The 112,137-nt window shown below is 67.0% G+C and carries 109 protein-coding genes, 2 tRNA genes and 14 pseudogenes (1 of these 125 only partly in view); 44 read left to right on the top strand and 81 right to left on the bottom strand.

Annotation, left to right across the window (positions count from 1 at the left end; all coding sequences use genetic code 11):
* The 6 genes from clpX to LXX_RS03865 form a co-directional block, all read right to left on the bottom strand.
* Positions 1-532, bottom strand: partial view of an ATP-dependent Clp protease ATP-binding subunit ClpX gene (gene clpX / locus LXX_RS03890; protein WP_011185697.1) — the start only. The gene continues 743 nt to the left of window position 1, outside the view; the window shows 532 of its 1,275 coding nt (coding positions 1-532); it begins with the start codon at positions 530-532; its stop codon lies beyond the left edge, outside the window.
* Positions 533-692: 160 nt separating this feature from the next.
* Positions 693-1,376, bottom strand: a complete 684-nt coding sequence (locus LXX_RS03885; RefSeq protein ID WP_041767282.1) for an ATP-dependent Clp protease proteolytic subunit — start codon at positions 1,374-1,376, stop codon at positions 693-695.
* 29 nt (positions 1,377-1,405) lie between these two features.
* On the bottom strand, positions 1,406-1,999 hold the full coding sequence (locus tag LXX_RS03880; RefSeq protein ID WP_011185695.1) for an ATP-dependent Clp protease proteolytic subunit: 594 nt from the start codon (positions 1,997-1,999) through the stop codon (positions 1,406-1,408).
* Positions 2,000-2,121: 122 nt separating this feature from the next.
* The gene (locus LXX_RS03875) at positions 2,122-2,607 is read right to left on the bottom strand and encodes a tetratricopeptide repeat protein (RefSeq protein WP_011185694.1); all 486 of its coding nucleotides are present in this window, start codon (positions 2,605-2,607) and stop codon (positions 2,122-2,124) included.
* 73 nt (positions 2,608-2,680) lie between these two features.
* On the bottom strand, positions 2,681-4,081 hold the full coding sequence (gene tig, locus LXX_RS03870) for a trigger factor (RefSeq protein WP_011185693.1): 1,401 nt from the start codon (positions 4,079-4,081) through the stop codon (positions 2,681-2,683).
* Positions 4,082-4,141: 60 nt separating this feature from the next.
* Positions 4,142-4,216, bottom strand: a tRNA-Pro gene (locus LXX_RS03865).
* A gap of 100 nt (positions 4,217-4,316) precedes the next feature.
* On the opposite strand from LXX_RS03865, the gene LXX_RS03860 reads away from it, so the two are divergent.
* Positions 4,317-4,387, top strand: a tRNA-Gly gene (locus LXX_RS03860).
* Positions 4,388-4,545: 158 nt separating this feature from the next.
* A pseudogene (locus LXX_RS15395) lies at positions 4,546-5,274 on the top strand (HNH endonuclease family protein); the annotation flags it as partial.
* Positions 5,275-5,377: 103 nt separating this feature from the next.
* Here the strand turns inward: LXX_RS15395 and LXX_RS16150 are convergent.
* Entirely contained in the window at positions 5,378-5,506 is a 129-nt protein-coding gene (locus LXX_RS16150) for a hypothetical protein (RefSeq protein ID WP_256030543.1), read from the bottom strand.
* On the opposite strand from LXX_RS16150, the gene LXX_RS16585 reads away from it, so the two are divergent.
* A complete protein-coding gene (locus LXX_RS16585; protein WP_223227750.1) occupies positions 5,472-5,597 on the top strand; it encodes a DUF3761 domain-containing protein in 126 nt (41 codons plus the stop codon). The genes LXX_RS16150 and LXX_RS16585 overlap by 35 nt on opposite strands.
* Before the next feature lie 1,698 nt (positions 5,598-7,295).
* Here the strand turns inward: LXX_RS16585 and LXX_RS14170 are convergent.
* The gene (locus tag LXX_RS14170; protein WP_141692774.1) at positions 7,296-7,691 is read right to left on the bottom strand and encodes a hypothetical protein; all 396 of its coding nucleotides are present in this window, start codon (positions 7,689-7,691) and stop codon (positions 7,296-7,298) included.
* A gap of 726 nt (positions 7,692-8,417) precedes the next feature.
* On the opposite strand from LXX_RS14170, the gene LXX_RS03850 reads away from it, so the two are divergent.
* Positions 8,418-9,320, top strand: coding sequence for a GH25 family lysozyme (locus LXX_RS03850; RefSeq protein WP_223227710.1), 903 nt, complete (start codon positions 8,418-8,420; stop codon positions 9,318-9,320).
* A gap of 643 nt (positions 9,321-9,963) precedes the next feature.
* Positions 9,964-10,359: a hypothetical protein gene (locus LXX_RS14165; protein ID WP_141692774.1), complete on the top strand. Its 396-nt coding sequence runs from the start codon at positions 9,964-9,966 to the stop codon at positions 10,357-10,359.
* Between the two features lie 1,740 nt (positions 10,360-12,099).
* On the opposite strand, the gene LXX_RS03840 is transcribed toward LXX_RS14165, so the two are convergent.
* The 3 genes from LXX_RS03840 to LXX_RS03825 form a co-directional block, all read right to left on the bottom strand.
* A complete protein-coding gene (locus LXX_RS03840; RefSeq protein WP_155806779.1) occupies positions 12,100-12,273 on the bottom strand; it encodes a hypothetical protein in 174 nt (57 codons plus the stop codon).
* Complete coding sequence (locus LXX_RS03835; RefSeq protein ID WP_141692775.1) at positions 12,264-12,854, bottom strand: hypothetical protein; 591 nt, start codon at positions 12,852-12,854, stop codon at positions 12,264-12,266. The genes LXX_RS03840 and LXX_RS03835 overlap by 10 nt, the downstream gene beginning before the upstream one ends.
* A 292-nt stretch (positions 12,855-13,146) precedes the next feature.
* Positions 13,147-14,358 (bottom strand): IS30-like element ISLxx5 family transposase, encoded by a 1,212-nt coding sequence (locus LXX_RS03825; protein ID WP_011185157.1) that lies wholly within the window; start codon positions 14,356-14,358, stop codon positions 13,147-13,149.
* A gap of 132 nt (positions 14,359-14,490) precedes the next feature.
* On the opposite strand from LXX_RS03825, the gene LXX_RS14160 reads away from it, so the two are divergent.
* Positions 14,491-14,649, top strand: coding sequence for a hypothetical protein (locus LXX_RS14160; protein WP_223227709.1), 159 nt, complete (start codon positions 14,491-14,493; stop codon positions 14,647-14,649).
* 271 nt (positions 14,650-14,920) lie between these two features.
* On the opposite strand, the gene LXX_RS03815 is transcribed toward LXX_RS14160, so the two are convergent.
* Together LXX_RS03815 and LXX_RS03805 are read right to left on the bottom strand one after the other, a co-directional pair.
* On the bottom strand, positions 14,921-15,343 hold the full coding sequence (locus LXX_RS03815) for an Hsp20/alpha crystallin family protein (protein WP_011185689.1): 423 nt from the start codon (positions 15,341-15,343) through the stop codon (positions 14,921-14,923).
* 553 nt (positions 15,344-15,896) lie between these two features.
* A complete protein-coding gene (locus LXX_RS03805) occupies positions 15,897-17,288 on the bottom strand; it encodes a glycoside hydrolase family 28 protein (protein WP_223227708.1) in 1,392 nt (463 codons plus the stop codon).
* Positions 17,289-18,012: 724 nt separating this feature from the next.
* Between LXX_RS03805 and LXX_RS15385 the strand changes: the two are divergent.
* Positions 18,013-18,374 (top strand): annotated as a pseudogene (locus LXX_RS15385) (DUF1016 N-terminal domain-containing protein); the annotation flags it as partial.
* A 42-nt stretch (positions 18,375-18,416) separates the two neighbouring features.
* Positions 18,417-19,313, top strand: a complete 897-nt coding sequence (locus LXX_RS13460) for a PDDEXK nuclease domain-containing protein (RefSeq protein WP_223227749.1) — start codon at positions 18,417-18,419, stop codon at positions 19,311-19,313.
* Here the strand turns inward: LXX_RS13460 and LXX_RS03795 are convergent.
* From LXX_RS03795 to LXX_RS13450, 3 genes are all read right to left on the bottom strand, one after another.
* Positions 19,258-20,283, bottom strand: a complete 1,026-nt coding sequence (locus LXX_RS03795) for a trypsin-like serine peptidase (protein WP_011185687.1) — start codon at positions 20,281-20,283, stop codon at positions 19,258-19,260. The two genes, LXX_RS13460 and LXX_RS03795, sit on opposite strands and share 56 nt — an antisense overlap.
* A 254-nt stretch (positions 20,284-20,537) precedes the next feature.
* Positions 20,538-20,954, bottom strand: coding sequence for an integrase core domain-containing protein (locus LXX_RS13455; RefSeq protein ID WP_081423081.1), 417 nt, complete (start codon positions 20,952-20,954; stop codon positions 20,538-20,540).
* Position 20,955: 1 nt separating this feature from the next.
* Complete coding sequence (locus tag LXX_RS13450; protein WP_081423080.1) at positions 20,956-21,459, bottom strand: IS3 family transposase; 504 nt, start codon at positions 21,457-21,459, stop codon at positions 20,956-20,958.
* Between the two features lie 300 nt (positions 21,460-21,759).
* Between LXX_RS13450 and mobC the strand changes: the two genes are divergently transcribed.
* From mobC to LXX_RS03775, 4 genes are all read left to right on the top strand, one after another.
* Positions 21,760-22,107, top strand: a complete 348-nt coding sequence (gene mobC / locus LXX_RS12600; RefSeq protein WP_176714740.1) for a plasmid mobilization protein — start codon at positions 21,760-21,762, stop codon at positions 22,105-22,107.
* A gap of 57 nt (positions 22,108-22,164) precedes the next feature.
* The gene (locus LXX_RS13445; RefSeq protein ID WP_176714741.1) at positions 22,165-22,626 is read left to right on the top strand and encodes a relaxase/mobilization nuclease domain-containing protein; all 462 of its coding nucleotides are present in this window, start codon (positions 22,165-22,167) and stop codon (positions 22,624-22,626) included.
* A 96-nt stretch (positions 22,627-22,722) separates the two neighbouring features.
* The gene (locus LXX_RS12595) at positions 22,723-24,204 is read left to right on the top strand and encodes a relaxase/mobilization nuclease domain-containing protein (RefSeq protein ID WP_370558462.1); all 1,482 of its coding nucleotides are present in this window, start codon (positions 22,723-22,725) and stop codon (positions 24,202-24,204) included.
* A gap of 87 nt (positions 24,205-24,291) precedes the next feature.
* Entirely contained in the window at positions 24,292-24,558 is a 267-nt protein-coding gene (locus tag LXX_RS03775) for a hypothetical protein (protein ID WP_041767269.1), read from the top strand.
* A 21-nt stretch (positions 24,559-24,579) separates the two neighbouring features.
* Here LXX_RS03775 and LXX_RS16580 read toward each other — a convergent pair.
* The 8 genes and pseudogenes from LXX_RS16580 to LXX_RS03745 form a co-directional block, all read right to left on the bottom strand.
* Positions 24,580-24,963: pseudogene (locus tag LXX_RS16580) on the bottom strand (DUF6036 family nucleotidyltransferase); the annotation flags it as partial.
* Positions 24,964-24,977: 14 nt separating this feature from the next.
* Positions 24,978-25,445, bottom strand: a complete 468-nt coding sequence (locus tag LXX_RS03770; RefSeq protein ID WP_041767267.1) for a hypothetical protein — start codon at positions 25,443-25,445, stop codon at positions 24,978-24,980.
* 366 nt (positions 25,446-25,811) lie between these two features.
* Positions 25,812-27,932 carry a VirD4-like conjugal transfer protein, CD1115 family gene (locus tag LXX_RS12590; protein WP_050737840.1) on the bottom strand — a complete coding sequence of 707 codons (2,121 nt, stop codon included), beginning with the start codon at positions 27,930-27,932 and terminating at the stop codon, positions 25,812-25,814.
* Complete coding sequence (locus tag LXX_RS03760) at positions 27,929-30,454, bottom strand: VirB4-like conjugal transfer ATPase, CD1110 family (RefSeq protein WP_011185683.1); 2,526 nt, start codon at positions 30,452-30,454, stop codon at positions 27,929-27,931. Before LXX_RS03760 ends, LXX_RS12590 begins: the two co-directional genes overlap by 4 nt.
* 20 nt (positions 30,455-30,474) lie before the next feature.
* Positions 30,475-30,759, bottom strand: a pseudogene (locus tag LXX_RS16575) (PrgI family protein); the annotation flags it as partial.
* A 15-nt stretch (positions 30,760-30,774) separates the two neighbouring features.
* Positions 30,775-30,987 carry a hypothetical protein gene (locus LXX_RS03755; RefSeq protein WP_141692776.1) on the bottom strand — a complete coding sequence of 71 codons (213 nt, stop codon included), beginning with the start codon at positions 30,985-30,987 and terminating at the stop codon, positions 30,775-30,777.
* 11 nt (positions 30,988-30,998) lie between these two features.
* Positions 30,999-31,625: a hypothetical protein gene (locus tag LXX_RS14830; RefSeq protein WP_141692777.1), complete on the bottom strand. Its 627-nt coding sequence runs from the start codon at positions 31,623-31,625 to the stop codon at positions 30,999-31,001.
* Between the two features lie 50 nt (positions 31,626-31,675).
* Positions 31,676-31,837 carry a hypothetical protein gene (locus tag LXX_RS03745; protein ID WP_223227707.1) on the bottom strand — a complete coding sequence of 54 codons (162 nt, stop codon included), beginning with the start codon at positions 31,835-31,837 and terminating at the stop codon, positions 31,676-31,678.
* Positions 31,838-32,032: 195 nt separating this feature from the next.
* On the opposite strand from LXX_RS03745, the gene LXX_RS03740 reads away from it, so the two are divergent.
* The 8 genes and pseudogenes from LXX_RS03740 to LXX_RS16140 form a co-directional block, all read left to right on the top strand.
* Positions 32,033-32,287 (top strand): hypothetical protein, encoded by a 255-nt coding sequence (locus LXX_RS03740; protein ID WP_011185681.1) that lies wholly within the window; start codon positions 32,033-32,035, stop codon positions 32,285-32,287.
* Positions 32,284-32,673 (top strand): hypothetical protein, encoded by a 390-nt coding sequence (locus LXX_RS03735; RefSeq protein ID WP_041767261.1) that lies wholly within the window; start codon positions 32,284-32,286, stop codon positions 32,671-32,673. The genes LXX_RS03740 and LXX_RS03735 overlap by 4 nt, the downstream gene beginning before the upstream one ends.
* Positions 32,670-32,822 (top strand): hypothetical protein, encoded by a 153-nt coding sequence (locus tag LXX_RS14155; RefSeq protein WP_155806775.1) that lies wholly within the window; start codon positions 32,670-32,672, stop codon positions 32,820-32,822. The genes LXX_RS03735 and LXX_RS14155 overlap by 4 nt, the downstream gene beginning before the upstream one ends.
* Before the next feature lie 339 nt (positions 32,823-33,161).
* A complete protein-coding gene (locus LXX_RS16145) occupies positions 33,162-33,290 on the top strand; it encodes a hypothetical protein (RefSeq protein ID WP_011185679.1) in 129 nt (42 codons plus the stop codon).
* 76 nt (positions 33,291-33,366) lie between these two features.
* Positions 33,367-34,312, top strand: a pseudogene (locus tag LXX_RS15370) (short-chain dehydrogenase); the annotation flags it as partial.
* Between the two features lie 220 nt (positions 34,313-34,532).
* On the top strand, positions 34,533-36,419 hold the full coding sequence (locus LXX_RS03725; protein WP_223227748.1) for an amino acid transporter: 1,887 nt from the start codon (positions 34,533-34,535) through the stop codon (positions 36,417-36,419).
* Between the two features lie 27 nt (positions 36,420-36,446).
* Positions 36,447-36,659, top strand: a complete 213-nt coding sequence (locus tag LXX_RS15365) for a DUF1622 domain-containing protein (protein ID WP_011185677.1) — start codon at positions 36,447-36,449, stop codon at positions 36,657-36,659.
* Positions 36,656-36,706: pseudogene (locus LXX_RS16140) on the top strand (hypothetical protein); the annotation flags it as partial. The gene LXX_RS15365 and the pseudogene LXX_RS16140, both read left to right, overlap by 4 nt.
* A 172-nt stretch (positions 36,707-36,878) precedes the next feature.
* On the opposite strand, the gene LXX_RS14150 reads toward LXX_RS16140, so the two are convergent.
* A complete protein-coding gene (locus tag LXX_RS14150; RefSeq protein WP_011185676.1) occupies positions 36,879-37,262 on the bottom strand; it encodes a DUF5997 family protein in 384 nt (127 codons plus the stop codon).
* A gap of 34 nt (positions 37,263-37,296) precedes the next feature.
* On the opposite strand from LXX_RS14150, the gene LXX_RS03710 reads away from it, so the two are divergent.
* Positions 37,297-38,052, top strand: coding sequence for a LysR family substrate-binding domain-containing protein (locus tag LXX_RS03710; RefSeq protein ID WP_011185675.1), 756 nt, complete (start codon positions 37,297-37,299; stop codon positions 38,050-38,052).
* On the opposite strand, the pseudogene LXX_RS03705 reads toward LXX_RS03710, so the two are convergent.
* From LXX_RS03705 to LXX_RS03685, 5 genes and pseudogenes are all read right to left on the bottom strand, one after another.
* Positions 37,948-38,922 (bottom strand): annotated as a pseudogene (locus LXX_RS03705) (IS481-like element ISLxx4 family transposase); the annotation flags it as partial. The gene LXX_RS03710 and the pseudogene LXX_RS03705 sit on opposite strands and share 105 nt — an antisense overlap.
* Positions 38,923-39,119: 197 nt before the next feature.
* Positions 39,120-39,431, bottom strand: coding sequence for a hypothetical protein (locus tag LXX_RS03700; protein WP_011185674.1), 312 nt, complete (start codon positions 39,429-39,431; stop codon positions 39,120-39,122).
* Between the two features lie 90 nt (positions 39,432-39,521).
* A complete protein-coding gene (locus LXX_RS03695; RefSeq protein ID WP_041768179.1) occupies positions 39,522-40,481 on the bottom strand; it encodes an NADP-dependent oxidoreductase in 960 nt (319 codons plus the stop codon).
* Between the two features lie 42 nt (positions 40,482-40,523).
* Complete coding sequence (locus LXX_RS03690; protein WP_041767257.1) at positions 40,524-41,552, bottom strand: 6-phosphofructokinase; 1,029 nt, start codon at positions 41,550-41,552, stop codon at positions 40,524-40,526.
* A 197-nt stretch (positions 41,553-41,749) separates the two neighbouring features.
* A complete protein-coding gene (locus tag LXX_RS03685; protein WP_041767255.1) occupies positions 41,750-42,376 on the bottom strand; it encodes a CYTH domain-containing protein in 627 nt (208 codons plus the stop codon).
* 142 nt (positions 42,377-42,518) lie between these two features.
* Between LXX_RS03685 and LXX_RS03680 the strand changes: the two genes are divergently transcribed.
* From LXX_RS03680 to LXX_RS03670, 3 genes are read left to right on the top strand one after another with little or no spacing between them, the layout of a single operon-like run.
* Positions 42,519-43,709, top strand: coding sequence for a sensor histidine kinase (locus LXX_RS03680; RefSeq protein ID WP_011185671.1), 1,191 nt, complete (start codon positions 42,519-42,521; stop codon positions 43,707-43,709).
* On the top strand, positions 43,706-44,344 hold the full coding sequence (locus tag LXX_RS03675; RefSeq protein ID WP_011185670.1) for a response regulator: 639 nt from the start codon (positions 43,706-43,708) through the stop codon (positions 44,342-44,344). Before LXX_RS03680 ends, LXX_RS03675 begins: the two co-directional genes overlap by 4 nt.
* Positions 44,345-44,385: 41 nt before the next feature.
* Positions 44,386-44,571, top strand: coding sequence for a hypothetical protein (locus LXX_RS03670; protein ID WP_041767253.1), 186 nt, complete (start codon positions 44,386-44,388; stop codon positions 44,569-44,571).
* A gap of 115 nt (positions 44,572-44,686) precedes the next feature.
* Here LXX_RS03670 and LXX_RS03665 read toward each other — a convergent pair whose 3' ends face one another.
* Complete coding sequence (locus LXX_RS03665; protein WP_011185669.1) at positions 44,687-46,852, bottom strand: DEAD/DEAH box helicase; 2,166 nt, start codon at positions 46,850-46,852, stop codon at positions 44,687-44,689.
* Between the two features lie 936 nt (positions 46,853-47,788).
* Positions 47,789-48,019, bottom strand: a complete 231-nt coding sequence (locus tag LXX_RS16570) for a colicin D domain-containing protein (protein ID WP_081423076.1) — start codon at positions 48,017-48,019, stop codon at positions 47,789-47,791.
* A gap of 803 nt (positions 48,020-48,822) precedes the next feature.
* Here LXX_RS16570 and LXX_RS03655 point away from each other — a divergent pair.
* The 4 genes from LXX_RS03655 to LXX_RS03640 all read left to right on the top strand — a co-directional run bounded on the left by LXX_RS03655 (position 48,823) and on the right by LXX_RS03640 (position 51,738).
* Positions 48,823-49,152: a hypothetical protein gene (locus LXX_RS03655; protein WP_041767251.1), complete on the top strand. Its 330-nt coding sequence runs from the start codon at positions 48,823-48,825 to the stop codon at positions 49,150-49,152.
* Positions 49,153-49,199: 47 nt separating this feature from the next.
* Positions 49,200-49,415 (top strand): hypothetical protein, encoded by a 216-nt coding sequence (locus tag LXX_RS03650; protein ID WP_041767249.1) that lies wholly within the window; start codon positions 49,200-49,202, stop codon positions 49,413-49,415.
* 213 nt (positions 49,416-49,628) lie between these two features.
* On the top strand, positions 49,629-49,877 hold the full coding sequence (locus tag LXX_RS03645) for a glutaredoxin family protein (RefSeq protein WP_011185667.1): 249 nt from the start codon (positions 49,629-49,631) through the stop codon (positions 49,875-49,877).
* Positions 49,878-50,013: 136 nt separating this feature from the next.
* Positions 50,014-51,738, top strand: a complete 1,725-nt coding sequence (locus LXX_RS03640) for a hypothetical protein (protein ID WP_041767247.1) — start codon at positions 50,014-50,016, stop codon at positions 51,736-51,738.
* Between the two features lie 355 nt (positions 51,739-52,093).
* On the opposite strand, the gene LXX_RS03635 is transcribed toward LXX_RS03640, so the two are convergent.
* The 3 genes from LXX_RS03635 to LXX_RS03625 form a co-directional block, all read right to left on the bottom strand.
* Positions 52,094-52,627, bottom strand: coding sequence for a recombinase family protein (locus LXX_RS03635; protein ID WP_068981822.1), 534 nt, complete (start codon positions 52,625-52,627; stop codon positions 52,094-52,096).
* 178 nt (positions 52,628-52,805) lie between these two features.
* Positions 52,806-54,938 (bottom strand): heavy metal translocating P-type ATPase, encoded by a 2,133-nt coding sequence (locus LXX_RS03630; protein ID WP_011185664.1) that lies wholly within the window; start codon positions 54,936-54,938, stop codon positions 52,806-52,808.
* The gene (locus LXX_RS03625; protein ID WP_011185663.1) at positions 54,935-55,159 is read right to left on the bottom strand and encodes a heavy-metal-associated domain-containing protein; all 225 of its coding nucleotides are present in this window, start codon (positions 55,157-55,159) and stop codon (positions 54,935-54,937) included. Before LXX_RS03625 ends, LXX_RS03630 begins: the two co-directional genes overlap by 4 nt.
* 58 nt (positions 55,160-55,217) lie before the next feature.
* Here LXX_RS03625 and LXX_RS03620 point away from each other — a divergent pair, with 58 nt between their 5' ends.
* Both LXX_RS03620 and LXX_RS03615 read left to right on the top strand, forming a co-directional pair.
* Positions 55,218-55,496, top strand: coding sequence for a metal-sensitive transcriptional regulator (locus LXX_RS03620; protein ID WP_011185662.1), 279 nt, complete (start codon positions 55,218-55,220; stop codon positions 55,494-55,496).
* A 1-nt stretch (position 55,497) separates the two neighbouring features.
* A complete protein-coding gene (locus LXX_RS03615) occupies positions 55,498-56,025 on the top strand; it encodes an O-acetyl-ADP-ribose deacetylase (protein WP_011185661.1) in 528 nt (175 codons plus the stop codon).
* 64 nt (positions 56,026-56,089) lie between these two features.
* Here the strand turns inward: LXX_RS03615 and LXX_RS03610 are convergent, their stop codons facing one another.
* The 15 genes and pseudogenes from LXX_RS03610 to truB form a co-directional block, all read right to left on the bottom strand.
* Entirely contained in the window at positions 56,090-56,674 is a 585-nt protein-coding gene (locus LXX_RS03610) for an SGNH/GDSL hydrolase family protein (RefSeq protein ID WP_041767245.1), read from the bottom strand.
* A 69-nt stretch (positions 56,675-56,743) separates the two neighbouring features.
* A complete protein-coding gene (locus LXX_RS03605; protein ID WP_011185659.1) occupies positions 56,744-57,250 on the bottom strand; it encodes a pyridoxamine 5'-phosphate oxidase family protein in 507 nt (168 codons plus the stop codon).
* Positions 57,247-57,594: an ABC transporter ATP-binding protein gene (locus LXX_RS12585; protein ID WP_050737838.1), complete on the bottom strand. Its 348-nt coding sequence runs from the start codon at positions 57,592-57,594 to the stop codon at positions 57,247-57,249. The genes LXX_RS03605 and LXX_RS12585 overlap by 4 nt, the downstream gene beginning before the upstream one ends.
* Before the next feature lie 9 nt (positions 57,595-57,603).
* Positions 57,604-58,089, bottom strand: coding sequence for an ABC transporter ATP-binding protein (locus LXX_RS12580; protein ID WP_050737837.1), 486 nt, complete (start codon positions 58,087-58,089; stop codon positions 57,604-57,606).
* Positions 58,086-58,966, bottom strand: a pseudogene (locus LXX_RS03595) (FecCD family ABC transporter permease). Before LXX_RS03595 ends, LXX_RS12580 begins: the two are co-directional and overlap by 4 nt.
* Positions 58,967-59,091: 125 nt before the next feature.
* On the bottom strand, positions 59,092-60,057 hold the full coding sequence (locus tag LXX_RS03590; RefSeq protein ID WP_011185658.1) for an ABC transporter substrate-binding protein: 966 nt from the start codon (positions 60,055-60,057) through the stop codon (positions 59,092-59,094).
* Positions 60,058-60,145: 88 nt separating this feature from the next.
* A complete protein-coding gene (locus tag LXX_RS03585; protein WP_041767243.1) occupies positions 60,146-61,003 on the bottom strand; it encodes an aldehyde dehydrogenase family protein in 858 nt (285 codons plus the stop codon).
* Positions 61,000-61,731, bottom strand: a pseudogene (locus tag LXX_RS03580) (aldehyde dehydrogenase family protein); the annotation flags it as partial. The pseudogene LXX_RS03580 and the gene LXX_RS03585, both read right to left, overlap by 4 nt.
* A pseudogene (locus tag LXX_RS03575) lies at positions 61,713-62,445 on the bottom strand (deoxyribose-phosphate aldolase); the annotation flags it as partial. The pseudogenes LXX_RS03580 and LXX_RS03575, both read right to left, overlap by 19 nt.
* Before the next feature lie 79 nt (positions 62,446-62,524).
* Positions 62,525-63,280 (bottom strand): annotated as a pseudogene (locus tag LXX_RS03570) (sugar-binding transcriptional regulator); the annotation flags it as partial.
* A gap of 249 nt (positions 63,281-63,529) precedes the next feature.
* Positions 63,530-64,498 (bottom strand): MFS transporter, encoded by a 969-nt coding sequence (locus tag LXX_RS03565; RefSeq protein ID WP_223227706.1) that lies wholly within the window; start codon positions 64,496-64,498, stop codon positions 63,530-63,532.
* A 239-nt stretch (positions 64,499-64,737) separates the two neighbouring features.
* The gene (locus tag LXX_RS03560; protein ID WP_011185655.1) at positions 64,738-65,682 is read right to left on the bottom strand and encodes a bifunctional riboflavin kinase/FAD synthetase; all 945 of its coding nucleotides are present in this window, start codon (positions 65,680-65,682) and stop codon (positions 64,738-64,740) included.
* Positions 65,679-66,161: a hypothetical protein gene (locus LXX_RS03555; protein WP_011185654.1), complete on the bottom strand. Its 483-nt coding sequence runs from the start codon at positions 66,159-66,161 to the stop codon at positions 65,679-65,681. Before LXX_RS03555 ends, LXX_RS03560 begins: the two co-directional genes overlap by 4 nt.
* 44 nt (positions 66,162-66,205) lie before the next feature.
* On the bottom strand, positions 66,206-66,574 hold the full coding sequence (locus tag LXX_RS03550; protein ID WP_041767240.1) for a hypothetical protein: 369 nt from the start codon (positions 66,572-66,574) through the stop codon (positions 66,206-66,208).
* A gap of 31 nt (positions 66,575-66,605) precedes the next feature.
* Positions 66,606-67,508 (bottom strand): tRNA pseudouridine(55) synthase TruB, encoded by a 903-nt coding sequence (truB, locus tag LXX_RS03545; protein WP_041768170.1) that lies wholly within the window; start codon positions 67,506-67,508, stop codon positions 66,606-66,608.
* 443 nt (positions 67,509-67,951) lie between these two features.
* Between truB and LXX_RS03540 the strand changes: the two genes are divergently transcribed.
* A complete protein-coding gene (locus LXX_RS03540) occupies positions 67,952-68,188 on the top strand; it encodes a TetR family transcriptional regulator (RefSeq protein WP_218060884.1) in 237 nt (78 codons plus the stop codon).
* 21 nt (positions 68,189-68,209) lie between these two features.
* Positions 68,210-68,917 (top strand): beta-ketoacyl synthase N-terminal-like domain-containing protein, encoded by a 708-nt coding sequence (locus LXX_RS13420; protein ID WP_081423075.1) that lies wholly within the window; start codon positions 68,210-68,212, stop codon positions 68,915-68,917.
* Here the strand turns inward: LXX_RS13420 and LXX_RS03535 are convergent.
* On the bottom strand, positions 68,809-69,519 hold the full coding sequence (locus LXX_RS03535; protein WP_081423074.1) for an ABC transporter substrate-binding protein: 711 nt from the start codon (positions 69,517-69,519) through the stop codon (positions 68,809-68,811). The genes LXX_RS13420 and LXX_RS03535 overlap by 109 nt on opposite strands.
* A gap of 285 nt (positions 69,520-69,804) precedes the next feature.
* Between LXX_RS03535 and LXX_RS03530 the strand changes: the two genes are divergently transcribed.
* The 5 genes from LXX_RS03530 (at position 69,805) to LXX_RS03510 (ending at position 74,212) form a co-directional block, all read left to right on the top strand.
* Complete coding sequence (locus tag LXX_RS03530; protein WP_011185651.1) at positions 69,805-70,569, top strand: GntR family transcriptional regulator; 765 nt, start codon at positions 69,805-69,807, stop codon at positions 70,567-70,569.
* Entirely contained in the window at positions 70,566-71,255 is a 690-nt protein-coding gene (locus LXX_RS03525; RefSeq protein ID WP_011185650.1) for a phosphonatase-like hydrolase, read from the top strand. Before LXX_RS03530 ends, LXX_RS03525 begins: the two co-directional genes overlap by 4 nt.
* A 46-nt stretch (positions 71,256-71,301) precedes the next feature.
* Positions 71,302-72,144 (top strand): alkaline phosphatase family protein, encoded by an 843-nt coding sequence (locus tag LXX_RS03520; protein ID WP_081423073.1) that lies wholly within the window; start codon positions 71,302-71,304, stop codon positions 72,142-72,144.
* Positions 72,145-72,230: 86 nt separating this feature from the next.
* Positions 72,231-73,289 (top strand): ketopantoate reductase family protein, encoded by a 1,059-nt coding sequence (locus tag LXX_RS03515; protein WP_011185648.1) that lies wholly within the window; start codon positions 72,231-72,233, stop codon positions 73,287-73,289.
* Between the two features lie 53 nt (positions 73,290-73,342).
* Positions 73,343-74,212 carry an A/G-specific adenine glycosylase gene (locus LXX_RS03510; protein WP_011185647.1) on the top strand — a complete coding sequence of 290 codons (870 nt, stop codon included), beginning with the start codon at positions 73,343-73,345 and terminating at the stop codon, positions 74,210-74,212.
* Between the two features lie 91 nt (positions 74,213-74,303).
* On the opposite strand, the gene LXX_RS12575 is transcribed toward LXX_RS03510, so the two are convergent.
* The 6 genes from LXX_RS12575 to nusA all read right to left on the bottom strand — a co-directional run bounded on the left by LXX_RS12575 (position 74,304) and on the right by nusA (position 81,119).
* Positions 74,304-75,047, bottom strand: coding sequence for an SGNH hydrolase domain-containing protein (locus tag LXX_RS12575; protein ID WP_050737836.1), 744 nt, complete (start codon positions 75,045-75,047; stop codon positions 74,304-74,306).
* A complete protein-coding gene (locus tag LXX_RS03505) occupies positions 74,948-76,408 on the bottom strand; it encodes an acyltransferase family protein (RefSeq protein ID WP_050737835.1) in 1,461 nt (486 codons plus the stop codon). The genes LXX_RS12575 and LXX_RS03505 overlap by 100 nt, the downstream gene beginning before the upstream one ends.
* A gap of 70 nt (positions 76,409-76,478) precedes the next feature.
* Positions 76,479-76,907, bottom strand: a complete 429-nt coding sequence (rbfA, locus tag LXX_RS03500; protein WP_011185646.1) for a 30S ribosome-binding factor RbfA — start codon at positions 76,905-76,907, stop codon at positions 76,479-76,481.
* A gap of 76 nt (positions 76,908-76,983) precedes the next feature.
* On the bottom strand, positions 76,984-79,713 hold the full coding sequence (gene infB / locus LXX_RS03495) for a translation initiation factor IF-2 (RefSeq protein WP_041767235.1): 2,730 nt from the start codon (positions 79,711-79,713) through the stop codon (positions 76,984-76,986).
* A gap of 93 nt (positions 79,714-79,806) precedes the next feature.
* Positions 79,807-80,067, bottom strand: a complete 261-nt coding sequence (locus tag LXX_RS03490) for a YlxR family protein (RefSeq protein WP_011185644.1) — start codon at positions 80,065-80,067, stop codon at positions 79,807-79,809.
* Between the two features lie 53 nt (positions 80,068-80,120).
* Positions 80,121-81,119 carry a transcription termination factor NusA gene (nusA, locus tag LXX_RS03485; protein WP_011185643.1) on the bottom strand — a complete coding sequence of 333 codons (999 nt, stop codon included), beginning with the start codon at positions 81,117-81,119 and terminating at the stop codon, positions 80,121-80,123.
* A 954-nt stretch (positions 81,120-82,073) separates the two neighbouring features.
* On the opposite strand from nusA, the gene LXX_RS03480 reads away from it, so the two are divergent.
* From LXX_RS03480 to LXX_RS03465, 4 genes are all read left to right on the top strand, one after another.
* Positions 82,074-83,825, top strand: a complete 1,752-nt coding sequence (locus LXX_RS03480) for a S53 family peptidase (RefSeq protein ID WP_011185642.1) — start codon at positions 82,074-82,076, stop codon at positions 83,823-83,825.
* Positions 83,822-85,867 carry an LPXTG cell wall anchor domain-containing protein gene (locus LXX_RS03475; protein ID WP_041767231.1) on the top strand — a complete coding sequence of 682 codons (2,046 nt, stop codon included), beginning with the start codon at positions 83,822-83,824 and terminating at the stop codon, positions 85,865-85,867. Before LXX_RS03480 ends, LXX_RS03475 begins: the two co-directional genes overlap by 4 nt.
* 151 nt (positions 85,868-86,018) lie before the next feature.
* Complete coding sequence (locus LXX_RS03470; RefSeq protein ID WP_011185641.1) at positions 86,019-86,516, top strand: methylated-DNA--[protein]-cysteine S-methyltransferase; 498 nt, start codon at positions 86,019-86,021, stop codon at positions 86,514-86,516.
* Entirely contained in the window at positions 86,513-87,130 is a 618-nt protein-coding gene (locus tag LXX_RS03465) for a DNA-3-methyladenine glycosylase I (protein ID WP_011185640.1), read from the top strand. Before LXX_RS03470 ends, LXX_RS03465 begins: the two co-directional genes overlap by 4 nt.
* A gap of 19 nt (positions 87,131-87,149) precedes the next feature.
* Here LXX_RS03465 and yaaA read toward each other — a convergent pair whose 3' ends face one another.
* From yaaA to LXX_RS03400, 13 genes are all read right to left on the bottom strand, one after another.
* On the bottom strand, positions 87,150-87,944 hold the full coding sequence (gene yaaA, locus LXX_RS03460) for a peroxide stress protein YaaA (RefSeq protein ID WP_011185639.1): 795 nt from the start codon (positions 87,942-87,944) through the stop codon (positions 87,150-87,152).
* 1 nt (position 87,945) lies between these two features.
* Positions 87,946-88,503, bottom strand: a complete 558-nt coding sequence (locus LXX_RS03455; protein WP_050737834.1) for an AAA family ATPase — start codon at positions 88,501-88,503, stop codon at positions 87,946-87,948.
* 1 nt (position 88,504) lies between these two features.
* Complete coding sequence (locus LXX_RS03450) at positions 88,505-88,765, bottom strand: F0F1 ATP synthase subunit epsilon (RefSeq protein WP_011185637.1); 261 nt, start codon at positions 88,763-88,765, stop codon at positions 88,505-88,507.
* Positions 88,766-88,767: 2 nt separating this feature from the next.
* Complete coding sequence (gene atpD, locus LXX_RS03445; protein ID WP_011185636.1) at positions 88,768-90,231, bottom strand: F0F1 ATP synthase subunit beta; 1,464 nt, start codon at positions 90,229-90,231, stop codon at positions 88,768-88,770.
* A 25-nt stretch (positions 90,232-90,256) separates the two neighbouring features.
* On the bottom strand, positions 90,257-91,156 hold the full coding sequence (locus tag LXX_RS03440) for a F0F1 ATP synthase subunit gamma (RefSeq protein WP_011185635.1): 900 nt from the start codon (positions 91,154-91,156) through the stop codon (positions 90,257-90,259).
* A 43-nt stretch (positions 91,157-91,199) separates the two neighbouring features.
* Complete coding sequence (gene atpA, locus LXX_RS03435) at positions 91,200-92,837, bottom strand: F0F1 ATP synthase subunit alpha (RefSeq protein ID WP_011185634.1); 1,638 nt, start codon at positions 92,835-92,837, stop codon at positions 91,200-91,202.
* Between the two features lie 26 nt (positions 92,838-92,863).
* A complete protein-coding gene (locus tag LXX_RS03430) occupies positions 92,864-93,655 on the bottom strand; it encodes a F0F1 ATP synthase subunit delta (RefSeq protein WP_011185633.1) in 792 nt (263 codons plus the stop codon).
* The gene (locus LXX_RS03425; protein ID WP_011185632.1) at positions 93,655-94,227 is read right to left on the bottom strand and encodes a F0F1 ATP synthase subunit B; all 573 of its coding nucleotides are present in this window, start codon (positions 94,225-94,227) and stop codon (positions 93,655-93,657) included. The genes LXX_RS03430 and LXX_RS03425 overlap by 1 nt, the downstream gene beginning before the upstream one ends.
* A 32-nt stretch (positions 94,228-94,259) precedes the next feature.
* Positions 94,260-94,481 carry an ATP synthase F0 subunit C gene (gene atpE, locus LXX_RS03420; protein ID WP_011185631.1) on the bottom strand — a complete coding sequence of 74 codons (222 nt, stop codon included), beginning with the start codon at positions 94,479-94,481 and terminating at the stop codon, positions 94,260-94,262.
* Positions 94,482-94,532: 51 nt separating this feature from the next.
* Positions 94,533-95,330 carry a F0F1 ATP synthase subunit A gene (gene atpB / locus LXX_RS03415; RefSeq protein WP_011185630.1) on the bottom strand — a complete coding sequence of 266 codons (798 nt, stop codon included), beginning with the start codon at positions 95,328-95,330 and terminating at the stop codon, positions 94,533-94,535.
* A 170-nt stretch (positions 95,331-95,500) separates the two neighbouring features.
* A complete protein-coding gene (locus LXX_RS03410) occupies positions 95,501-96,007 on the bottom strand; it encodes a hypothetical protein (protein ID WP_011185629.1) in 507 nt (168 codons plus the stop codon).
* Positions 96,004-97,272 carry an MraY family glycosyltransferase gene (locus LXX_RS03405; RefSeq protein WP_011185628.1) on the bottom strand — a complete coding sequence of 423 codons (1,269 nt, stop codon included), beginning with the start codon at positions 97,270-97,272 and terminating at the stop codon, positions 96,004-96,006. Before LXX_RS03405 ends, LXX_RS03410 begins: the two co-directional genes overlap by 4 nt.
* A gap of 4 nt (positions 97,273-97,276) precedes the next feature.
* Entirely contained in the window at positions 97,277-97,975 is a 699-nt protein-coding gene (locus LXX_RS03400; RefSeq protein ID WP_011185627.1) for an L-threonylcarbamoyladenylate synthase, read from the bottom strand.
* Positions 97,976-98,053: 78 nt separating this feature from the next.
* Here LXX_RS03400 and LXX_RS03395 point away from each other — a divergent pair, with 78 nt between their 5' ends.
* Positions 98,054-98,686, top strand: coding sequence for an HAD-IA family hydrolase (locus LXX_RS03395; protein ID WP_011185626.1), 633 nt, complete (start codon positions 98,054-98,056; stop codon positions 98,684-98,686).
* 18 nt (positions 98,687-98,704) lie between these two features.
* Here LXX_RS03395 and prmC read toward each other — a convergent pair whose 3' ends face one another.
* Entirely contained in the window at positions 98,705-99,583 is an 879-nt protein-coding gene (gene prmC / locus LXX_RS03390; protein ID WP_011185625.1) for a peptide chain release factor N(5)-glutamine methyltransferase, read from the bottom strand.
* Between the two features lie 63 nt (positions 99,584-99,646).
* Here prmC and cysK point away from each other — a divergent pair.
* A pseudogene (gene cysK / locus LXX_RS03385) lies at positions 99,647-100,527 on the top strand (cysteine synthase A).
* Positions 100,528-100,530: 3 nt separating this feature from the next.
* Positions 100,531-101,100, top strand: coding sequence for a serine O-acetyltransferase EpsC (gene epsC, locus LXX_RS03380; RefSeq protein WP_041767227.1), 570 nt, complete (start codon positions 100,531-100,533; stop codon positions 101,098-101,100).
* Between the two features lie 166 nt (positions 101,101-101,266).
* Here epsC and prfA read toward each other — a convergent pair whose 3' ends face one another.
* The 10 genes and pseudogenes from prfA to LXX_RS12560 all read right to left on the bottom strand — a co-directional run bounded on the left by prfA (position 101,267) and on the right by LXX_RS12560 (position 111,976).
* Complete coding sequence (prfA, locus tag LXX_RS03375) at positions 101,267-102,343, bottom strand: peptide chain release factor 1 (RefSeq protein ID WP_011185623.1); 1,077 nt, start codon at positions 102,341-102,343, stop codon at positions 101,267-101,269.
* Positions 102,344-102,429: 86 nt separating this feature from the next.
* Positions 102,430-104,568, bottom strand: coding sequence for a transcription termination factor Rho (gene rho / locus LXX_RS03370; protein ID WP_011185622.1), 2,139 nt, complete (start codon positions 104,566-104,568; stop codon positions 102,430-102,432).
* Between the two features lie 208 nt (positions 104,569-104,776).
* A complete protein-coding gene (thrB, locus tag LXX_RS03365; RefSeq protein ID WP_011185621.1) occupies positions 104,777-105,748 on the bottom strand; it encodes a homoserine kinase in 972 nt (323 codons plus the stop codon).
* Positions 105,748-106,908, bottom strand: a complete 1,161-nt coding sequence (thrC, locus tag LXX_RS03360; RefSeq protein ID WP_081423072.1) for a threonine synthase — start codon at positions 106,906-106,908, stop codon at positions 105,748-105,750. Before thrC ends, thrB begins: the two co-directional genes overlap by 1 nt.
* A complete protein-coding gene (locus LXX_RS03355; RefSeq protein WP_011185619.1) occupies positions 106,862-108,217 on the bottom strand; it encodes a homoserine dehydrogenase in 1,356 nt (451 codons plus the stop codon). The genes thrC and LXX_RS03355 overlap by 47 nt, the downstream gene beginning before the upstream one ends.
* Positions 108,214-109,629 (bottom strand): diaminopimelate decarboxylase, encoded by a 1,416-nt coding sequence (gene lysA, locus LXX_RS03350; RefSeq protein WP_011185618.1) that lies wholly within the window; start codon positions 109,627-109,629, stop codon positions 108,214-108,216. Before lysA ends, LXX_RS03355 begins: the two co-directional genes overlap by 4 nt.
* A gap of 279 nt (positions 109,630-109,908) precedes the next feature.
* Positions 109,909-110,232 (bottom strand): annotated as a pseudogene (locus tag LXX_RS16130) (aminodeoxychorismate/anthranilate synthase component II); the annotation flags it as partial.
* Positions 110,178-110,435 carry a hypothetical protein gene (locus LXX_RS16565; protein ID WP_370558470.1) on the bottom strand — a complete coding sequence of 86 codons (258 nt, stop codon included), beginning with the start codon at positions 110,433-110,435 and terminating at the stop codon, positions 110,178-110,180. The pseudogene LXX_RS16130 and the gene LXX_RS16565, both read right to left, overlap by 55 nt.
* Positions 110,436-110,497: 62 nt before the next feature.
* Positions 110,498-111,307 (bottom strand): annotated as a pseudogene (locus LXX_RS16560) (anthranilate synthase component I family protein).
* A 120-nt stretch (positions 111,308-111,427) separates the two neighbouring features.
* Positions 111,428-111,976: a hypothetical protein gene (locus tag LXX_RS12560; RefSeq protein ID WP_050737831.1), complete on the bottom strand. Its 549-nt coding sequence runs from the start codon at positions 111,974-111,976 to the stop codon at positions 111,428-111,430.
* Positions 111,977-112,137 lie beyond the last annotated feature (161 nt).

The following is a 112,137-nucleotide window of genomic DNA, read 5'->3' as shown; positions in this document are numbered from 1 at the left end:
CGTCGTAGTCGGCAGCCTGGATGAGCTTCAGCAGAATATTCTCGACGTCTTCGCCGACGTATCCAGCCTCGGTCAGAGCGGTCGCGTCCGCTACTGCGAACGGCACGTTCAGCCGGCGGGCCAGCGTCTGCGCGAGGTAGGTCTTGCCGCAGCCGGTCGGACCGATGAGCAGGATGTTCGACTTCGCGATCTCGACATCGTCGATGGCGTCCGCAGCGGTGATGGCCTGCCGTGCGCGGACGCGCTTGTAGTGGTTGTAGACTGCGACGGCGAGCGAACGCTTGGCCTGCTCCTGGCCGATGACGTACTCCTCGAGAAAACCGAAGATCTCCTTCGGCTTCGGCAGATCGAATTCGCTGGAGGCCTCTTCGCCCGCCTCCGCCAGCCGCTCCTCGATGATCTCGTTGCAGAGTTCGACGCACTCATCGCAGATGTACACCCCGGGCCCGGCGATCAGCTGCTGCACCTGCTTCTGACTCTTGCCGCAGAAGGAACATTTGAGCAGATCGGCGCTCTCCCCAATGCGTGCCATCTGTCTCCGCCCTCCTCCGCTTGCGGGTCTCAGGCATGAGCCTAGACCGTGGCGCGGACATTTGGCTCGCACTTTGCGTGTATTTGCCGTGCGCGCCGTTTCGCCAACAGCAGAACGGGACGGCTACCGCAGCGGCCGTCCCGTTCTGTCGTTGTTATGCCTATTTCACCAGCGCCGGGAGAGTCTTCCGGCTGGTGAGGACCTGGTCGATCAGGCCGTATTTTAGGGCCTCGGTCGCAGACAGGATGTTGTCGCGCTCGATGTCCTTGTTGACCTGCTCAAGCGTTCGGCTGGAGTGCTTCACGAGCGTCTCCTCCAACCAGGCGCGCATCCGGTTGATCTCGTTCGACTGGATCAGGATGTCCGATGCCTGCCCGTGACCGGCCTCGCCCACGGCGGGCTGGTGGATCAGGATGCGGGCGTTCGGCAGAGCGAGCCGTTTGCCGGGCGCACCCGCAGCCGTGAGAACGGCGGCGGCCGAAGCGGCCTGGCCGAGCACGACCGTCTGGATCTGCGGCCGAACGTACTGCATGGTGTCGTAGATCGCCGTCATCGCGGTGAACGAGCCGCCGGGAGAGTTGATGTACATGACGATGTCGCGATCCGGATCCTGGCTCTCGAGCACGAGCAGCTGGGCCATGATGTCATCCGCCGAAGCGTCGTCCACCTGGACGCCGAGGAAGATGATGCGGTCCTCGAAGAGCTTGGCATACGGGTCCTGGCGCTTGTAGCCGTAAGCCGTACGCTCCTCGAAGCTGGGCAGGATGTAGCGGGCTCCGGGAGCCTGCACACCGCCGAAGACCGGGCCGCCGTGAGCGGAACCGCCGAGCATGGGGATGTTCATAGTGGTGTCCTTCGTTTTTCCGGCGGTTCCTACTTGCCCGCCGGGGCGGTTCCGCCGCCGCCCGCGACGAGGAGCGCCGACTCGCGGATGTGGTCCACGAAGCCGTAATCCAATGCTTCCTGCGCAGTGAACCACCGGTCCCGGTCACCGTCCGCGTTGACCTGGTCGACCGTTTTCCCGGTCGCCTCGGACGTGATCTCGGCCAGGCGCTTCTTCATGTGCAGGATGAGCTGGGCCTGCGTCCGGATATCGCTCGCTGTGCCGCCGAAACCACCGTGTGGCTGGTGCAACAGGACGCGAGCGTTCGGGGTGATGTAGCGCTTGCCCTTGGTGCCGGCGGTCAGCAGCAGCTGGCCCATCGAAGCCGCCATGCCGATGCCGACGGTGACGATGTCGTTCGGCACAAACTGCATGGTGTCGTAGATCGCCATGCCGGCCGTGATCGATCCTCCGGGCGAGTTGATGTAGAGGTAGATGTCCCGCTTCGAATCCTCCGCGGCAAGGAGCAGCAGCTTCGCGGCGATCTCGTTCGCATTCTCATCCCGCACCTCGGACCCGAGCCAGATGATCCGGTCCTTCAGCAGTCTGTCGAAAACACTGGGCTGGATACCCATGTCGGCCATGTTCGCTCCATTTCCTTCTGTCGCTTGGAAATGAATCTATCGGAGCGCTTCCGCCATTTCGGCACTGTTCGCCCTGGGCAGATGCAGTGTCGGCGCTGAGGCTCCGCGGCAGCCGCCCCGCGCTACTGGCCTATGAGCTCCGCTGGATAGGCGGTGACCGCGCGGCGGTAGAGCGGCAGGTGCGCCGCGAGCGCGCCCAGCGCCTCCCGCACCGCCTCTGCGGGAAGCCCCGCGTCGAACAGCGCGAGCGCGGCGAAGGCGCACACAGCGTCTCGGAGCTCGTGCCCGGGGTGCCCGGTCAGCAGTTCGCGGAGCAGGATGAGCGCATCCTCGGGGCGCCCAAGGACGCGAAGCGTGCTGGCGAGCTGAATCGTTGCCTGTCCTCGCTGCGGCTCGGGAAGCCCGTTGGCGAGCGCCCGGCGGTAGAGCGGCTCGGCCGCCGCCTCGTCACCCACGAAATCGCGAGCGCCCGCCGCCTCGAAAAGCGCGTGCGGTTCATCCTCCGGCCGTTCCGCCACGAGAGCGTCGATCGCTGCGAGCGTCTCCGCTTCCGGGCGCTCGGAGGCTGCCAGCCACACCGCGTCGACACGACGCTGCCAGTCGTCCATGCGCCCTCCCGACTTTGCCGCTCCCGGATATGCGGAAGCCGGGCGCCATACGCGACGCCCGGCTTCCGGGATACTACTTGTCCGCGGCCTTCTTCTTGGCCGCGGCCTTCTTCTTCGGCTTCTCTGCGGCGGGGGCTTCCTCAGCCGGCGCATCGGTGTCCTCGGGGGTGGCGTCCTCGTCTACGGCCTCGCCGTCGTCCGGGAGGGCGACGAACTCGGTCAGGTCGACCTGCTTGCCGTTGGTGTCCACGACCTCGGCCTTGCCGAGGACGATCGCGAGCGCCTTGTTGCGGGCGATCTCGCCGACCATCGAGGAGATCTGGCCGTTCTCTCCCAAGATCTTGACGAACTCGTTCGGGTCCATGTTGTACTGCGCGGCGCCCTGCACGAGGTACTGGGTGAGCTCGTCCTGGCTGACCTTCACGTTCTCCCGCTGAGCGATCTCATCGAGGAGGATCTGCGTGCGGAACGTCTTCTCGCTCGACTCGGTCACCTCGGCGCGGTGCTCGTCGTCTTCGAGGCGGCTCTCCTGCTCCAGGTGGCGGCTCACCTCGTCCTCAACCAGCTGGGCCGGAACCGGGATCTCGACCAGCTCGAGCAGCTTTTCGACCAGCTGATCGCGCGCCGCAGTGCCCTGCCCGAACGACTTCGCACGCTCCACCTGGCCGCGCAGGCTCTCGCGCAGCTCCCCGATCGTGTCGAACTCGCTGGAGATCTGGGCGAAGTCGTCGTCCGCCTCCGGCAGCTCGCGCTCCTTGACTGCGTTCAGCGTCACGGTGATCTGCGCGTTCTCTCCCTCGTGGTCGCCACCCATCAGCGGGGCCTCGAACGTGGTGGTCTCCCCCGCCGTCAGCGTGTCCAGCGCCTCGTCGATGCCCTCGATGAGCTCGCCCGAGCCAATCTCGTACGAGATGTTCGCGGCCGTGTCGACCTCCTCGCCGCCAATCTCGGCGACCAGGTCGATCTGCGCAAAATCGCCCTTCTTGGCCGGACGGTCGACCGTCACGAGGGTACAGAACCGGCTGCGCAGCCGGTCCAGCTCCTCCTCGACATCGTCCGGGGTCACCTGGGCGGCTTCGACGGTCAGCGTGATGCCGTCGAACGCGGGCAGCGTGATCTCGGGGCGGACATCCACCTCGATCGTCAGCAGCAGGTCGCCCGAGAAGTCCTTCTCATTCGGCCACTCGGAGATGTCCGCCTCCGGACGGCCGAGGGGACGCACCTCGTTCTCCTCGACGGCGAGGCGATAGAACCCGTCCAGGCCCTCGTTGACCGCGTGCTCCAGGACGGCCTCCTTGCCGACCCGCTGGTCGATGATGGCCGGGGGCACCTTCCCCTTGCGGAAGCCGGGGATGTTCACCTGCCCGGCGATGTGCTCGTAAGCGTGCTTGATGGACGGCTGCAACTCCTCCGGCGTCACCGAGATGGTGAGCTTCGTGCGGGTGGGGCTGAGCTTCTCGACCGTGGTCTTCACGATGTCTGGGTTCTCCTGAATGTTCGAACGATGGTCTACTCGCAAGGAACGAGGTCCTCGTCGGGGCGACAGGATTCGAACCTGCGACCTCCCGCTCCCAAAGCGGGCGCTCTAGCCAAGCTGAGCTACGCCCCGGCTGAAGCGGTGCGAAAGACCACGCGCCAGTCTACTGCACACGGAATGGCCCTCGTGATGTACTACGATTGACTCCGCCCGCTCCCACGTGACGGGCAACGGGGATGTAGCTCAATGGTAGAGCCTCAGTCTTCCAAACTGATTACGCGGGTTCGATTCCCGTCATCCCCTCGGGATTTTCTCCCTTAAGTATAGCCGAAAGTGTAGCCCATCCACACTTTATCGCGCATGTACGGTGGCGAGTTCACCGCAAGGTGAGTAGTAATTTTCTCGATCAGTCGCGGATTTACTTCGATCTGCACCTGACGCCCAAGAATGGAAAATATCTAATGACAGATGTGGCTGAGACTGCTAGGCCTTCACCGAAGAAGCCGTGGTTCAAGCGTTGGTGGGTATGGGCGATTGCTGTCTTCCTGGTCATAGGTGTTATCGGTTCCGTGGCCTCTGGCGGAAGCGATGGTAAGAGCCCGGCGGCTTCCAAGACGGCATGGGCGCAATCTACTGATCTCGATGAACCGCTCGACCCATCCGCAGTCGTCATATCCTCCAGTAGACCAACAGTCGCTATCTCCAATAAGAGCCTCACCACCGGAACGGCAGTCGACGTACTCGCTGGCCTGCCGGTGAAAAGGGAAGCTTCTGCAACCGGATATTCCCGCACCGCGGACTTCGGGGCTGCATGGCTCGACGTTGACGGTAACAACTGTGACACGAGAAACGACATCCTGCACCGGGACCTCACTGACGCCGTACAGCGAGGCGGTTGCAAGATTCTTTCCGGCACTCTCAACGACAAATACTCTGGGGAGAGCATCCACTTCGTCCGTGGAGCGAAGACATCCGCGCTCGTACAGGTTGACCACATCGTGGCACTCAAGAACGCATGGGTGACAGGCGCTCAACAACTCACCCAAGCGCAGCGGGTCAGCTTCGCAAACGACCCGCTTAACCTGATCGCTGTCGATGCGCACTCCAATGAGCAGAAGTCCTCCGGCGACGCGGCCACATGGTTGCCGGCAAACAAATCGTCCCGATGCGAGTACGTTGCGCGGCAGATCTCCGTGAAAGCAACCTATGGCCTCTGGGTGACACCCGCGGAGAAGTCGGCGATGATGGATATCCTCGCTGACTGCAGCGGACAGATGGCGGAATCGTCAACGTTTACTCCGCCTGCGCCCACGCCAACACCGATTGAGGCCCCTCCAGCTCCTGCACCTCCAGCTCCTGCACCTCCGGCGCCGTTGCCTGCTGCTCCGTGCCCCAGCCGATCGCCCCGGGAAATGGTGCCACCGCACTGTGCAACGATGGCACGTACTCTTATGCCGCCCACCATCAGGGGGCGTGCTCACACCATGGTGGCGTCGCGCATTTCTACAAGTAACGAAGGGTCGCTGGAGAGTTGGTGACCCTCCGAATGGTGGCTTGTTGCCGTTACTTCCGCGGGTTTACGGGCCGGTTCACCTCGTTTGGGGCTGGTTGGGATCGGTTGGTCTCGGGGTGTTTGTGGGCAAAGTGTGGGCAGGGGGGTGTGGGGTTGGCGGGGTTGGTGGCCCGGTAGACAATGTGAATGTTGCGGTCGTGGGCTTTGGAGCAAAGTTTCCTCGCCACAGTGGCGGAGCAGTCCGCGCGAGTTCGGCGATGAACGAGAGGACATTCAGAATGCTGAGCAGTCATCCAAGAGTCATGAAATGGTTGGTAGCGGCAGCGGCTGTAGTAGCACTTGCGGGGGCGAACTCCGTTGTGGCGGTTCCCGCGCAGGCGGTTCCGACGATGAGGGTCTGCGGAACGAAGAAGTGCGTGACAGTTCCCACAAGCAAGTACTGCCCGACCAGCAAGTCTGGGTGCGGTCATGTGGTCTTCGTACCCTGGAAGTAGACGAGTCCATGGGATTCGTGTTCGCCGTCTATCGGTTGCGTCGTTTTGAACGGACGACCCTATCTCATCAGTGGGAGACTTCCGAGGCCGACCGCTGCGCAGGCTAATGCGATCTCTCAGTGTGCGGCGTCGATAGGTCTCAACGTGGCTTCTGCTTCGGCTGGAGGGCCGATAGGGTGGGCTTTGGCAGGCGTTGTATTGACCATTTGGGGGTGTGCATCTGTATGAACGGCAAGAGTGGTTGGGTGGCAGCCCTGGTGATTGCGGGCCTGTGGGTGATCTTCACGATTTCGACGTGGACTACGCCTTCGTCGTGGGCGTTCAGGATCGGTTCCCCTGTCATGGCAGTCGGATTCGCAATCGCAGGATTCCTGCAATACTGCCGCCAACGACACACGCCTTGACGCCCCCGGCTCAGCGTTGCCGAGTCGGCCATGCTGGTTGGTTCGGTGGGTGTGATATGCAGGCTGGTTGGTTGTGGTCGAATGTCACACCGTAGGCCGGGTGGTGGTGCCAGGGGTGGGGATTTGGTGGCTTTCGGTGCTTTGCGATTGCTCATTCCTGGCGGTCCGAATGCCAGCAGCGGCCTGCGTTCCCCGTGCTCATAGTCGATTTAGACCGCTGATCCTCGGCCTTGTGGGCGGATTGTGGTATTTTTCACGTATGGTGGGCCTTTTGCGGGAACGTCATCCGCCTGGGGGTCTCGCTGAGCGAGGCCTTCAGTGCTTTACGGGGTCAAGGCTTTAAGGTGTCCACACGTAATACGAGTGGAGGAAGGGGCGTGCGAGGTCGCTGAGCTTCGCCACTTCCCGCGTTGGTCGCTGATGGGCGTTCTGGACGAACCTCTTGCGGAGGTAGACGTAGGTGAGCATTAGGTGAGCATGTCGACTGCTTGGAGCGCCCGGTGTGCCCGCGAGTCCTCCCATCTGAAGTTGGGCAGTATCGTTGAGAGATCCCGATGGTTGTAGCCGGGCGTGCGCCCCCTGGCCTGGAACTGGTTGATTCGAGCCTGATGTTGCGTCGCGTCTGGCACCTGATCTGCCGTGATGACGACTTTCTCATCCTGCGAAGATGCGTTAGTCATGAACGCGCTCGGTTGTCGGTTATTGTGCAGACTTTCCATGTTTCCTTCGGTAGTGTGAGTGTCACGACGGGCCGGTTACCGGAACGTTGCGATCCTAAGGCCCCGCGGCGAGCGGGGGTCTTAGTGTTTCAAGGCCACACCCACACGCGGTGCCATAATGGCATGACGATTTCCAACGGAACCGTCCCGGCGGACAACAGGGCGAAGACCTTTCATCATCTCCAACGGGAACCGGTACTCCTTTACCGCACCTGGTGACGGTACCCGCATCAGAACCTGCAAAGCATTCTCGGTCGGAAAAACACTCAAAACCGTCCCCCCTACCTTTGTAGAACCCAAAGCATCCCCGGTGCCATGAAACAGTCGCCGGGAAACACCACCCGCATCGACAACCTCATTCGTCTGCTCGCCTGGCACGGTGAACGAAAAACCGCCATCATCTTCCAACGGCCCCTCCTCCGCAACCCGGGGAACCGGGCGGGTGCGAGAATCAACCACCGTCTTGGTATCACGCATCGGTGACCCCACGGCCGAGTCCACACGCGAAACCAGCACAACAGAAGACCCGGCAACCACCCCCGCCACAACCAAACCAGCCACCCCCGCCACAACCCGAACCCTCCGAGACTGTGAGAAAACACCCAACATTAAAACCTCCTCAATAATCCTTACCCCTCGCACCATACGAGCGAGCATCCCCCCACGCAGGCCCCCTCATGAGGGGGCCTGCATGTGTGGGGGCGGGGAAGAGGCTAACCCCATGAGCGGGCCTGCGGGGATGCCTACCCCAAAAATGGTGGAAACGGACGGTGACCCTAGCCTCTCCCGTTACGAGCCGGGATAGCCTGTACGACCCTGGAACCGGGCACGTGTCATTCGGTCCAGACAACACCCAACCAGAATAGGGCGTTCGGGACTGCTGGGGGTTAGGTCGACCCTTGACCTGTCCCACTTGATTGTCCGCCGTGTCACCCTGCCCGCGCGCCGGTCACCACAGATCAGGAATCACCCAAACCCTCAGCAGTCCTACGCGACTCCTTGCCATAGCTGGTTATCACGAACGACTTCACTTGTTCCCCAGAAGATCCCGGTTCGCTTTACCCGGCATTGACACTCGGCCGGCGCCGGTGGCATTGTGATGGCTCTCCGTAGATACACCGAGTTCTTTAGGAAACGAGGTCATTCTCAATGAACGTTCAAAAGATGATGCGAGGACGTCGAGCTCATTCGGTGCGTGTCGGTATGGTCTCGGCCGTGATAGCTGCGATCCTGGCGGTGGGGCTCGGTGGTTCCTTGTCCGCCTCGGCGACGGAGCCGGACAGAGGCGCTGGCGATCCCACCCAAGACCACGCTGGTAGCACGCTCGCTCATGACGACAGCATGCTCGCTCGCGATGGAAGCTCCCAAGAGTTGCGGCAACGACCGCGACCAATTCCGCCTTTGGATTATGTGCCTGGCGATGATGTGAGTGGTTGGCAGACCGACGTCAACTGGAGCGATGCGGCGTCGAAGGGCGCCCGTTTCGTTTACATCAAAGCGACCGAGGACGACGACTACGTGAGCCCCCAGTACGAGACGCAGTGGAAGGGAGCCCAAGATGCCGGGCTTTATCGCGGGTCTTACCACTTTGCACGACCGTTCGAGTCGAGCGGCCACGTGCAGGCGGAGCACTTTATGAACACCATCCACAACTGGAAGCCCACTCAGCGTATCCTGCCGCCGATGATCGACCTGGAGCACCGTTGCAGCGACCTGAAGAAGCGTTGGGCGGTCAGGAAATGCGAGAAGATAACCCCGAAGGTCATGGTGCAGTGGATCCAAGACTTCGTCTCCACCGTGGAGAGGAGGACGGGTGGTGTGAAGCCGGTCATTTACACTACCTTGGCTTGGTGGATTGAGTACACCGGAAACACCACGAAATTCTCCTCCTACCCGTTGTTCATCGCCAACTGGAGGTGGGACGTGTCGACCGGTCCCGGCGCACTGCCCGGCGGGTGGACAGGGACCGGCTGGACGCTGTGGCAGCACGGGGACGACACGACCAGGTACACGTATCTGAAGGATCTCCTGCCCGGGGACCAGGACTTCTTCCACGGCAACATGCAGGCGCTAGAACGATTCTCCAATTTGCCGCCATTGACCTGAAAACCCTCGCCCTCACCGCCGCCGCGATCCTCACCTCCGGAGCCCTCGCCGCCGGTAACATCCTCACCAACGGCCTCCCCACCGCCTACCAAAACCCCACCACCCCCACACCGGCACCGACTACCGCGCCCGCCAACCTGGCACCCACCCCAGCGGAAACCCCACCCACAACCGGCTAACACCCAACATCGCCACCCTGCCCCGCCCATCTCTTCACAGAGGTTGGGCGGGGCGGGTTTTTGTCGTGCTTTTCGGTGGTGGTTGGGGGTGGAGGCCGACACGGAACGTGTTCGCGATCACCTTCGCCGGCCGTGGCCGACTCCCTGGTTTTGACTGAGACTTAGGGTCATCGTCCGTTTCCACCATTTTTTGGGGTAGGCCTCCCCGCAGGCCCGCTCATGGGGTTAGCCTCTTCCCCGCCCCCACACATGCAGGCCCCCTCATGAGGGGGCCTGCGTGGGGGGGATGCTCGCTCGTATGGTGCGAGGGGTAAATATTGAGGAGGTTTTAAATTTTGGGTGTTTTCTCACAGTCTCGGAGGGTTCGGGTTGTGGCGGGGGTGGCTGGTTTGGTTGTGGCGGGGGTGGTTGCCGGGTCTTCTGTTGTGCTGGTTTCGCGTGTGGACTCGGCCGTGGGGTCACCGATGCGTGATACCAAGACGGTGGTTGATTCTCGCACCCGCCCGGTTCCCCGGGTTGCGGAGGAGGGGCCGTTGGAAGATGATGGCGGTTTTTCGTTCACCGTGCCAGGCGAGCAGACGAATGAGGTTGTCGATGCGGGTGGTGTTTCCCGGCGACTGTTTCATGGCACCGGGGATGCTTTGGGTTCTACAAAGGTAGGGGGGACGGTTTTGAGTGTTTTTCCGACCGAGAATGCTTTGCAGGTTCTGATGCGGGTACCGTCACCAGGTGCGGTAAAGGAGTACCGGTTCCCGTTGGAGATGATGAAAGGTCTTCGCCCTGTTGTCCGCCGGGACGGTTCCGTTGGAAATCGTCATGCCATTATGGCACCGCGTGTGGGTGTGGCCTTGAAACACTAAGACCCCCGCTCGCCGCGGGGCCTTAGGATCGCAACGTTCCGGTAACCGGCCCGTCGTGACACTCACACTACCGAAGGAAACATGGAAAGTCTGCACAATAACCGACAACCGAGCGCGTTCATGACTAACGCATCTTCGCAGGATGAGAAAGTCGTCATCACGGCAGATCAGGTGCCAGACGCGACGCAACATCAGGCTCGAATCAACCAGTTCCAGGCCAGGGGGCGCACGCCCGGCTACAACCATCGGGATCTCTCAACGATACTGCCCAACTTCAGATGGGAGGACTCGCGGGCACACCGGGCGCTCCAAGCAGTCGACATGCTCACCTAATGCTCACCTACGTCTACCTCCGCAAGAGGTTCGTCCAGAACGCCCATCAGCGACCAACGCGGGAAGTGGCGAAGCTCAGCGACCTCGCACGCCCCTTCCTCCACTCGTATTACGTGTGGACACCTTAAAGCCTTGACCCCGTAAAGCACTGAAGGCCTCGCTCAGCGAGACCCCCAGGCGGATGACGTTCCCGCAAAAGGCCCACCATACGTGAAAAATACCACAATCCGCCCACAAGGCCGAGGATCAGCGGTCTAAATCGACTATGAGCACGGGGAACGCAGGCCGCTGCTGGCATTCGGACCGCCAGGAATGAGCAATCGCAAAGCACCGAAAGCCACCAAATCCCCACCCCTGGCACCACCACCCGGCCTACGGTGTGACATTCGACCACAACCAACCAGCCTGCATATCACACCCACCGAACCAACCAGCATGGCCGACTCGGCAACGCTGAGCCGGGGGCGTCAAGGCGTGTGTCGTTGGCGGCAGTATTGCAGGAATCCTGCGATTGCGAATCCGACTGCCATGACAGGGGAACCGATCCTGAACGCCCACGACGAAGGCGTAGTCCACGTCGAAATCGTGAAGATCACCCACAGGCCCGCAATCACCAGGGCTGCCACCCAACCACTCTTGCCGTTCATACAGATGCACACCCCCAAATGGTCAATACAACGCCTGCCAAAGCCCACCCTATCGGCCCTCCAGCCGAAGCAGAAGCCACGTTGAGACCTATCGACGCCGCACACTGAGAGATCGCATTAGCCTGCGCAGCGGTCGGCCTCGGAAGTCTCCCACTGATGAGATAGGGTCGTCCGTTCAAAACGACGCAACCGATAGACGGCGAACACGAATCCCATGGACTCGTCTACTTCCAGGGTACGAAGACCACATGACCGCACCCAGACTTGCTGGTCGGGCAGTACTTGCTTGTGGGAACTGTCACGCACTTCTTCGTTCCGCAGACCCTCATCGTCGGAACCGCCTGCGCGGGAACCGCCACAACGGAGTTCGCCCCCGCAAGTGCTACTACAGCCGCTGCCGCTACCAACCATTTCATGACTCTTGGATGACTGCTCAGCATTCTGAATGTCCTCTCGTTCATCGCCGAACTCGCGCGGACTGCTCCGCCACTGTGGCGAGGAAACTTTGCTCCAAAGCCCACGACCGCAACATTCACATTGTCTACCGGGCCACCAACCCCGCCAACCCCACACCCCCCTGCCCACACTTTGCCCACAAACACCCCGAGACCAACCGATCCCAACCAGCCCCAAACGAGGTGAACCGGCCCGTAAACCCGCGGAAGTAACGGCAACAAGCCACCATTCGGAGGGTCATGGTCCCCAAGCCTGTCACACCCGCGGGGGAGTCCGTCAGCTGGCAGGCTGTCAGCCACGGCTGTCACAGGACGATCCGGGCCGACCAGGCCCGGGCTCCCACGATGACGCTCCGGCCATCACCGAACACCGGCAGGAGGAAAACAGCGTGGCACAGGTACCAGCAGTGAAAACCCTGCGACGGAACGATCGCAGCGAGTCCGGCGCCGACGGCGACGAGCGTTCCCGTCAGAGCCACCACGGCGATCTGCCACCCCCGCATGACCCCTTGAGGAGCCAGCGAGAATCGGAAACAGCGAAGACGACAGCCCACTCTTCGCACGCCTGGTGTCCGTCGCAGCCCATAGGCATGGGCCGTTTCGTGAACGGTGAAGCTTCCCAGCAGGCCACCGAACCCGTAAAGAACACTGCCAGGTCTACGAAGCCGCTGCCGGCCGTGACCGCCAGGAGCAGACAGGAAACAGCCAAGCCCGCAATGGCGGCCAGAAACCATCTGCCACTTCGGACAAACCTCCCTACGACCAGCCGCAAAGTGAGATCCTCGATTCGGAGGGTCTCACCCGTCTCACTCACTCTGCGTCGCCATGAGGACCTTCTTGCGCTCCCGCTTAGCCGAGCCAGAGCCAGCATGACCGCGAACGCGAAAAGCGACAGCAGCGCGAATGCGACGATGAGCGGGACGGCGTTCTCCAAACCGACGCCCAGATCCAGGGCTCCTGTCGGTTTCTCCCTCGCCTCGAAGAAGAGGGCTCCGAAGAACCCGTACTGCCGAGGATCTCCCGGATGTGTCGTGAACATGACCCAGACCAGGCTCGCCACGGAAAAAACATGGTGATAACGAACCCCAAGGTGAGTGACGCTCCTGCCTTAGAAAGCCACGTCATTTTCGTTCCTCCGACCTCTCTCAATGCGATGAATCCCCACTACTCCGTACCCTGCCGCCACCATCGACAAAGTCACGATGAACGCTATGTTCACGAACGCCGGCAAAGCGAAGAGGTTGAGACCGATCGCGACCACTCCGACGATCACCAGCATCAGCACAACTCCGATGAACACAGAGAAGGGGTTGCCCTTCGAGCGGATTCCAGTGGTTGTTGCAACACGACGATTAGCTGGCGAGTAGTTTAGCGAGGCGTTCGGCTGGGGTTTCCCAGCCGAGCGTTTTGCGTGGGCGGGTGTTGAGCTCGTGGGCGACGTTCGTCAGGTCGGTTGCGGTGAATCGGGCGAGGTCTGTTCCCTTTCCCTTGGGGAAGTATTGGCGAAGGAGTCCGTTGGTGTTCTCGTTGCTGCCGCGTTGCCAGGGACTCGCGGGGTCGCAGAAGTAGACCGGGATGTCGGTGGCTATCGTGAACGACTTGTGAGCTGCCATTTCCGAGCCCTGGTCCCAGGTGATCGAGCGACGGAGTTCGCGTGGGAGTGTCTTGACGGCGCTGATCAGTCCGTCCCGGACGGATTCTGCGGTGCGATCGATGGGGAGATGGATCAGCATCACGAACCGGGTGGAGCGTTCCACGAGGGTGCCGATGGCGCTGTTGCGGTGTCCGCCGATGATGAGGTCGCCTTCCCAATGTCCGGGAACGGCGCGGTCCTCGATTTCGGCGGGACGGTCGGAGATCATTACCATCGGATCCGCGAAACGATGTCTGCGAGCGGCGCCAGAACGATGCGGTTTCCGCTTGGCCCGGCCGGTCCGCAGCACCATCGTGAGCTCGCGGCGGAGTTGTCCACGGCCCTGCACGTAGAAGGCTTGATAGATCGTCTCGTGCGCCACGCGCATCTCCGCATCGCCGGGGAACTCGCGGATCAGCGACCGGCTGATCTGCTCCGGCGACCAACGTAGCGTCAGCTTCCGTTGAACGTAACTGCGCAGCTGCGGATTGCGGACCAGCCTCGTGGCTTTCGGTCGCGGTCGGCGGCTGGCCGCTTTCCGATGCGCCACGTATGGATGGTAGCCGCCCTCTCCAGGAAGCTGATTCCGGCGAATCTCTCGACTGATCGTCGACACCGAGCGACCAAGCTTGGCCGCGACCCGACACAACGAAAGGCCGGCCCTGGTCAGGTCCCGGATCAGCTCACGCTCCTGCAGGGAGAGGAATCGTGGGTGGAGTGCGGCTTCGAGCGAACGCATCGACGCCCGCTGAACAGGATCAACAACGACAGGCACCCTGTCTTTGTAATCGACCACGCGACCATCTGGATAAATGCGTCGCCCGTTCGACTGTCCCAGAGGTATCCCGTGTTCGGGCTGATTCCGACTCGTCCCACCGCTTCGCGGCGCGAGAGCCCGCTGCTCCGCAGCTCCAGGTACTCGTCCTTGCATGGGTGCGCGCTCATGCCGCCGCCGGTGTAGCCGTGACTAGCCAGGCCCGCCTTGCGAACCCATTGCGCGCACGTCGCGGGGTTGAACCCTAGCTCCCTCGCCGCGATCGTCGTACTCCTGGACTCCTTGAAAATGACGAAGAAGGCTTCACGCTCCGCCTGGACGCTGTGGCAGCACTGGAACGATGTGAGCCCCTACGCGGGCCCAGGCGACCTCATGCCGGGGGACCAAGACTTCTTCCGCGGCACCAGGCTGGCGCTCAAGCGATTCTCCAATAACGTTCATTGGTGACCTTGACCTGTGGCGGAGGAGCTCGTGGAACCGGCATGGTAATGGCCTGCACCCCGGAAGGGTGCAGGCCATTACCATGATGCGTCTCCTGTGGAACTTTTTTACACCGCTTGTGCGGGTGGGCCTCCGTGGCGATTGAAAGGCCATCCGGAGAAGGACGGATGAGTGGGTTCCCTGGGCCCGAATCGGAGCGGGATTCGCGGCAGCCGTATCCTCGAGTGATCCGGCACCCGGCTGGTCTTGCGGTGAGGATCCGGGCTGATGATCGTGGTCATGCGCCGACCTCCTTCCGCCCTCGCGCCGAGCCGATCTGAATCTTCCGCGGCTTGGCACGCTCAGCCATCGGAACGATGACCGAGAGAACACCGTGCTCATAATTAGCCGTGATCTTCTCCACATCCACACCGTCACCGAGAGTGAACTGGCGCATATACGAACCATACGGTCGCTCATGCACAAGCCACTTGACGTTCTCACTCGACGGTGCGAGACGCTCCGCCCGAATCGTGAGCAACTGACCATCAACATCAAGGTCAACGGAATCAGGATCAATACCCGGAAGATCAGCACTGAGAACGTACTGATCACCTTCGCGGAAAAGGTCGACCGGCATCACCCGGGGCGACCGGGCCGTGTCGAACACGCTAGACGCGAAGCGGTCGAGCTGGCTCAAAACATCGAACGAATTTGACATGATCTATCTCCTTTCGCGATGCGAACGAAGGGTCACGCGGGGGCCGCCTGACCCGAACCCCATATTAGCACTCACCCATGGAGAGTGCTAAGCGGACAGTCAATCCCAGCCTGCGGCGATCAGGACGCCACCGGGTGAGATGCGCGACAGGTCGACGTCAACCGTGTGCTTCCTGCTCACAGCCCAGGAGCGCGAGCTGCTCGTGACCGGCTACGTCAGCCATACCCTTCCCCCATCGACGGCGTCGACCATGCCTACACGCCGGCACAGTACGCGGCCGAAGCATCCTTCCCGCACCTGAGACGAAACGCCACGACCGGTCAGTCCACACGAACTCAACTGTGCGGGGCGCACTGTACCTCGCGTTCGGGGATCTCGGCATAGCGATCATAATGGGGCTACCGAGGTTCTTTTGGTCCTTCAGCGACGCCACCAAGCGCACCACGGACGCCCTCGACCGCCTAACGCTTGGCAACCCTAAGAGCGCCGGTGAAGGGGAACGACGTGGTTGCGGACCCGAGCGGCATGACGAGGGCACAGCAGGCTGCGAGTGTCAGGGGGCGGGATAGGTCGGTAAGGTGCAGGTGGGCGCGTTCGGCTGCCCCGGAGTTATCGTCACGTCCACGCCGGGCCGGTTGACGGCAAGCGGCAAGCCCCCGAACGTCACTCCGGATGCCGAGATGGTCGCGAGTGCGACCGTCACGTGACGCGCGTCCACGACGGCGTTCGACATCGTCAGGGCGAGCGGATGCGCTTCGTCGAGTCCCTTGAGCATGCTCTCGGCGTTGGTCGGCGAGTTCGACGACCGGAACCCGTCGATCACGATGTCGGTGAACCACGGCACCGTCGAGCCCGTCCTGTTCGCGTAGTTCGGATCGAACTGGATCGGCGCCTTGACGGCGTCGACGCACACGTTCCGATACGTCACCTGCTGCACGAGGCCGCCCGCCTTGGGCGAGCTCTTGATCCGGATGCCCGCCGATGAGGCGCTGACGTTGCCGAACGCATCCGTGCCGCTGACCGTGACGTCCGACACGAACACGTCGCTGACCCCCGCCTCCGTCTCGCTGCCGATCGAGATCCCGTGGGTTCCGAAGAAATGGTCCCGGATGACGGAGATATGGGCGGAGGGAGCAGAAAGAGCCTTGATCGCGATGCCGTCGTCACCGTCCATGATCCACGAGTCGGCGATCGTCACGTCCTGCGCACCGGCGGGGTCGATGCCGTCGGTATTGCGGGCGGCCGCCGGCGTCTGGATGCGCACACCCCACACGGTCAGGCCGTCGCCGTTCTGATACGAGACGTGGAATCCCGGCGCGTCGACGAGGTCGACATCGTGCAGTACGACGTCGTCGACCCCGCGTGCCTGAATGAGCCGCGGCACGTTTTGCGTCCCGTGGCCCTTCGCGGCAGCCGCGAGACCCCACCAGCTCCGCGCCGCGCCCAGCATCGTGCTCCCGCCGCGGCCGTCGATGCGCCCCTGCGACCTGTCGGCCGCAGGGACCGACTCGATGCCGCTGTGCGCACCCGCGAGAGTGACGAAGGGCGCACATCCGCCGCCCTTCTTGGAGATGGTGCCGCAGGCCGGGTGGTCGTCGACCTGGTAGTCGGCGGGATTGCGCGATGCATAGAGGACAACTCCCGCGTCCACCAGCAGCACCTCCCCCTCGCGCACGGTCAGTGGCCCACTCAGGAAAGCCGCCGCATCCGGCGTTGGGCTCAGACGCACGGCGACGACGTCCGTCCCTTTCTGCGCGCACGCATCGAGCGCGTGCTGGATGCGCGCGGTGTCGGGCGGCGATGCCTCACCCGCGTCGCTCGCCTTCCCGCCGGGCATGGAAAGCCGCGCGGTCACGGTGGCGCACACCGTGTCGGGGGCGCTCGGTTCCGTCACGTCTCGACGGTCGCCCGCGGCGACCGTCGAGGTCGTCGGGGTCGCTGCCAAGACTGGGCTCGCAGGGGGAGATGCGGTGGGCGCCATGGATCCCATCAGGATGAGTCCGGCGAGAAGCGCGTTGAGGAACGCAGGCAGTCGTGTGCGCACGCATGCATGGTAACAGGATCGCCTATGCGTGCGCCGAGCGCTCACGAAGCATGCGCAACGAGGACCGTTCAGGAACGCCCTTGACGGGTCGGGGGACGCCCAGCGGTAGCACACAACTAACGCAACGAAGCCGTCGAAGAAGCCACCGTCAGACGACTGGGCCAGGCGCGCCCGCAGCAGACACGAATCCATCGACACAGTCGACAGAATGGTGCCCCCAAGAGTGCCGAAGGGGTCAAGAATCAGACGGCACCAGAGGGTGATTATTCACTCGGAAACCCTGGAGTACGTAACATTGGCGCGTACACGGAAATCGTTACACCAAGGCCTTTGATTTCGCGGTTCCGCCCGGTTCGATGGAGCCTTGTATTGGTAACGATCGTTACCGGACAGTTCTTGTGCGGTGGGGAAACTGCCGCCGAAGGGCTTGATTGGTCACCTTGGGTTCGAACGCGGCGGGGTCGAATGTGGCGGCGGTCGCACCAGTCATCCCGGTGACCCGAACAATATCGCCATCGTGCAACAGATTAAGGTAGAGCTCGGCTTCACCCAGGACGAGGGCCGAGATCCTCGGATCAGCCTCTGTACGCTTTGAATATGGCAGCGAGCGAGTTGGAGAACCCCGATGGGTACGACCATGTTCTCCGATCTCAAGGCCCGTGTGCGTTCAGCGCAACGGCGTGCTCACCAAGCCGTGCAGAACGAGATGGTCACTCTTTACTGGTCGATCGGCAAGACCATTCTTGAGCACCAGCAGAAGGCCGGCTGGGGCGCTCAGATCGTTTCCGTCTCGCCGAGGATCTCCGTGTCGAGTTCCCCGAGACCACCGGCTTCAACCGCCGTAACCTTCTGTACATGCGCGCCTTCGCCGCAGCGCGTCCGGAAATAGTGCCACAGGCTGTGGCACAAATCGGGTGGGGCCACGTGCGGCTTCTCCTCGACAAGCTCAAAGACAACGACGACCGCGAGTGGTACGCCGCTGAGGCCGCCGCGAACACCTGGACCCGTGCTGTGCTCGAGCACCAGATCATGAACCAGCTGAGGTCCCGGCTCGGAGCTGCACCGGCCAATTTTCAGGCCCAGCTTGAGTCTGCCGACGCCGCTCAGGCGCAGAGCCTGGCCAAAGACCCGTTCGTATTCGACTTCCTGGGTCTGAAGCCATGGGTCGCCGAGCGCGACCTTGAGCAAGCGCTCCTGGACCGCATCGTTGAGACGCTGCGCGAGCTCGGCCCCGGGTTCACCTTCGCCGTCCGCCAAATGCGATTCGACGTTGGTGGCGACGAATACATCCTCGATCTTCTGTTCTTTCACACGATTCAGCTGCGCTATGTCGTTGTCGAGCTCAAGATCGGCCGGTTTGAACCCGAGTACGCGGGCAAGCTCGGCTTCTACGTCGAACTCGTCGACGAACGACTACGACAGCCGTCCCACGCACCCACCGTCGGCATCCTGCTATGCAACGGGAAGAATGAAGTGTCGTCCGCTACGCCCTACGCGGCACGGCTCAGCCAATGGCGATCTCCACTTACACCTACGAGTCGCTGCCTGCCGACGAGCGGAAGGCTCTACCCGATGCCAACAAGCTCACCCACGCCCTTGGCCCGTTCAACCCTACCGGCAACAGGGCTGGGTGTTGTTCTGGATGTTCGGGTCCGGTCGTCTCACCGAACTTGGAGCGTCGGCACCAACCAGCAACCCGTACCAGCCATCGCCAGTTGGAGGGTCCACACCCGCACCGTGGACCCTCACCAGAAACCGCCCCGCCCCACACAATTCCAGTTGTGCGAGACGGGGCGGGTTAGGTCGTCCGGTTATCTGAGAGGCCCGTTGGCAAGGAGTGTAACGCCGGGCTCACAAACCTGTCGCGATGTTAGGTGTTGGCGGAGTTGTAGAGGTCATAGACGTCGTTCCCATCGGGCGTGGTGATCAGGTATGGGGTCCCGAAAATGTTCTTCCCTCCACGAGACGTGACGGCATAGATCATGCCGACGTGGTCGTCGGTAAGAGATGCGTACCAGGGGCCACCAGAGGAGCCGCCGGTCATCGGACAGCCCATCCTGGTGTCTGACGTGAACCAAACCCAGCTGGTTTCTCCCGAGCAGTAGTACTGAATGTTGCCGTGATACGGATCTGCGGCCGGGTAACCGTAGATGGTCACCCCAGTGCGGCTGGTACCGCCGTTGAACATGAGGCCGTTCCCGCCGAAGTACTGTTGCATCGATATGCCCTCGGTGTGAGGGTAGAACGAGATAAAAGCCTGATCGTGTGAGTAGTCTTCGTCGTCAGCCCAGGCGGTGAAGGTGGAGGCGATATCGCCATTCCACCCTCCGTGCGGTCCCGTTCCGTCTGTGTAGCTGGGGACGAAGAAGAAGTTCTTCATCCATCCCTTCTTGGCCTCATAAACACAATGTCCCGCGGTGTGGACCAGGTTGCCGCTGCGACTAGTGACGACGGCGCCGCTGCACACGTAGCTGTTGCCGTCGGGACCATCGAAGAACAGTTTTCCCACGCTCGACATCGCCTGGGGTGGTTCGTTCGACGTGGCACTCTCGGTTGGTTCCACAGGGTTCACCACGATCGGCGAACGCCCGTTCGCCGATTTGGTAGTGGTGGTGTGACTGCGGGTGCTCGCGCCGCGCTCGACGAGGCTATCCTCGATGGGAATGGCCGAGCGCATCCTCTCGGGAGTCCAATGACCGAGCGTGTCGATGACGTCACCATTCGCGGGCGCGTTTCGCGGAAGGCGATGACCAGGAGCGGAATGAATGATGTCGCCGGAGGAAACCGGCTCGGTTGCGGCTCGAGCTGCGCTCGGGACGCTGACCCCAGCCACAAGACCACTCAGTAGCACGAAGGCAGTTGCGCCAGTTCGCACCGCTCGATGGGGAATCTTCATTGGCTGGTCCTCTCAATGTTGACGACAAGAGACAATGCGGCAGAGCCCCGATTGGCCTGCACTCAGGAGCAGTGACACGAAAATAAGGAGCCCCTCGGAGCCCTATTCATCACACCCTAAACAAACCCGAACAGCGACCGGCCGGGCCTGCGCCCTCTGAACAGAAGATCACCAGAAGGATGAACCGAATACGGATATCACTGAAAGAACCCACCGAAACACTCTGAAGCGTTCCGGGTTTTGTGGAGGCTGGGTTATCTGGAACTGGCTCCGACTGGACCCTGTTCTCCAACGTAGCTGACGGTCTGGTGGGATGCCCAGTGCGCGGCCTCGAACTCGACGGGCGGGACCTGCCCAATCTCGCCGTGCAGGCGTCGGTGGTTGAACCAATCGATATACTCGGCGGCCGCGATCTCGACGTCCCGGACCGACGCCCACCCGCCCTTCGGTCGGATGACAGGGTTGCGGATGCACTCGGTTTTGAATAGCGAGTTGAACGCCTCGGCCATCGCGTTGTCGTAGCTGTCGCCCCTGGATCCGACGGAGGCGACCGCGTCGGCCTCGGCGAGCCGCTCGGTGTAGCGAATCGCTCGATACTGGACTCCATCATCACTGTGATGAATCAGGCCAGTGACGTCATGATCTGCCCGCTGGCGCTCCCAGAGACCCATGTCAAGCACGTCCAGCGCAAGATTCGGTGCGCAAGTTCGTGCTCACCTGCCAGCCCACGACACGGCGGGAGAATACGTCCAGGACGAACGCGGCGTAAACCCAGCCGGCGTGGGTGGGGATATAGGTCAGATCCGCGACCCAGAGTTGGTTCGGCGCGGACGCGGTGAACGCGCGCTTGACCAGGTCGGCGGGCCGGTCAGTCTCCGCCCCGTCGCCGAACGTGGTGCGGCGGGTCTTGTCCCGGCGGATCCCTGCGATTCCTTCCTGCCGCATCAGCCGCTCGACCGTGCAGCGCGCGACCTCGATGCCCTCACGCTTCAGGGCGGCGTGGACCTTCCGCGCACCGTAGACGCCGAGGTTCGCCTTGCGGACGACGCGGATATCCTCGGTCAGTCCTGCGTCCCTGACCGCCCGCGCGGACGCCGGACGGCCCTTGCCGGCGTAGTAGGTGCTCGGGGCGATCTGCGTACCCGCGTCAGTCAGCACGCGGCAGATCGGCTTCATCTTGACGCAGCAGCTCGTCGATGACCTGGTCGGTATTCATGGACTCCTCAATCACCGCGACCGGTCCCCCTGCCGCGTCCTACTGTGAGCCAACCTCGAACACGAGGGCTCGCTTTTTCCTGTCAAGGCCAGCAGGCTCCGTCGGTGCTCTTCCCAACCCTAGCGGTTGGGAATCGTGGTCTAAGATCGACTCACGGAGGGTAGCCAGCATTGAGTCTGGTATCCAGACTCCGCCTTCGCCTCCTGGTTTCGGTTTGGTTGTTTATGGGCTTCCAGCCCAATCCCGGTAGGAGGAACATTGTGGAGGCGGTGAATCGTTCGCGTCCAGTGCGGAAGATTTTGTCGTTCTCTGCTGCGGAATGGGAGCGGGTCGAGCGGCGAATCCGGTTGGTGGGGGCGCGGTCGTTCGAGGCGTTCGCTCGGCAAGTGGTGCTTGAGGGTGAGGTGCGGGTGACGGCGATCGCGTTTGACCCGGCCGAGATGCGGGTGGCGTTGTCCCGGATCGGGAACAACGTGAACCAGATCGCCGCGCTTGCGAACACCGAAGAGAATGCGACGTTTGAGCAGGTGCAAGCGGTTCGTAAGTTGCTCGTGGAACTGCAGGGCGTAGTCACTCACGCGGTCGATACCGTTGAGGCTCGCAGCTGATGGCAGTCGTGCGAATGTGGCAGATCAAGACTCGTCCTTGATAAGGCTTTGGCACACGTGGTGCGCGATGAAGTGACCCGGCGGGGTCTGTGGGTTTCTACCAACGCTGCGGTGATTGATCCATCTGACTATCTGGCAGTGGCAGGCGAGGTTTGGCGCACAACGAGCCAGCTAGCGGTGAGGTCTCCGCAGACTGGCACAGTGCAGGCTCATCACGTGATTCAATCGTTTGACCCGTCGCAAGAGCACGATTTGAACACCGTTCATAATGTCGGCGCGCGGTTAGCCGATGCGATTACAGCCGGTGAGAACGAGTATCTGGTAGCTACCCACGTCGATGCGTACCCGGTGGTGAATCACATCATCTTCAACGCAGTCAGCTTCGAGACCGGTCGCCGATACCGGGTACAGAAGAGCACTCTGGCGCGGATTCGGCAGGTCTCGAACGAGTTATGTGTCACAGAAGGGTGGCGGGGTTCTGCCGCGCTACTCTCCGTTTTCTGGGGCGGCGGTCGCTGACTGATGGCCGTGGTAAAGATGGGCCAGATCAAGTCAACGGTCGAGAAGGCGTTGGCGTATATTTCTCGTCCGGACGCGACCTCCGACGGGTTGTGGGTGTCCACCAGCGCGGCCGTCATCAACCCGTCCGATTTCAAAGCGGTTGCCCGAGAGTTCGAGCGGACGGCGAGACGGAAGGCGATCACCGCGCCGCGAAAAGGGTCCGTGCTGGCGCATCACGTGATCCAGTCCTTTCCTCCTGGTGAAGCGATTTCCGCAAACCGGGCGCACCAGCTGGGTGTACAACTTGCGGAGCAAGTCACCGGAGGCGAACACGAATACATGATCGCGACCCATCTGGATAAGGGTCACGTCCACAACCACATCATCTTCAACGCCATCAACTTCGAAACCGGGCGGAAGTTCCACACCGACAAACACACCATCGGCAAAATCCGGGACTTGTCGGATGCGCTGTGCAAAGCAGAGGGGTTGAGTGTTCTTCCGCCGTTGCAGAAGCCGGCTGCCGGACGGTCGTTCGCCGACATCTACCGGGTGATGAAGGGCGACCGCGGCAAGGAATACTTGCGAACGGAGATTGACAAGGCCGCCTGCCGTGCCACCAGTTGGAACGACTTCGAAGCGATCCTCGCCCGCGCCGGCATCGAAATCAGTGTGCGCGGTGGCCGCAATGGCACGGTCTCGTTCCGGGAGATTTCGATGAGCCGGCCGGTGCGCGACTTCCGACTCGGCGCCGCTTACACCGAACAGTCGATCATGACCCTTATGTCCAAGAGCGTGGTCAACATGGTCGGCGTCGACGTGTCGATGGTCGTCAAGGAGTCGCTGGACACCATCACTGTCACTGTCCCCGGCACGCAACGTGAGTTGCAGCTCACGGTCGCGAAGCGGCAGGTCGTGCGTCACGGCCGCACCTTGCGCATGTACGTTCCCGCGGAGGAACCGCAACGGCTCGCGTACAAGAACGGTAACCTGACCAGGACCGTGACGACGGCTGAGTTGTATGAGTTCTTCTCCGAGCCCGACCTAGCTGCGGCGTTCGACGGCGGGAAACGGAAGAACACTGACACCAGTCTGCTCGCCGGGTGTACGCCGGCGATCGCCGCGTTGCGCGAGCTCGAGGAGCGTGTGAACGCGAAGGCCCGGTGGATGCGACCGGACATGCTCGACGCCACTACGGCGCTCGCCCAGGCGCGCGAGCACCTGAAAGAGCAACGGATGACGTATCAGACGGTGATGGTCGCCGCTGCGGAAGCGATGGCGGACCCGAACGGCAATCCCTACCAGCTGGAGGGGCTGAAGGCGGAGCTGCGGATCATCGAACGCGACATGGCCACCGTCAGCACCGACATTCGAGCGCTCACCGTCCTCACCACTGACGAAGCGAAAGCGTCCATCGCCGAACGCATCGGCACCACACTCACCACCTCCACCGCGGCCGCTGAACCGACCGCGGCTGCCGTCACCCTGGAGCGCACTGACCGGGCGGAGCACACGGAGCAGCAGGCGGCGGAAGAGTCGCCGGTCGCCGGTCGACGCTCGGCCGGCGCGGCGTCTGTCCCTGCAGGAACGCATTGATGCGCAGGTGGCGGAACAGAAACGGCAGCAACCGCGTAAGGACGACGACCGTCGCGGCCCATCTCGCTGACACCCGGTAAGCGGGACGTGTTCCGGCCCTTCCTGCGCGCCTCCGGGGACGGCGATGTCGCAGGCGGTGCGGCGGCAACCTGTTTCGCGATCCTCGCCTGGAGCGCTGCCCGGGTCCGCTCCGGCGAGGTCACCGTCTCCGACTTGGCGCGCAACGCTGCGGCCCGCTCGACGACAATCCTGGACAACGTACTGGTGCCGTGGAAGAAGCAACCCAGCCGGGTAGGTGCGCTCCAACAAGGCGATGCCGTCGTCGGCTGTGGTATAGCAGGCGCGCACGAATAGGGTGGCTGCATCGGCGAGGTCGCGCTCGTCGCGGGCAGCGTGCAACTTCATCGCCAGCAAATACTCCGGCGAGGGAACCTGCACCAACAGGGACTCGGATTCGAACACGGTGCGCGGGTGTTCGTCGGTGCCGGGCATGAATCCTTTCGCCGCGTCGTTGATCCAGTCCGGCTCCAATCCGTGCTCATCGCCTAGCTGCTCGGTGAGCTCGCGCACGATCGGGGCCGGCACGAAGATCGCGTCGACGTCGCGGGTGATCCGGCCGCCGTCATATGCGAGCGCCATTGCAGCGCCCCCGACGACGAACAGTTGCGCCTGAGCGCCGCGAGTAGCCAAGCCTGCGGAGAGCTCCTCGAACAGGTTCAGCAGCTGCGCGGCATCGAGCTCTTCACCGTCGACGGTCATGCCCGAGCCAGGGATCATTCGGTGATGAAGATTCCACGCTCGCGGAATGCGCGCGGACTCTCTACCTCCGCCTCCGCACGGAAAATCGATGGCACGGCGGGATACCAGACCGGGTCCGTCACTCGAGTGCTGTCCAACGTCCACTTGGGCGCGGCCCAGCCGTCCCGTTCGGAGAGAAAGTCCGCAAGCGCGGCGAACGCTGCATCCAACTGAGGGGATCCGGTCGGCGCCGGCTCAGTGTCAAACACTCGCGCTGCAAGCTTCGGACCACCGCGGCGCAGCGTGGATTGGTAGTCATCCAGTGTCTGCAGCACGCCGAACCGCCAACCCGCATCCAACCCTTCGCCAGCCGCCACAGCCTGGAGCGCGTTCATGGCCGCCGTGTGATGCACTCGCCCGTCCGACTCTGTGGCCACGGACTGATCCTGCAACGCCAGCTGCAGCAGCGCGGACGGAGTCAGAATTGTGCCCTGGAAACCCACGGTCCCTCCAATCTGTCACAGCGACTCTTTCCCCTATTGTTGCAGCCACAGCCCAGATCCGTTGAGGAAGGAGCATCCATGCTCAGCAGCGTGGTGCATGATCTTGGCGCCGACCGAGAACGTGAAAACGAGGTGTACCGGCACGTTGGACGGATGACCTCGTTCATGGCCGGCAGTCGATGACTGCGCAGCCGTCATCCTCGCCCGGGCCGTCGCCCGTCCGCCCCTGACGCTGCGCTTGCGCTCTTTCAGAGCGCCTTCTTCGCCACGAAAATGCAATACGGGTCTGCTGCTGGAGAGTTCCGAGGGCAGCATCAGATTCAGCCTGTAAGAACGTCGGCCCGGTGCGGCAGGCTGGGTACTTTGTCAGACGGCGAGTTTTTTGGATCGGAACGGGTTCATTCCGCGGATCTTCAAGATCGCTTCATCATCGGGGAGCCGGCCGATTTCGTCGGGCATCATCAGCTCGCGTTTGGTGACCCGCATCGACTTGGACCAGGAGCCGTGGGAGCCGCGGCTTTCGGAGTACTCCGAGGTGACGATCGTCTGGTAGCCGAGCAGCTGGGACACCCATTTGGTGGTCTGTTCTTCGTCGCCACCGAGGAAGAGTTTCGTGTCGCAGTTGTTCTCCACGCCCGCCCACGCGTCACCGAAGAGGGTCTTGCCCTGGGAACGGGACTGCATGATAATGCTGGCGCTGATGCCCCGAGAACGGATCGTGGCCATGACTTGCTCGAAGGCGGGGATCTTGCCGATGTTCGCGAACTCGTCGAGGAACATGTGCAGCAGCTCTGGCAGGTGCCCGGTCTTCTCGTGGTCGGCCTGGTAGACGGTGAGGCTGAAGAGGGTCTGCCAGAACATGGCCGAGATGAATTTGAAGATGTGGTGGGTGTCCGGGATCTGCAGGAACAGCGCGGTGCGCTCGTACCCGATTCGGTCGATGGCGAGGTCGTCGGTTGTGAGTATGGTTCGAACGTCGTGCATGTCCAGCAGCGCGAGGCGCACGCCGAGGGAGATGACGACGCTCATCCGGGTTTCGGCGGGGCCCTGCTCGTAGATGCGGTACTGCCGGCATGCGAAGTCCAGCACCTTCATCACGGCCGGGTCATCGTCCGGGTTCGGGTTGCTGTGCCATTCAGCGACGATCTCTCGGGCGGCCGCGAATCGTAGATCGGTTTCGCTGGTCATCTCGTCCTTGTTCTCCTCACTGCCCTGCATCCCCTTCTGCAGGTCGAGGACACCGGGTAAGTTCGGTTCCGTGGAGCCGGTGTGCGCAGTGGTGGCCCACACGTAGGCGGTGAGGGCGGTCAGCAGGGCGCGCTCGGCACGTTCCCAGAACCCGTCACCGCCGTTGTCCTTCTCCCCCGTCGTGTTCGCGATGATCGTCTCGGTGAGCTGCGCGAGCCCGGTCTCCGGGTCGTCGAGCTGGGCGAGGAAGGCGGCGGTGAGGAAATAGCGGCCATGGCCGTAGTTTTCGATGGTGACCGTCCCGGACCCGTCGACAGCGCCGACGTAGCCGACGTGGCCGACGGCGCTGGTGGAGGACCCCAAGACGCCGGCTCGTCTGATCGAGATGACGTCGCCGGGAACAGGACGGCGAGTGTAGGTCCAGCCGGGCAGGTTACCGATGTTGCCCCAGTCAGCCCCGTTCCCACCCTGCGGGGTCAGGTCCTTCCACGTGAGCTTCCACGGCGCGGCGCCGCCGCCGGCGTCCCGGTTGATCCGCCAGGCCACGAAGTCGGTGCAGTTCCCATACGCGTAACCGAGAGGAGACATGTCGTCTTCGGAGTACATGCCCTTGTACGGGTAGTCATCGGCCATCGCGAACGACCCAGAATCCTCCCCGGTTCCCTGCGCCTGCTGAGCGGCGGGCAGCAGCCATGCGACGGCCACGAGCGCTACCATCGCCGCCACGATGACAACTGTCGCGGCCGCCAGGATCGGGGTGGAGCCAATCACGCTGGCGGCCGCGGCAGCGACAGCCCGGGCAGTGTTGCCGGCCGCGGCGGCAGCGCGCCCGGCGACCACCGCAGTCCGGGACGCAGTGGCCCCTGCGCTGCGGACGAACTGCGCCGTTTTGGCTTGCTTGCGCCCGGCAGTGAGTGCGCCGCGGACTGCGCCCGCCCCGTGACGTTGCGTGCGAATCGATGCCCGCCCGTCCCTTGCGCCGGCGACAAGGCTCTTCTTCGTCTCCGATGTCTTCGGAATCAACCGCCGCCCGACCCCCCGCGGCGCGCCCGGGCGATGGTGCGCCCGCTCCTGCGGGTCTTCGTCCTCCCTGGCGGCCCGAGCCCCGGCACCGGCGGCTTTGGAGCCATACGTGACCGTCTTGCCGAACGTTTTGGCGGCGGACGGGAGGGCAGGCGGCTTACCTGAGGTGCCCGCCCGGGCGTCGCCGATGAGCCGTTGCGATCGCCTGCTCAGGCTGAGCCGGCCCAGGTGGTCGGTGGCGGCGTGGCCGACGTCTTGCCGGCGGAGATCCTTCATCCGTTCGCCTCACCGAACTTGGTCGAGAACAGCCGGTATAAGAGAGCGTCCTCCGGGATTCTGCCGTCGAAGGGGATCACCCGTCCGCCGCTGCGCAGCAGACCCTGTCCGGGCAGGACGTTGGTGAACCGTCGACGCTGCTCCGCGCTGAAGCGCAGTAGGTCGACGAGGGTTTCAGCGTCGACCGGGTTCTGGCTCAGGAGCGCGAGGAAGTCCGATTTCGCGAGCATCAGGCGGGCGTCCTCGTGGGCGAGGACTGCTTCGATGTTCTGAGTGATGCCGGTTGCGATCAGCCCCCATTTGCGGGCGCGCGCCCACAGCGCACGGAAGTACTCGCTGATGAACCGGTCGACCAGCAGCAGATGGAACTCGTCGATGTACAGCCAGGTGCGTCGCCCGGCAGCACGGTTCCGCGCCACCCGCGACCAAATCTGGTCGAGGACGACCATCATGCCGAAGCTTTTGAGCTCGCTGCCGAGCTGGCTGATGTCCCACGACACCACCCGCGAGTTCAAGTCCACGTTGGTACGCTGCGCAAAACCGCCCAACGAGCCGACGGTGTAGATCTCCAACGATGCTGCAAGCTGATGCCCGATGGGATCGCCGGTTGCGAGCAGCCCCTCACGCAACTCAACGAAGGTCGGCATCGCCCCACGCTCGGCGGCGTACTTCCGATACAAGCCGACGGTGACCCGGTCGGCGACGCTGCGTTGGGCGGCGGTGAGACCGGAGGCTCTTCCGATCAGATGGTCGAGCGCGGCCAGGACGAAGTTGCTCTTGGCCAGGATCGGGTCACCGTCGCTTACGGCGATGTCCAATTCGATGTCCATCGGGTTCACCGAGTGGGGGCTGCCGGCGTGGATGCGGGCTGTGGCGCCGTTGAACGCCTGCACGCAGGGTTCGTACTCCCGTTCGGGGTCGATGATGATGACGTCGTCCTCGGGCCGATCGAGGATGATCTGAGTGATCTCGTTCTTGCCGAACTGAGACTTCCCCGACCCGGACGTGCCAAGGAGGAACCCATTTCCGTTGACGGTCGCGGTGCGGTCAGCGACCACGGCGTTTGAAGATTGGGCGTTGACCCCATACCAGATGCCGCCGGGGACAAGGAGCTCCTGGGTGGTGAACGGGACCAGGATCGCCGCGGACGCCGTGGTCAAGGTACGGCGCATCGGGATCGCCCGGCGCCCGATCGGCAGCTCGGTTGTCAGACCGCCCAGTTGCATCCACTTAAGGATCTCCGCTTTCACGGACTGCTTGCGGATGACCGTCATGGCACGCTTCACGTTCTGGTCCAGCGTCGCCCTTCTGTCGGCGCTGACGCCGATGACCATGACGGTGCTGAACATTTTCTGGTTCGACGTCGACAACTCCTGGCGCAGCTGGCGGCCTTCCTCCAGCGCGTCGACGAGCTTGCGGGGAATCATGTCCTCCCCGATTCCCTGCTTCCTCGCCTTCTTCCGCTCGGTGATGGTCTGCATCTCCAGCTCGGCGATCTGCCGCTCCACAAGGCTCATTCCCTCGACCTGGTCATACGGTTCCAGATGCAATGACACGGTCAGATCGCATTTGATCTCGGTCAGTTCCGTGATGAGACGGTCGGAGAGCCACACCGGGTAATCCCGCACCCAGAGCACCTGATGAAACGTATCTGCGGTCCCATTGTGGAACTGCAGCGGGCCGGCCTTGTCCAGGACCTCGATCCCCCACGGTGCAGCGTAGTCGGCGGTGGCCTGGCGGCGTGTGCCGGCGAAGCCATGCTCGGTGAAGCCGAACAATTCGTGCGGGCGCAGCACACGCGCCAGCGCTTCCAACCGTTCGGTGCGATTCAGTCGCACCGCCTGGCACTCATCCATGCTCTGCAGAGAAGCCTCGATCTCATGCGCGATCCGCGTCAAGGTCGCTTCCGCTTTCTCTACATCCGGCTCCTGCACGGTGACCGTCACATACTTCTCGGTGACGGTGTTCCCGCTGGCGTAGGCGAGCTTGTCGCGCACGATGCGGTTGAAATCGTCCCGGTACGTGTCGTACGGGTCGCTCTGGAGCCTTTTCTGCACCATCTCAGCGACATCCGCATCAGCCAGCACCCGGTTGGTGACCGTCTCCTGAATGCGAGTCCCGGCGCTAAAGCCGTTAATGAACCGGGCCCACCGGTCGATGATCGACTCCTGATGCGCCTCGGACGCGGCGACGTAGTTAATGTCCGAGATCCGCATCGTCATCGACCACTCGTCCGCGCCGAGCCATGCGATCCCGCCCGGCAGCATGGTTTTGTAGCCGAGGACATCCCTGGTGGCTTTCGGCGCCGATCTGAATACGCCGCCCGCAGCCGAGCTGTCAGCGCCGGTTCTGCCGCTTCGCCCTCGCCGCTCTCCCGGGACGGGCAGCGCGGCTTTCTTCGTGCTCCGTAAGCGTTCGCCGCGTCCGCGCTTGCGCCCGTTCGAGGGCGCGGCTGCGGCGGCCTGCCCGTCCGGCAGAATCGCGGACGAGTCCGGCGCTGCGCTGTGTGTAGGTGTCGACATACGGGATGACCCTTCTCAGAAAATGAGAAACGGAGGAAATACAGGGCGTGGATTTCGGGTTTGAGACCCATCGGCCGGAACCATCCCCACCACGCCGCGGGAAGGTCGATGACGAACATGGCGGCGTTGGTTGCCTGCTCCCAGGCCTCCTTCGTTCCGCCCTGCGGGGCCGCGATAGCGAACGCGATCCCGGCGAACGTGCCGCCGCCGCCGACGGCCATGAACAGCAGTGACCCAAGGCGGCGCCAGGACATCCCGAACATCGGTTTGGCCTCATAGGCGGTGATCTCTTTCGGGACCTTCATCTCAAGGGCCATGGTTCAGCCCTCCCCGACGAGCGTCTTGGCCAGACCATTCGCGCCCAGCACCAGGAACACCAGAACCGCCGGAGCGACGAAGAAGCTGCCGTAGTTGCCGATGATGTACCCCCACGGGTCGCCCTGATAGCTGGCCATCCCGCCCAGCCAGCCGCCCAGCAGAGCCTGGTAAAGCTTCACGGCCAGCACCATCACCGTCCCGGCGAGAGCGGCCACCGCGAAACGCTTCAGGTACCCGATCCCGATCTGCTTGGTGTCCTCGTTCGTGGCCGAGGAACGCGATCGGCAATGATGCGAACGCACTCATCAGATACATCTGCAGGAACCGGACGAACACCAAAACGATCACCACGACCGTGCCCAGCTGCGACACCAGGAACGGCAGAAACAACACCACGATCAGACCCAGCTGCATGAAAATCCCGCCCGAGGAGATATCGGACTTCATCGCATCGCCCAGCATGGTTCTCCCGCCGCCGGCGCCCCCGACATTCAGGCCGTTCGCCGCCTTCGAGATGATCGTCGACACAGCCGAGATCGCGTTCAAGATCACCGCCGCGTTCGAAGCCGCCAGGAACACCAGGACAACTTTTCAGCAGCGTCCCGGAGATGATCCGCACACCTAGCTCCCTGTCGGCCTCAATACGGGTCGAGTTCGACGCCAGCATCAACATGAAAATGATCGCCAAAACGATCGCCGTGACCGGCTTCACCGCAGTGTCCTGAAGCAACATCGCCGCGTCGTACAACGGCTTGTTGTACTGCGCCGGCGACTGCAGCAGACTGTCCGTCCCGCCGCTGACGCCGGCCGACAGAGCGTTCAACATCAACACGACGGCGGATGACAGATCCACGAGCTACCAGCCCCCGGTCAGCGATGTGAACAAGGCGGCCGCGGAGATGATCATCCCCCGCCCACGATCTGCCAGATACCGCCCTGGATCGCCGGACCCTCATGGTTCTTCAGCCCACCCGCCAACGCGATCACACCCCACAACAGCCACAGGCTCCCGCCCAGCACTGCGACTTTACTGATCAACTGCAGGATCGAATTCAACAACTCCACGTCGGCTGTTCCCTTCCAAAAAGGCGCGGCGAGAATTCGCCGCCACCTACAGATGTGCATTGGCGCGCAAAGTGCACTGCGCGCCAATGCACATCTTCAGTGCGAGAGGAATAACCCTCACCACACCGACTGGAGGCCGCCCACGATGACCATTACTCCCCTGACCCGCCGCACCGTGACGCTCGCATGCGCACGATGAGCGGACCCGACACTGTGCAGACCACTGCCCGGATCAGTGAGCCGATCCCGCTGAATCCCAGCACACCCGAGCTGACCGCCCGCGAACGGGAGATCCTCACCGCCTGGGACGCCCAAGTAGCGGAAATCGAAGCCGCCGGCTGGGTCATCGAATACGCCAACACCATGAACAACCCACCCACCAACACCTACCGCAAGTACTACAGCTTCACCCGCACCCAGCCATCGCACGGAAAGGGCAACGACGCATGAACACGCCGATCACGACCGACCTGGATGAGATGCAGAACGCACCTCACCTGCGAGACGCGCTGAAGGATCAGCTTCTCCCGAGCGACGGCAAAGATTCGAAACCGCTGGGCTACCAGCTGCCCGAGGCCTACAAGGACACTCCCGGAGACATCCGACTGGCACACATCAACCTGCAACGAGCCCTCGCCTCCACGGAGAACTCCATCAAACGCCGCCGGAAGGCCGGCGGGCAGGAGGATATCATCGAGTCCTTCTTCGAGCCTACGGCCACCACCCTGCGGGGCGACCTCGCCGCGCTCGAAGAGATCGTCTACACCGCGGCCGCCGATGCCTTCGCTCGACGCCGTGCCATCGGTGAGCAGCGATCCTCGGAGGTGACCCCGTGACCGGCAGCGGCGAAGAGCGCCGATTCGTTGTTGAGCTGACGGAGACGCAGCTGAATGCGATCTACGCCGCCTTCGCCCGTCACGAGGAGGTCTGCGACGTCGTCGACGAGGGCGCCCCTACCGTCCCGGCGAGCATCGCCGGCCGGTAGCCGCCGGCCAAGTGGATGTGGTGCTAGCACCCTGAGCCGGCTGCCGGCGCCGTTCCGTCAGCCGGCAAGGGGCCCCCTTCGGCCCCCTGCACCCCCACCGCTGGCAGCTGCTTGAACCGGCGATCATATGTCGGCCCTCCCCCCGGGGTAAACCCGGCCACTGTCGCTCCCACGAAAATTCTTCCCCCGCGGTCGCACGCTCCCTCACCCGGCGAAGATTTTTCCCTCCCGCTCTGCACCCGGGTTGACCCCTCCCCCAGCCCGACGTCTGGTCCCCCTATAAAGCAACTGCCCAGAACTAAGCACGGCAGAACAACAACGACCCAAAGGACAGACCCCATGACCAACGGCGACATCAACACCACCAAGACGGACGAGCCTGCACCCGGTGCGAACCTGCAGAACATCGGCGGATACGCCGTCCCGATCGACCCCATGGAGGACCTCCACTGTGATTCCTGCCAGTAGGACCGGGGCCAGATAGCGAAGACCCACGCAGAACGATTCCGAAGGGAGAACCCGTGCCCTCCTACACGCCGGCCGAGATCCTCACCGCTGGGATCACCGACACCGAATCGACCTGCGCGACCCCGCCCAGGCGATCGGGCTCGCCGACTCGGTCGCCTCGGCGGGGCCGCTCGACATTCTCATCAACAACGCCGCGCAGACGGTGAAGCGCTCGCCGGGCGCCTACTCGCTGCTGGCCGAGGCGGAGTCGCAGCCGCTGCCGGAGGGACCGCTGCCGGAGCTGGAGACATTCGGCCACACCGCCGACCCGCACCCGAAGGCCCTGGAGGCATCGGTCGCCGCGCACCCGCTGCTGTCGGCGGCGGAGGCGACGGGCACGATCGCGCAGTTCGCGCGAGCGGGCGACGGCACGCTGAGCGCCGGCGACCTGGCCGCCCTCGCGATGGCCCCGGGCTCATCGTCGCTCGCGAAGCACTCGGACGGCAGCGCCATCGACGCGGGCGGACTGGTGCCGGATGTGGCCACTGTGAACAGCTGGACGCAGACCGTCGGCACTGTCGATCCGCTGGAGCTGCTGGAGGTGCAGCTGTGCAACACGACCGCGCCGTTCATCCTGATCGACCGGCTGCGGCCCTCGCTCGCCGCAGCCGCCGCCGCGGTGGAGGGCCGCCGCTCGTATGTCGTGAACGTCTCCGCGATGGAGGGCGTTTTCGGCCGACAGTACAAGGGCCCCAGCCACCCGCACACCAACATGGCGAAGGCCGCACTGAACATGCTCACACGGACGAGTTCCGGCGAGCTGTTCTCCTCCGACGGCATCCTGATGATCAGCGTCGACACCGGCTGGATCACCGACGAGCGGCCGCACCACACCAAAGTCCGCCTCGCCGAAGAGGGCTTCCACGCCCCCGCTCGACCTCGTGGACGGCGCCGCGCGGGTCTACGATCCGATCGTCCGCGGCGAAGCCGGTGAGGACCTCCACGGCGTTTTCCTGAAAGACTACCGCCCCTCGGCGTGGTGACCGTACAGTGATCCTCAGCGCCGGGGCCGCCGGACAGCAGTCCGGGCCCGGTGCCAGTGGAGGAGCGAGGATGTCCAGCACCCCCGAGAGCACTGACCGCGAGCGGGTGCTCCCACCCCGGATCTCCCCGGCCGTGCAGATCCCCGTCCCGGGTCAGGCACAGCCGTTGCGCGCGACAGCGAAGCCCGTCTCTGCGTTCCGGCACTGGCTGCTGAGCGGGATGGTGGACGAGCGCGGCACCCAGCAGGGCCCGCACGGCCACGAACCCGAGCGACAGCATTCCTGGTGGAAGGTCATGTGCCTCACCGGTGTCGACTACTTCTCCACCCTCGGCTACCAGCCCGCCATCGCCGCGCTCGCGGCCGGGCTCATCTCGCCGTTCGCCACCCTCGTCCTGGTCGCGCTGACGCTGCTCGGCGCACTGCCGGTGTACCGCCGGGTGGCGCGCGAGTCGTTCCGCGGCTCGGGGTCGATCGCAATGCTGGAGCGGTTGCTCCCCTGGTGGGCGGGAAAGCTGTTCGTGCTGGTGCTGCTCGGTTTCGCCGCGACGGACTTCACGATCACGATCACTCTCTCCGCCGCGGACGCAGCGGCGCACGCGATCGAGAACCCGTACGCCCCCGAGTGGTTCCGCGGCAACAACGTGCTCATCACACTGTTCCTGCTGGCACTGCTCGGCGCGGTTTTCCTGAAGGGGTTCGGGGAGGCCATCAGGATCGCGGTCGTCCTGGTCGTCGTCTACCTCGCTCTCAACGTGGTGGTCATCACGACCTCGATCGTGGAGGTGTTCGGGCATCCCACCGTGTTCGGCGACTGGTGGGACGCCCTGTTCCGGACCAACGGGAATCCCTGGCTCATCGGCGGCATCGCGCTGCTCGTCTTCCCGAAGCTCGCGCTCGGCCTCTCGGGGTTCGAAACCGGTGTGGCCGTGATGCCGCAGATCAAGGGCAAGCCGGAGGACAACCCGGACAACCCGCGCGGACGCATCCGCGGCGCCGGGCGGCTGCTGACCACCGCGGCCCTGATCATGAGCGCGTTCCTCATCACCTCAAGCTTCACGACGACGCTGCTCATCCCGCAGAAGGAATTCCAGTCCGGCGGCTCCGCCAATGGCCGCGCACTCGCCTATCTCGCCCACGAGTACCTGGGCAACACCTTCGGCACGGTCTACGACATCAGCACCATCCTGATCCTGTGGTTCGCCGGGGCCTCGGCGATGGCGGGCCTGCTGAACCTGGTCCCGCGCTACCTCCCGCGCTACGGGATGGCGCCGCAGTGGGCGCGGGCAGTGCGTCCGCTGGTGCTGCTGTTCACCGCGATCGCCGTCCTCATCACGATCGTGTTCCAGGCGGATGTGGACGCGCAGGGCGGAGCGTACGCGACCGGCGTGCTGGTGCTCATCACCTCCGCCTCGCTCGCGGTGACCCTCTCCGCGTGGCGCAACAAGCAGAAGAAGCACACCGTCGCATTCGCGCTCATCACCACGATCTTCGTCTACACGACCATCGACAACACCATCGAGCGCCCGGACGGGCTGCGCATCGCCGCGCTCTTCATCCTCGGCATCCTGGTCGTCTCCATCGTGTCGCGCATCGGCCGTTCCTTTGAACTGCGCGCGACGAGCGTGACGCTCGATGTCACGGCTCTCGACTTCGTCCTGGAGGACGCCGAGGAGGGAGAGATCCGCATCATCGCCCACGAACCGGACGTAGACACCACCCGCGAGTACGAGGAGAAGAACAAGGACGAGCGGAAGTACAGCCACATCCCTCAGCGCTCCCGCACCATCTTCATCGAAGTGCTCCGCTCCGACTCCTCCGACTTCGAGGAGGATCTCGTGGTGAACGGCATCGTGAAGTACGGCTACCGCGTGCTCCAGGTGCGCAGCGGCAACGTCCCGAACACCATCGCGGCCGTGCTCCTGGAGATCCGCGATCTCACCGGTGTGGTCCCGACTGTCTACTTCGAGTGGACGGAAGGCAACCCCATCTCGAACGTGTTCCGCTACCTCATCACGGGCGTTGGGGAGGTCGCCCCCGTGACGCGCGAAGTGCTGCGCGAGGCCGAGAAGGACCCGAAACGCCGCCCGGCCGTGCATGTCGCCTGATGCGTGCCGCTGTGGCAGCATGAGCGCATGGACGCGCACCCCGCCTTCGAGACGATCGGCACCGCCTTCGAGGTGGCCGGGGTCGCCGCCCTCGCGATCGGCTTCCTCCTCGCCCTCACCCTCGCTGCGGTCGCCTGGCGGCGCACCGGAAGCGGCGCGGCGGCCTTCCGAACGCTGCGCGAGAGTTTCGGCGGCGTCATCCTGCTGGGGCTGGAGATCCTCGTGCCGCGGACCTCGTGAAAACAGTCACCTCCGATCCGACGCTCACCGACGCTTTCGTGCTCGGCGTAATCATGCTGATCCGCACCGTACTGAGCTTCTCGCTGCAGGTGGAGATCGACGGGGTGGCGCCGTGGCGGCGGGCCTTCGTGACCGGGCCGGAGATGCTGGCGCGCGGCCAGGAAGACCGGCGAGCCGCAGCCCGAGCGGCCGGGCACGGCCGCGCCCGGAGCCTGAGCGTCAGTCCCGGGCTCGCGCGGCGCGATCAGCGTCTCGCCGCTTCACACGCGCGTTCTCGGCGCGGACCGCAGCCTGCGTCGCCCGCTCGACAACCAGCCACTGCGGCGTGGACACGAGAAGGGCCTTGATCTCGGCGGTCGTGAGCGCCTCGGTGACGCCGCCACGAGCGAGGCCCGAGTTGCTGACGCCGAGCTTGCGGGAGACCACGTCGCGGGGGTGGGGACCATCGGCACGGAGGGTGCGCAGCCACTCCGGCGGGTTCGCGGTCAGCTCGTCCAGCTCTGTCCTGCTGATGTCGCGGTCGCGGAACTCTTCCGGAGCCGCCGGCAGGTGGATGCCGAGCTTCCTGGCCGCAGTGGCTGCTTCCATGGTCTGGGGTTTCATGGCTTCCAGGGTACCGTTCGCTACCCTTGCGACTATGCCGCCGTCTCGCTTCACACTCGCCTTCCCGCCGGGGGTGACGATCGGGAAGTGGACACGCGCCTTCGCCGAGCGGCAACCGCAGGTCGATCTGGTGGTCGTCCCGAGCGCGGACCCGCTGGCCGTGCTGACGTCCGGAGAGGCGGACATCGTTTTCGCCCGGGACGCCGAGGCCGGCCCCGAGCGCCACCTCATCCCCCTCTACACCGAGGACATCGTGGCCGTGATCCACCACGAGCACCTGCTCACGCTCGCGGAGAAGTGGCATCTGGCCGACCTCACGAACGAGCCGCGAATCGCGGGCGAGCCCGGCGAGGCCACGATGCGCAGCGTGGCGGCCGGCGACGGCGTCGCACTGCTCCCCGCCTCGGTGGCGAAGGCGTTCCGGCGGAAGGATGTCGTCGCCCTGCGCTTGGAGGACGGCCCGGCCTCGGCGATCGGCCTGATCTGGCCGCGCAAGGGCCAGCACCCCCTGGTCGACGAGTTCATCGGCATCGTGCGCGGCCGGACCGCGCACAGCTCCCGCAACCCGGAAGTCGCCGAACGGGAGCGGACAGGCAAACAGCGGGCAAGCAAACAGCGGACGGGGCGGGGCGCGCCCAAGCCGAGGAGAGGCCGCCGCTGGCTAGGTGTGATGTCCAGGGAGGTTGTTGTCGATTCTGCTAATGGGTGGGGCTCTGATGGCGGAGTGGTGCTGGTGATGATTGTAGAAGTGGGGCCAGCCGGGGAGTGCTTCTCGTCGTTCGGCCTCTGAACCATAGAACTGGGCGTAGGCCCAGCCGTCGGCGAGTGTGCGGTGGAAGCGTTTGATCTTCCCGTTGGTCTGTGGTCGGTATGGTCGGGTCTTCTTCGCCCTGATCCCGAGCTCTGTGCAGGCGTCTCGCCAGGCGTAGGACTTGTAGGCGGAGCCGTTGTCCGAGAGGACGAGTTCGACGCTGACATCCCGGTCGGCGAACCAGGCGACAGCACGCCGCAGGACACCGATCGCGGTGTCCGCCTTCTCGTCGGAGCAGATCTCGGCGTAGGCGACGCGGGAGTGGTCGTCGATGATCGTGTAGACGAACGCGGTGCCCAACCGTGGCTCGTAGCGGTGGTTCCTGCTCTTCGTGCGGGTGGCGGTCGCTTCCCGGTTGCGTTCGCCCTGGACGCGGCCGACGAATCGTCAGCCGCCGCCGTCGGGGATGTTGCCGAACTTCGTCACGTCGACATGGATCAGCGATCCAGGGTGGTCGTGCTCGTAGCGACGGATCGGCTCGCCCGTGACCCGATCAATGGTGCAGAGCCGGTTGATGCGGCAGCACACCAGGACGGCGTGGACGGTCGAGGCGGGAAGGCCAAGCTCGCCGGCGATCTGCACCGGCCCCAGGCGTCGTCGCCACCTCGCCCGCACGATCCGCTTGAGCACGGGCAACGGCGTCCGCGTTGGCATCGATCGTGGGCGGCTAGACCGGTCGGTCATCCCTCCCGTGCCTTCGGCGCGGAACCTCGCCGCCCATTTCCGCGCGGTAACGGGCGAGACCATAAACATCTTCGCTGCGACGGAGACCAGCCAATGGTCCTCGACGATGAGCCTGGCAAGGCGCAGACGAGCGCGCGGTGTGAGAGCAGCGTTAACGTGGGACACGAAGGCCTCCTGGATCGTGAAGCGGTTGAACTGAACAGCTCCACTTCACAACCGGAGGCCCTCGCCCCTCAACTCCTCACGACCGTATCGCCGAAACAACCCCCCTGGACATCACACCTAGGGGCTGTCGCAGCGCAGCCCGTGCGGGCAGCGACGCCGCGAGCGCCTCCACGGTGCCCGTCGGGGGAACGCGGACACTACAACGCCGACGCCCCGATGAGCGACAGCAGAGTCTGCGCGTAGGCCGTCGCGGCGTCCTCCTCGAAGGGCCGCTCCTCGCCGCCGATCAGGATGGTGACGCGGTAGCCGCCCGGTGTGCGGGAGAGATGACGGAAGGAGCCGCCGAGGAGCTCGCGCAGCTGATCCTCGCGCGGCATCCACAGGGCGTCCTCGACGGCGAGCGAGTCGAGCGCCCACTCGGTCGTGCCGTTGAAACCCAGGATGGTCCCGGTGTCGACGTGGTGCGGCTCGATGGTCATCTCGCTGACGGTGAACCGCTCGCCGCCCATCCCCGGCCGGTCGATGGCGAACGCATCCCCCCGAAACGGGCTGCCAGAGCAGACCTACTGCCCGCAGCATGCGCGCCGTGTCCTCGTCGATCATGGAAGACCCTTCTCGTCTGTGACGACCACGATCTTCCCGCGGACGTGGCCGGCCTCCAGCCGCCCGTACGCCTCGACGACGCGCTCGATCGGGTAGACCGAGTCGATGGGCAGCACGAGCTCGCTCCCGGCCAGCAGCCGGGCGGCCTCCGCGAGCTCGGCGTTGCCGGCGGCTCTCGCGCCCACGGTCGCGGCGCCCTGGGCCTCCGGTCCGAAGGCGGCGATCGTGTTGATGCGCCCGGGAGGAACCCCCAGCTCGAGGGCGGCGGCGATCGTGTCCGGACCGTGGTTGTCGAGCACGGCCGTCACTCGGCGATGTCGCTGTCGCCGGTCGCCGTCGTCCATCGCCGCACGCACCCGGTCGGCGAGACCATCGCCGTAGCGCACCGGGATGACGCCCAGCGTCTCCAGGAATTCGTGGTTCTCCTCGCTCGCCGTCCCGATGACCGTTGCCCCGGAGCGGATCGCAAGCTGAGCCGCCAGCACGCCGACACCGCCGGCCGCCGCGCTCACCAGCACCGTGTCGTGCTCGCCGAGCCCGAGGGAGGCCGTGCTGGCCATCGCCGTCCGGCCGACGATGCCGAGGGCGCCGGCCACCGGGAACCTCAGCGCCTCCGGCTTCCCGATCACCTGGCCGTCGGCGGGCACGACGACGAAGTCCGCGATCGCGGCGAAAGGAGCGGTGCCGAGCACGGCGTCGCCCGCTGAGAAAGCGGTCACCCCCGCACCGAGCTCCTCGACGACGCCGGCAAAATCCTGGCCGATGCCGCTGGGGAGCGTGACCCCCATGCGGCCGGCCACCTGTTCGCTACGATAGGCCTTCACATCCATCGGGTTCAGGCCCGACACAAGGACGCGCACGAGGATCTGGCCGGGACCAGGCCAGGGCAGGTCCCGCTCGACAAGCTGCAGGAAGTCGCGGGAGCCGAACTCCTCGAACTGGACGAATCTGGGCACACCCACTCCTTCCTCTTCTCGGTAAGAAGCCTAACCCCGCGTTCAGCCGAAAAGGAGGGCCGCTTCGTCATAACGCGCCTGCGGGACCGTTTTCAGCCCGCCGGTCGCGTCCGCGATCGAGACGTTCACGACATCGGTGCCGCGCAACGCCACCATCGAGCCCCAGCGGCCCTCGTAGGCCGCATCCACCGCCGCCATGCCGAGGCGGGTGGCGAGCACGCGATCGTACGCGCTCGGGACACCGCCGCGCTGCATGTGGCCGAGAACGGTCGCGCGCGACTCGATCCCGGTGCGCTCCTGGATGAGGGGGGCGAGCATCTCGCCGATGCCGCCGAGCCGCGGCCGGTTGAAGGCGTCCAGGCCCTTGTGCGAGTGCGCCTCCTCCATCGTGTCGAGGTGGAAGCCCTCGGAGACCACGATGACGGGCGCACGGCCGCGGTCCCGGACCGACTCGACCCACTCACAGATCCGGTCGACGGACTGCGGCAGCTCGGGGATGAGGATGGCGTGTGCGCCACCGGCCATGCCCGAATGGAGGGCGATCCAGCCGACGTGGCGGCCCATGACCTCCAGGACCATGCAGCGCTGGTGCGACTCCGCCGTCGTGCGCAGCCGGTCGATCGCCTCGGTCGCGATCTCCACCGCCGTGTCGAAGCCGAACGAGTAGTCGGTGGCGGCGAGATCGTTGTCGATGGTCTTCGGGACGCCGACGATGCGCAGACCAGCGTCGGTGAGCCGGCGAGCCGCCGTGAGTGTGCCCTCGCCGCCGATCGCGATGATCGCGTCGATGCCGTTCTCATCCATCATCCGCTGGATGTTCTCGGGACCGCCCTTCTCCCCCTCGAACGGGTTGGTGCGGCTCGACCCGAGGATCGTGCCACCCTGCCGGGAGAGGCCGCGCACCGAGTGGCGGTCGAGGGGCATGATGTCGCCCTCGACCACGCCGCGCCAGCCGTAGCGGAAACCGGCGAACTCCGCGTCGAGGACCCGGTCGCCCTTGAGGACAGCGCCGCGGATGACCGCGTTCAGCCCCGGGCAGTCGCCGCCGCTGGTCAGGATGCCGATCTTCATGCTGCTCCGTTTCTCGTCTCCCCCGGCCTTGTCGCCGCCCCTGAGCATCATGCCTGACACAAACCCCCAGCACAAAAGCGCCCCCACCCTCACCCGCTAGCCGGGTGGGGAGGGGAGGCGTGCGCGGCGCAGAAGTCGCCGCCGTGTACAGGTTCTCTCCGCGGACGCGGTCGTCGCACGGTGCGGCCGGCCGCAGCTCAGAGGCCGAGCGCCCGCTGAAGTTTGGAGGAACGGGCGGACGGACGCGCGCCCGCCGCCAGCAGCCGCTCCTCGATACCGTCGAGGAGTTCGGTCCGGCCGGAGCGGGTGCCGGGCGCGCCGCTCAGCAGTTCGACCTCCCACTCCCGCCAAGCGTCCGTGCCGCCTGTGCGGAGATTCTCACTGCGGACGTGTTCGTCGCAGAGTTCCGCGAGGTCGCGGCCCGCGGCGTCCCGCAGCACGGTCGTCACGCGCGTGTTCGTCACGCAGGCAACCGGAGCGATCGGCGGAACGGGGCCGCCGAGGCGCCCGGCCACCGCAACCAGCAGCTCCCCCGGCGGAATGCGGCCCTCGCCGAGGGGCCAGTGCAGCTCACGGCGGCCCTCCCCCTCCGGCGGGAGTTTGACGTGCCAGCCCTCATCGTCGCCGCCGCGCCGGGCGCGCACACTGATCCGGGCCCGGGCGAGCGTGAGCTCCGGCGTGTCGTAGTACGTGGCGACCAGTTCGCCCGTCGCCGGATCGAGCGCGACGGCGACCGCGCCGACGCCGACGAGGTCCGGCGGGGTGAGCGCGGAGCTGACATCGTATGTGCGTTCGATCTCGACTTGGGAGCGGTGCGGGGCCATATCCCCTGTTTAGCACCATGACGATGTACCGCCATGACGGGAGAGTCCGGCACAGCCTGCGGGAGGCGCGCATCCGGAACGACGACGCGGACGGTTCCCTCATTTTTTCCCCCGGCTGAGCCGGCCGCCGTAGGCTGGCAGGGTGAACCACTCCGCCCTCACACCGGTGTTCACCGCGCTGCGCATCGGCCTGCACGCGCTCGTGGTGGGACTCTCCGCCTCCGTTCTCGTGCGCGCCTGCGTCGAAACGGCCAGCGGCGACGCGCGGCAGGCGGGTGCGGTGATCGCTGTGGCGCTGCTGTTCGTGTTCACCTACGCGGCGGGCGGGCCGCTGAGAGCCCGGATGCGCGGCGGTCTGCGCTGGCTGTGGCTGGGCGCTCTGACGGCCGAGTGGATGCTGCTGGCCGCGCTCACGCAAGACGCCACCTTGCTCGTCTTCCCTCTTTTCTTCCTGTTCCTCCACCTGCTGCCCTCGCCGTGGAGCGTCGTCGCCGTCGGCGCCAGCACGGTCGCTGCCATCCTCCTGTTCGCCGCGCACTCGGGGTGGACGGCGGGCGGGGTCCTGGGCCCGGCCATCGGCGCGGGCGTCGCCGTCGCGATCGGGCTCGGCTACCGGGCGCTGTTCCAGGAAGCGCAGGAGCGCGAGCAGCTCATACGCGACCTCGTGGCGACCCGGGAGCAGCTGGCCGCGAGCGAACGCTCGGCGGGAACGCTCGCCGAACGCTCCCGGCTCGCGCGGGAATTGCACGACACCGTCGCCCAAGGGCTCTCGAGCATCCAGCTCCTGTTGCACGCCGCGGAACGCTTCACCACGGAACCGGCCGCCCTCGACGCGGTGCGCCTCGCCCGGGAGACCGCCGCAGCCGACCTCGCCGAGACACGCCGCTTCATCCACGCGCTCACCCCGCCCGCGCTGGAAGACAAAACCCTGCCGGGCGCGCTGCGGCGACTCGCCGGGCAGACGGAGCGGACGAGCGGCCTGCGGGTGACGGTGAGCGTGAGCGGGGAACCGTCGCCGCTGCCGATGCCGGTCGAGACCGCACTGCTGCGAAGCGCGCAGGGATCGCTCGCGAACGTCGTGCAGCACGCGGAAGCCACGGCGGCCCGCCTCACGCTGACTTATGACGACGACGCGGTGACGCTCGACATCGTGGACGATGGCCGCGGTTTCGACACGGCGACCGCAGGCGGCGGGGAGCGGCATCCCGGCTCGTTCGGCCTCCGCGCCATGCGCGAGCGCGCGGCCGGGCTCGGCGGCGAGGTCGCGATCGAGTCGGCGACGGGCCGGGGGACGGCTGTCGCGGTGACCGTACCGACCGGGAGCGCGCGGTGACGGCGGCCATCCGGCTCGTGCTGGCGGACGACCACCCCGTCGTGCGCGCCGGCCTCCGCGCGCTCTTCGCGACCGAGCCGGATATCGAGGTGCTCGCCGAGGCCGGCACCCCCGACGAGGCTGTCTCGCTCGGTGAGCGGCTGACGCCGGATGTCGTGCTGATGGACCTCCAGTTCGGGGCCGGCGCGAACGGCGACGGCACGATCGCCACCCGGCGTCTGCGCGGGCTGCCACAGCCGCCGCGCGTCCTGGTGCTCACGAACTACGACACCGACGCGGACATCCTCGGCGCCGTCGAGGCTGGCGCGAGCGGCTACCTCCTGAAAGACGCGCCGCCCGCCGAGCTGATCGCCGCGGTCCGCGCGGCCGCGACCGGAGAGAGCGCCCTCGCCCCCGCGGTCTCGGCGCGGCTGGGGTCGCGGCGCGAGAAGCACAGCAGCCGCCTGAGCGGCCGCGAGATCGAGGTGCTCGGGCTGGTGGCCGGCGGGCAGACGAACGCCGGGATCGGGCGAGAGCTGTTCCTCAGCGAGGCGACGGTGAAATCCCACCTCGTCCACATCTTCGCCAAACTGGGCGTCTCGTCGCGGACCGCCGCTGTCGCCCGAGCCCGCGCACTCGGCCTCATCCGCGTCTGAACGCCCTCGACGGGCACCGGGCGCAGCGGTATCCTCTGGGCATGGACGACAGGGCGAGCGATCCCGGCGAGGCCGGCTTCCGGGAGACGCAGAACGCGGACTACGAGCCCGAGCCCGTCGTCCGCGACCAGGACGACCGCCCCGTGGACAACGACCAGGACGACCGGCTTCTCCCCGACGACGAACGCCCCGTCAGCCTCGACCCCGACGACACCGACCCCGCCTGACCGCCGCCCCTCCGGCTCGCCTCCGCCCACACCGGCAACGGCGATCGTCCTCCTTTCCCGGCGACACGCCGCACCCAGCCTCCAGGATTCATCCCTGGGGGACGGCTAGGAGGGGCTATCCGAGCGCTTCTTCCAGGAGGTGGATGAGGGCCTCCAGCTGCACGGAGTCGGTGGAGCCCATCTCGACGTCGCTGCCGTCGAGGGCGCGGGCGGCCAGGCCCTGCTTGGCGTCGATCAGCTCGGCGATCTTGGAGTCGATGGTCTGAGCGGCGATGATGCGCCAGGCGGTGACCGGCTCCTCCTGGCCGATGCGGTGGACACGGTCGATCGCCTGGGTCTGCTCGGCAGCGGTCCACGAGAGCTCTGCGAGCACGACGTTCGAGGCGGCCTGCAGGTTGAGGCCGACACCGGCGGCGGTCAGCGAGCACACGGCGACCGACACCCCGGGATCGGTGTTGAAAGCGTCGATCTCCTTCTGGCGGACAGCGGCTCTCTGGTCGCCGCGAATGGAGACCGTCGTGAGGTCGCGCGCGGCGAACGCCGCCTCCGCTGCATCCATCACGTCGATGTGCTTAGCGAAGAACACGACCTTGCCGACCGAGCGGGCGAGCTGGGCGGTGTAGTCGGAGGAGAGACCGGCCTTGGCCTGGCCGATCTTCCGCACCATCGTGAAGACGTTGTCGCCGGTCTTGGCCGACTTCGACTCCTCAAGCTCCGACTGGGCGACCAGCCGGATGAGGTGTTTGCGGTGCGCTGCGTCGTCGCCGTCGAACGAGTCCGGGCGCCCCGCAGCCGCCGCCCGGTGGAAACGCGCGACCAGGCGGTCGGCGAGCTCCTTCTCCGCCTGCAGGAGGGAGCGTCCGAGGTCGCCGTCCAGCTCGACGGGGAGGTCGACCACACAGCGGCTCGGCAGGTCGGCAGCGACGTCGATCTTGCGGCGGCGGACGATGCCGAGGTCGATGACAGACGCACGGGCGGCCGCGTAGAAGCCGAGATCCGCCGGTGTCATCCCCGTCTCCTCCAGGCTCTCCATGAGTTCCGCGGCCGGCCGGTCGCCGTCGATCCAGCCGAGGAACTGCCAGATGGCTTTGAAGTCGTCGATGTCGTTGATCAGCGGGGTGCCGGTGAGGGCGATGAGCAGCGGGTCCGGAGTCTTCTCGCGGATGGCCTCGGCGAGACCGAGCACCAGACGGGAGCGCTGCGAGTGCAGGTTCTTGATGAAGTGAGCCTCGTCCACGACCATCCCCTTGAACCCGAGGGTGCTCAGCCAGGAGAGGTGCCGGTCGAGCACTTCGTAGTTGACGATCACGACATCGGCGAAGGCGTCCAGGCGCTCGCCGTCGCCGTGGATGACCGTGGCGCGGCGGTGCGGCGTCCAGCGCTCGACCTCACGTGCCCAGTTCATCTTGACGACGTTCGGGACGACGGCGAGCAGCGGATAGGCTCCCGCGACGGAGGCGGCGAGCACCGACTGCGCAGTCTTGCCGAGGCCGGGCTCGTCCGCGAGGAGAAAGGTGCGGTGTCCCTGGCGCACGCTCTCGATGAACCGCGACTGGTAGTGCATGAGTTCCAGGCCGTGCGGCGAGTAGCGGTCGGTCCTCGGGGCGGGCGGCAGCTCCATGCTGGCCGCCTGGCCACCGGAGCCGTATTCGAACGATTTGAAGAGCGGCCCAAGCAGCTCCCACGAGTCGAGCCGCCGCCGGGGCGCGGGAGTGGCGGCGGCGCGCGAGAAATCGGGGGCGAGGAACGGGTTCGACAGCTGGCGCGCTTTCACGCTCTGCGGCACGACCTGCTTCTGGGCGAGCTCCGGCGGGAGAACGGTCTCCGGCCGGACAGGGCGCTCCACCGTGATGATCAGCTCGTCCGGGCTGAGCTCCGTCCCCGACTCCAGCAGCCAGTCTCGGCGCATCTTCTGCGCGGTGGCAGTCGGCGGGGCTTCACTCTCGAGCAGCGAGAGGAGAGAAGTGTCGCGCGCGGCGGTCTTGGCCAGGATCGTCGCGATGCCATCGAGGCGTTTGAGCTGTTCGGCGCGCTGGGCGTCGATCAGCTCGGCGTCGGACTTCACCCGGGCGCGCTCTTCGCGCATCAGGAAGGCGATCACCTGAAACTTGGTTCGATTGGTCGGCCCGAGTTTCTTGCCGTCTGCGGCCTTCGCCTCGACTTCGCGCACCTTACGGGCGAGGATCGGGATGAGGCCATCGTTGTTGGGGTGCTTGTTCCGCCGCTGCTGCGGCCGCGACGCGGTGCGCTGTCCAGACGTGTGCTGACCCGATCGAGACATGGTCCTCCAGTGGGGGCGTCGCGCACTTGCCGGGAGCGCGGGGCTGTTGTGGCGTGAGGGCCGACGCGGCGGCGGCCGGGAGCCGAGCGGTCCCGAGCCGACGCGAGCACGCCGGAAGCACGACGCGGGATGGCCGTGCGTGTGCCACTTTACCGCACAGCACGGCAAGAGCGCTGGGAATTCAGCGGCGAGTGTCGGCTGCTGGCAGGTGTGGCCGGGGCGCAGCAGGCCACTGCCGCTCAGCGCTCTGGTGCGTTCCGGAGGAGCCCGTCTGGCCCTGGAACGAGAACAAGAACGCGCGGGTGATGGGGCCCGCTCCGCCCAAACCCGCCGCGCTGGGATTCGCTGCGCACTCGCTGCTCTTCGGCCTCCACGCCTCCGTCAACTGGTGCAGGTAGTCGTAGCGGAAACACTGCGTATCCGCCCCCGCAAAACCCGTCGTGACAATACTGGTGACATCTCCTGCCGCGTTCCGCTTGAACGAACGATTCGCCTGCGTCGCCGCCCGTATCCGTAAACGACGTATCAATCACCTGCGCACGATCCCCCGTCCCCGGGTCATACCCAAACGTCGTCCGCAACGTCGAACCAGACGAACCCCGATCCAGCACCGACAGCTGTGAGATGGGCGTGTAGGAGGCGATCGCATACTTCGTCGACCCCATCACTGCGGCCAGGTTCCCCACCTAGACCCACGTGGTGCCATCGTTGAGCTAACCTTCTACGTCACGAACACAATCCCGCGCTTCTTTCAATAAATGAGAATAATCGCTACGAAGTGGCTCGCTCATCTGCTTTTCCAGCATCGAGAGGATATCCCATAGCACTCTAAGTTCGGCTTGATCTTCGACAGGCAAAAGATCCAAGTCACTCGATCGAGACAACCACTCAAAAAAATCAGCGCTTCATCACTTGATAATTGAAGCCGGATCCCACTCATTGCACGTTTCCAATTCGCAATAGATTCATAGATTGAGTCTCGGACAACAGCCATCCACTCATGTATTGTCCACGCTGTCCCAACATCAGATTCAAGCCGGTTGATTCTTCGAAATAGTGCGTCGTGGGAATATCACCGCGATAAGTGCCTCGAATTTCAGCCACACCAGCTTCGTTAAGATGCTGATTAATTGCTGATCGATATTCAGTCGCGGTTGCTTGTTCCAATTGCCTTTTACGCCGAAATCGGCAGCATGGCTAAAGTGCTTTTGGAGGGTATTCCCTTCCTGTATTGCAACTTTACTTGAGGCAGCGGTCGCGCTTGTTTCGGCCATCGTTGCTGCTGTGTTGCTGGCGGCTTTGGCTGCGACCGTGCTGAGAGCTTTCCCCGCGACCGCACCAACAGCCCCACCCACGAGACCACCGGCCGCGCCAGCACCCACCGCCGAAGCCAACCCAGCACCGGCGATCGACGCCGCCTGATACTGGACCAGCTTCGTCTTCTCCCCTCGACTATTGGTGACCGTCGTGGTCGGGGTGCCCCGGCCGGTGGAACCATATCGGTGCGATCCGCCCCCGGATACACATACCCCGTACGCGAGGTCTCATCCCCATACGTATACAGAACACTCGCCGTCACCCGCCCCACCGCATTAAAAACCGTGTCCGTTCGGGAAGGCACCTGAGCCATACTCGTCGGGATGAACAACTTCCCACTCGGGGCCTCACTCGCCCAATACGGCTTCGTCGTAGACACCGTACGGCCCTGAGAGTCATAAACGGTGTCCGTCATCACCCCACCGGAACCGACCGCGGGCGCCTGGGACTGCACCACACGCCCCAAACCATCAACCACCTCGATCGTGGTCTTCGTCCCACCCGGAATCGGTCTCTTCGTCGTCACCGTGGACGCCTGCGTCTGCGACACCCCATAAGCGAACGCGCTCGAGGGCGACGAGGCGTTCTCCGCCTGCGAACGGTTCGGCAACCACACCGCCGTGCGCCGCACCAGCGCATCATAGGTAGCGCTGGTGACTTTCCCGTTCTCGTCCGTGACCGACAACTCCGAACCCCACGCCGGGTCCAGCACCGTGCTCGAGGTCCACCCGACCGGATTCATGGTCTCCACCTTCGTCGTCGGCCCCGTCATCGCAGGCGGCGTGTATGCGGTCTTCGTCACCCGCCCCAGCACATCCGTCACCGCCACCGGCCGGCCCACAGCGTCATACGTCGTCGTGGAGGCAACCGTCCACGTCTTCGCCATACCCGACATCCCGGTGACCGCCTCGGTCATGGTCACATCCCCCGCGTCGGCGCCGCACCCACCGCAGCCCCGTCATAAGCGGTGCGGACATCACTGATCAACCGATCCGCGCCCGCCCCCGCCGCCTGATCACACGTCCCCGCCGTGGTCAGCACCTCCGCCACCGACCCCACCAGATTCGCCGCCGCATACACCGTCGTCGTACACGTCGCAGGCGCGTCACTGGGCACCACCTGCTGTGTCACCGGCAACCCCCACGCCCCCTCAAACGCGGTGCTGGTCGTCGTGGTGCGACTCCCCCCAGTCGACACCGGCTCCGTCGTCACCACCGTAGCGTCACCGGTGTACCACGCAGCGTGATAGCCGTTGTTCGCGGTCTGCGCACTCAGCCACGGCGTGGTCTGCGTGGTCGACACCACCGCACCACCAACCCCGAGAGTGGTGGTCTGCTGCCGCACCCGCCCGCGAACGCCCGCTCAAAACGAGTGCCAGGGCTAACAGCAGGAGGCGAACAGACGAACGAGAGAATGACAGACCCGCGAACATCCCGGCCGAAGCGTTTAGGCTGACGGCATGACCGACCGCTTCGACAAAGTCACCGTGTTCGGCGCCGACTGGTGCCGGGACTGCATCCGCTCCAAGGCCCTGCTCGACCGCGTCGGGGCCGACTACGAGTACATCGACCTGGTAGCGCGCCCAGAGGAGGCCGATCGTGCACAGGCGATCAGTGGCCGCACCAGCATTCCCGTGATCGTGTTCCCCGACGGCCGCCATCTGGTCGAGCCGACCGACCCGGAGCTGCTGGCCGCACTCAAGGGCTGACAGCCAGCCGTCCAGGTCCCTTGCACACTCATGCAGCTCTCCTGCTGCGACAGAGGAAGGACCACCTGGAATATGAGCGTTGCTTGTCTGGAATTGAGATGCCAGAGTTGACGGGTCCGCTTTGTGAAAGGCCCCTATGAGTCACCGCATCCTCCGCCGAGCCGGGGCGGGCGTCGCCCTCTCGGCGCTGGCCCTCTCCGGCTCCCTCGTCGCCCTGCCGGCTTCCGCCGACACGAACCAGGAGTTCCCCACCACCGGCCCCGCCTTCGAGGCAGAGGCGACCGCCCTGCTGCTCCCCCTCGAGGGACTGGTCTCCATCGGGCGCGATGCGCAAGGCAAGCTCGTCGTGGCACGCGCAGCGGACGCCCCCACGGCCACGGTGGCGGCGATCGACGGGCTGCAAGCGCGCTACAGCAACGTGGTCGAGCGCGTGAGCGCGACCGCCCAGCCGTTCGCGACCACGGATGTCGTCGGCGGAGCCGGCTACATGATCGACACCGCGAACGGCCTCGCAGCCTGCTCCCTCGGTTTCAGCGCCTGGACTCCGGGAGGAGGCCCAGCCGTCATCACCGCCGGTCACTGCGCCGAGGAAGCCACCGGATCGCCCCTGCGGACCCTGCCCTCGGCCGAGCCCGCTGCCGGGGGACCGAGGTTCGCAAGGATGTCTGCCCTGGGCAATGTCGGTTTCGCGCAGTTCGGCGACGCGGGCGGCTCTGCGGGCTTCACCGGAGACCCGGACAGCATAGACATCGCGGACATCGACGTGACCGAGCCCTCGCTCACCCTCCTGCCGGCCGTGACGAACTGGACGACCGCGGCCTCGGACGACCTCTCCGCCGCCGCCATCTCAGTCAAGGCCGTCGCAAATCCCGCCCTCGGGTCACACGTCTCGAAGTCGGGACGCACCACGGGCTTCACCACAGGCGGAACCGTGGTCGAGGAAGGCTGGGCGATGATCGGCGGTCGCTGGGTGCGCGGCTTCAAAGCCGACGGCCTGACCGCCGGACCCGGCGACTCAGGAGGCGCAGTCATCCAAAACAACACGGCGGTCGGCCTGGTCAGCGGCGGGGTCGAGGGCGACTTCACGTGGGTCGCAGACATCGTAGACGCCCTGGCCCTCACCAGCGGCTACACGCTGAGGCTCGTCCTCGACGCGGCGGCGATCTCCGTGGCGCCGGGCGCCTCCGTCACACGCGGCTCGCGGATCACGGGGACGACCGCGGCCGGGGCGACCGTCACGGTCAGCGGCGATAACGATTTCACGGCGACCGCGACCGCCGCCGCAGATGGATCGTGGTCGTTCGCCGCTCCGATGACCGAGGACCCGTTCAGCTTCACCACCCAGGCGCAAGACAGCTTCAATGTCTCGGCGGACCACACCACCTCGGTCACCCTCGTCGCGGCGCCGCTGACGGCTCCCGTCGTCACCTCCCCGGCCCCCGGGGCACGGGACACGCCCGTGACCGCCATCACCGGCACGGCGAATCCAGGCTACACGGTCACCGTGTCCGGCGACGCGGCGGGCACCGCGGTCGCAACCCCCGACGGCACCTGGACAATCCACACCACGCTCAACGCCGGCACGCACCGCATCACGGTCACACAAAGCTTCGACGGCGACACCTCCGCGGAGACAGTGGTCACGTTCCAGATCGCTGAGACGGCGGCGCCCGTCACCCCACCGGAAGGAACACCGGGCAGCGCTGCCTCACCGGTCAGAACAGCCACGGCGAGCGTGCGGCTAGCAGACGCCGGCTCCGATACCCTGCCCACCGCGAACGGAGCGGTGGCACTGCTGCTCACGGGACTCACGTCTGGTCATCCGCCGACGACGCGCTGCGGCCTGATCGGCTTCCTGTGAGCGGAGGCCAGGAACCGACAAAGTTCCCGGCCTCCGTACGTTCCCGCACCCAGACAGCCCGGCGCTCGCACGGGATCGTAGACGGCGATCGGGTTGGCAGCGTCCAGCCCCTCGCGGCCCGAATGCCGAGCGCCAATCTAAAGAGGCTTGCAAACAATGCATAACGATAGCCGAGATAAGTTGCGGGCAGCGCCCAGCGCTTCTGGCGCCGTCAGCTCGGCTCAATAACACGGAAATCATCACACTCGATCGATGAACTCTCCCCTCACGGGATCCACGACCGCATCCAAATCCATCTCGGTCGTGTCCGACACGGCCATCTCCTTTTCGGATCAAGCCGAGCCCCCACACACCGTTACTCAGAAAGTCCCCCGGTAGGGGCGTACCCGAACGGCGGCAGACCACCATTCCACCCACCCGCTTCCGCGCGGGCTTTCGCCGCCCGGGCGACACGGCGGGCCGTGTCGGCGCTGGACTTGTGCGCCATCGCGACCATCACCCGTGCCATCGCGACATCCGCATCCGCGTCCAGCCGGAGACTCCCGGTCACCGACCGTACCCGAAACCCGTGCAGGGTGCGCACGTCGATCAAGTCCTCCAAATCCCGCGGGTCACGCACCGCACGGTCGAGGTCGTAGGCGATCAGCACGTCCCCGCCGTCGTTGGCCATCAACTGGAGCATCGCCCTAAACTTCGGGCGGATCACCCGCCGGACCTTCTCACCCGAGGGCAACACGATGGTGCGCTGCTTGAACGCGGACGTGTCGTTCTCACGGAACACCGCCACCACCTCCAGGCCCTCCGCGGCGGCCACCGCCCGGAAGTCCTCCTCCTGCCGGTCCACACCCCGCTCCAGACCCTCCGGGTCATCACTGATCCGCACATACACAACCGCACGCTTCCCACCTTCAAACATCACCCGTACCTCCCGTTCAACAAACCAGTACGTTTACCCACCCCAGACACGCCGGTCCGGAGGCGGGCAAAGACCCGCGTGCTCCCGCCAACGTCCCCAGGCACCGCGTCCCGCGGCGTCCCGCGTCCATTCCGCCATCGGAATGCCTTGCTCAGAAGCGGCGGAGGCGGAGGCTGTTGAGCACGACGAAGACGCTGGAGAACCCCATGGCCGCGGCCGCGACCATGGGGGCGAGCAGGCCGAAGGCCGCGACCAGGAGGGCCGCGACGTTGTACGCGAACGCCCAGAACAGATTCCCCCGAATGACGGCCGCCATCCGGCGCGACAGGCTCAGGACATCGCCCACGATCACCGGCTCGGGACGCAGCAGAGTGATGTCGGCGGCGGCCATCGCCGCATCCGTGCCGGAGCCGAGCGCGATGCCCAGATCCGATCCGGCGAGCGCCGCCGCATCGTTGACGCCGTCGCCGACCATCGCGACACGACGCCCCTCCGCGCGCAGGCTCGCGACCGCATCAGCCTTCCCCTCCGGGCTCACTCCCCCGAGCGTGCGTGCGATGCCGAGCCGCGCGGTCACAGCGGCGACCGTCGCGGGGTGGTCGCCGCTGAGAACGATCGGCTCCGCGCCGGCTACGCGGACGCGGGCGACAGCCTCAGCCGCGTACGGGCGTAGCGGGTCGCCGACTCCGAGCACAGCCGCCGGGACACCGTCGACGCTCACAGCGATGGCGGTTCCGCCGGCGCTTCTGATGCGCGAAGCGGCGGCCGCCAGGTCGGCCGGGAGGGGTTCGCCGGGTTTCCCGACCGAGACCTCCCGGCCCGCCACGCACGCGGTCACTCCGACACCGGGCAGCGCACGGAAGCCGGTCACCGGGCCCACCGCCGGGACCTCGGCCGCGATGGCGCGCCCGAGCGGGTGCTCCGACCCCCGCTCGGCGGCAGCGGCGAGCCGCAGCGCCTCGTCCGCCGCCCATCCGGTGCCAGCCACAGTCTCCAGAAGCGTCATCCGGCCGGTCGTCAGCGTGCCGGTCTTGTCGAACACCACCGTGTCGATCCGGCCCGCGCGTTCGAGGGCGTCGGGGCCGGAGAGCTGGATGCCGCGCTGCGCAGCGCGGGCGGTCCCGACCAGCAGCGCGGTCGGCGTCGCAAGCCCCAGCGCGCAAGGACAGGCGACGATGAGGACGGCGACCGCGGGCGACAGCGCCACCGCCGGGTCGCCCGCGACGACGACCCACGTGAGGAAGGTCAGCACAGCGAGCCCGAGCACGACCGGGACGAACACCGACGAGACCCGGTCCGCAAGGCGCTGTGCCCGGGTCTTCGCGAGCTGCGCCGCCTCCACCCCCGCGACGAGACGGGCGACGCGGGTGTCCGGCCCGACGCGGGTGGCCCGCACAATGAAGGAGCCGCCCGCCGCGATCGTCCCCGCGGTCACTTCGTCTCCCACGGCGACCTCGACGGGCACGGACTCCCCCGTCACAGCGCTCGCGTCGATCGCCGCAGCGCCCTCCAGCACGATCCCGTCGGCGGCGATCCGCTCCCCCGGACGGACGGCGAACCGCTCGCCAGCGCCGAGGAGATCGACGGGAATGCGGCGCTCGCGGCCCGCGTCGTCCACCCGGGACACCTCGCGCGCGCCCGCCGCGATCAGATCGCGCAGGGCGGCGCCCGCCCGGCGCCGCGACCGCTCCTCGGCAAACCGGCCGAGCAGAAGGAATGTCGTCACCACGGCCGCGACCTCGACGTAGATGTGGCCGCCTGCGCCGAGCGCGAGCACAGCGACCGACCACGCGAAGGCGACGAGCGTCCCGAGCGACACCAGCGTGTCCATCGTCGTCGCGCCGTGCCTCAGATTCACCGCAGCCGAGCGGTGGAACGGCCAGCCGGCCCAAAGCACGACCGGGGCCGCCAGCACCAGAGACACAAGCTCCCAGCCCGGGAAGCGGAAGGCGGGGACCATCGCGAGCAGCGCGATCGGGACGCTGAGGGCTGCGGCGGCCAGGAGCCGCAAACGCAACCGCTGGGCGTCCGGCCTCTGCTCCCGGGTGATGTCGCGGGAGCCGGTGAGGACCCGCGCTCCATAGCCCGCTCTCTTCACCTCCGCGACGAGCGCTTCGGCCTCCACCCCGGCCGGCGCCAGGACGCTCGCGCGCTCGGTCGCCAGACTCACGACCGCCTCCACCCCGTCGAGCCGTCCGAGCCGTCGCTCGACGCGGGCCACACAGCTCGCGCAGGTCATCCCCTCGATCGCGAGGTCGATGCGGGTGAGCGCCGGTTCCGTCACGGTAGCCGAAGACGGTCCGGGCGGCCGAGCGTGTATCCGGCTTCTCCCACGGCGACGGCGACGGCGACCGGGTCGAGGGCGACGGAGCTCGTGACGGTCGCTCTGCCCTCCGCGACGTCCACGTCCACGCCGGTGACACCGCCAAGGGCGCTGAGCTCGTCGCTGACGGCCCGCGCACAGTGGGCGCAGGTCATGCCGAGGATGTCATAGGTGGTCTTCATGCCGTCGAGAATACCACCAATACCCCATAGGGGTATATTTAGGAGTATTCTGTAGAAGGTGATCGCAGACATCAAGAAGCGGGCCCTCCACCGCACGCGCATCCTCTCAGGCCAGCTCCGCGGACTGGAGAAGATGATCGAGAACGAGGACTACTGCATCGACATCATCACCCAATCGCTCGCGATCCAGAATTCCCTCGGCTCCCTCAACAAACTGCTCGTGGAAAACCACCTGAAGACCCATGTCTCCGAGATGTTCGAGGAGGGCGGGGAACAGCGCGACAAGGCGATCCTGGAACTGCTGAAAATCTACGAGCTCTCGAACAACCGGGGCTGAGATGACGGACCCGATCGAACTCGTCCGCGGCGACCTCACCGAACAGAGCGCAGACGCCATCGTCAACGCCGCCAACGCCTCGCTGCTCGGCGGGGGCGGCGTCGACGGGGCCATCCATCGGCGCGGGGGGCCCGCATTCCTGGCCGCCTGCCGCGAATTGCGTGCGACGGTTCTGCCGGACGTGCTGGCGACCGGCAGGGCCGTCGCGACCACCGCAGGAGACCTCGACGCACACTGGGTGATCCACACGGTCGGGCCAGTGTGGACAGCGAGCGAGGACAGGGCCCCGCTGCTGCAGAACGCGTACCGCTCATCGCTGAGGGTCGCCCGCGAACTCGGCGCAGCGACGGTGGCCTTTCCCGCGATCTCGGCGGGCGCTTACGGGTGGCCGATGGACGATGCCGCACGCCTCGCCGTGAGCACGGTGCGTGCCGTGCTGTCATCCGGAGTCGGATCGGTGGAACGGGTTCGGTTCGTGCTCGTCAGGGACGCCGCCTTCGCCGCCTTCCGTGCGGCGGCCGGCGGGTAAACGGGCCAGGCTCACGGGTGAGAGTGTCCTCCGTTTCGGCGGAGCGGGACTCGGTGGGGTGGGCTTAGGCGGGGCCGCCGAGGTCGGGGAGAGCGATCGCCCGGGAGGAAGGCGGCAGCTGGCGCACGCGCTCCAGACCCGGGATGAGCTCACCAGCCCACGCGCGATAGCCCTCGTCGTTCAGATGCAGCCGGTCCTCAGTGAACGCCGGGTTGAGCTCGCCGTCCGCCAAAGCCAGCACCGGCCAGAGATCCAGCCAGCCGGCGTGGACGGTCGGCGCGAACTGCCACAGATGCCGGTTGGCGTCGCGGATCTGCTCAGCGAACTCACGGCCGCGCGGCAGCACCGACTGCATCAGGATGCGCGCCTCCGGCAGCTCTTTCCGGAGCATGACCAGGATGGTCTCGGCGTTCCGCACGACATGCTCGGCCGAACGCCGCCAGGCGAGGTCGTTCGTGCCGATCAGCAGGGCGAGCGTGTCCGGGCGGGACTCGATGACGGTGTCGAGGCGGGCGAGGAGATCGTCGGTGGTGTCGCCCGCAACGCCGAAGTTCCGCACGTCCTCGCCGGGGAGCAAAACCGCCCAGTCCCCGCCCTGCGTGAGGCTGTCGCCCACCAGCGCGAGCGCTCCGCCTGCCCCGTGCGTCATCCCGGTCCTCCCTCGCGCGTTTTCAGCCATCCTCTCGCACTTTCCGCGGCGAGGCGAGGGAGAGACGCATCAGCTCTGCGTCTTGTCGATGACGACATGGTCGAAGCGGTCACCGGCCCAGTCCACATCGTAAGCCTTCCCGAACCCGACGACGTACCGGCCGGCGAGCGGTTCGAGCCGGTAGAGACGGAAGTCGAGGGCGCGGAGCAGCCGGACGAGCGCTGGACTCGTGACCTCCACAAACCGATCGAACACAGCCTCGTCGCCTTCATCGTGTACGACCCGCACGGCGCAGCGGAACCGCGCACGTTCGAGGGCGAACAGGTTGGGCGCGCCGGCCTCATCGGCGCGGAAGAGCACAGCGACCTCGTCGGCGGCGGCGAGAGCGTCATGGTGGTCGGCGAGGGCACTGACATAGAGATAGAGCGCATCGTCGACCGCGGCAAACGGAGTCACGGCGACCATCGGCACGCCGTCGCGGTCGGCGACGCCGAGGGTCAGCGTCGCGCGCTCGGCGAGGAAGGTGCGGTAGCGCTCACGCTCGTCGGCGTGCTCGACGGCGGTGGTAGAGGTCATGGTCTCTCCTTCTGGTCGGGATGGGTGCGCTGGCCGCGCCGCACACGGTGATCGAGGTGGATGCGCGGCGGCCTGCCGTCCACGCCGGGGGTGACCTCGGCGCCGACCCCGTAGAGGGCGTCGATCGTCTCGGGCGTGAACGGTTCGGCAGGCGTCCCGGTCGCGAGCGCGGCGCCCTCGTGCAGGGCGAGCACGCGATCGGCGACCGCAGCGGCGTGGCTGAGGTCGTGCAGCACCAAGACGACCGTCATCCCAAGCGCTCTCCGCAGTTCGCCCGCCACCTCCAGCACGTCGGCCTGGTGGGCGATGTCGAGGTAGGTGGTCGGCTCGTCGAGGAGCAGCACACGGGGCCGCTAGGCGAGGACCATGGCGAGCCAGGCGCGCTGCGCTTCGCCGCCGGAGAGCTCGGCGACGACGCGATCCGCGTCGGCGAGCATCCCGGTGTGCGCCAGCGCCCAGTCGACGGCGTCGCGGTCGGCCTCGCCCCCGCGCTCGAACCAGCGGCGGTGAGGATGCCGCCCATACCCCGCGAGTTCGCGGACGGTGAGGTCGGCCGGAGCGGGGTTCCTCTGTTCGAGCAACCCGGCGGCACGGGCACGCTCGCGGGGGCCGGCGCGAGCGATGTCCCGGCCACCGATGCGGACCGAGCCGCCAGCGACCGGCACACGGCCAGCGAACGCGCGCAGCAGCGACGATTTCCCCGAACCATTGGGACCGATGAGCGCGATGGTCTCGCCCGCGGCGACGTCGAGGGAGACGCCGCGGACGGCCCGCTTGCGGCCGTAGCCCACGGACACGTCCCGGGCGGAGACCAGCGCGGCGGGAGGAGCGGCGCTCATCGCGGCGCCCCCGAGCGCCGCAGGAGGAAGAGGAAGTACGGCGCCCCGACGAAGGCCATGACGATCCCCGCCGGGATCTCGACGGGAGCGAACGCGGTACGGCCGATCGTGTCGGAGATGAGGAGGAGCGCGCCGAGGAGGGCGCTCAGCGGCAGCAGCACGCGATGGTCCGAGCCGACCAGCAGCCGCGCGAGGTGCGGGACGACCAAGCCGAGGAAACCGAGCACACCGACCGCGGCGAGCGCGACCGCGGCGAGGAACACGGCGACGGCCGAGAGCAGCAAGCGCGTGCGGGCGACGTTCTCGCCGAGATTGCCGGCGACGGCGTCGCCGAGGCGCAGGATGTTCGCTTTGCCGGAGCAGGCCAGCGCGGCGACCAGACCGACCGCGGCATATGGCACGAGCAGCAAGACGGTGTCCATGCCTTTCGCCGCTAGGCTGCCGTTCAGCCACTGGATCGCGGCCGGCAAACAATCGCTGAACCGCAGCGAGAGCAGCCCGATGACAGCGCCGGCGACCGCGTTGACGGCGACGCCGGCCAGGACGATGTCGAGCGGCCGCATCCCGGACCGGCGCCATGCGAGCGCGTAGACGAGCGCGGCGGCGACGCATCCGCCAGCGAAGGCTGCCAGCGGCACGAGTCCGGTCGCGGCCGGGAAGGCGAGCAGGATCACGAGAACCACGGAGGCCGCGCCCGCCGTCACCCCGGTCGCCCCGGGTCGGCCAGCGGGTTGCCCACGACCGCTTGCAGCAGGGCCCCGGTGACGGCGAGGCAGGCGCCGACCAGCAGGGCGAGCAGGATGCGCGGCAGCCGCACATCCCACACGATCGCCGCGTGTGCGGTGGAATCGGCCCTCCCGGCGAGCACGGCGAGCACATCGGGGGCGGCGATGACCACACTGCCGACGCCGAGGGCGACGACCACCCCTGCTGCGAGCGCGACGCCCACCGCCGGGAGGACGACAGCCCGCCGGCGTGAGCGCGCCCCGAGGACAGTGCTCGTCACCGCAGGAAACCGCTCAGCTCGTCGGCAGCGGCCGGAAGCACGGCGAGCGAGGTGTAGCCGAATCGACCGTAGTCGAGGACGTGTACCCGGCCGTCCACGACCGCCGGGAAGCTCCGCCACGCTGGCCGTGCGGCGAACTCGGCGTCGATGGCCCGCTGAGCCGCATCCGTGCCGCCCGAGGAGAGGACGAGAACGACATCCGGTGCGGCGGCGATGACCTTTTCGAGGTCCACCGCGGTGAAGGCGCCGGTCGCGCCCAGCTGGGAGTCGGCGATGTTGTCGGCTCCGGTGAGCGCGACCAGGGAGCCGGCGTAAGAACCGTCGCTCATGACCATGAACGAGTCGGCGGCGCCGATGAGCAGGAGCGCCTTGGTCGGCTTGCCTGCTGTGGCCGGCCGCAGGGCGCGCAACTTGGCCTCGGCTGCGCCCAGCCGGTCCAGGACGGCGCTCGCCTGCTCCTCGCGGTCGAAAGCCGCGCCGAGGGTCTTCACCGCGAGCTTTGCGTCCGCGAGCGTATCGGTCTTGAGGAAGGCGCTCGGCGTGCCGGTGTCCGCGAGCGATGCCTCCACAGTGGACCGCGCCGACTCGGCCGCGATGACGAGGCCGGGGGCCAGTTCGACGATCTTCTCGACATCGGGCGCCATCGAGCTGCCGATGCGCGGAACATCGGCGAGCGACTCCGGCAGCTGCTGTGTCGTGGTCGACGGGACCCCGGCAACCGGGACCCCGAGCTCGTGGAGGATCTCGGCGAGCGGGACGGACGCGCTGACGACATTCGAGGGCGGCTCGGCCGGGAACTGTCTGAGCGCCTTGGCGAGCGCGGCCGGGTCGACGCCGCCAGCGAGGGGCGTCGCGGACGGGACGGTTGTGGAGCCGGTGTCGGCTGGGACGCTGCACGCGGTGAGCCCGGCGAGCAGCGCGAGAGCGGCGACGGAGAGGAGACGGGAGGCCGGCAGGCGCATGGGAGAATTCCTTATGGTTACCTTATTGAGGATAGGCTAAACTAAAGAATTCTGCATGTCATCTCGGCGGCTGGGAAGTCCTCTCAGATCACAGAAGACTCTTCATGTGCCACAGGGTCTTCGTCTCGGTGAAGAACGCGATCCGGTCGAGGGACGGCGGAGCCGCGTCGGGGCCGTTCTCCGGCGGGAGGACGCGCTTCAGGGTGTCCGCCGCGGCGATCTGCAGGTCGATCCACTCCAGGTCGCCCGCGCCCACAAGGTCGAGCACGTTCACATCGGCGTGCGAAGCGAGCCAGGGCGCGATCTCGGCGGGCGATCCGGTCAGGATGTTGACCACGCCACCGGGGACGTCGCTCGTCGCCAGCGCCTCGCCCAGGCTGATGGCCGAGAGCGGGAAACGCTCGCTCGCGACCGCGACGACCGTGTTGCCGGAGACAAGGGCAGGGGCGATGGCGCTCACGACGCCGAGCAGGCTGGAGTCCTGCGGTGCGACGATGGCGACGACACCGGTCGGCTCCGGCACCGAGATGTTGACGTAGGAACCGGCGACCGGGTTGGCGTTGCCGACGACCTGAGCGAACTTGTCCGCCCATCCGGCGTACCAGACCCAGCGGTCGATGGCCTCGTCCACCTGGGCTCCCGCGGCGGCGCCGACGCCCTCCGCCTGCTGGATCTCGTCCGCGAACTGCGCGCGACGGCCCTCCATCAGCTCGGCGATGCGGTACAGCACCTGGCCGCGATTGTAGGCCGTGGCACCGGACCAGCCGGAGACAGCTGCGCGCGCAGCCACCACCGCATCCCGGGCGTCCTTGCGCGAGGCTTTGGCCGCGTTCGCGAGGAAGGCCCCCTGGGCGGAGACCACCTCGTAGGTGCGGCCGGACTCGCTGCGCGGGAACTTTCCGCCGATGTAGAGCTTGTAGGTCTTCGGCACGAAGAGCCGGCTCATTTCTTGGCTCCTTTGCGGGTCGAGGCGGTGGCGGCGACGGCAGACGGCAACGGCGAACGCCCGGGGACGAGGTAGGCGCCGAGCCCGTGCCGGCCGCCCTCGCGGCCGTAGCCGGACTCCTTGTAGCCGCCGAACGGGCTGGCCGAGTCGAAGCGGTTGAAGGTGTTGGCCCAGACCACGCCCGCGCGCAGCTTGTCCGCGACCGCCAGGACGCGGCTGCCCTTGTCCGTCCAGATGCCCGCGGAGAGCCCGTAGGGAGTGTTGTTCGCCTTCGCGATGGCCTCGGCGGGCGTGCGGAAGGTCAGCACCGAGAGCACCGGGCCGAAGATCTCCTCGCGAGCGATGCGGTGGCTGGTCGAGACGCCGGTGAAGATCGTCGGCGCGAACCAGAACCCGTTCTCCGGGATCGCGCAGTCGGCGCTCCAGCGCTCCGCTCCCTCGGCCTCCCCGATGTCGGAGAGCTCGCGGATGCGCTGCACCTGCTCGGCGCTGTTGATCGCGCCGATGTCGGCGTTCTTGTCCAGCGGGTCGCTCAGGCGCAGCGTCGACAGGCGGCGCTTCAGCCGGTCGACGACCTCGTCGTGAATCGACTCCTGCACCAGCATACGGGAGCCCGCGCAGCAGACATGGCCCTGGTTGAAGAAGATGCCGTTGACGATGCCCTCAATCGCCTGGTCGATCGGCGCATCGTCGAAAACAATGTTCGCGGCCTTGCCGCCGAGGTCTTGATGAAGTCCGCGCCCGCCAGAATGCTGAGCCAGGACGCTCGGCGCACGTTGTCGTAGGTGTTCAGCTCGCCGGTCTCCAGGATGACCTTGAGGTGCGCGTACGTGCCGTCCGCGCGGTGGCACGCCTCCTTGACGGCCACGATCTCGTCGAAGACGAGGCCGATCCGGCCGGAGAGGAAGGCCCCGCGGTCGATGACCATGTCGATCTCGTCCGCGCCCGCGGCAACGGCCGTGTCGGCCAATTTGACCGCCAGCGAGGCGCGGCCGCTCGGGAAGGCGGCGGCGACGACGACGGCGATGCCGCCCTCGCGGCCCGGCCGGCTGCCCGCGTGGGCATCGCCGAGCGCGGCAATCGCGTCCGGGACGCTATCGCCGTACACGCACACGGCGGCAGGCCGCGGAGCGGCCGGATCGCCCGGGTCCGGTGTGAGGGCTTTGGCCACCAGCAAGCGGACCTTGCCGGGCGTGTCCGCGCCCTCGAGGATGGTCAGGTCGATCAGCTCGACGATCTTGTCGAGCGCCCAGGCTTTGCTGGCGGTCTTGATGGAGCGCGTTCCGAGTGCGGCGGCGCTGTTCGAGGCCGACCGCGTCCACGCCCGGAATCTCGTTCAGGCAGCGGCGCAGCGAACCCTCGGTGAGGTCGCCGCCGAGGATCTCGACGGCGCGGGCCGCCGACGCGAGGGCGCGGGCGGGCGGGGAAGTCTCGATGGTCACAGTGCGGCCTGCTCTCTGTCGGTGGGCGTTGTGCCGGGGTGGGAGTTCTGTCGTCCGGCGCGCGGCCGAGCATGTCGCTGGCGGTGGCCTCGTCGGTGATGAGCGTCGTGCAGAGCCCGCTCGCGACGACGGCGTGCGCGATCCGGTGCTTCGCCTCGCCCGCGATGACCGCGATGGAGACGCGTGCGTTGCGCAGGTCATCCAGGCCCAGTCCGAGCGTGCGGCTGTCGAGGACGGGGGCGGCCACCCGGCCCTCAGCGGTGATGAACCGGCCCACGACATCCCCCACAGCGCCCTTCTCGGCGAAGGCCCGGACATCCTGCGGGGACAGGTAGCCGGAGTCGACATGCACCGAGCTGATGTCCACGACACCGGCGCTGAAGAGGAACGCGCTGGCGGTGCGAGCGAGTTCCAGCACCGACTGCACGGATCGGTCCGCCTCGATGGCGCGTCGCGTGGCCGCATGCTCGAAGATGGCCGGGCTCGGCAACAGCGTTGCCGTTCCCTGCGCCTTCCTGGCGATCACGACGGGCGTGTCCGCGGCGGCCGTCGCCTGGCGGTTTCTGGAGACGCTGCCGTTGATCTGCACCGGATCGACACCGGTCGCCCAGCCGGGCCGCAGCCGCGACGCGACGGCGTGCAGTGTCCGCCCCCAGCTGACGCCGAGCGTCCGGGGAACGGGGCGGAGCGTCGTCAGATAGTCGGCCGCCGCCTGCACGACCCGGGCCTGGGCCTCGGCGTCGGACTCGGCGGACGGGACGACGACCGCGTCCGCCAACCCGAAGAAACCGCAGAGCTCGCGCTCCAGCGAGAACTTCCTCGCGCTCGGATGCACGATCTCGATGCGCACGACCCCCTGCTGGCGCGCCGATGCCAGCAGCCGGCCGGCCTTCCAGCGGAAGACGCTGAGAGCGGCACCGATCTCATCCTGCGTCTTGCCCGCTTCGTAGTAGAGTTCCGCGGCTTTCACAGCCAGGATCTCGTCGGTGTCGTTCAGGGCCACACATCCAACCTAGACGAGGCACAACGCTTGTGCGATGGATGCTCATCTGAGCAGACGAGTGACCGCGCTTCCCCGCACCGCCTACCGGTCTTCGAGCGGCACGGGCCGGGCGACGACGGCTCCGGCCGCAGCGGCCGCGAGGGCGGTGGCGGTGAGGAGCGCGAGGGCCAGGGTCCAGGCGCCGGTCACCTCGTGCAGGAGGCCGACGGCGAGCGGGCCGAACGAGCCGATGACATAGCCGATGCCCTGGGCGAAGCCGCTGAGGGCGACGGAGCCGGCGTGCGTCCGGGTCCTCGTGTTGATGAGCACCAGACTGAGCGGGAACAGCAGAGGCCCGAGACCTGCGATGGCGACCCAGAGCACCGTCGCGGTCGTCGGGGCGAAAATGAGCCCCAGATAGCCGATCACAAAGAACGCGACCCCGGCGTAGACGAGCAGAGCGACGTTCCGCATCCGCGCGGCGAGGAGCGGCACCAGCAGCCCGGCCGGGACCCCCATAGCGGTATACACCGACAGGAGCGTTCCGGCCTCCGCGGGCGGCGTTCCCGCCACATCGTGCAGGATCTGCGGCAGCCAGCCGAACATCGCATAGGCGTTGAGGCTCGAGGTCGCGAACACGATGGCCATCGCCCAGCCGAGCCCGGACCGCCACACCCGCGCGACCGCCGAGTGGTCCGCCTGCTCGACCTCGACATCGTGGTCGGGATGCGCGGGTGTGCGGGTGAGCATGATGCGCAGCCACAGAACGATGGCGAGCACACTCACCAGCGCCCACATCCCGAGCGAGACATGCCAGCTCGACGCGTCGGCGACTGGCACCGCGACAAGCGGCGGCCGCAGTGTGCTGACCGACATGACCGTCGCGTACAGCGCGGTGACAAGACCGATCCGGTCCGGGAAGTACCGCTTCACGAGCGGCGGCAGCAGAACATTGCCCACGCCCATGCCGGCGAAGGCGACCGCCGAGCCGATCGCCAGCTGGACGAACGAGCCGGAGGCGGCGCGCACGAGGTGCCCGGCGAGCATGAGGCCGAGCGCGATCAGGAGCACAGCCTCCAGCGAGGCGCGGCGGGTGAGCCGGGGGCGATCAGGCCGAACAGCGCGAAGCAGGCCGGCGGCATCATCCCGAGCAGCCCGACGCCGACGCTGGAGACCGGGAACTCGACGCGGATCTCCGCGAAGATCGGGGAAAGGACGGCGACGGCCGTGCGCAGATTGCCAGCGACGAGGAGGATGCCGAGGAGCGCTACCGCCCGGCCGCCACAGCGAGCGCGCCGGAGTCTCTGCGCTCACTCCGCGGCCCCGGGCGCCAGGATGCGGCGCGCACGCTCCACATCGTCGCGGATCTGCGCGATCAGCGGCTCCACCCCCGCATACGCGACCATCCCCCGGATGCGCTCATGGAAGGCGAGCTCGACCGTGTGGCCGTACAGGTCCAGCTCCCGGTCGAGAGCATACGCCTCGACCTGCTTGTGCGGCACGCCCTCGAAGGTCGGATTGTTCCCGACCGAGATCGCTGACGGCCAGCGCTGGCCGTCGTCGGTCAGAAAGCCCGCGTACACACCGTCGGCCGGGATCAGGCCCTCCAGCTCCGGCGACAGGTTCGCGGTCGGGAAGCCGAGCTCCCGTCCGCGCACGGCCCCGTGTACGACGACGCCGCGCACCGTGGGGACCTGACCCAGCAGGAGCGCCGCGTGCGCGACATCCCCCTCCGCCAGCAGCTCGCGAATCCAGGTGGACGAGACCCGGCGGCCGCGCTCCGGCCGCACATCGTCGATGAGCTCGACGGCGAAGCCGTACTGCTCCCCCCGCTCGCGCAGGAACGCCACGTCCCCCGCGCCGCCCCGCCCGTAGCGGAAGTCGCTGCCGACCAGCACGACGGCCGCGCGCAGCCGGTCGACCAGGATGCGACGCACGAACTCATCGGGGCTCAGCTCCGCGAGGGCGCGGTCGAAAGGCACCATGAGCGTCGCGTCGATCCCGGTGCCGGCGAGCAGGTCGAGCTTCTGCCGGTTACTCACCAGCGCGGGCGGGCATTTCTCCGGAGCGATCACCTCGAGCGGGTTGCGGTCGAAGGTGATCACCGTCGCGGCGAGCCCGCGCTCGTCCGCGACCTGGCGCAGGCGCGCGATGACAGCGCGGTGACCGGTGTGGACACCGTCGAACTTGCCGATGGTCACAGCGCTCGGCCCGTATCCAGCGGGGACGTCGGCGACCGCGGTGAAGACCTTCACGAGGCGGCCCCGGCCGCGTCGCGCGGGCGGCGCTTCGCCAGCCAGAACATCCCCAGGACCGGCAGGGCCAGCGGGACGAAGAGATAGCCCATCCCGTAGACTGACCAGACCGTCGCGTCGCGCCCGAACGGGTCGATGTCGTGGAGGCCGAGGGCGGCGGGCGCGACCAGGCTGAGTGTCCCGCTCGCGAGCACACCGGCCAGCTCGAAGCCGATGGTGATCCACGCGACCTGGTACCAGACACGGCCGGGTGCCACGAGCGCAACCGTCGCGACGATGTAGACGACGGCCGCGACCGCCGAGAGGGTGAACGCGACCGGGGCCTCGTGGTAGCGGTCGAGGATCTGGAACACACTGCGCCCGGTCGCGGCGAGCGCGAGCACACCATAAACGAAGACCAGCAGACGGCCGGCTCCGGAGAGGGGGCGGCGGGAGGCAGCGCGGTCGCGATTGCGCGCGGGCAGGGTGTGGTGAGACATCGCTACCGATTCTATTCGCGAGACGACCGTGCGCTCTTCGCGGATCAAGCGCCCTGCACGAACCAGATCTGCCCCATCCGGTACACCATCACCGCGATCGCGAAGCACACACCGCCCAGGATGACCGTGCTCCAGCGGCTCCGTTCGATCAGCGCCCAGAAGCCGCCCGCGAGGGGCAGGACGAGCGCCGAGATCAGATAGATGTAGAACTCCGCGAGACTGCCGGACGGGGTGTTGCCGGTCGCGGGGGCGACGATGGCGATGACCAGCTGGGCGATCAGCAGCAGTTCCACGAGCGCGACGGCCCCCATCGAGAGGTCGCTGGGCACGCGGCCGGCCAGCCCGAGGATGACGCAGAACACTCCCGCGATCACAGCGACGGCGACCTGTGCCGCGACGAACCAGTCGATCATGCCAGTCCAGCGATCGTGCGCGGGCCGGGCATCACGCAATCTCGTCCGCCGGGAAGTTCACGAGGGTCCTCGCTTCCTTTCCCCGGAACTCGATGAGCCCGACCAGGCTTCCGCTCGGGGCGATCGCCGCGACCGGCTCGCCCCGGGGTCCCTCCCAGCCGGCGAGGTGGAGGCGCTTCCCGTGCGCGAGGTCGGTCGCCTGCTGTTCGGTCAGCCGGAGCCGCTCGAACAAGGACGACGCCGCCTCGGTGGCCGGGATGAGCGCAGCCGCGGGCTCGAGCGTGGCGAGTTCGTGGGCGCGGCGCACATCATAGCCGCCCACCCGCGTGCGCCGCAGGGCCGCGAGGTGCCCGCCGACGCCGAGCCGAGCGCCAAGATCGCGCGCGAGCGAGCGGATGTAGGTGCCCGAAGAACAGACGACGCGGACCTCCAGGTCGATGGCATCCTGCTCCCGGCGCTCGGAGAGCAGGCGGAACGCGCTCACCGTCACCGCGCGCGCCGGAAGGACGACCTCTTCGCCCGCCCGCACTCGGGCGTACGCGCGCTTGCCGTCCACTTTGACAGCGCTGACGGCGCTCGGAACCTGCTCGATCTCGCCGGTAAGCGCCGCGATGCCCTCGGCGATGGACGACTCCGCGACCGCGGCGAGGGCGGCCGGTTCCGCCCGCTCGAGGATCTCACCCTCGATGTCGTCGGTCGTCGTGGCGGCGCCAAGCCGGATCGTCCCGACATACTCCTTCTCAGCGCCAACGATGTACGTCAGCAGCCGGGTGGAGGAGTTCAGGCCCAGGACGAGGAGCCCCGTCGCCATCGGGTCGAGCGTCCCAGCGTGACCGACCTTGCGCGTGCCCGCCAGGCGCCGGACGCGGGCGACGACATCGTGACTCGTCCAGCCCCCGGGTTTGTCGATCAGAAGGAGACCGCTGCCGATCATGCCCACCCGCCCGCGGAGTCAGCGAACCGCTCGCGCCGCTCGGCGAAGGGTTCCCGCTCGCTGATTGCCGCCGTCATGGTCGACAGGCTATCAGCCGATCGCCACAGCCCCCGGGGCGTCCTCGGTCGTCCCCACCTCGAACACTGCCCCGGCCATCGTCACTCTGATCGACACTTTCACACCCGTCGCCGCCACACCCGTCAAGTGCGCAACGGCTCGGATCCTGGGCTCCTGCGCCTCACTCCGTCTCTCAGAAGTTAGATTTCCAACATCTAGAAACAAAATGTGCAATATGCTAACATGAACAGTGTTCATACCGGACGCCGTTCATACCGAACGATGTTTGTTCGGCAGGCGTGTCGGTTGAGGCAGGAGGGGGCATGAATGAACCGCGTAGCCGACGGGGTGGAGCTGTCAAAGTGCCCCTTACGAGGCAGTGCATCGTGGACACGGCGCTGGGGATCATTGCGAAGCGAGACTTTGATGGGCTCACGATGCGCGCGCTTGCGCAGGAACTCGACACGGGTCCCGCAGCTTTATGCATCTATTTCGGCAACAGGAAGTCGATGCAGCCTACGCCCATCGAACGAGATCGATGGGCTATCCGCACGCTCATCGCGAGAATAGCAGCGAACCAATCCGTAGACGAGCCGGGCTTCAAAAGCATTCCTGAAAAATAATCGAACCCGAAAGGAAACGACATGCTTGAGACCTCCGGAATAACTGGCTCGCTTACGGCCAAAAGGGTTGCTATCACCGGGATCGGTTTCATTGCGCCGGGAAAGGCAGGCCGAGAGGCTTTCTTGTCTTTGATTACTTCTGGAGGCTCGGGCGTACGTCGCATCAGCCGATTCGATCCGAGTCCGTCTCGTTCCCAGATCGCTGGAGAATGCGACATCGACGATGAATCCATTGTCTTCCAGACGGCCGATGAGGTCGCTGGCCCAGTCCCGGTCGACCGAAGTATTCGCTTGGCGATCGCAGCGACAGACGAGGCTCTCAAAGATGCGTTTCACAACGGCGCTGACGCAGAAGACCTCACTGCTCTCCTGGGAGTGTCCTACGGTTCTGCGGTTGGCGGCTCGCTACGCATGGTGGACTTGTTTGACCACTTCACTGACGAGGGAAAACGCTGGCTGTGCCCGTTTGGGGAAAAATCGGCTCCTCTCTTTGAAGGCCTTCTGCCCAGCACGCTTGAAGTGCGTTTGGCTGATCGGTATAACGTCGCCAGGCCTGTTTCCATCGTGTCAGCCGGGTTTACCTCCGGTCTGAACGCTGTCGGTCAAGGCGCAGAGATGATTCAGCGTGGAGAGGCGCAGGCCGTTATTGCTGGTGGCACTGACGCGCCCATCTCTCCGATCACTGTGGCCTGTTTCGACGCGATTAAAGCCACGACTTTGCCGTGGTAGGCGGCGCCGAGGAGGTCGTCGATCGAGGCCGGAGCCGTCGTGATGGCCTTCGAGTCGTAGCCGATCGACATCAGGCCGGTGTAGTCGTAGTACCACGCGCCCTTGGGGTCTTTGAACTCAGCGGGGATGTCCGACCATTTCGACACCTTGTACGGCGTGACGAGGTCGAGGTTCTGGCTGAGCACCGAGGTGCCGATGTCGAAGACGTCGGGAGCGCTGCTCTGTCCTTTCTGCGCCCGCGCTGCGGCGACCTCGTCGGCGCTGGAGCCGTTGGGGTTCTCGGAGTTGACCTGGATGCCGGGGTACTTCTTCTGGAAGCCCGCGATGATCTTCCCGTAGTTGGCCCAGGACGGCGGCAGGGTGATGACGTTGAGGTGGCCCTCCGCCTTCGCCGCAGCGACCAGAGCGTCCATACCGCCGAAGTCGGCGACGCTGGCCACCTTCTGCTTCTGAACGAGCGTGAGGCTCGAACCGTTCGTGCTGGCCGACGAGGCGCCCGCGCAGGCGCTGAGCGTCGCTGCGATCGCAGCCGTCGTCGCGATGAGGGCCGCGACGCGCGCGACACGCCGACGGGGACGGCGTTCGATCGGGTGCTTTTCCATGGGGACGTTCCTTTCGGAGTTTCGGTGGTGCGGGGATGGTGAGGGTCCGTCGGGGTTCGGGGCCGGGGAGAGGCGGACTGCGCATCACGGTCGGGCACGGTGACGGGCAGACCAGCCCGGCTGTCTTCCACTGTCCCCGAAAAATGCCGGATGCTGAACGAAACAGCCCACTTGTCATGATATGTTCACCCCGCCCGTAAAGAGGAATATCCCGGGCAAAAAAGGTGAACGGCGGAAGAACGGCTCCGAAATCACCGCCACACGCCCCACCTGTATTGTCAAGATATGAAGGTGCCCCTGCATGAGACCGTCCGCACCGCTCTGCGAGAGCGCATCCTGAACGGCGGGCTCCCCGCCGGTGCGGCGTTGCCCAGCGAAGCAGAGCTGTGCGCGCAGTTCGGCGCGTCTCGCGGTCCGGTGCGGCAAGCCCTGACAGCGCTGAACACCGAGGGGCTCATCGAGACCAGCCAGGGGCGCGTACCGGTCGTCGCCCGCGCTCCCCTCGCGCACGCGATCGACGACTTCTTCTCGTTCTCAGCCTGGGTCCGCGCCCTCGGCCGCACTCCGGGTCAGCGCACGATCGAGATCGCCCTGCGCCGGCCCCGGGCGCAGATCGCCCTCGCCCTCGGACTCGCCGACGGCGAGCAGGCCGTCGAACTGGTGCGTGTGCGCTCGATCGACGGGGAACCGGTGATGATCGAACGGACCGCGTTCGCCGAGCGGGTCGGACGGCTCCTGTTCGAGTTCGACCCGGATGCCGGATCGCTCTTCGACGCGCTGCTCACGCGGGGCGCGCAGCTCGACCGCGGCGAGCACACGATCGACGCCGTCGCGGCCGATGAGCTCGCCGCCGCAGAGCTGAGCGTCGCACTCGGCGCTCCCCTGCTGCGGGTGCGCCACGTCACGACCTCCGACGACGGAGACATCCTCGAAGTCTCGGACGACCGGTATCGGCCTGATCGAGCGACGCTGATCATCCACAACTCCCGCTCGCGTTCCATGCCCCGGCCCTTGGTGGCGCGCAGCATAACCCCGGAAGGCACAGCATGACCATCTCTCTCGTCTCCCTCGACCTGGCCGGCACCACGATCGACGAGGGCGGCATCGTCTACGACGTGCTCCGGCAGAGCGTCACCGAGGCCGTGGGAGCGCCTGTCCCCGCCGAGGTGCTCGACGGCTGGACCGGCACCGACAAACGGGAGGCGGTCGAGGGGCTCCTCACAGCCCTCGGGGCGGACCCGGCGAAGACAGCGGCGGTCCACGCCGCCTTCGCCGAGCGTCTGGACGCCGCCTACGCGGCCGCCACGCCGCGCCTCTTCCCCGGCGTGCGCGAGGCCGTCGCCTCGCTGCGCGCGTCCGGAGTGAAGGTCGGACTGCACACGGGATATGAGCGGGTCGTGGCCGAGAGGCTGCTCGAGAAGGTCGAGTGGGCGGTGGGCGCGGACGTGGACGCCCTTGCGACCTCGGAGGATGTCGCCGCGTCCCGCCCCGCGCCCTATCTGGTGTTCCGGACCATGGAATCGACAGCGACGCGCTCCGTGCAGGAGATGCTCGTCGCCGGCGACACCCCCAATGATCTCCGTGCGGGCATCGCCTCCGGGGCGCGGCTCGTCGTGGGGGTCCTCAGCGGCGCGAGCAGCGCGGAGACGCTGGGCCGGCACCCGCACACCCACCTGCTCGCCAGTGTGGCGGCGCTGCCCGAGCTGCTCGCCGCGGCCGGGGAGCTGCCGCGATGAAACGCGGACGGCGGACCCGCCGCCCGCACCGGGAGACGGTTCCGCGATGATCCGCCGCAAGCTCCTCCTGATCGGGATCGACGGTCTGCGCATCGACGACGCGCTGCGCCGGCCCCCCTCTGGCTCGGCCCCGCCGCTCGCCCCCGTCTTGTCGACGTGCGCGAGCGCGGGAACGATGCTGACCATGACAATGGAGGTCCCCACGATCTCCGGTCCCGGCTGGTCATCGCTCCTGACCGGCGCTCCGCACGCGGAGCACTCGGTCTCCGAAAACTCGTTTCGCGGTCACACACTCCACCGCCACCTCGACCTCCTCAGCCGCGCGTACATCGCCGATACGTCCCGTCGCACCTTCGCGGCGGCGAGCTGGCCGCCGATTGTGGACCCCGCCGGCCCGGGACCGATCATCGCGAGCCGCCCGGATCAGACGCGGACCGGACAGCACCGGGGCGTCGTGCGAGACGGCGAGACCTACGGCTACCGCTGGGCCGACGGCGAGATCGCCGCCTGCGCGCGGCTCGCGCTGCGCGAAGCGGGGCCGGATGTCTCGTTCGTCTCCCTCGGAGAGACCGACGAGGCCGGACACCTGTACGGCGGCAGCTCAGCCGAATACGCGGTGGCTGTCGGCCCCGTCGACGCGCACATCGGGCGCCTCCTCGCCGAGATCGAGGCCCGGGTCGCCCGCGCCGGGGCGGAGGAAGAATGGCTCGTCGCCCTGACGACCGACCACGGCCACCTCGACGAGGGCGGGCACGGCGGCGGTGAGGCAGTGCTGAGCCGGTCCTTCCTCGCCCTGCGCCGATACGGGTCGGAGGATCCGCTCCCCGCCGGGACCTCCATCCATCCTTGGGAGGTCGTGTCCCTGCTCCTGACGGATCTGACGCGCTGACCGCCTCCCGCCGTTCCTTCGCGTCTCGCCCCGTCGCCAGCCTTCCCCCACCGCCTGCCGGAGGAGACACGCTCTAGGCTTGTCGGGTGCGTATCGGCGTGATCGGAGCGGGAGCCATCGGCGGGACCATCGCGGCCCTTCTCGACCGCGTCGGCCATCTGGTCGAGGTGACCGCCCGCGGCGAGCACCTCGCCGCGATCCGCACCGAGGGGCTCCGTCTCGACGGTGGCTGGGGCGCGCACACCGCACGGGTCGCCGCAGCCGAGACGCTGCAGACCCGGCCTGAGCTGGCGTTCCTCTGCACGAAGGCCCAGGATGCTGCGTACGCCCTCCGCGACAACACCTCCCTCCTCGATGGTATCCCCGTGGTCGTCGTGCAGAACGGCCTCACCGGCCTCCGCCTCGCCACCGGGCTGCTGCCCGGCTCCGAGTGCGTCGGCGCCCTCGCGCTGTTCGCGGCGGGCTTCCTCTCCCCCGGCCGCATCGTCGTCACGACGACGGCGAACACCTATCTCGGCGCGGGCGACGGCCGTGCGCCCGCGGCCGCGGCCGCCACCGCACGCATCCTCGACGCCGCTCTGCCGAGCGTCGCTGTCGACGACTTCACGGGCTGCCAGTGGACCAAGCTCATCGTCAACCAGGTGAACGCCCTGCCCGCGATCACCGGCCTGAGCGTCCAGGAGACACTCGGTGACCGGCGGCTGCGGCGGGTGATGACGGCGAGCCTCCAAGAGGCGGTGCGGGTCGGGTACGCGCACGGTGTCCGCTACGGCAGCATCCAGGGCCTGAGCGACGGCCTCCTGCGTTTCGCCGCCCACGCGCCGCGCTGGGCGGCTCAGGCTGTGCCGCTGCTGATGCGACGGAGGATGGGGGCGACACCGAACCCGGGCTCCACCCTGCAAAGCGTCCGTCGGGGGCAGCCCAGCGAAATCGACTACCTGAACGGAGCCGTCGTCGCAAAGGCGCGGGCAGCCGGTGGCGAGGCGCCGGTCAACGCCGCGCTGACCGCGCTCGTACACGAGGTGGAGCGTTCGGTGGCGTTCCTGCCGGCCGAGACCGTCGCGGAGCGGATGCGGCCACTCCTGACAGCGGGGAGACCACCGGCCGCACCGCGAGCGCCGGCGAACGGAGGTCGCGCGGCGTGAGCGCCCTCGGCATCGGCCTCCTGGAACGAGCCCGACCGGCTAGCCTCGGAGGTATGCGTGAACCTTTCGCGAGCGCCGTCGTGGACTGGTACCACGCCAACCGGCGCGACCTCCCCTGGCGCCGCGCCGGCTTCATAGCCTGGGGCACGCTGGTGAGCGAGTTCATGCTGCAGCAGACACCCGTCTCCCGGGTGATCCCCCGCCTGGAGGAGTGGCTGGCGCGCTGGCCGACCCCGGCCGACCTCGCCGCTGTCCCCCCGGGCGAGGCTGTGCGAGCCTGGCGCTCGCTCGGCTATCCGCGGCGCGCGCTGTGGCTGCACTCGGCGGCCGTCGCAATCGCGGAACAGCACGGCGGAGTGGTCCCCGACGACGTGGACGCGCTCCTCGCCCTCCCGGGCGTCGGCGACTACACCGCGCGCGCCGTCGCTGTCTTCGCCTACGGAAACCGGCACCCCGTGGTCGACACCAACATCCGCCGGGTCATCGCCCGCGCGGTCGAGGGCCAGGGCGAACCCGGCCCGCCCAGCGCCAAGCGCGACCTCGCCGCGATGGAGGCGCTGCTCCCCCGCGATCGCCCCGCCGCCGCCGCCTTCAACGCGGGGATGATGGAGCTCGGCGCCCTCGTCTGCGTCGCCCGCACCCCGCGCTGCGACGTCTGCCCGCTCGCTGCGGCCTGCGTCTGGCGCGCCGCCGGCTTCCCGCCCTACGCCGGTCCCCGAAAAGCCGTCCAGAAGAAGTACGAGGGCAGCGACCGCCAGGTGCGCGGCCGCATCCTGGCCGAGCTGCGCGCCGCGCACCTCCCAGTCACCGCCGCAGAGTTGGAGTCCGTCTGGCCGGATGCCGCACAGCGAGACCGCGCACTCGCAGGCCTTCTCTCCGACGGCCTGGCGATCGCCGACGAGGGCGGCTACACGCTCCCCTGACCTCCGGCTGCACCACCGGGGCCGCGTTTGGGCGGCGAAGCCGGACCCCCTTGCCGAAGACGGCGGCCCGCACCGCCTCCCCCCGGCGCGCTCACACCACCCGAGCCGCCGCCAGGGCCGAACGCAGCACACCGCCCAGGGACTCGGAGGAGCTCTGCGTGAGGTGGCTGGAGTCGAGCCGGACGATCACATCGCCGACCCTGATCGGGCAGCTGCCGTCGCTGGTGCAGAACCATGGTTCCGGGTCGATGTAAGCCGCAGGCAGGCCCTGGGCCGTGGCTTGCCGGACGGCCTCCACCTCGGCAGCTCGTTTCTCCCGGTCGACCGCGGCGATCGTGGACGCGCATCGTTCGGGCCCGAAGATCCGGAGCGCGCAGTCTGTCACCCGCCGCCCTTCGGGGGGATTGCCGATCACCACGACCGGCGCTCCCACCGAGTACACGGCTTCTATGCTCCGCAGCGTCGCGCTCGTCCACTCGGCCTGGGCCGACGCTCCGGTCTTGCCGCTCTCAAGCGTTTTGTAGGGTCCCAGAGCGCTCGCGAAGACGATCAGATCGGGTTTCGCCGCGGCGACGGCGGCCAGGTCGGACTCGCGCATCTTCTCGCAGTCGTCGGTGAAAGTCGTGCGGTCGCGCACTTCGCCGACCCGCGTCGAGGCGGCCGGGCACCCCTGCAGGCCGAGCACGGTCACCTCCCAGCCGGAACCGAGGGCCGAGCGGAGAGCGGGAACCCAGCTCAGCGCGATCGAGTCGCCGACGACGGAGGCCGTCCGGCGTTCTCCGTCGCCCGACGGGACGCAGGGCTCCCGGAGGTGCGAACGATCGCCCGGAGCCACCGACACCGCGTCGCGCAGGCAACCCTGGAAATCGACGGGCTGGAGCGGTGCGGAGAGTTCGGCCGAGAACGGCCTCCAGGAGTCCCCGACCGAGGACTCGGCCAGCGCCGCCGCAAGTTCTTCGGGGGAAGACCAGGAGGCCGGGGCGGTGGTCGCCGGAGCGGGCTTCGGGAGCAGTTCGACTCCGCGGAACTGGCCGACAGACAGGACAGCCACCAGCAAAGCCGCCACGGATAATCCCCCAAGCGGGCCCGGTTGCCGCGCTCTGACAGCCACGCCCCGAGGCGCTTCCAGACAGCGGCTTGCCACGCCGGCTGCTCGATGACGTAGTAGGACAGGGCGGCGATGGCCACCGACGCCGCCACGCAGAGCAAACCGTGGACGAAGCCTTCGCCCGGGAACAGCGCCGCAGCGAAGACGATGACCGGGGCGTGCCACAAGTAGAGCGAATAGGAGATGCGGCCGATGTAGCGAACGGGGGCCAGCGTGAGAACCCGTCCGTAGTCCCGGTCAGTGGCGGCGCGCTCGGCAGCGACGATCACCACGACCGTGCCGAGGACAGGGAGGAGCGCGGCGGCGCCGGGGAACGGCGTCGTCGTGTCGAAGAGCACGGCGGAGATCAGAATCGCCGCCAGTCCGGCCGCTCGGAGGGCCTTTGCCGGTACGCGGCGGGAGACACCGGCGAATCCGGCGGCGGCGATCACACCGGCCGCGAACTCCCAGACGCGGGTCGGGGTCGCGAAATAGGCCGAAGCGGGACGCGAGTCGGTCAGCCAGATCGAGAAGGCGAGCGAGGCGGCGAAGCCGAGGACGCCGACCACCAGCACGGTGCTGCGCAGGTGGGGAGGGCGACGTTTCGCCACGGCGGCCCAGACGGCCACAGCGGCCCAGGCGAGAATGAGCACCCACGGCCAGAAGGCGTAGAACTGCTCCTCGACCGACAGCGACCAGAAGTGCTGGAACAGTGAGACAGACGCATTGGCGTCGAGGTAGACGGTTCTCGCATGCACCAGGTTCCAGTTCTGGACCCACAGCAGCGACGTGAACGCCTGCTGATTCCAGGAGGCGTTCGTCACACCGAAGAACAGAAGGTTGGACATCGCTACGGTGACGGCGATCGTCGCGATCGCGGCCGGTGCGAGCCGAGCGAATCTCCGGGTGTAGAAGCGACCGAGCGAGATCGCACCCTTGTACTCCTTTTCGCGCAGGAGAGCTCGCGTGATCAGGTAGCCGGAGATCACGAAGAAGATGTCCACACCGACGTATCCGCCAGTGGGGAATCGCCACGCATGGTTTGCGACGACGACCAGGACGGCGAGAGCGCGGAGGCCTTCGATGTCCGGACGGAACCAGGTACGCATTCGGGTGTCCTCGGGGTTCTAAGAGAACACTATTCTACATGTTTATTCTTATATTTGAAAATCAGTATTCCTAGTTCGCCTCGCGTGGCTTCACATAGGGGTCCTGCTCCCCGGCGTAGGCGGCGCCCTCGGCGAGACCGGCCACTTCGGTGTCGTGATCGCGCGCCTGGCGCAGCAGGTCCTCGATGTGGGCCGCGTTCTCCGGGATGGCATCCAGCTGGAACTGCAGCGTCGGCGTGAGGCGAGCGGTGATGTTCTTGCCGACCTCGCTACGCAGCATCCCGGTGGCCGCTGTCAGCGCGGCTGCGGTGTCCGCGCGCTCCTGGTCGGTTCCATACACCGTGTAGAAGACGGTCGCGTGCTGCAAGTCACCGGTCACCTGGACGTCGGTGATCGTCACGAAACCGAGACGCGGATCGCGCAAGCCCCGGTCGAGACGCTCAGCGACGATGACCTTGATTCTGTCGGCGAGCTTCCTCGCCCGTGCCGGGTCGGCCATGATATGTCTCCTTCGTACGGCCAGGATGGAGAAGCAGCGAGGCCCGGCGGACGAACCGCCAGGCCTCCAGCGTCGATCAGACGCGCGGTTTCTCGCGCATCTCGATGGTCTCGATCTCGTCGCCCACCTGGATGTCGTTGTACTTGCCGAGGCCGATACCGCACTCGAAGTCCGTGCGGACCTCGGTGACGTCGTCCTTGAACCGGCGCAGCGACTCGATGGCCAGGTTGTCCGCGATGACCACGCCGTCGCGGATGACGCGCGCCTTGGCGTTGCGCGTGATCGTTCCGCTGCGGACGATGACACCGGCGATGTTGCCGAACTTGGAGGAGCGGAACACCTCGCGGATATCGGCGACACCGGACTGGACTTCCTCGAACTCGGGTTTGAGCATGCCCTTGAGCGAGCTCTCGATGTCATCGATGGCGTTGTAGATGACCGAGTAGAAGCGCACATCCACGCCCTCACGGGCCGCACGCTCGCGGGCTTTGACGTCCGGGCGGACGTTGAAGCCGATCACGATGGCGTTGTCGATGGTCGCCAGGTCGATGTCCGACTCGGTGATCGCGCCGACGCCGCGGTGCAGGATGCGCAGGGAGACCGAGTCGTCCACCTCGATCTTCATGAGCGACTCCTCCAGCGCCTCCACAGCACCGGAAACGTCGCCCTTGATGATGAGGTTGAGCGCTTCGACCTTGCCCTCTTCCAGAGCGCGGGTGAAGTCCTCGAGCGAGATACGCTTGCGAGCCTTCGCCAGCTGCGCATTGCGCTCGGCGGCTTCGCGTTTCTCGGCGATCTGCCGGGCGGTGCGGTCCTCCTCGGTGACGATGAAGGTGTCGCCGGCGCGCGGAACGCTGGAGAGGCCCTGCACCTGCACCGGACGCGACGGAGCCGCCTCCAGCACCGGGTCGCCGTTCTCGTCCGCCATCGCGCGGACACGGCCGTAGGCGGTGCCCGCCACGATCGCATCCCCGACGCGGAGCGTGCCCGACTGGATCAGCACAGTCGCCACCGCGCCACGGCCTTTGTCGAGTTTGGCCTCGATGGCCACGCCGCGGGCGTCTTTGTTCGGGTTCGCACGCAGGTCGAGCCCGGCGTCCGCGGTGAGCAGCACCGCGTCCAGGAGCTCCTGGATGCCGATGTTGTTCCGCGCGGAGACGTCGACGAACATCACGTCGCCGCCGTACTCCTCGGCCACCAGGCTGAACTCGGTGAGCTGCTGACGCACCTTGGCGGGGTTCGCCTCCGGCTTGTCGACCTTGTTCACCGCAACCACGATCGGCACGTTTGCCGCCTGGGCGTGGTTCAGCGCCTCGATGGTCTGCGGCATGATGCCGTCATCGGCCGCGACGACGAGGATCGCGATGTCGGTCACCTGGGCGCCGCGGGCACGCATGGCCGTGAACGCCTCGTGACCCGGGGTGTCGATAAAGGTGATCGCACGCTCAATGCCCTCGTGCTCGGTCCACACCTGGTAGGCGCCGATGTGCTGGGTGATGCCGCCGGCCTCGCCCTCCACAACGTTGGCGCTGCGAATCGCGTCCAGCAGTCGCGTCTTACCGTGGTCGACGTGGCCCATGACGGTGACGACCGGTGGGCGGATCTCGAGATCCTCGTCGGACTCGCCCTCCAGCTCGGCGTCGAGGTCGATGTCGAAGCCCTCCAGGAGCTCCTTGTCCTCATCCTCGGGGGAGACGACCTGAACCTTGTAGCCGAGTTCCTCACCGAGGATCTGGAAAGTGGCCTCGTCGAGCGACTCGGTCGCGGTCGCCATCTCGCCCAGGTGGAAGAGCACCGTCACGAGCGAAGCGGGGTTCGCGTCGATCTTGTCGGCGAAGTCCGAGATGGACGCGCCGCGGCGCAGCCGGATAGCCGTACCGCCGTCGCCACGGGGAACAGTCACACCGCCCAGCGACGGGGCCTCCCGCATCTCGAATTCCTGGCGCTTCGCGCGCTTCGACTTGCGGGCCTTCGACTTGCCGCCGCCACGGCCGAACGCACCCGCGGTTCCGCCGCCCGGTCCGCGACCGCGACCGCCTCCACCGCCCGTACGGGGACCGCTGAAACCGCCGGCTCCTGCGCCGCCGGGACGCTGGAGGCCGCCGCCCGCACCGCCGCCGGCACTGCCCGGGCGCTGCTGGAAACCGGGACGGCCGCCGCCGCCCTGGCGCTGGCCACCTCCGGGACGCGGAGCGCCGATGCGGGGCGAGCCCGGACGCGGCGGGGCCGGACGCGGGATGTTGCTAGGAGAAGGACGCTGGCCCATGCCCTGCGAGCTGGAGAACGGGTTGTTCCCCGGACGCGGGGCGCTGGGGCGCTGCCCCATGCCCTGATTGGAGGCGAAAGGGTTGTTGCCCGGGCGCGGGGCGCTGACGCCGCTGGGGCGGGGCGGGGACGACGGTTTGGCCGTGTCCGCCGGGGCGCCCGCGGCGGGCTTCGCGTCAGCGGCCTCGCTGGCCGCCACCTTCTCAGCCGCCGCTTTCTCAGAGGCGGCCTTCTCGGCCGCCGCCTGACGCTCGGCGACCGACATCGGCGCCTGCGGCTTGGGCGCGCCGGAGCCATCGGCCGTCGCCGGCCGCGGCGGGCGTGGCGCCGGGGAGGCTTGCGCGGCTGTCTTATCGCCGCCGGCGCCGGGCAGATGGCCTTCCGCCTCGAGGGCAGCGCGCAGCTTGCGGGCCACCGGAGGCTCGATGCTCGAAGACGGGCCCTTGACGAACTCGCCCATCTCCTTGAGTTTCGCGAGTGCGATCTTGCTGTCGACGCCGAGCTCGCTCGCCACCTCGTGTACACGTGGTTTTGCAGCCACAATTCTCCTGTCTGGGCCCACCCCAGACAGGGCAGGCGTTATTGGCGGACGGAACTCATTTCGAGCCGCTCATCGGTTGTCACTCATGTGAAGTCACTGATTCTTCAGCCTGTTCTCGTAGTAGGCCCGGAGGGCCGTCGGGTCGAGCGTCCCGTCCACCCGCAGCGCACGCCCGAAGGCGCGGCGCTTAAGGGCGAGGTCAAGACACCCGTCGACCGGATGCAGCCACGCGCCACGGCCGGGGAAAGCGGCAGACGGATCGACCACCAGTTCCGAATTCCGGACGACGACCCTCAGAAGAGAAAGCCGCGGGGCGCGAGAACGGCATCCGACGCACGTTCTGACAGATTCCATCTTACACCCGCGCGGAGCCGCCTTTGCCCGACGGGGCCCCGCCGCTTTCCGATCTACTCGCGGTCCAGGATCGAATCCGGCTGGATGTCGATCTTCGCGCCCGTCAGCTTGGCGGCGAGGCGGGCGTTCTGGCCTTCTTTGCCGATCGCGAGCGACAGCTGGTAGTCCGGCACCAGCGCACGCACGGCCTTGAGGCTTTCGTCGATCACGAACGCACTGGTCACCTTCGCCGGCGAGAGGGCGCTCGAGACGAAGGTCGCGAGATCGGGCGAATAGTCGACGATGTCGATCTTTTCGCTGTTGAGTTCGGCCGTGACCGCGCGAACGCGCTGCCCGAGCTCCCCGATGCACGCGCCTTTGGCGTTCACACCGGGCTCCGTCGCCCGGACGGCGATCTTGGTGCGGTGCCCGGCCTCGCGGGCGATCGACACGATCTCCACCACGCCGCTCGCGATCTCTGGCACCTCGAGGGCGAACAGCTTCCTGACCAGCGTCGGATGCGTGCGCGAGACGGTGATCGACGGACCCTTCGGACCCTTGGCGACACTCGTGACGTACACGCGGATACGGGAGCCGTGCGGGTACTCTTCGCCGTGTACTTGCTCCTCCGGAGGCAGAATGGCCTCCACGCTGCCGAGGTCGATATGCACCATCCGCGGATTGGGGCCCTGCTGGATCACCCCGGCGACGATGTCGCCCTCGCATCCGCGGAACTCGCCGAGCACCGCGTCGTCCGCGAGGTCGCGCAGCCGCTGGTTGATCACCTGCTTCGCCGCGAACGCGGCGATGCGGCCGAAGTCGCTCGGGCTGTCCTCGGCCTCGCCGATGACGTTGCCGTCGTCGTCCCTCTCGGGGACGTAGACGGTGACATGACCCGTCTTGCGGTCCAGATGCACCCGCGCGGCAGGCGGCTCGCCGTGGCGGTGATCGGCCTGGTCGGTGTGCTTCAGATAGGCGGTCAGGATGGCCTGCTCGATGATCTGCACCAGTTCCTCGAACGGGATCTCCCTCTCGCGCTCCATGAGACGCAAGACGCTGAGGTCGATGTCCATGCCGGCCTCCTCTATTCAGATCTCGCCGCCGCGCGGAAGGCGCAGCAGACCCGAATGACTACGCTACCGGAGATTTCGGAAGGCGGAAACGGGAGAGGCGAGGGCATCGGCAGCCGCCGGGGCCGCAGAATCGCCCTCGCCCCGATAATCCCGTTCCGCGAACGGCGTCAGCTTCCCAGCGCTTACTTGGCAGCCGGAGACTCGGGGCCGGGGTCCCCGAGTCTCCCTGGTCACCCGGCTGCGGCTCGACACCACCGCCCTGGTCGCCTGTCCAAGTTGTCGCCACCCGGGTCCGTCGCCGCGTCGTCAGAATCGCTGGGAGCGAGGTCCCAGTCTGCGGTGACACCGTCAGCCGGGAGCTGATCGCCTTCCCCGTCACTGTCGGGCAGGCTCGTCGGTCCCAGCGTATTAGGAGCTCAATTCCTGGAAGACCTGCCGCATCGGGGTATAGAGCAAGAACCCTCGACTGAACCTGTCTTCGCGAAAGATGATACCGAGAAGATTCATATCGTGGTCCACCAGAGGCCCACCCGAATCGCCGCCCCAAAGGACGTTCGGCGTGGGGAAACGGCGGCTTTCAGGACCGCGAGCCCGAGGGCCGCCACGACGGAGGTCACGATCGCAAGAAGGCGGCACCACCTCCGCTTCGGCCGATCCCTGGTCGTGTTGAGGCGTCCCCCTCACAACGCCGATCACTGCGGAACCCGCACCGGTCGGCATTGCAGGAGAAAAGCGTGTGATCGCGACGTCAGGAGGAACGAGGATAATTTTCACATAACATATATTTTTATGCGCAAGTTTTACTGAGGCGAGACCGAGTCGTCAAGACGCATCGAGTGTCGTCCAGCAGATACTCGTTCTTTATGGTATTGAGAATTATTATCAACAAGCTAGAGTAGGTCCGCCGGAAGCCCCTTCCCCGGCTCCCCCACAACCCGATCTGCAAAGGTGACGATGCCCTCACACGTCCTTGTCCGGGCCGCAGCAGGCGCTGCGGCCGCTCTCACGATCGGCGGCCTCGCTCTAGCCGCCAGCCCCGACCCTTCACGAACCCCCCTGACCGGCTCTGTGCCGGTCTGGACCGCGACGACGACCTCGTCGCCCGCCCCCGACGCCGACACGACCCTGGCCGTCGTGCTGCGCGACGGATCGAGCGCGGCCGACGCGCGAGCCGTCGCCGAGTGGCTCGACAGCCACGGGCTCGACGCATCCGGATGGGACCACCGCACAGGCACCCTCCGGGTGAACGGAACACGATCGCACGTGGCCGAGGCCTTCGACACCGCGTTCGCCGTGTACTCCCTGTCATCGGGCTCCACGGTCGCACCGACGACCGCACTCTCCGTCCCCGCCTCCCTGCCGCAGATCGTCGGAGTCTCCGGCGCGGTGACGGGAGACGGCTACCGGCCCACGGCGTCAGCGGCTGAGCCGTCGATCGACAGCCCGGACTGCGCCGCCTACTGGGGTGAGAAGCTGAGCTCGCAGTGGCCGGCCTCCCTCACCGTCGAACACCGCTCCAACTCGCTGTGCGGTTACACGCCCAAGCAGCTGCGAGCCGTGCAGCAGGTCCCCGACGGCTACCGCGGCGCGGGGACGAAGGTCGCGATCGTGGCGGCCTTCGACGATCCCGCCGTCGCAGCGAACACGGACACCTACTCCCGGCAGATGGGCGAGCCCGTGCTCACCGATGACCAGTACGCGCACCACGCACCTGCCCACCCCGCTGTCTCCCGCTGCGGGGGTCCGTCCTCGTGGACCGAGGAGCAGCACCTGGATGTGCAGGCGGTCCACGCGATGGCGCCCGATGCGAAGATCGAGTACTGGGGGGCGGACGACTGCACCACCGCACCGATGTTCCTGCGCATTCTCGACGCGGTCAACGCTGGACCCGACGTGATCTCCCTCTCCTTCGGCTCGCCGGAGAACCTCGACACCGCGGACGATCGGACGCTGCTCAACCGCGTGCTCGTCGATGCCGCAAGCCGGAACATCTCCGTCTTCGCCTCGTCGGGCAACGACGGCGACTACTCCGCCCAGGGCGACCACAACACAGGCACGAGCGTCTCCTCCCCGGCGTCAAGCCCTTACCTCACCGCCGTCGGCGGCACGAGCACCGGGATCGCCAAGGATGGCACGATCGCCGTCGAAGCAGGCTGGGAGATCCAGTCGCGCTTCGCGCGCAACGGCGGGCTCATCCCGCCCGGGTTCGCCTTCGGGTCAGGCGGCGGGGAATCCACCGTCTACGACCGCCCGAGCTGGCAGCGCACCGCGCTTGCCAGCCACTCGGGAGCCGGGCGTCTCGTCCGCGATGTCGCGTCTCTCGCCGATCCCAACACGGGCTTCGTCGTCTACGGGCCCCACGACGGCACCACCGCGGCGGTGAGCCACGGTGGCGACAGCCTCGCGACTCCGATGGTCGCGTCCATGGTCGCCCTCGCGAAAGCGACGACGGGCGTGAAGATCGGCCTGGCGAGCCCTGCTCTGTACGCGCTGGCCGGAACCCCCGCGCTTCGCGATGTCACCCCGGCTTCGGCGGCCACCTGGTCCCCGAAAGGACAAAAGGGCGCGATCTATCCCGAGACAATCTTCGTCTGGGACACGAAACCGCAATCGCTGCAGTCGTCGAAAGAGTGGGACGACGTCACCGGCCTCGGCGTGCCCACAGGAATCGACTTCATCAAGAACTTCGGAAAGAAGACGCAATGACCGCGCGAACCCTTCTCCGGCGACCGGCGGCTCTTTTGGCCGCCGCGGCCGTCGCAGCCGCTGCCCTCGGCGCGGCCCTGCTCCCCGCGACGCTGCTCCCCGCAGCGCCGGCTACGGCCGCCGCAGCGGCCACAGCCGCGACATACAGCGCCTCCGGAGTCGAGATCATCGACATCGACGGCGGCACCCTCCAGGCGCCGAAGCCCTCCGTCTCGTGGACAACCAGTGCCGAGACGTCATCGCGGCTCGACGCCACCGGCGACCTGCTGAAGCTGAACACCACCCGCACCAGCGACCTGGCCGTCACAGCCGGCCCCACCGGTGCGACGGCCACCATCGGCTCCGGCGAGTTCACCCTCCGCGACCGTGTGCCCGTGACCTTCCGCGGTCTGAGCGTGGTCTGCAGCCCGACACAGGCGTCCACGGTCTCTTTCACTGCGCTCACGGTGAACGGGACGGACATCACGGCGACAGCGACCGCGACACCGGGATTCACCTACCAACTGCCCAGTTCCCAGTACGGGGCGACCAAGATCATCGTCGGTGAGCGCACGACCAACAAAGACGGCTCCATCACCACGACCGCGCTGCGCGTCGAGGCGGAGGCGGGAGCCTCCGAGATCTGGCGCATCCGCGCGGGCCGGATCACCTGCCCGCCTGCTGCTCCGGCCCCCGCTCGCGTCACGGCGACAGGGCTCCGGGTGGCCGCGCCCGATGGGTCGGCGCTTGTGGCCGGCGAGCCGAGTGTGTCCGGGGAGGGACAGACCAAGACGGCCGCCACCGTCGACGCCGCCAGCAGCTACCCGGCGCACTCCAAGAATGTGAGCGTCACAACCGCGGCGGACGGAAGCGCCTCGGTGGGGATCGGCGAGTTCACCCAGGTGCCCGACCAGACCTCCGGTGTGGGCGAGTACCGCTGGAACGCTCTCCGCGTCTACGGCCTCCGGCTCTCGGTGGCGGCCGACGGCTCCTCGACAGTGAAGTTCGACAACGCATCGAGCGCCGTCTTCGCCAACGGAGTCTGGGGCAACACCGCCACTGATCTCTACACCGGTCTGGGCTCCGACGGTGCGGAACGGGTGCGGGTCCACTTCAACGAGCGGACCACAGCTGCGGATGGATCGGTCACGATCAACGCCCTCCGCTACGAGGACCTGACGCACGCGAACCCGGGAGTCACACTCGGAACGGTCGTGCTCGCCGCACCCAAGGCCATCGCACCGGCCAAACCAGCGGACGGCCCTGCGGATCCGGACAATTCGGGAACGCTGCCCGCCTGGAACTCCTACGGCATCGCGGCGACCGGGCCCAGCCCCGTGAGGCCTGTCGCCGTGTCGCGGGCGACGGCTCAGCCGCAGAAGAGCGTGAAGGCGCTCGCCACTCCAGCGGAGGAGAGCGCTTCGGCCCCCACAGCCGGCGACGGCAAAGCAGGCCAGATCGCGGTCGGCTCGGTGACCACGACCTCCAGCGCCACCGGCGCGAGCGCTACGGTCGGACAGCTCCGGCTGTACCCCGGCACCACCGTCGAGGTCAGCCTCAAGAACCTGCTGGTGAAGGCAACGGGCACCGGTGTCGTCGTCTCCTCCGACGGCGGGACGGTCGCCGGCCGGCCTCTCGCCGCCGGAACGATCGCCCCAGACACCCGGATCGAGGTGCCGGGGACGACGATCAGAGTCGTCCTGAACGAGCAGTCCCGTAACGGAAGCGAAGTGACCGTCCACGGCTTCCACCTCACCGATGCGTCCGGGCTCGCCACGGATGTGGTTGCGGCGGTGCTCACCACGGCGGCGGTGCCCGCCGACACGGCTCCGCCACTGACGCCGGCGAGCACGGGTCCTGGCGGCATACTCGTTCCCGGCGCTCTCGCACCGGACGGCAAGAGCCCGGCGGGAATGAGCGACACCGGCTCCTCGGCGCTCGCGAGCACAGGCTCAACAGCGACACCGGGGCTGCTCGTGGGGGCAGGCCTCCTGGTGGCGGCCGGAACGGGGATCGCCGTGTTCCGTCGCCGCCGTCGCAGCGGTCCCCCAACGCAGGACTGACCTGCGGAAACGGAGGCGGTGGTCGAACAAGCGCGCCCGTGCGCGACTGGTCCGGCCACCGCTTTCGTGGCGCGACCTCGGCGCATCGCGGCCGCTGGTCCCTGTCGGATTTCCGCGAGTGAATGTCGGAAGCCAGCCCTAGAGTCGAACCATGAGCAGTTCATCCCGCTACCTCCTCAGCGTCCCGAGCCCCATCGGGCGGATCGAGCTGACCGGCGACGGCGAGGCCGTCACTTCTCTCTCGATCGCCCGCGGCGGAATCCTGCCGCACGGTGAGCGCCCCGAGTACACAAGCGCCGTCCTCGACGACGCTGCCGAGCAACTCGCCCAGTACTTCGCGGGCGACCGGCGCGACTTCGACCTCCCGCTGCGTCTCGAGGGCACGCCGTTCCGCCGCGCAGTGTGGGAGCGGCTGGCTGGCTTGGGATTCGGCACGCTCACCACATACGGCGAGCTGGGTCTCGCCCTCGGCCATTCGGGGTACGGCCGGGCCGTCGGCGGCGCGGTCGGCGCCAATCCCGTGCCGATCATCGTCGGCTGCCACCGTGTGCTGTCCTCCTCCGGCAAGGTCACCGGCTACAGCGGCGGCGAGGGCATCCCCACCAAACTGTGGCTGCTCGAGCACGAGGGAATGACGCTGGCCACATGAGCGAGAGCCCCGCCGCCGCACCGGCGGCCGCCTCGAACCGTCCAGCGGTGGTCATCGGCGACGACGGCGTCCAACGCTGCTCCTGGCCCGCGAACGACGCCAAGTACACCCGCTACCACGACGAGGAGTGGGGAGGTCCCCAGCACGATCCGAAGGCCCTCTACGAGAAGATCTGCCTCGAAGGCTTCCAGGCCGGCCTCTCCTGGATCACGATCCTCCGCCGCCGCCCGGCCTTCCGCGAGGTGTTCCTGGGCTTCCAGCCCGAGCGCGTCGCGGCGATGACCGAAGCCGACGTCCTCCGCCTGCTGCAGGACGAGCGGATCATCCGCCACCGCGGCAAGATCGAGGCAACCATCGCGAACGCCAACGCGGTCCTGAAGTTGGATGTCCCACTCGATGATCTCCTCTGGAGCTTCGCTCCCCGGAAGCCCCCCCCCCCCCCCCCCCAGGCGTGGTCGGAGGTCCCGGCGGTGACCCCGGAATCCACGGCGCTGAGCGCAGAGCTCCGCCGCCGCGGCTTTCGCTTCGTCGGCCCGACCACGATGTACGCGCTGATGCAGGCGACCGGAATGGTGGACGACCATGTCGAGGGATGCTTCCGCGCGGCGGAGTGAGACCTCGCGCGCGGTGCGTTCATGGCCGCAGCATGGCCCGGAGCCTGCCGGGTGAGCCCGCCACATCGGGGACGATCAGCTCCAGATCGCGGCTGCCGTCGGCTGCGCGGGTCAGGGTGTATCCCTCATCCGATGCCCAGGTCAGCAGGTCGTCCGTCGTGGCGAGGTCGGCGACGGCTTCCACGAGGGCCCGGGTCAGAAGCCCCTTGGCCTGCTTGTTGAAGTGGTTGAGCGCGCGCACCGTGCCCGATTCGTCCCGCGCGAGAACCCGCACGTAGTGCGCCCCCTCCCGCAGCGGAAGCGGCGCGAGCGCAGCGTACCCTTCCGAGCGCAGGTCGAGGATGAGCCCCGGATGCGATCCCAGAACCGCAGCGCACGGCTCTGCCCAGCGTTTCTTCAGCGACGGCGAGAGCCGCGAGTCGAACGAGAGCCGGTAGGCCGGAATGGGATCGGCCGCACCGACCACCCCGAACAACGCCGACTGGATGGCGACAGCGGAGGCGGCGAACCGCCACTGTTCCTCGGTGAAGCCGTCCGCCTCTAACGCGTCGTAGAGCACACCCGTGTAGCGCAGGAGCGCCGGCATCGTTGGCGCGGATTCCAGCGCACGGTTGCGATCGACCTCCACGGCCTGCTTCGGTCCGAGCTTCAGCACTTTGACGGCAGTGTCCCGGTCGACGGAGAGCGAGATGAGGTCGGCGAGCACGGCCGCCCGGATAGGGGCGAGTGCCCCGAACCCGAGCCGGTCGAGGACGAGCGGGACCGGTGCTCCCCCGTCTCTCTTCGTCTCAGAGGGCGGGAGAAGGACGAGCACGCTATCCCTCCAGGAAAGCGTGCGCGGCGTTGACGTTCTCGCCGAGCGGCAGCGAGGTGTCGAGGGTGACGCGCGGCAGGGAGGCGCAGGGGCCCGTCCACTCCGCGTAGTCATCGATGCTCTGCTCGACCGCGAACGCGGCGGTGACACCGGTCCGGTCGGAGAGGCGCTCGTCGTGCAGCTTTTCGTCGGAGCAGACGGTCTCGATGACCCGCAGTTTGACATCGCAGCGCTCTGCGAGGGCCTTCCACTGCAATCGGGCGGGCTCGACGGCGTTGACGGCGTCCACGATGACGGAGTAACCCGTCAGCAGCACTTGCTCGGACATCGTTTCGGCCACCAGATACGCAGCGAGTCCGGTTGGCTGGTCGTCGTCGATGCCGGCGCGCAGGATGGCGGCCTCGATCGGGTCGACGGAGATCACCGCAGCGCCGAGACGCGCGGCCACGATTCCGGCGATGGTGGACTTGCCGGAGCCGGGCAGCCCCGCTGTGACGACGAGGACCGGGACACGCATGTCGCCGAAGTGCCGTTCCACCGGGGCCGCCCGCTCCGCCATATCAGACGAGCTCCGCCTGCCGGGCCACGACAGTGACCACGTTGTTCTCCACAGAGAGGAAGCCGTCGTCGGCCTGCGCCGCGATCGACTCCCCACCGTTCAGAGTCACGCGCACCTCGCCCGAGGCGAGAATGGCCAGCAGCGGCTCGTGGCCGGGCAGAATACCTATTTGCCCCTCCACGGTCCGCGCCACGACCATGCTCGCCTCGCCCGACCACACCTCGTGGTCGGCGGCGACGACGCTAACGGTGAGCACAGCCATGCTTAGCCGTTCTCCTTCTGGATCTGAGCCCACTTCTCTTCAACGTCGGAGAGGGCTCCGACGTTGAAGAAGGCCTGCTCGGCCACGTGGTCGAACTCGCCCTTGGCGATGGCGTCGAACGACTCGATGGTCTCCTTGAGCGGAACCGTCGAACCCTCCACACCGGTGAACTTCTTCGCCATGTAGGTGTTCTGCGAGAGGAACTGCTGGATGCGGCGCGCGCGCGACACCGTGATCTTGTCCTCTTCGGAGAGCTCGTCGACGCCGAGGATCGCGATGATCTCCTGGAGCTCCTTGTTCTTCTGGAGGATCTGCTTGACCGTGGTGGCCACGCGGTAGTGGTCGGCGCCCAGGTAGCGGGGGTCGAGGATGCGCGAGGTCGAGGTCAGCGGGTCGACGGCCGGGTACAGACCCTTCGACGCGATCTCACGGGAGAGCTCCGTGGTGGCGTCGAGGTGGGCGAACGTGGTCGCCGGGGCCGGGTCGGTGTAGTCGTCGGCGGGCACGTAGATCGCCTGCAGCGACGTGATCGAGTGGCCGCGGGTCGAGGTGATGCGCTCCTGCAGGAGGCCCATCTCGTCGGCGAGGTTCGGCTGGTAGCCCACCGCGGAGGGCATGCGGCCCAACAGCGTGGAGACCTCGGAACCGGCCTGCGTGAAGCGGAAGATGTTGTCGATGAAGAGCAGCACATCCTGCTTCTGCACGTCGCGGAAGTACTCCGCCATCGTCAGGGCGGAGAGGGCGACGCGCAGACGCGTTCCCGGCGGCTCGTCCATCTGGCCGAAGACGAGGGCGGTCTTGTCGAAGACGCCGGCCTCCTCCATCTCGTGGATGAGGTCGTTGCCCTCACGGGTGCGCTCACCGACGCCGGCGAACACTGACACACCGCCGTGGTCCTGCGCGACGCGCTGGACCATCTCCTGGATGAGGACGGTCTTGCCGACGCCCGCACCGCCGAAGAGGCCGATCTTTCCACCCTGCACGTACGGGGTGAGCAGGTCGATCACCTTGATGCCGGTCTCGAACAGCTGGGTCTTGGACTCCAGATGGTCGAACGACGGCGGCTGGCGGTGGATGGGCCAGCGCTCGGCGATCTCGATCTTCTCGCCGGGCTCGGCGTTCAAGATCTCGCCCGTGACGTCGAACACCTTGCCCTTGGTCACGTCGCCGACCGGCACCGTGATCAGCGAGCCGGTGTCGCGCACCTCGCCGCCGCGGACCAGGCCGTCGGTCGGCTTCAGGGAGATCGCGCGGACGAGGTCGTCGCCGAGGTGCTGGGCGACCTCGAGCGTGATCTCGGTCGACCTGTCGCCGATCGTGATGGTGGTCTTGAGGGCGTTGTAGATGCCCGGGATCGAGTCGTGCGGGAACTCGATGTCGACGACCGGACCGGTGACGCGGGCGATGCGTCCCACGCCGGCCGGCTGCGCGGTCGAAGCCTGGGCCTCGGCGGTAGCGGTAGTCATGATTCGTTCTCTCTCTGGATGGACGTTAGTTGGCCGAGCTCAGCGCGTCCGCGCCGCCCACGATCTCGGAGATCTGCTGGGTGATCTCCGCCTGGCGGGCGTTGTTGGCGAGTCGCGTGTAGTCGGTGATGAGCTTGTCGGCGTTGTCGCTGGCCGCTTTCATCGCCTTCTGCGTTGCGGCGTGCTTGGACGCGGCCGACTGCAGCATGGCGTTGAAGATGCGGCTCTCGATGTAGACGGGCAGCAGCGAGTCGAGTACGGTGTTGACGTCCGGCTCGAACTCGTAGAGCGGAAGCACCTGCGTGCGGTCCGGCTCCTCGACACCCTCCACGACCTCCATGGGCAGCAGGCGGACGACCTGCGGCTCCTGGGTCAGCATGCTCACGAAGCGGTTGTAGATGACGTGGATCTCATCGACCCCGCCGTCCGCCGAGTCACGCAGGAAGGACTCCAGGATCGCGTCGGCGACCTCCTTGGCCTGCTCGAACTCGGGGGCATCCGTGTTCCCCGTCCACACCCGTTCGAACGCGCGGCGGCGGAAGCTGAAGTATCCCTGCGCCTTGCGCCCGATCAGGAAGTAGACGACCTCCTTGCCTTGGCTGCGCAGCAGCTCGGCGAGCTTCTCGGACTCCTTGAGCACGTTCGAGTTGAACGCGCCGGCGAGTCCGCGGTCCGAGGAGAAGATGACGATCACGGCGCGCTCGATCTTCTCCGGCTCGGTGGTGAGGACGTGGCCGACGTTCGAGTAGGTCGCCACCGCCGACACCGCTCGCGTGATGGCGCGGGCGTACGGCGAGGAGGCGGCCACACGAGCCTGCTCCTTCTGGATGCGTGAGGCGGAGATCAGCTCCATGGCACGGGTGATCTTCTTGGTCCTATGGGCAGACTTGATCTTCTGCCGGTAGACCCGAAGCTGTGCTCCCATGTGTCTTCCTCAGTTCCTTCTGTGTTCGCTGTTCAGCGCGAGCTCAGCGCTTCGCCTTGACGATGCGTTCCTGGTTGACGTCCTCTTCGGCGATGGCGTCGAAATCCTCGCGGCCGACCGCAGCGAGCGGCTTGCCCTCACCGGTCTGGAACTCGAGCTTGAACGCGTCGACCTCGCTGGAGAGCTTCTCCACCGTTTCGTCGTCCAGGACGTTCGTGTCGCGGAGCGTCGTCAGGATGCCGGTGTTGCGGCGCAGGTGGTCCAGCAGCTCCGACTCGAAGCGCAGAACATCCTCGACGGCGACCTCGTCCAGCTTGCCGTTGATGCCGGCCCAGATCGAGACGACCTGCTCCTCCACCGGGTACGGCGAGTACTGCGGCTGCTTGAGCAGCTCGGTGAGGCGGGCGCCGCGGGCGAGCTGGCGACGGCTGGCCGCGTCGAGGTCGGAGGCGAACATCGCGAACGCTTCGAGCGAGCGGTACTGCGCCAGTTCGAGCTTGAGCGTGCCGGAGACCTTCTTGATCGACTTGACCTGTGCGTCGCCGCCGACTCGGGAGACCGAGATTCCGACGTCCACGGCGGGACGCTGGTTGGCGTTGAAGAGGTCGGACTGCAGGAAGATCTGGCCGTCGGTGATCGAGATCACGTTGGTCGGGATGTACGCCGAGACGTCGTTCGCCTTGGTCTCGATGATCGGCAGACCGGTCATCGAGCCCGCGCCCAGCTCGTCGGAGAGCTTCGCACAACGCTCCAGCAGACGGGAGTGCAGGTAGAAGACGTCGCCCGGGTAGGCCTCGCGACCCGGCGGACGGCGCAGGAGGAGCGACACGGCGCGGTAGGCCTCGGCCTGCTTCGACAGGTCGTCGAAGATGATGAGGACGTGCTTGCCGCCGTACATCCAGTGCTGGCCGATGGCCGAACCGGTGTACGGAGCGAGGTACTTGAAGCCCGCCGGGTCGGAGGCGGGGGCCGCGACGATGGTGGTGTACTCCATCGCACCGGCGTCCTCGAGGGCGCCCTTCACCGCGGCGATGGTCGAACCCTTCTGGCCGACGGCGACGTAGATGCAGCGCACCTGCTTGGTGACGTCGCCCGACTCCCAGTTGGCCTTCTGGTTGATGATGGTGTCGATCGCGATGGCGGTCTTACCGGTCTGGCGGTCGCCGATGATGAGCTGACGCTGACCGCGGCCGACGGGGATCATCGCGTCGATGGCCTTGATGCCGGTCTGGAGCGGCTCGTGCACCGACTTGCGATGCATGACGCCCGGAGCCTGGAGCTCCAGCTCGCGGCGGCCTTCGGTGGCGATCTCGCCCAGGCCGTCGATCGGGTTGCCGAGCGGGTCGACCACGCGGCCGAGGTAGCCGTCGCCGACCGGGACGGAGAGGACCTCGCCGGTGCGGGTCACCTCCATGCCCTCGACGATGCCCTCGAACTCGCCGAGCACGACGACGCCGATCTCGTTCTCGTCGAGGTTCTGGGCCAGGCCCAGCGTGCCGTCGGCGAAACGGATGAGCTCATTGGCCATCACACCGGGGAGGCCCTCGACGTGCGCAATACCGTCGGAGGCGTCCAGGACGTGACCGACCTCGGCGGTCGCGGCCTTCGCGGGCTCGTACTTGGAGACGAAATCCTTGAGGGCGTCCCGGATCTCATCGGGGCTGATCGAAATGTCTGCCATCGTTGTGTTCCCTCTCTTGGGGGCGGTCAGCCCGCCAGCTGAAGTCGGAGTTTGGAGAGACGCGAGGAGACGCTGCCGTCGATGACGTCGCCGCCGATCTGCACGCGCATTCCCCCGAGGATCGACGGGTCGACGACCTGATTGAGTTTGAGGTCGCCGTACTTCGCAGCGAGGCTCGCGCGCAAACGCTCGGCCTGAGCCGCGGGCAGCGGTGTCGCGGTGACGACCGTGGCGATCGTCTGCCCGTCCTGGGCGGCGACGATGCGGGCCGCTTCGCGCAGAGCCTGGCGAACGCTGCGGCCGCGGGGCTGAAGAACCAGCTGACGCGTGATCGCGACAGTCTGCCCTGCGGCCTTGCCCACGAGCAGCCGCTCGACCAGCGCCGCCTTCGCCGACGGATCCGCGAGCTTGCTGCGGAGGGCCAGCTCGAGCTCAGCGTCGGAGGTCACGGCGCCTCCGAACGCGAGCAGCTCCGCCGGGATGTCGACGGTGCGAGGCGCGGAGGCGGCGATCGAGCGGATGCCGAGCTCCTCGATCGCGTCCAGGACATCGTCTTGACCGGACCAGCGCTCGCCGGCGATGACGCCGAGCAGTTCCACTGCGGGGGCCGAGAGCGCGCCGAACACACGCTTCACGAGTACGTCCTTGCCCGAACGGTCGGCCGCAGGGTCGCTGAGCACCGCTCGGAGCTGGACGGAGTCGGCAACGACTCGTCCTGCGGCGAACAGGTCTTCAGCCGTCGCCAGATCGGCTTTGGACCCGAGGCCGGCGAGAGCCGAGACGGAGCGGGCCCGTGCTTCTCTGGTGGCGCTTCCCATTAGTTGGCCGTCCCCGCCTTCTCATTGGACGTGGCTTTCTCGCTGGCTTCGAGATCGGCCAGGAAGCGATCGACGATCGCCTGGGCTTTCTTGTCCTCGGTCAGCACTTCGCCGACCACGCCGGAGGCGATGTCGATGGCGAGCGAACCCACTTCGCCGCGGAGCGAGACGAGCGCGGTCTGGCGCTCGGCCTCGATCTGCGCCTGGGCGCTCGCGGTGACGCGCGCGGCCTCGGCGGTCGCAGTGTCCTTGGCCTCGGCGACGATCTTCTGGCCGTCGGTGCGAGCCTGCTCGCGGATCTTGGCGGCGTCGGCACGGGCCTCGGCGAGCTGGGCGGTGTACTCCTCCAGCAGAGCTTCGGCTTTGTGCTGGGCCTCGTCGGCCTTGGCGATGTTGCCCTCGATCGCCTCGGCACGCTCATCCAGGAGCTTCTTCACGCGCGGAAGCACGAGCTTCCAGAAGAAGAACAGGATGACGACGAAGCAGATCAGCGAGCCGACGATGTCGGCCGGCTCGGGGATCAGCGGGTTGTGCTGTTCCTCCGACGCGGCGATCACGACGCTACTGAGCATCGTTCCTCCTTACGGGATGGGATAAAGAGGACTTACTGGAAGATGAAGTAGGTCGCGATACCGATGAAGGCGAGCGCCTCGGTGAACGCGATACCGATGTACATCAGGACCTGGAGACGGCCAGCCAGCTCGGGCTGACGGGCGACGCTCTCGATGGTCTTGCCGACGACGATGCCCACGCCGATGGCCGGGCCGATGGCGGCGAGGCCGTAACCGACGGTGGCGATGTTGCCGTTGATTGCAGCGATGTCCACGTTGTGTGTTTCCTTCCGTGATGGCGATCCGTGCGGGCGCGCGGATCGTTCTTAGTGTTCCTCTGCGACGGCCAGCTGGATGTAGACACCCGTCAGCAGTGCGAAGACGTAGGCCTGGAGGACGGCCACCAGGATCTCGAAGAGCGTGAAAGCGAAGCCGAAGGCGAAGGTCCCCACGCCGAAGAGCGACCACCAGCCGCCCGCGTCGAGGAGGAACCACGAGGTGGCGGTGAAGAACAGGACGAGCAGCAGGTGCCCGACGACCATGTTCATCAGCAGCCGGAGGGTGAGCGTGATCGGCCGCAGGACGAAGGTCGAGACGAACTCGATGGGCGTGACGATGATGTACAGCGCCAGCGGGACCCCGGGCGGGAAGAGGGCGTTCTTGAAGAAGTTCTTCGGGCTCTTCCGGATGCCCGCGTAGATGAACGCGATGTAGGCGACGATCGCCAGCAGCATCGGCAGCGCGACGACGGAGGTTCCGGCGATGTTCAGGAACGGGACGATGCCCGTCAGGTTGAAGAACAGCACCATGAAGAAGATCGTGGTCAGCAACGGCAGGAACCGGCGGCCGTCCTTGCGGCCGAGCAGGTCCTCCGCGATGTTGACGCGGACGAAGTCCAGGCCCATCTCGACGACCGACTGGAAGCGGCCGGGGACGACCTTCATCCTGCGGGTGCCGAGCCAGAAGACCAGGATCAGGGCGACCAGCGCGATGAGCCGGACGACGATGATGCGGTTGAACTCGAGTCCGTCGATGGTGAACAGGGTTGGGGGGAAGAACTCGTTGATCGAGGGGCCCTGGAAGCTTCCATCATCGGAGCTTGCGGCCTGGACCAGCAGGTTCACAGCGTTAGCTAACAGCGCTATCTCCTGTTTCGGGGCGTCGAGCTGAAAGCCCTCGCGACGACGAACGGTGGACACCCGCTTCTCGCGCCCCGATGCAGCCTGGACACGACGGATGAAGGATCGCTGACAACTCTACAAGAGTTTTCAAGCCGCACCCAATCGGATGCGCGTCAGCGCTTCTCGCCGGGGAGCAGGGCGTCGCTGACGTAGGGGATGCGCGAGCGGGCGACCACCACGACGTCGATCACGAGCGAGCCGATCACCCCCGCGATGAGGCTGAGGAAGAGGACCACGGGGTCGATCCACGGCTGGTCGCGCAGCACGATCGCGAGCACGAGGAACAGCACGAACTTGACGATCCAGCCCCCCAGAACGATGCCGAAGAACAGACCGACGAAGAGGTCGGAGGCGATGAAGCGGTTGGCGATCAGGATGCTGAGCGCGGTGACGCTGAGGAACACCGCCGCCATCGTCGTGCCGATCAACGCACTCGTCACCCCGATCCATCCGGCGCCGATGCCGCCGAGCACCATCCCGAGCACCGCGATGATGGCGGCGAGCACCAACCCGTAGCGGAGGATGGTGCGCAGGACGGGGGTCGACGTGGGCTGGGCGGGTGGCTGGTCCAGCCGGGGGGCCAGCTCCGGAACAGCTGCTCCGGCCTGGTGGTCGGTCATCGATTCTCCTCGGGCGGTGTCGAGAGGTCGGGGGACGCTGCGGGTGGGACCGTGGCCGGCTCCCTCGGCTCGCTCGCGGCATCCAACTGGTCGAAGCGAGCCGTCTCCTCGGCTTCTTTGCTCCCGGCCGGAGCGAGTTCGGCGACGGCCTCATCGGCCTTCCGCCGGCTGAGCGGCGCGAGCGTGAACGCGGTGCAGACAACCAGCCCGATAGCGACGAAGACGACCGCCATCCAGTACGGGTCGAAGAAGAACAGCAGACACCCGATCGAGAGCACGGCCGTCCACGCGTAGAAGATCAGGACCGCGTGCAGGTGCTTGTGCCCCATGTCGAGGAGCCGGTGGTGGAGGTGCTTGCGGTCGGCGCTGAAAGGCGACTTCCCCGCGCGCAGCCGCCGGATGACGGCGAGACCGAAGTCGAGCAGCGGGATGACCAGCACGGCGAACGGCAGGATGATCGGGATGAACGCGGGAACCAGCGAAGACTTCCCGAGCGTCTGCAGATCCTGCGGATTGATGGTTCCCGTCACCGAGATCGCTGAGGTCGCCATGAGCAAACCGATCAGGAGTGCCCCGGCGTCGCCCATGAACATCTTGGCAGGGTGCCAGTTGAGCGGCAGGAAGCCCACGCAGGCTCCGACCAGGATGGCCGCGATCACCCCGGCGAGGCTGAAGTAGTTCTGCGGGCTGATCTCACGCTGCAAGAGGTAGGTGTAGACGAGGAACGTGCCGTTGGCGATGAGCGCGACGCCCGCGACGAGACCGTCCAGCCCATCGATGAAGTTGATCGCGTTCATCACGAGCACGATCGCGAAGAGCGTGATGACGATGCTCATCAGAGGCGAGCCGACCGTGAGCCCGCCGATGGGCAGCGAGTAGATCTGCACGCCCAGCCAGGCGATGAGGCCGGCGGCCACGAGCTGGCCGGCGAGTTTGGTCGTCCAGTCCAGGTCCCAGAGGTCGTCGGCGACCCCGATCACCACGATGAGGAGCGCAGCGCCCAGGATCGCGAGGATCGGACCCGAGTCCGAGAAGATCAGCGTCAGAACGCCGAACCGGCTGGAAAGCAGCCAGGCGACGCCGAACGCGAACAGAATGCCGAGGAAGATGGCGGCGCCGCCCAGCCGGGGCGTCGGCCGCGAGTGGACATCGCGCGCGCGGATCTTCGGGTAGAGCCGGTAGCGCATCGCGAGCTTGTAGACGACGAAGGACATCCCGAACGTGATCACGGCCGAGATGAGGGCGAGGGCGATGAGCAGGATCACGGGATCAGGTGTCCGTCGGCTCCCCGGCGAGCGCATCGCCCGCAACCGCGCGCAGCCGCTCGGCGGTGACGACGCCGTGACGCAGGATGCGAAGCCCGCCGGAACCGGAGGCGAGCGCCGTCGCGTCCAGGATGGTCGAGGAGGAGTCTCTGCCTTCCACGCGATCGTAGGCACTGCCGGCTTCTCCCCCGTCGAGGTACACCGCGACGGCGTCGCCGAGCATCCCCTCCGCCTCCACGGCGGTGCGGGCGGCAGGACGGCCGCTGAGATTGGCCGAAGAGACCGCGAGCGGACCGGTCTCCGCGAGGAGTTCCAGCGCGATGCGGTCCTGCGGCATCCGGAGCGCGACCGTGCCGCTGGTCTCCCCCAAGCCCCAGACGAGCAAGGGCGCGGCGGGCAGCACGATGGTGAGGCCACCCGGCCAGAACGCCTCGACCAGCGCCTCCACCTCCGCCGGGACGCGCTCGGCGAGGGCGGCGAGGGCGGCGAGGCCAGGGACCAGCACCGGGGGCGGCGACTGGCGGCCGCGGCCCTTCGCGTCGAGCAGCCGTTGCACCGCGGCAGGGCTGAATGCGTCGGCTGCGACACCATAGACAGTGTCAGTGGGGATGACAACGAGTTCGCCGCGCCCGATCGCCCCGCGGGCCAGACGCATGCCGGTGAGGAGATCGGATTCGACAGAGCAGTCGTAGATGGTTGCCATGACGGGACAATGATAGCCGCGAGAACCATAAGGCTCCCTTATCTGCGCCCTCTCCCGCGCTAATCGATACTGGTGACAATGGACGTCTACTTCTTCGACTGCGATAAGACTCTCTACGGCTACGACTTCCGCAAGCGCCTGCCGCGACTGGCCGAACTGTGCGGCGTGAGCCAGTACCGGCTCGCCTCGACGTGGTGGGCGGGCGGGCACGAAAGCGCGGCGGAGAGCGGCGAGTACGCGACGAGCGAGGAATACCTGGACGCGTTCGCGGAGGTGACCGGCGCGCGGCTGTCGCTGACGCAGTGGCAGGAAGCGCGGAAAGCGGCGATGACGCCCATCCCGGGCGCGATCGCCGCGCTGAAGGAGGCGGCGGCGCTCGGGACGGTGTCGCTGCTGTCGAACAACCCCATCCCCTTCAAGGATTCGCTGCCGGTGCTGATGCCGGAGGCGGCCGGAACGCTGGGCGACAACGATCTCATCTCCGCGGTTCTCGGATCGCGGAAGCCGGAGCGGCGGGCCTACACCCGCGCACTCGGCCGGTTCGGCATCCGAGCGGAGGACGCCATCCTATTCGACGGCTCCCCCGCCAATGTCGAGGGAGCCCGGGAGGCGGGAATGCATGCCCACCGCGCCGTGACGCGAGAGGACGGCTCGTTCGAAAGCGGCGGACTGCTCGCGGCGATGTACGCCTTCGCGGAGCGGGAGAGGTGAGCCAGACGCCGCGCTGACCTACGCGCGCGTCGCCGTCGTCGCGCGGTCGCGCGCCGTCAGATCCCGGTGAGTCGCCGCCGCACGCCAGCCGTCGGCGGTGAGAAGGTCGCGGACGGCGGCGCCCTGCCGTTCGCCGTGTTCGAGCACCAGCGCTCCGCCGGAGCGGAGGAGACGCCACGCCACCCGGGAGATCGTGCGCACAACGTCCAGACCGTCCTCCCCACCGTAGAGCGCGACGTGCGGGTCGAAGAGGCGCACCTCCGGGTCGCGCGGCACCGCGGCGTCCGGGACGTAGGGCGGGTTGGAGATCACGACATCCACTGCGCCGTCGAGGTCGGGAAGCGCGTCGGCGAGGTCGGCGAACACGGCCCGGACATTGGGCGCGCCCGCAGCGTCGATGTTGCGGCGGGACCAGACGAACGCCTCCGGCGAATTCTCCACGGCGAAGACACGCGCGTGCGGTACCTCGGTCGCCAGAGCGAGGGCGATCGCGCCGCTGCCGGTGCCGAGATCGGCCACGATCGGCTCGGGCGACGGCACGGCGCGCAGAGCGTCGATGGCGAATTGGGCCACCTGCTCCGTCTCCGGGCGGGGCACGAAGACGCCGGGGCCGACGGCGAGCTCCAGCGAGCGGAAGGGCGCGCGCCCGGTGATGTGCTGAACAGGCTCGCGGGCGGCGCGGCGCTGAGCCAGGTCGCGCAGACGCGCGGCGTCGACCGGGCCGAGGGTCGCCTCCAGCACCGTCAGGGCCTGGACACGGCCCCGGCTCACGCCGAGGACGTGCCCGATGAGCAGTTCCGCGTCCACATCCGGGTCCGGGACGCCGGCCCGCGCGAGCAGGGCGGCCATCTCCTCGCGGAGGGAGCGGACCGTGGCGGCGGGGAGTTCGTCTGACATGGCCCATCGAGCCTATCTGTCACAGTCGGACACAGAACAGAAACGGCGGATTAGAGTGAACGTATGCCAGCGAACATTCACGAGAACATCGCGGAAGCCGTCGGCCGCACCCCGCTCGTCAAGCTCAACCGGATCGCAGCCGGAGCCGGCGCGACCGTGCTGGCGAAACTCGAGTTCTACAACCCCGCCGGGAGCGCCCCGGCGGCACGATCGTCGAGGGCACGAGCGGCAACACCGGCATCGCACTCGCGATGGTCGCCGCCGCCCGCGGCTACAAGATCATCCTGACGATGCCGGAGACCATGAGCAAGGAGCGCCGCGTGCTGCTGCGCGCTTTCGGAGCCGAGATCGTCCTCACGCCCGGGCCGGAGGGGATGCGCGGCGCGGTCGAGAAAGCCAAGGAGATCGTCGCGACGACCGACAACGCGATCTGGGCGAAGCAGTTCGCCAACGAAGCCAACCCGGCCATCCACCGCGCCAGCACCGCCGAGGAGATCTGGGCCGACACCGACGGCGGCGTCGACATCTTCGTCGCGGGCGTCGGCACCGGCGGCACCATCACCGGCGTGGGGCAGGTGCTCAAAGAGCGCAAGCCCGGGGTGCAGGTGGTCGCCGTCGAACCAGTAGACTCCCCCATCCTGAACGGCGGCCAGCCCGGCCCGCACAAGATCCAGGGCATCGGCGCCAACTTCGTGCCGGAGATCCTCGACACCGCCGTCTACGACGAGGTCGTGGACGTGGCGTTCGACGACGCGATCGAGACCGCCAAGAAACTCGCCAGCGAAGAAGGCATCCTCGCCGGCATCTCCTCGGGGGCGATCGTGTGGGCCGCCCTGCAAATCGCCGCACGCCCCGAGAACGTGGGGAAGACCATCGTCGCGATCGTCTGCGACACCGGCGAGCGGTACATCTCCACGGCCCTCTGGGCGGACCTGCTGGACTGAGGCGTGCCAGTGTTCCGGGTGTGCGAAGACCTCGGCAACGCGCGCAAGCACGATCCCGCCGCACGCGGCCCCGTCGAGGTCGCGATTGTGTACTCCGGCCTCCACGCCGTCTGGGCGTACCGCGTAGCGCACCGGCTGTGGCGCGCCGGGCTCCGCACACCCGCGCGGATGCTCTCCCAGTTCGCGCGCTTCCTGACCGGCATCGAGATCCACCCCGGCGCCCGCATCGGCCGGCGCTTCTTCATCGACCACGGGATGGGCGTCGTGATCGGCGAGACCGCCTGGATCGGCGACGATGTGCTGCTCTACCACGGGGTCACCCTTGGCGGGCGCGGCAGCGAGCACGGCAAACGCCACCCGACCGTCCACGACGGAGTGGTCGTGGGAGCGGGTGCGAAAGTGCTGGGCGCGATCACGATCGGGGCGCGCACGGTCATCGGCGCGAACGCCGTCGTCGTTCACGACGCGCCGCCGGACTCGGTGCTGACCGGCGTGCCCGCCCGCCCGCGCCCGCACCTGGGCCGCGAGCAGATCGCGGGCGACGACTGGCTCGACCCGGCGCTCTACATCTGACGCCACGCGGGCGGTCGCCGAGGTGAAGCTTGCAACGGACGGGGACAGGCTCGATCTTGACTCCGGCTCCTCCTCCCTTGTCGTGTCTGAGCGGAATGAAGAACTCGCAAGTCTCACGATCGTCGTCTGGGGAGAGCGATCGCAAAGCGGCCGCCGAGCACAGAGGTCAGTCGGTGCTGAGGTTCGCGAGGCGGGTCTCTTCGTCGGCGAGGATGCAGGACTCGATCACCGGGCCGAGCGCGCCGTTCATGACGGCGTCGAGGTTGTAGGCCTTGTAGCCGGTGCGGTGGTCCGCGATGCGGTTCTCCGGGAAGTTGTAGGTGCGGATGCGCTCGGAGCGTTCCATCGTGCGGATCTGGCCCTTGCGGAACTCGGCTGCTTCCGCATCCGCCTCCTCCTGCTGTTTGGCGAGCAGGCGGGCGCGCAGCACGCGCATCGCGGCCTCGCGGTTCTGGAGCTGGCTCTTCTCGTTCTGCATCGAGACCACGATGCCGGTCGGGGCGTGCGTGATGCGCACCGCCGAGTCGGTGGTGTTGACCGACTGGCCGCCGGGGCCGGAGGACCGGAAGACGTCGATCTTGAGGTCGTTGGGGTTGATCTCGACCTCTTCGGGCTCGTCCACTTCGGGGAAGACGAGCACACCGGCGGCGGAGGTGTGGATGCGGCCCTGCGACTCGGTGGCCGGCACACGCTGCACGCGATGCACGCCGCCCTCGTACTTCAGGTGGGCCCAGACACCTTCGGCGGGGTCGCTGGAGCTGCCCTTGAACGCGACCTGGACATCCTTGATGCCGCCGAGGTCGCTGGAGGTCTGCTCGATGATCTCGGCCTTCCAGCGGCGCGAGTCGGCGTAGTGGAGGTACATGCTCAGCAGGTCGCCCGCGAAGAGCGCCGACTCGGCACCGCCCTCGCCCATCTTGATCTCCATGATCGCATCGCGGCTGTCGTTGGGGTCGCGCGGGATGAGCAGACGACGCAGCTTCTCCTCCGACTCCTCCAGCCCCTGCTCCAGGCCGGGAATCTCCGCGGCGAAGGCGTCGTCTTCGGCGGCGAGTTCGCGAGCGGCCTCCAGGTCGTCCGTGAGCTGCTTCCACTCGGTGTAGGCGGCGACGATGCGCGAGAGCTCGGCGTAGCGGCGGTTCACCTTCTTGGAGCGAACCGGGTCGCTGTGCAGTTCGGGGTCCGAGAGCTGCTGCTGGAGGTCGTCGTGCTCGGCGATCAGGCCGGTCACCGAATCGAACATAGGGGCTTCTTTCTGCGGGGGATGCGCGGGAACGAAAAAGTGCCCGCCCGGTGCGCGCGGGGCGCGACGGGCGGGCACCTCGTCCGCTAGCAGTGGTCGTTCTCGTGACCGTGCGAGTGGGCGGCGCCGTGGCCGGCTGCCGGCTGCGGCATCGACTTCTGCATCTGCATGAGGAACTCGACGTTGCTCGACGTCTCCTTGAGTCGTCCGAGCACCATCTCCAGAGCCTGCTGCTGGTCGAGGCCGGCGAGGGCGCGACGCAGCTTCCAGGTGATCTTGACCTCGTCCTGGCCCATCAGCATCTCTTCGCGGCGGGTGCCGGAGACGTTGACGTCCACAGCGGGGAAGATGCGCTTGTCGGCCAGCTGGCGCGACAGGCGGAGTTCCATATTGCCGGTGCCCTTGAACTCCTCGAAGATCACCTCGTCCATCTTGGAGCCGGTCTCCACCAGCGCCGAGGCGAGGATGGTGAGCGAGCCGCCGTGCTCGATGTTGCGCGCGGCGCCGAAGAAACGCTTCGGCGGGTAGAGCGCGGAGGCGTCGACACCGCCCGACAGGATGCGGCCGGAGGCCGGTGCCGTCAGGTTGTAAGCGCGCCCCAGGCGGGTGATCGAGTCGAGCAGCACGACCACGTCGTGACCCAACTCGACCAGGCGCTTCGCCCGCTCGATCGCGAGCTCCGCGACGGTGGTGTGGTCTTCGGCCAGACGGTCGAAGGTGGAAGCGATGACCTCGCCCTTGACCGTGCGCTGCATGTCGGTGACCTCTTCGGGACGCTCGTCCACCAAGACGATCATGAGGTGAACCTCGGGGTTGTTGGTGGTGATCGCGTTGGCGATCTGCTGCATCACGATGGTCTTGCCCGCCTTGGGCGGCGCAACGATCAGACCGCGCTGACCCTTGCCGATCGGGGCCACGAGGTCGATGATGCGCTGGGTGATCTTGGTGGGCTCGGTCTCCAGCCGCAGACGCTCCTGCGGGTAGAGCGGGGTCAGCTTGCCGAACTCGACACGCGCCGCGGCCTCCTCGACGGTCTGGCCGTTGATCGAGTCGACCTTCACCAGCGCGTTGTACTTCTGGCGGCTGTTGTTCTCGCCCTCGCGCGGCTGGCGGATCGCGCCGACCACGGCGTCGCCCTTGCGCAGGCTGTACTTCTTGACCTGGCCGAGCGAGACGTACACATCGCTCGCCCCCGGCAAATAGCCGGTGGTGCGCACGAAGGCGTAGTTGTCGAGCACGTCCAGGATGCCGGCGACCGGGACGAGGACGTCGTCCTCGTCGATCTCCGGCTCCAGCTCGTCCCCGGCGACACCGCTCCGGCGCTTGCGGTTGCGGTCGCGGTAGCGGCCCGAACGCTCGCCCTCGGCCTGCTGCTGACCGCTGCGGTTCTGCTGGCCCTGCTTCTCGCCCTGCTCGCCGCCCTGCTGAAGGTCCTTGGGCTGACTCTGGTGGTTCTGGTTCTGGTTCTGGTTCTGCGGGCCCTGGTTCTGGCCCTGCTCGCCGTTCTGACCACCGGCGCCCTTGTTGCGGTTGCGGCCGCGACGACGGCCGCCACTGGTCTGAGCGTCCTGCTGGTCGCCGGGCTGTCCGGCAGGCCGCGGGGCGTCCGCCTCGGCGCTGTCGGCGCCCGCGGTGGGGGCGGTCTGCGGGGAGTTCTGCTCCTGCTGACCGCTCTGGCCGAGCCCGCGCCGGCTTCCGTTCTGGCCCTGGCCGTCACGCTGGGCCTGTTCGCGCGAGGCGAGAGCCGAGTCGAGCAGCGCATCGACATCCGGGATCAGCGACTCGACGCCCGTCTCCCCTGTGTTGACGTGCGTGGCAGCGGTGATGCGGGTGCCGTCAGGGCTGGACGCGCGGCGCGAACCGCGGCGGCGTCCTCCGGTCTGCGGCAGCAGCGTCGCCGCGGCAGGCTCATCCTCGACGGGCGCGGCGATGAGCGGCTCGATGAGGACCTGAGAGGCCGCGCTCGCGGGTTCCTGCTGACCCGCAGCGGCGGGCGCAGGGGCGCCCTCCACCGCGGACCGCGCCGCGGCGATGGCCGCGACGAGTTCGCCCTTGCGAAGTTTGCTTGCGCCTTGGAGACCGAGCTGGGTGGCGAGAGCCTGGAGCTCCGCCACTTTGAGCGAGGTCAGGTCGCTGGTGTCCACGCCCCCGGCGTGGAGTTCGACATCAGTCACTGAAGAGGGTTCCTTTCCCCCGGCGCGCTCCATGCGCGCCGCTATGAGCATTCGTCACACGAGACTGCCTTCGACGCGCTGCGTTCTGATCCGCGCTACGTTGCGCTCTGGACATCCGGATGACACCGGACGTCCAAAAGCACAAGCAGGAGTGACTGCATGATTGCTAAGAGATCACCCGGAAGCTGCATATGCTCGTGATACGGGTCCTTCGCGGGTTCTCACACAGTTTATCACCTCAGCGGGGCCGCTTTCGACTCTAGACAGCCGTTGTGTCTCCCTCACCGCTGACTGCGTCCTCTGCGATCCGGGGCACCGTGGCCCCTTTGAAGTCGACCGCGAGCATGAGCGGCTGCCAGGCGGCGGCCCCCTGCGTCGCGACGAGCCTGGCGGCGGCGAGCCGCTGGCCCGGGTCACTGCACAGCACAAGGATGGACGGACCGGCCCCCGAGACCACGGCCGCGAAGCCGTTGGTGCGAAGCAAAGTGATCAGCCGGTCGGTCTCCGGCATGGCCGAGGCGCGGTAGCTCTGGTGGAGTTTGTCCTCGGTGGCCGCGTGCAGCAGCTCGGGGCTCTGGATGAGCGCCGCGACGAGCAGGGCCGAACGCGAGACGTTGAACACCGCGTCCTCGTGCGGGACGGAGGCCGGCTGAAGGCTGCGGGCGAGCGCGGTGGACATGACGCGCTCGGGGACCAGCACGAGGGGCGACACCCCGCGATGCACGATGAGCTTCTTGAATCGCGGCCCATCCGGGGTCACCCACGCGATCGTCAGCCCGCCGAACAGCGCCGGCGCGACGTTGTCAGGGTGCCCTTCCATATCGTTCGCGAGCGCGAGCAGGCCCTGCGCGTCGATGTCGGCCACACCCTGCAGAAGCCCTTTCGCCGCCATGATGCCGGAAACGATCGCGGCTCCGGACGACCCCATCCCCCGGCCGTGCGGGATGCTGTTGCGCGCCACCAGGCTCAGCCCCGGCAGCTCGACCCCGACGGACTCGAACGTGTGGGCGATCGCGCGGACGACCAGGTTCGTCTCGTCGGTGGGAACCTCGCCTTCGCCGATCCCCCGCACCACGACCGTCGCGCCCGGTTCCGGCCGGACGCTGACACGCAGTTCGTCGTACTGGGCGAGCGCCAGCCCGAGCGTGTCGAAACCAGGGCCGAGGTTCGCGCTCGTCGCGGGCACTTTGACGGCGACCGAGCGGCCGCTCAGATCGACCGTGCGCAGCATCACGCGCTCACTCCCGTGTTCGAGGTCAGGCCGAGCGTCTCGGCGACGGCAGCGGTGTCGACCGGGACGAAGGTGGGCTGAACCTCGGAGCCGTCCGCGGTGCGCAGCGCCCACTGCGGGTCTTTCAGGCCGTGACCGGTCACCGTGAGCACCACGGTCGCGCCGGCTGGGATGACGCCCGCCTCCGAGCGCTCCAGCAGACCGGCGACGCTGATCGCACTGGCCGGCTCCACGAAGACGCCGGCCTCCGCCGACAGGATGCGATGCGCCTCCAGAATCTTGGCATCGGCGATCGCGCCGAAGTAGCCCCCGCTGTCGTCGCGCGCGTTCAGCGCGAGCTCCCACGACGCCGGGTTTCCGATCCGGATGGCGGTGGCGATGGTATCCGGGTCCTTCACGGGATGGCCGAGCACGATCGGCGCGCTTCCTGCGGCCTGGAAGCCAAACATCCGGGGCAGCTTCGTGGCCTCGCCGCGCTGCAGCTCCTCGGTGTAACCGCGGTGGTGGGCGGTGTAGTTGCCGGCGTTGCCGATGGGGACGACGTGGAAGTCCGGCGCATCGCCGAGCGCTTCGACGATCTCGAACGCCGCTGTCTTCTGTCCTTCGATGCGGTCGGGGTTGACCGAGTTGACCAGATGAACCGGATAGCTAGCCGCAAGGTCGCGGGCGATGTCGAGGCAGTCGTCGAAAGTGCCCTGGACCTGAAGCAGCCGGCCGTTGTGGGCGATCGCCTGGCTGAGCTTGCCTTTCGCGATCTTGCCCTCCGGCACGAGGACGACGGCCTGAACGCCGGCGCGGGCCGCATACGCCGCGGCCGAGGCGGAGGTGTTGCCGGTCGAAGCGCAAATGACGGCCTTCGCGCCGTGCTCCACCGCCTTGGAGATCGCCATCGTCATGCCGCGGTCCTTGAAGGAGCCGGTGGGGTTCATCCCCTCGAACTTGACGTACACGGTCGCACCGGTGCGGGCCGAGAGGGCCGGAGCCGGGATGAGCGGGGTGCCGCCTTCGCCGAAGGTCACGATCGGCGTCGACGCGGAGACGCTCAGGCGGTCGGCGTACTCGTGGAGGACACCGCGCCACTGCCTGCTGTGCGGTTTCGGCGACGGGAGCAATTTAGTATCCTTCGACTCGGAGGACGGACGAGATGGCGAAGACGGCATCGCTGGCCGCGAGTGCCTCGACGGTGGCCGCCAGCGCGGCCTCCTCAGCCTCGTGCGTGCCGATCACCAGGGTAGCGGTGGGTGCCCCAGCGCCGTGAATCGGCGCCGTGCCCGGCAGGACGACGACGCCCGTGCCGGTGGGCGCCGACTGCCGCATCGTCTCGACGCTGACACCGCCATCGCTCAGGATACGCGTGACCGCCGCGAGCACGCCCGGCTGGTCGGGCACGTCCAACGTGATCTGGTAGCGGGTGATCACCCGGCCGATGTCGAGCACCGGGATGTCCGCGTGCGTCGACTCGGCGACGCCCGGCCCGCCCACGACGTGACGACGCGCGGCGGACACGACATCCCCCAGCACCGCAGAAGCCGTCTCGACACCGCCCGCGCCCGCGCCGTAGAACATGAGGTCGCCCGCCGCCGCCGCCTGCACGAACACCGCGTTGTGGGCGCCATGCACCGCGGCGAGCGGGTGGTCGCGGCCAATGAGGGCCGGGTGGACACGGGCGGAGACCCCTTCCTCGCCCGTCTCGGGGTCGATGAGCCGCTCGCAGATCGCGAGCAGCTTGATGACGGCTCCGGCCTCGCGAGCCGCATCCACTTGCTCCTTGGTCACACTCGTGATGCCCTCGCGGTACACGCGGTCGAGCGGCACAGTGGTGTGGAAAGCGAGGCTCGCGAGGATGGCGGCCTTCTGCGCGGCGTCATAGCCGCCGATGTCCGCGGTCGGGTCGGCCTCGGCGTAGCCGCGGGCGGTCGCCGTAGCGAGAGCGTCGGCCAGTGTCTCACCGGTGGTGTCCATCCGGTCGAGGATGAAGTTGGTCGTGCCGTTGACGATGCCCAGGATGCGGTTGACCCGGTCGCCCGCGAGGCTGTCGCGCAGCGGTCGGATGATCGGTATGGCCCCGGCCACGGCGGCCTCGTAGTAGAGCTGGGCTCCCACCTGCTCGGCGACCTCGAACAGCTCGGGGCCGTGCGTCGCCATCAGCGCCTTGTTCGCCGTGATCACGTCGGCGCCCGAAGTGAGCGCTTCGTGTACATACCCGCGGGCCGGCTCGATGCCGCCCATCAGCTCCACCACGATGTCAGCGCCCAGGATCAGCGCGCTCGCTTCCGTCGTGTACAGATCGCGCGGCAGGTCGGCATTGCGCTTGGCGTGGAGGTCGCGAACCGCGATGCCGACCAGCTCCAGCTTCGCGCCCACGCGCGCGGCGAACTCATCGCCCTGGTCCAGCAGCAGGCGCGCCACCTGCGAACCGACCGATCCGGCGCCCAGCAGGGCGACCCGGAGGTTGCGGTACTCGATCATCCGTTCGCTCCTTCGTATGCGGCGTCGCGCGCCAGCAGATCCTCGATCGACTCTCCCTTCACGATCACCCGCGCCTCGCCGTCGCGGACCGCGACCACCGCCGGGCGTCCGAGATAGTTGTAGTTGCTCGCGAGCGTCCAGCAGTAGGCGCCGGTCGCCGGAACGGCGAGCAGGTCGCCCGGGGCGGTGTCGGCGGGCAGATACTCCGCATGCACCACGATGTCGCCGCTCTCGCAGTGCTTGCCGGCGACCCGCACGAGGACCGGCGGCGCAGCGGACACGCGGCCGGCGATCCTCGCGGAATAGTCGGCCTCGTACAGCGCGGGCCGGGCGTTGTCGCTCATCCCACCGTCCACGCTGACGTAGCGGCGCACCGCCGTCTCACCGCCGTCCTGGGCGGCGGCAAGCACCTCTTTGGTCGTCCCGACCGTGTAAAGGGTCAGCCCCGCGCGCCCGATGATCGAGCGTCCCGGCTCGAACGCGACGACCGGCAGCGGGATGCCGAGACGGGTACAGCTGGCCGCGACCGTCTCCGCGATCCGGTGCGCCAGCTCCGCGATAGGCGCCGGGTCGTCCGCGGCCGTGTAGGCGATCCCGAAGCCGCCGCCGAGGTTCAGCTCGGGGACGTCGCCACCCGCGAGCAGCTCGCGATGCACCGCCAGCAGGCGGGAGGCCGACTCGGCGAAACCGTCAGCGCCGAAGATCTGCGAACCGATGTGGCCGTGCAGCCCGAGGAAGGCGAGGCTCCCGTGCTCGCGGATGCGCGCGACAGCGGCCGCGGCGTCCGGGAGCGCGATGCCGAATTTCTGGTCGTCGTGTGCGGTCGCGAGAAAGGCGTGCGTGTGCGCGTGTACCCCGCTGTTGACCCGCAGCCGGACCGGTTGCACAACACCGTGCCGGGAGGCGGCGGCCGCGACCCGGTCGATCTCCTGCACGCTGTCGATGACGATCGCGCCGACGCCGGCGGAGACCGCCGCCTCGATCTCGGCCTCCGACTTGTTGTTGCCGTGGAACCCGAGCCGGTCGGCTGCGACGCCCGCCGCCAGCGCCACCGCTAGCTCGCCGCCCGAGCAGACGTCGATATTGAGCCCGGCCCCGGCCATCCACCGCGCGACCTCGATCGAAAGGAACGCTTTGCCGGCGTAGTACACCTTCGCGGCCGTGCCGACCCCGGCGAACGCCTCCTGGAAGGCTGCGCGGACGTCGGCCGCCCGCTCACGCACTTCGGCCTCGTCCACCACATAGAGCGGGGTGCCGAACCGCTCGGCGAGCGCGGTGACCGGGACGCCACCGACGGACAGCACGCCATCGCCCGCCTCTCGGACGACGGTGCGCGACCACAGACCGGGGACCAGCGCGTTCGGGTCCTCCGGAACTTTCAGCCAGGATGGCGCGAGCGGGTTGGGTGCCATAGGGGTTACCTCACGAGAACGACGAGTGGGGGCCTCCCTGGCGAGCGGACCCGGGTTGGCCTCTGAAGCCGATGAAAGTTGTCGAAACAGTCTATCGAGGCGGACGCCGCCCTCCCTCCGTGTTACGACAGCGGCTCTAGGAAGTTGTCATAGCTGTCAATCGACGGCGCGGCGCCGATCTCCGGAGAGGCGTTCGCCAGAGCGAATCGACGGAGAGCTTCTCGTCGAAGCTCGCGCGCACCGGCGAAGACAACCCGGACATCACCGCCTGAACCGTCATCAGTCGCGCGCAGGTTCGCCTACCCTTTCAACAAAGGAGCGGAACAAGGTGATGCCCTCATCCGTCAGGATGGACTCGGGATGGAACTGAACGCCTTCGATAGGCAAGGCCCCGTGCCGAACTCCCATTATTGCGTTATCACTTCCTGCGCGCGCCGAGACCATGAGATCCGCCGGCAACGTTGACTCGTCGACAATAAGTGAGTGATATCGCGTCGCGCGGAAGGACGGGGCCTGTCGGGCAAAGACTCCAAGGCCGTCATGTTCGATCACGCTGGTTTTGCCGTGCATGGGACGTTCTGCGCGAGAGACCGTCGCACCGAAGGCGACCTATGCGATGCTCTGATGACCGAGGCACACACCGAGAATGGGTTTTTTCCGGCGACAGCCTTGACGATTTCAACGTGACCCGAGTCTTCAGGAGTGCCAGGCCCGGGGCCCAATAAGACAAAGTCGTGGTAACCCGCGACGATATCCTCCGGTGTCAGCTGTCCGCTCCGAACGACTTCGGTGTGGACGCCAGCCATTTCGAGGTATTGATAGATAATGTGAGAAAAGCTGTCGAAAGCGTCGACCAGAAGTGCTTTCATCACAGATCCCTTCCTGTTGTTGCCCTAGCCGGTGCGCCCATCTTCGCCAGCGTCTCGTTCCACTCTGACTCGGGGATCGAATCGATCACAATGCCCGCAGAGGCCCGGAGCGTATAGCCATCAGATCCGGCCACCACTGTCCGGATGCTCAACGCAAGGTTCGCAAAGCCGCCAAATCCAATCAGTCCGAAAACGCCAGCGTAAAACCCACGGCGGCTCTCCTCGAGTTGCTCGATGACTTCCATCGCTTTGATCTTTGGCGCGCCCGTCATCGTGCCCGCGGGAAATGTCGCACAGATGACGTCTGTACACATCCCGTCGCGGATCGAGCTTTGCCGAGACAGTGCTCACCAGATGATATACGTGCGAGTACTCCTCGACCGTCATGAGCTGGTCTACGTCGACCGACCTGTCATAGCGACTCGACCGAGGTCGTTACGACAAAGATCAACCAGCATGACGTGTTCGGCTGCTTCCTTCTCGTCGCTGATCAGCCAATCGCGATTCCGCTCGTTCTCTTCGGCATCCGAGCCGCGCCGCGCCGTTCCTGCGATGAGGCGCATGAGAAGCGTGTCACCGGAGATTCGCACGTGGAGTTCTGGGCTGCTGCTCAAAATCGCGTGGTGTCCGAGCGGAAGGAACGCCATGTACGGCGATGGATTGTCGCGCCGCATACGAGAGTAGACGCCCACATCGTCTCGTGCGCCCTTCACAAGCGCTTCGTGCCCTATCTGGACCTGATAGATGTCGCCGGCTCGAATATGCTCAAGCGCTGCTTCGGCCTTGACTCGGTAAGCCCCCTGCGTCATCGAGTCTTCGGCTTTATCCCGCTGCCGCCCGTTGGGCTCGACCTGCTCCGCCGCCGGCGCGGCAAGGACTCTCAGGATGTCATTTGGTGAATCCCAAAGGTCACTGGTCGCCGTGACGAGTCAGGCGGCGCGAGTAGCCAGATCGTACTCGATCGTCGACGAATAGAGTCGAAGAACGATATCCGGAGTATCGTCAGTCGCGGGATTCGCGAAAGTGAGATTTTCGGTCTCGGCGGCAATCTCGTATGCAAGCACCGCGGAGAACCCCACGTCGAAGGACATGGCGCTCGAATCTGGCGCGTCAAAGCTTAACTGACAGGCTCGAGCCACATCCCACACTGATGCAGTGTCCGCCATGCGGTGGCCGTCCGACTCGACCTGGATCAGTTGCGCGTGAAGAAGCCGCTGGAGCAGTCGTGCTCGTACCCCTGACACTCCAGCGATGTCGATCCGTCGAGCGGCGATCCTGATCTCGACGACAAGCCCGAACTGGATCAGAGCCGACGTGTTGTCAATCCCTGGGCCCCCCAAAGACTCGAGCAGCGCTACCTCGTCATCGCCGTACACCGACCGCAGGGCAAGGAAGGCGGCGAACGGATCATCGACATCGATGGATTCGCTGAGGAGCCCGATGTTGATGCGGCTAGGGGTCTTTACGGTGTCACTCATTGCTTATGCTCTCTCTCCTCAATCGCCGTGTCGCCAATCGCCCGGTGTATGGGTTGGAGTTTCAGGCGTAGCTCCAGAAGTTCAGACTCAACATCCTACTCACCAACAATCCCACAACCAGCGGGGCTTGGCTGCGTCGACAGAGCATCGCCACGACGATC

The sequence above is a fragment of the Leifsonia xyli subsp. xyli str. CTCB07 genome (assembly GCF_000007665.1).
In the GTDB taxonomy this organism is placed as follows: domain Bacteria; phylum Actinomycetota; class Actinomycetes; order Actinomycetales; family Microbacteriaceae; genus Leifsonia; species Leifsonia xyli_C.
This window is presented reverse-complemented; position numbering and strand designations above follow the sequence as displayed.

Excerpts from the sequence above, each read along its gene's own strand:
- LXX_RS03885 (WP_041767282.1), bottom strand. The coding sequence starts at position 1,376 with ATGAACATCCCCATGCTCGGCGGTTCCGCTCACGGCGGCCCGGTCTTC.
- LXX_RS03880 (WP_011185695.1), bottom strand. The coding sequence starts at position 1,999 with ATGGCCGACATGGGTATCCAGCCCAGTGTTTTCGACAGACTGCTGAAG.
- LXX_RS03875 (WP_011185694.1), bottom strand. The coding sequence starts at position 2,607 with ATGGACGACTGGCAGCGTCGTGTCGACGCGGTGTGGCTGGCAGCCTCC.
- LXX_RS14170 (WP_141692774.1), bottom strand. The coding sequence starts at position 7,691 with ATGCGTGATACCAAGACGGTGGTTGATTCTCGCACCCGCCCGGTTCCC.
- LXX_RS03850 (WP_223227710.1), top strand. The coding sequence starts at position 8,418 with ATGGTCTCGGCCGTGATAGCTGCGATCCTGGCGGTGGGGCTCGGTGGT.
- LXX_RS14165 (WP_141692774.1), top strand. The coding sequence starts at position 9,964 with ATGCGTGATACCAAGACGGTGGTTGATTCTCGCACCCGCCCGGTTCCC.
- LXX_RS03825 (WP_011185157.1), bottom strand. The coding sequence starts at position 14,358 with ATGCAAGGACGAGTACCTGGAGCTGCGGAGCAGCGGGCTCTCGCGCCG.
- LXX_RS14160 (WP_223227709.1), top strand. The coding sequence starts at position 14,491 with ATGACGAAGAAGGCTTCACGCTCCGCCTGGACGCTGTGGCAGCACTGG.
- LXX_RS03815 (WP_011185689.1), bottom strand. The coding sequence starts at position 15,343 with ATGTCAAATTCGTTCGATGTTTTGAGCCAGCTCGACCGCTTCGCGTCT.
- LXX_RS13460 (WP_223227749.1), top strand. The coding sequence starts at position 18,417 with ATGAACCAGCTGAGGTCCCGGCTCGGAGCTGCACCGGCCAATTTTCAG.
- LXX_RS03795 (WP_011185687.1), bottom strand. The coding sequence starts at position 20,283 with ATGAAGATTCCCCATCGAGCGGTGCGAACTGGCGCAACTGCCTTCGTG.
- LXX_RS13455 (WP_081423081.1), bottom strand. The coding sequence starts at position 20,954 with ATGGGTCTCTGGGAGCGCCAGCGGGCAGATCATGACGTCACTGGCCTG.
- LXX_RS13450 (WP_081423080.1), bottom strand. The coding sequence starts at position 21,459 with ATGAAGCCGATCTGCCGCGTGCTGACTGACGCGGGTACGCAGATCGCC.
- LXX_RS12590 (WP_050737840.1), bottom strand. The coding sequence starts at position 27,932 with ATGAAGGATCTCCGCCGGCAAGACGTCGGCCACGCCGCCACCGACCAC.
- LXX_RS03760 (WP_011185683.1), bottom strand. The coding sequence starts at position 30,454 with ATGTCGACACCTACACACAGCGCAGCGCCGGACTCGTCCGCGATTCTG.
- LXX_RS03740 (WP_011185681.1), top strand. The coding sequence starts at position 32,033 with ATGAGCGGACCCGACACTGTGCAGACCACTGCCCGGATCAGTGAGCCG.
- LXX_RS03735 (WP_041767261.1), top strand. The coding sequence starts at position 32,284 with ATGAACACGCCGATCACGACCGACCTGGATGAGATGCAGAACGCACCT.
- LXX_RS16145 (WP_011185679.1), top strand. The coding sequence starts at position 33,162 with ATGACCAACGGCGACATCAACACCACCAAGACGGACGAGCCTGCACCC.
- LXX_RS03725 (WP_223227748.1), top strand. The coding sequence starts at position 34,533 with ATGGTGGACGAGCGCGGCACCCAGCAGGGCCCGCACGGCCACGAACCC.
- LXX_RS15365 (WP_011185677.1), top strand. The coding sequence starts at position 36,447 with ATGGACGCGCACCCCGCCTTCGAGACGATCGGCACCGCCTTCGAGGTG.
- LXX_RS14150 (WP_011185676.1), bottom strand. The coding sequence starts at position 37,262 with ATGAAACCCCAGACCATGGAAGCAGCCACTGCGGCCAGGAAGCTCGGC.
- LXX_RS03710 (WP_011185675.1), top strand. The coding sequence starts at position 37,297 with ATGCCGCCGTCTCGCTTCACACTCGCCTTCCCGCCGGGGGTGACGATC.
- LXX_RS03700 (WP_011185674.1), bottom strand. The coding sequence starts at position 39,431 with ATGGGCGGCGAGCGGTTCACCGTCAGCGAGATGACCATCGAGCCGCAC.
- LXX_RS03690 (WP_041767257.1), bottom strand. The coding sequence starts at position 41,552 with ATGAAGATCGGCATCCTGACCAGCGGCGGCGACTGCCCGGGGCTGAAC.
- LXX_RS03685 (WP_041767255.1), bottom strand. The coding sequence starts at position 42,376 with ATGGCCCCGCACCGCTCCCAAGTCGAGATCGAACGCACATACGATGTC.
- LXX_RS03670 (WP_041767253.1), top strand. The coding sequence starts at position 44,386 with ATGGACGACAGGGCGAGCGATCCCGGCGAGGCCGGCTTCCGGGAGACG.
- LXX_RS03665 (WP_011185669.1), bottom strand. The coding sequence starts at position 46,852 with ATGTCTCGATCGGGTCAGCACACGTCTGGACAGCGCACCGCGTCGCGG.
- LXX_RS03645 (WP_011185667.1), top strand. The coding sequence starts at position 49,629 with ATGACCGACCGCTTCGACAAAGTCACCGTGTTCGGCGCCGACTGGTGC.
- LXX_RS03640 (WP_041767247.1), top strand. The coding sequence starts at position 50,014 with ATGAGTCACCGCATCCTCCGCCGAGCCGGGGCGGGCGTCGCCCTCTCG.
- LXX_RS03625 (WP_011185663.1), bottom strand. The coding sequence starts at position 55,159 with ATGAAGACCACCTATGACATCCTCGGCATGACCTGCGCCCACTGTGCG.
- LXX_RS03615 (WP_011185661.1), top strand. The coding sequence starts at position 55,498 with ATGACGGACCCGATCGAACTCGTCCGCGGCGACCTCACCGAACAGAGC.
- LXX_RS03610 (WP_041767245.1), bottom strand. The coding sequence starts at position 56,674 with ATGACGCACGGGGCAGGCGGAGCGCTCGCGCTGGTGGGCGACAGCCTC.
- LXX_RS03605 (WP_011185659.1), bottom strand. The coding sequence starts at position 57,250 with ATGACCTCTACCACCGCCGTCGAGCACGCCGACGAGCGTGAGCGCTAC.
- LXX_RS12580 (WP_050737837.1), bottom strand. The coding sequence starts at position 58,089 with ATGAGCGCCGCTCCTCCCGCCGCGCTGGTCTCCGCCCGGGACGTGTCC.
- LXX_RS03590 (WP_011185658.1), bottom strand. The coding sequence starts at position 60,057 with ATGCGCCTGCCGGCCTCCCGTCTCCTCTCCGTCGCCGCTCTCGCGCTG.
- LXX_RS03585 (WP_041767243.1), bottom strand. The coding sequence starts at position 61,003 with ATGAGCCGGCTCTTCGTGCCGAAGACCTACAAGCTCTACATCGGCGGA.
- LXX_RS03555 (WP_011185654.1), bottom strand. The coding sequence starts at position 66,161 with ATGTCTCACCACACCCTGCCCGCGCGCAATCGCGACCGCGCTGCCTCC.
- LXX_RS03550 (WP_041767240.1), bottom strand. The coding sequence starts at position 66,574 with ATGATCGACTGGTTCGTCGCGGCACAGGTCGCCGTCGCTGTGATCGCG.
- truB (WP_041768170.1), bottom strand. The coding sequence starts at position 67,508 with ATGATCGGCAGCGGTCTCCTTCTGATCGACAAACCCGGGGGCTGGACG.
- LXX_RS13420 (WP_081423075.1), top strand. The coding sequence starts at position 68,210 with ATGCTTGAGACCTCCGGAATAACTGGCTCGCTTACGGCCAAAAGGGTT.
- LXX_RS03535 (WP_081423074.1), bottom strand. The coding sequence starts at position 69,519 with ATGGAAAAGCACCCGATCGAACGCCGTCCCCGTCGGCGTGTCGCGCGC.
- LXX_RS03530 (WP_011185651.1), top strand. The coding sequence starts at position 69,805 with ATGAAGGTGCCCCTGCATGAGACCGTCCGCACCGCTCTGCGAGAGCGC.
- LXX_RS03525 (WP_011185650.1), top strand. The coding sequence starts at position 70,566 with ATGACCATCTCTCTCGTCTCCCTCGACCTGGCCGGCACCACGATCGAC.
- LXX_RS03520 (WP_081423073.1), top strand. The coding sequence starts at position 71,302 with ATGATCCGCCGCAAGCTCCTCCTGATCGGGATCGACGGTCTGCGCATC.
- LXX_RS03510 (WP_011185647.1), top strand. The coding sequence starts at position 73,343 with ATGCGTGAACCTTTCGCGAGCGCCGTCGTGGACTGGTACCACGCCAAC.
- LXX_RS03505 (WP_050737835.1), bottom strand. The coding sequence starts at position 76,408 with ATGCGTACCTGGTTCCGTCCGGACATCGAAGGCCTCCGCGCTCTCGCC.
- rbfA (WP_011185646.1), bottom strand. The coding sequence starts at position 76,907 with ATGGCCGACCCGGCACGGGCGAGGAAGCTCGCCGACAGAATCAAGGTC.
- LXX_RS03490 (WP_011185644.1), bottom strand. The coding sequence starts at position 80,067 with ATGGAATCTGTCAGAACGTGCGTCGGATGCCGTTCTCGCGCCCCGCGG.
- nusA (WP_011185643.1), bottom strand. The coding sequence starts at position 81,119 with ATGGACATCGACCTCAGCGTCTTGCGTCTCATGGAGCGCGAGAGGGAG.
- LXX_RS03480 (WP_011185642.1), top strand. The coding sequence starts at position 82,074 with ATGCCCTCACACGTCCTTGTCCGGGCCGCAGCAGGCGCTGCGGCCGCT.
- LXX_RS03475 (WP_041767231.1), top strand. The coding sequence starts at position 83,822 with ATGACCGCGCGAACCCTTCTCCGGCGACCGGCGGCTCTTTTGGCCGCC.
- LXX_RS03470 (WP_011185641.1), top strand. The coding sequence starts at position 86,019 with ATGAGCAGTTCATCCCGCTACCTCCTCAGCGTCCCGAGCCCCATCGGG.
- LXX_RS03465 (WP_011185640.1), top strand. The coding sequence starts at position 86,513 with ATGAGCGAGAGCCCCGCCGCCGCACCGGCGGCCGCCTCGAACCGTCCA.
- LXX_RS03455 (WP_050737834.1), bottom strand. The coding sequence starts at position 88,503 with ATGGCGGAGCGGGCGGCCCCGGTGGAACGGCACTTCGGCGACATGCGT.
- LXX_RS03450 (WP_011185637.1), bottom strand. The coding sequence starts at position 88,765 with ATGGCTGTGCTCACCGTTAGCGTCGTCGCCGCCGACCACGAGGTGTGG.
- atpD (WP_011185636.1), bottom strand. The coding sequence starts at position 90,231 with ATGACTACCGCTACCGCCGAGGCCCAGGCTTCGACCGCGCAGCCGGCC.
- LXX_RS03440 (WP_011185635.1), bottom strand. The coding sequence starts at position 91,156 with ATGGGAGCACAGCTTCGGGTCTACCGGCAGAAGATCAAGTCTGCCCAT.
- atpA (WP_011185634.1), bottom strand. The coding sequence starts at position 92,837 with ATGGCAGACATTTCGATCAGCCCCGATGAGATCCGGGACGCCCTCAAG.
- LXX_RS03430 (WP_011185633.1), bottom strand. The coding sequence starts at position 93,655 with ATGGGAAGCGCCACCAGAGAAGCACGGGCCCGCTCCGTCTCGGCTCTC.
- LXX_RS03425 (WP_011185632.1), bottom strand. The coding sequence starts at position 94,227 with ATGCTCAGTAGCGTCGTGATCGCCGCGTCGGAGGAACAGCACAACCCG.
- LXX_RS03410 (WP_011185629.1), bottom strand. The coding sequence starts at position 96,007 with ATGACCGACCACCAGGCCGGAGCAGCTGTTCCGGAGCTGGCCCCCCGG.
- LXX_RS03400 (WP_011185627.1), bottom strand. The coding sequence starts at position 97,975 with ATGGCAACCATCTACGACTGCTCTGTCGAATCCGATCTCCTCACCGGC.
- LXX_RS03395 (WP_011185626.1), top strand. The coding sequence starts at position 98,054 with ATGGACGTCTACTTCTTCGACTGCGATAAGACTCTCTACGGCTACGAC.
- prmC (WP_011185625.1), bottom strand. The coding sequence starts at position 99,583 with ATGTCAGACGAACTCCCCGCCGCCACGGTCCGCTCCCTCCGCGAGGAG.
- prfA (WP_011185623.1), bottom strand. The coding sequence starts at position 102,343 with ATGTTCGATTCGGTGACCGGCCTGATCGCCGAGCACGACGACCTCCAG.
- rho (WP_011185622.1), bottom strand. The coding sequence starts at position 104,568 with ATGCTCATAGCGGCGCGCATGGAGCGCGCCGGGGGAAAGGAACCCTCT.
- thrB (WP_011185621.1), bottom strand. The coding sequence starts at position 105,748 with ATGCTGCGCACGGTCGATCTGAGCGGCCGCTCGGTCGCCGTCAAAGTG.
- thrC (WP_081423072.1), bottom strand. The coding sequence starts at position 106,908 with ATGCCGTCTTCGCCATCTCGTCCGTCCTCCGAGTCGAAGGATACTAAA.
- LXX_RS03355 (WP_011185619.1), bottom strand. The coding sequence starts at position 108,217 with ATGATCGAGTACCGCAACCTCCGGGTCGCCCTGCTGGGCGCCGGATCG.
- lysA (WP_011185618.1), bottom strand. The coding sequence starts at position 109,629 with ATGGCACCCAACCCGCTCGCGCCATCCTGGCTGAAAGTTCCGGAGGAC.
- LXX_RS16565 (WP_370558470.1), bottom strand. The coding sequence starts at position 110,435 with ATGGCTGGCGTCCACACCGAAGTCGTTCGGAGCGGACAGCTGACACCG.
- LXX_RS12560 (WP_050737831.1), bottom strand. The coding sequence starts at position 111,976 with ATGAGTGACACCGTAAAGACCCCTAGCCGCATCAACATCGGGCTCCTC.